Below are 89,404 nucleotides of genomic sequence, written 5' to 3' on the forward strand. Positions count from 1 at the left end.
GACCAAGCTCGGCATCCCGAAGGGCGCCGAGGTGCTCGCCGTCGAGCGGATGATCCTCGCCGACGGGGAGGCGGTCGCGTACTCCTACGACGCGGTGCCCCTGGAGGGCTTCCCCGCCGAGCTGGTCGACGAGCTCGGGACGGGGAGCCTGTTCGCCACGCTCGACGCGGCCGGCCTGCTGCCGTCCCGCGCGCTCGCCGAGGTGCACGCCATCAGCGACGAGACGATCGGTTGGGGCCCGCAGAAGCCGGTGCCGGGCCTGTACGTCCTGCTGGACCAGGTGCACTTCAGCCGGCGGGGCAAGGCGGTCGCCTACAGCCGCACCTACTTCGTCGAGGGCCGGTTCCAGTTCGTGGTGCTGCGATCCAACTGAGCCGGCCCACTGAGCCGGCCCACTGAGCCGGCCCGCTGAACGGGCTCAGCCCAGCCGGTAGACCCGCCGCGCGTTGTCGCGGCCGACCATGTCGACCACGCGCCGGGCGTCCTCGGCCGCCCAGTCGCCGTCGTCGACCCAGCGCCCGACCACCGTCGTGACCGCCCGCCGCCACAGCACGGCGCCGAGGTGGTGCAGCTCCGGTGGGCCCCAGGCGTCGGACGAGTAGAGCTGCTTGGCGAACGGCGCCAGCTCGAACGCCTCGGCCACCACCTGCGTGCTGCGCACCCCGACGTGGTTGAGCGCGAGGCCGACGTCGAAGTGGACGTTGGGGAACGCCTGGGCGAGGTAGCCCGCCTCGCGGTGGTACGGGTAGCAGTGCAGCAGCACGATCGGCACGTCCCCGGCACCGCGCAGGAAGTCGAGCAGGTGGATCGGGTTGGCGCGGTGCAGGTCGAGGTCGCGGTCGCCGAAGCCGGTGTGGATCTGGATCGGCAGGCCGAGCCGCACGGCGGCGTGCAGGCCGTGGCGCAGCAGCACCGGGTCGGTGAGGCGCGTCCCGCCCGCGTCCACCCAGCGGGCGGCGGCCTCGGCGACCTCGTGCGGGGCGGGCGGAGACAGGTCGATGTCGAAGCCCGCGCGGTAGGCGAGGATCGACTTGACGGCCACGGCGCCGCGCGCCGCGCGTTCGAGCCGCTCGGCGAACTCGTCGGCGTAGCCGCGCCCGGGCACGCCGTCGGCGGCGATCTCCTCGGCGAGCGATTCGAGCCGCACCACCGCATGCGCCCGAGCCCCCGACGCGGCGGCCATGCCGTCGACGTCGAGGATCGCGTCGGCGCCGTACCCGGTGTCGACGAGCCAGTCCGACACGCCCGCCGCGCGCAGGAACCGCTCGGTGACCGCGGGGACGCCGAGCTCGGCGCGGCGGCGCCAGTACTCGTCCGCGGGCGCGTGCGGCGGCAGGTCGAGGACGGGCGCGCACCACCGCCGGATCGCGAACCCCAGCTGCGAGTCGAACTGGGTCATCCAGTCCGGGATCGGATCGGGAGAGCCCTCGTTGAGGTGGGCCTCGAAGGCGGCCCGGTCGAGCTCGACGCTGAACGCGCCGTGCACGTGGTGGTCCACGAGCCGCAGCGCGGCGACGTGCTCGGCGAGGTCCCCCGCCCGGTGCGCCACCGCCATCAGGCCGACCAGGCGTAGCGCAGCTTCTCGGCCACCGCCTCGACGTCCTGCTCGCCGTAGGTGGTGAGCTCGTAGCGGCGCACGGCGGTGAGCGCCTCCATGATCTCCTCGCCGAGCAGGCGCTTGGCGCGCTCGGAGCCCTCCAGCGCCTCCAGCGCGGCGGCCTGGTCGTCGGGCAGCCGCACCGCGCCGGTGCGGGCCGCCTCCTCGGCCGACAGCTCGGCCGGGGCGACGGTCACCTCCGGCGGCAGCGGCGCGCCCGCGTCGATGCCCTCCAGCGCGAGCCCGAGGAACACCGCGGCGGCGAGGTAGGGGTTCGCCGACGGGTCGATGCACTTGAGCTCCACGCTCGCGCCGTGCGGGTTGCCTGCCGTGGCCGCGCAGAGCCGCACCGCCGCCTCCCGGTTCTCCCACCCCCAGCAGGCGAACGCGCCGGACCAGTGCCCGGGCTGCAGCCGGTGCGGCGACAGGACCGACCCGGCGAACACCGCGGAGAGCTCCGGCAGGCCGGCGATGACGCCGCCGATCGCCGCGCCGCCGTCGTCGGTCAGCCCGTGCGGGCCGCTGCCGCCGGACAGCAGCGGGGTACCGTTGCGGGACAGCGACAGGTGCTGGTGCGCGCCGTTGCCGCTGCCGCCCGCGAACGGCAGCGGCGAGAACGACACGGCGACGTCGTGGTGGCGCGCCACGCGGCAGGCGAGCAGGCGGGCCAGCACGACGTGGTCGGCCGCGGTGATCGGGTCGGTCGGGGCGATCGAGAACTCGAGCTGGCTGTCGCCGTACTCGGCGTGGATCTGCTCGATCGGCAGGCCGGCGCGGTCGGCGGCGTCGAGGAGGTCGAGCACGTACGGTTCGACGTCCAGCAGCGCGCCGAGCCCGTAGGCGTTCCACCCCGGTCCGCTACGGGGCGTGAGCACCATCTCCAGCTCGCAGCCGAGCCGGGCCTGCAGGCCGCGTTCGGCGAGCGCGGCCGTGGTGCGGCGCAGCAGGCCGCGGGTGCAGACCTCGGCGGGCGCGCCGTCCTGGTCGAACATCTCGGCGGGCGCCCAGGCGACGCCGTCGCCGAGCACCCGCAGGGCGGTGAGGTCGGCGCGCAGCCGCAGGTCGCCGACCACCCCGAACCGCGGGGTGAAGGCGATGGCGTTGTCGACGCAGAAGACGTTCCAGCTGGGGGAGGCGCCCATTCCGTTGACGTGGAACGCGCGGGCCCGCCGGGCCGGGACGTGCTTGGCCCTGATCACGCCGGCGGGGTCGACGACCGAGCCGGTGACCAGCCGGACACCGGCTTCCTCGAGGCGGTTCGCCGCAGCGGTCAGCTCCTCGTCGGGGAGCACCGGCATCGGGTAGGAGCTCACGGGAGCGCACGCTACAACGCCCGGCGGCCCCGGGGGATCACTCCAGCCGCGACCGGTGGACGGGGCAGTCGGGGGCGATCAGCACGCCGAGCCCGGCGCGGGGGTCGTTCGGCAGCATCGGGCACAGGCAGCCGCGGGCCGCGGCCGCGGCGCTGCCCGGGCCCTCGGACTCCCAGACCGCGCCCGGTTCCAGGTCGTCGACGAGCCCACCGCCGTCCGCCGGGGGCAGGGGCCAGTCCCCGCCGCCGGGGAGCGGTCCGGTCGGCTCATCGTCACCAGTGCCGTTGTGACGCACGCGTTCATTCAACCGGATCACCGGCGGCGGTCGCCGCCACGGTGAGTGACGACCGCCGCGCGGGCCGACGAACGTTATCGGCTCTTGACGTGGGCTTCTCTTGACGGAGGGCCATGTTAGCGCTCACAGTGTCCGCCGGTGGGACGTGCATCACACCGGCTCCGGTGACCACCGCACCCGACGACGACGCCTGGGGAGGCGCTGTGCGCACAACGACGACGTTGCCCGCGCTCCGGAGGACCGCTGCACTCGCCGCGACGGCGGTGGCCGCGCTCGTGCTGGCCGCCTGCGGCGGCGGTGGGGGTGGCGGCGACGGCGGTGGCGGGGCCGGCGCCGACTCCGATCCCATCACGCTGGGCTTCTCGCAGGTCGGGGCGGAGAGCGGGTGGCGGACGGCGAACACGAAGTCGGTCCAGGAGGCCGCCGAGGCGGCGGGCATCGACCTGAAGTTCTCCGACGCCCAGCAGAAGCAGGAGAACCAGATCAAGGCGATCCGCTCGTTCATCCAGCAGCGGGTGGACGTGATCGCGTTCAGCCCGGTCGTCGAGTCCGGCTGGGACACCGTGCTGATGGAGGCCAAGCGCGCGGGCATCCCGGTGATCCTCACCGACCGTGCCGTCGACTCCGAGGACACGTCGCTGTACGCGACGTTCCTCGGCTCGGACTTCATCGAGGAGGGCCGCAAGGCCGGCGAGTGGCTGCTCGCGAACGTCGACGCGTCCGCGGGCCCGGTGAACATCGTCGAGCTGCAGGGCACCACGGGGTCGGCCCCGGCGATCGACCGCCAGAAGGGCTTCGCCGATGTCATCGCGCAGAACCCGAACTACCAGGTCATCGCCTCCCAGACCGGCGACTTCACGCGCTCGGGCGGTCGTCAGGTGATGGAGGCGTTCCTCAAGGCCCATCCGGACATCGACGTCCTCTACGCCCACAACGACGACATGGGCCTCGGCGCGATCGAGGCGATCGAGGCGGCGGGCAAGGTCCCCGGCCAGGACATCAAGATCATCACGGTCGACGCGGTCAAGGACGGCATGCAGGCGCTGGCCGACGGGAAGATCAATTTCATCGTCGAGTGCAACCCGCTGCTCGGGCCGCAGCTGATGGACCTGGTCAAGAAGGTCGCCGCGGGTGAGGAGGTGCCGGCGCGGGTCGTCACCGAGGAGACCACGTTCGACTCCGCCGCCGCCAAGGCCGCCCTGCCCAGCCGCCAGTACTGATGCATCCCCCGCGTCCCCTGGTGGAGATGCTCGGCATCTCCGTGGCGTTCGGGCCGGTGCAGGCCCTCGACTCGGTGGACCTGCGGCTGTACCCCGGCGAGGTGCACGCGCTGATGGGCGAGAACGGCGCCGGCAAGTCGACGCTCATCAAGGCCCTCACGGGGGTGCACCCGGTGGACGCGGGCGAGATCAGGGTGAACGGCGAGCCCGTGGCGTTCAGCGGGCCCGCCGCCGCCCAGGCCGCCGGGATCAGCACGGTCTACCAGGAGGTGAACCTCTGCCCGAACCTGTCGGTGGCGGAGAACCTCCTGCTCGGCCGCGAGCCGCGCCGCGCCGGTCGCATCGACTGGCGCGGCGCCCGGCGGCGGGCCGCCGAGGTGCTGGGCAGGCTGCACCTGGACCTCGACCCGTCCTCCCCGCTCGGGGCGCACCCGATCGCGCAGCAGCAACTGGTGGCGATCGCGCGGGCGGTCGAGGTCGACGCCCGGGTCCTCGTGCTCGACGAGCCCACCTCCAGCCTCGACGCGAGCGAGGTCGAGGAGCTGTTCCGGGTGATCCGCAGGCTGCGCGACGACGGCGTCGCGATCCTGTTCGTCTCGCACTTCCTCGAGCAGGTCTACGCGATCTCCGACCGGATGACCGTGCTGCGCAACGGCAGGCTCGTCGGCGAGCACCGCACCGCGGAGCTCTCGCGGCGGCAGCTGGTGTCGGCGATGGTCGGGCGCGAGCTCGAGGTCCTCGACCGCCTCGACCACGCCCCCGCCGCGCCCGCCGACGACGAGGATCCCCCGGTGCTGTCGGCCGTCGGGCTGGGCCGGGCCGGGGCGATCGAGCCGGTCGACCTCGACGTGCGGCCGGGCGAGGTCGTCGGCCTCGCCGGCCTGCTCGGCAGCGGACGCACCGAGCTCGCGCGGCTGCTCTTCGGCGCCGACCGGGCCGACCGGGGCGAGATCTCGGTGGCCGGGCGGGCGGTCCGCATCCGCAACCCGCGGTCGGCCATCGACGCCGGCATCGCGTTCACCCCGGAGGACCGCAAGGCCGCCGGCGTGGTCGGCGACCTCACGGTGCGCGACAACATCGTGCTGGCCATGCAGGCCTCCCGCGGCTGGATGCGCCGCATCCCCCGCCGCAGGCAGGACGAGCTCGCCCGCCGTTGGATCGAGCTGCTCGACATCCGGCCCGCCGACCCGGACGCGCTGCTGCGCAACCTCTCGGGCGGCAACCAGCAGAAGGTGCTGCTCGCCCGCTGGCTGATCACCCAGCCCAAGGTGCTCATCCTCGACGAGCCCACCCGCGGCATCGACGTCGGCGCGAAGGCCCAGATCCAGGCCCTGGTCGCCGAGCAGGCCCGCGACGGCACCGCGATCGTGTTCATCTCCGCCGAGCTCGACGAGGTGGTCCGCCTCTCCGACCGGGTCCTCGTACTGCGCGACCGGAGGCCGGTCGCCCAGCTCGCGGGCGACGACGTCGACACCGACCACGTCATGGAGCTGATCGCGACGGGGGGTGAGGCCGGTGCGTGAGCTGCTGCGCAAACCGATCTGGCCGCTCGTCGCGCTGCTGCTGCTCAACCTCGCGGTGACGCCGAGCTTCTTCGCCGTGCGCGTCCAGGACGGCAGGCTCTACGGCAGCCTCGTCGACATCCTCCACAACGGCGCGCCGCTCGCCCTCACCGCGCTCGGGATGACGCTCGTGATCGCCACGCGCGGGATCGACCTGTCGGTCGGCGCCGTCGTCGCGATCGCGGGCGCGGTGGCGTGTTCCTGGATCGCCGCGAGCCCCGACCCGGCGAGCCCCGGCGCCGCGCTCACGGGCATCGTGCTCGCCCTCGGCCTCGCGGTGGTGCTCGGGGCGTGGAACGGGTTCCTCGTCGCCCGCCTGGGCATCCAGCCGATCATCGCCACGCTGGTGCTCATGACCGCGGGCCGCGGCCTCGCCCAGCTCGTCACCGACGGGCAGATCGTGACCGTCAACAACGACACCTTCTCCGGCATCAGCGGCAGCGCTCTGTTCACCGTGCCGGTGACGGTGGTCGTGGCGGCGGCGGTGTACGCGCTCGTCGCGCTCGTCACCCGGCGCACCGCGCTCGGCACCCTCGTGGAGGCGGTGGGCATCAACCCGGAGGCGAGCCGGCTCGCCGGGGTGCGCTCGCGCAGCATCGTGTGGACCGTCTACGTCTTCTCCGCGCTGTGCGCCGCCGTGGCCGGCCTGATGATCAGCGCGAACGTCCACGCCGCCGACGCCAACAACGCCGGCCTGTGGCTGGAGCTGGACGCGATCCTCGCCGTCGTCATCGGGGGCACGTCGCTCGCGGGCGGGCGGTACTCGATCGCGGGCACGCTGCTCGGCGCGCTCACCATCCAGGCGCTCACCACCACGATCTACTCCGTCGGGATCCCGCCGGAGGTCTCGCTCGTGTTCAAGGCGGTCGTCGTGATCCTGGTGTTCCTGGCCCAGGCGCCGAAGGTGCGGGCGCTGCTCGCGCGCCGCCGCCGCGGCGGGTCGGGCCCGCCGCCCGCGGCGCCCACCACCCCGGCCGCACCCGCCCCCGCCGCCGAGACCACGGGGAGCGGCCGATGACCGCGCTCGCCGAACGCGCCCGCGTCGCGGCGCGCGTCCCCACCCGCTTCCTGCCGGTGGTGGTCACGTTCGCGCTGTTCGTGCTCATGTTCGCCGGGGGCAGCCTGCGCTACGACTCGTTCGCCTCCGGGCAGGTGCTGCTCAACCTGCTGATCGACAACTCCTTCCTGGTGGTGCTCGCGGTCGGGATGACGTTCGTGATCCTCACCGGGGGCATCGACCTGTCGGTCGGGTCGGTCGTCGCGCTGTCGACCATGGTGGCGGCGTCCCTGCTGCGCGCCGGCTGGCCCGCGGTGCCCGTGATGCTCCTGGTGCTCGCCGGGGGAGCGGTGTTCGGGCTCGCGATGGGTGCGGTCATCCACTACCTGGTGATCCAGCCGTTCATCGTCACGCTCGCCGGGATGTTCCTGGCGCGCGGCCTGTGCTACGTGATCGACCTGCAGTCCATCTCGATCAGCGACCCCGTGTTCCGCACGATCGCGCAGACCGCGATCCCGCTCGGCGACGACCTGTTCCTGAGCCCCAGCGCCGTCGTCGCGCTCGTCGTGGTGGCGATCGCGGTGTACGTGCTGCACATGACCCGGTTCGGGCGCACGGTCTACGCGGTCGGCGGCAACCAGCAATCGGCGATGCTGATGGGGTTGCGGGTGGGGCAGGCCAAGGTCGGCGTCTACGTGATCAGCGGCACCTGCTCGGCGCTCGCCGGGCTGCTGTTCACCTTCTACATGCTCTCCGGCTACAGCCTGCACGCCGTCGGCATGGAGCTCGACGCGATCGCCGCGGTCGTCATCGGCGGCACCCTGCTCACGGGCGGCTCCGGGTTCGTGCTCGGCTCGGTGCTCGGGGTGCTCGTGCTCGGCACGATCCAGACGATCCTGTCGTTCGAGGGCACCTTGAGCTCGTGGTGGTCGCGGATCGTGATCGGGCTCCTGCTCCTGGTCTTCGTGGTGCTGCAGCGGGTGCTGGCCCGCCGCAGCGCGGCGGCGAGCACCTGAGGTCGGTTGAACGTCGAGTACTCGGGCGGGGTGAAGCGCAGCGCGACGGCGCCGTCGATCTGCACGACCCGCTCGACCTCGAAGTCGACGACGCGCTGGGCGCCCGGCACGCGGGCGGCGCGGTCCGGGGCCCAGTCCAGCCGCGCCCGCCCGGTGAGCTGCAGCGTCCGGCCCCGGTCCCAGTCGAGGAACAGCAGCCCGGCGCGCGGGTCCAGCTCGAGGTTGCCCAACGTCATGTCCATGGAGGTGCCGAGGTAGTCCGGCCAGCTCAGGTGCCGCTCGTCGGCCGGCGCCACGAACCCGGGGCGGCCACCGCGGTGCGAGGCGTCGGCGCCGTGCCCGGGGGCGCGGGTGGCGACGAAGAACGTGTCGACCGCGGCGACGAGCGCCCGCTGCTCGGCCGAGAGCCGGTCGGACTCCACGACCGCGCCCGCGGCGGGCCAGCCGTCCGCGCGCACCTCGTGCGCCTGGATGTACTTCGGGCAGTTCGCGTACACCTGCTCGGTGTGCACGACGAGCAGGTCGCCCTCCTGGCGGGCGCGGCCGTTGACCCGCATCCGCCGCCTGCGCGCCGGCTCGATCGCGATCATGCCGAGATCCCGCTCCGCGGTGAACGCGTCGCGCAGCGGGTCGCCCACCACCGGCGTCCGCCGCGCCGCGACCGTCCGCTCGTCGCGCGCGGTGACGAACCCCGGCGGGCCGGTGAGGGGGCTCGCCCACACCGACCCGTCCGGCGCGGCGGCGGCGATCACGGCCAGCCGCTGGTGGCGCAGGAAGTCGGCCGCCACCGGCGGGACGGTCGCCCCGACGTGCGCCGACCCCCACGGCCGGTCCGGGAAGCCGGCCCTGCGCTGCACCGCCCGCTCGCCCGGGTGTTGCGTCGCCATCAGAAGAAGCCGCAGGTCGGGGCCGCGGGCACCGGGGCGGGAGCGACGTCGGCGCCGGTTGGGGCGTAGACCTCGAGCCGGATCCGGTCCGGGTCGGTGAAGAACACGCCGCCGGAGGAGGCGCCCTCGCCGTGCGGGACGATCCCGTCGTAGGCGAACGCGACGCCCAGCCCCTCAGCGTGGCCTCGGCCGCCGCACGGCGTCGATGTCGGCCACCTCGAACGCGAGGTGGTGCAGCCCCGGGCGGTCGGCGGGGAACGCGCCCGCGCTCTGCTGCCAGAGCGTGAGCACCAGCGCGCCCTCCTGGCCGAGGAAGGCGAACGGCGGTCGCCGTCCGCGCGCTCGGCGAGCACGTCGAACCCGAACACCGCGCGGTAGAAGGCGGTCGAGCGGGGGAGATCGCCGACCTGCCGCCCGACGAGCCGCTGCCCGTCCGGTTCATGAACACGGTCTGGGCCGACCGGCGCGGGGTGCACGACGACCTGGGCAGCGTCGAGCAGCTGGGGGCCTGGTTCGCGCGGGCCGGCCTCGCCGGCGGACAGCAGCTGGGGGCCCGACGACCTCGCGGCGTTCCGCCGGCTGCGCGACGCGATGCGCCGCATCGCCGCCCACGTCACCGGCGACGACCGGCCGGCCGCGCGGTCGGGGCCGGACGACCTCGCCGCGGCCCTGGAGACGCTCAACGCCGACGCCGCCACCTGCGCGCCGGTCCTCGAGCTCGACGAGACCGGCCGGCCCCGGCTGCGCCGGCACTCCGGCCCGCGCGACGCCGACCGCTCCCGCGCGGAGCTCGCGCTGGCCGCGGCGCGCCTGTTCGGCGGCCCGGACGCCGAGCTGCTGCGGGCTGCCACGGCCCCGGTTGCGTCCTGTACTTCCACCGCGACCACCCACGGCGCGGCTGGTGCTCGGCCGGCTGCGGGAACCGGGCGCGGGTCGCACGGCACTACGAACGGCACCGGCGCGACCGATGAGTTCGCGCGGGTGCGGCGGTCTCATCGGCATGACCGCCACGAGCAACAGCCGCGCCCGCCGCACCTTCCGCCACGCGCTCGCCAACACGCTCGTGGCGTCGGTCGTCAACTCCACCGTGTGGTTCGCGGTGACGTTCTGGGTCTACCTCGAGACCCGCTCGGTGTTCGCCACCGGCGTGATCTCCGGGATCTTCCTCGGGCTCACGGCGCTGTCCGGCGTGTGGTTCGGCAGCCTGGTCGACCACCACCGCAAGCGCTCCGCCATGCTCGGCTCGAGCGCCGCGTCGTTCGCGCTCTACGCGGCGGCCCTCGCGGTCCACCTCGCCGTCGCGCCGGAGACGTTCCGCGACCCGACCAGCCCCGTGCTGTGGGTGTTCGTCGTCCTGCTGATGGCCGGCGTGATCGTCGGCAACATCCGCGGCATCGCGATGAGCACGGTCGTCACGCTGCTCGTGCCCGAGCCCGAACGCGACCGCGCCAACGGGATGGTCGGCACCGTCACCGGCGTCGCGTTCCTCGTCACCTCGGTGATCAGCGGCCTGCTGATCGGGCTGTCCGGGATGCTCGCGGTGCTCCTGGTGGCGCTCACCCTCACCGCCGCCGTGATCGCCCACCTGGCGACCCTGTCGATCCGCGAGGTGCGCCCGGTGCGCACCGAGGGCGCCGCCCACCGTGCCGACCTGCGCGGCACCGTCGCCCTCGTCGCCGCCGTGCCCGGCCTGCTCGCGCTGATCGCGTTCACGACGATGAACAACTTCCTCGGCGGGATCCTCATGGCCCTGGCCGACCCCTACGGCCTGTCGCTGGTGTCGGTCGAGGTGTGGGGCCTGCTGTTCGGCGTGCTGAGCACCGGCTTCATCATCGGCGGCCTGCTCATCGGCAAGAAGGGGCTCGGCGCCAACCCGGTGCGCACGCTGCTGCTCGCCAACCTCGTGCTCTGGGGCGTCTGCAGCGTCTTCGCCGTCCGGTCCTCGATCGTCCTGCTCGCCGTCGGGTTCTTCCTCTACCTGTGCGTCGTGCCGTACGCGGAGGCGTCCGAGCAGACCGTGCTGCAGAAGGTCGTGCCCTTCGAGCGGCAGGGCCGGGTGTTCGGGTTCGCGCAGAGCGTCGAGCAGGCCGCGTCCCCGCTCACCGCGTTCCTGATCAGCCCGATCGCGCAGTTCGTGTTCGTGCCGTTCATGACCACCGGCGCCGGCGCCGAACTGCTCGGCCCGTGGTTCGGCGTCGGGCCCGAGCGCGGCCTCGCGCTGCTGTTCACCATCGCCGGGATCCTGGGGCTGGTCCTCACGCTCGTCGCCTTCGCCAGCCGCAGCTACCGGCGCCTGTCGCGGCACTACCTCGACACCCCGGCGGCCGAGCCGGTCGCCCAGCCGGTCGCGGAGCTCGCCGCGGCGTGAGGGCGACCGGGCGAGCGGGGCGGCTCGGCGTCAGCCCTCGCCGGCACCCGCGGTGGCGGGCTGCAGAAGCGGGTGGTGGCAGGCGGCGAAGCGGCCGGGCCGCACCTCCCGCATCTGCGGCACCTCACCGGCACAACGCTCGGTGGCCTCCGGACAGCGGGTGCGGAAGTAGCAGCCGCTGGGCGGGTTGATCGGCGAGGGCACCTCGCCCTGTCCCCGGTCGGCGTCCTCGATGTCGATCCCGTCGGCGCCGCGCGCCCGCTCCATCGACGGGATCGACGACACCAGCAGCCGGGTGTAGGGGTGCGCCGGCTCGTCGAAGAGGGCCTCACTCGGACCGAGCTCGCAGATCCTGCCGAGGTACATCACGGCGACCCGGTCGCTGATGTTGCGCACCACCCCCAGGTCGTGCGCGATGAACACCAGGGTGAGCCCGTAGCGGCGCTTCATGTCCTCGAGCAGGTTGAGGATCTGCGCCTGCACCGACACGTCCAGCGCCGAGACCGGCTCGTCGCAGATCAGCACCTCCGGTTCGAGAACGAGCGCCCGCGCGATCGACACGCGCTGGCACTGGCCCCCGGACAGCTGGTGGGGCCGCCGGTCGGCCACCTGCTGCGGGTCGAGCCCGACGGCCGACAGCATCTCCGGCACGATCGTGGTCCGCTCGTCGCCGCGGCCCCACACCACCAGCGGATCCCCGACGATGTCGGGGATCCGGCGGCGCGGGTTCAGCGACGAGATCGGGTCCTGGAAGATCATCTGCAGCTTGGGGCGCACGCGGCGCAGCTCCTCGCCCGAGAGCTGGGTGAGGTCACGGCCGTCGAACTCCACCGAACCGCTGGTGGGGCGCGGCAGCTGCGTGATCGCGCGGCCGGTGGTCGACTTGCCGCAGCCGGACTCCCCGACCAGGCCCAACGTCTCCCCGCGGCGGACGTCGAGGTTGATCCCGGACACCGCGTGCACGGTCCGCCCGGCCCCCGCGGGGTAGGTGACGACGAGGTCGACGAGGCGCAGCACGACGTCGCTGTCGGCGCCGACCGGGTGCGCGCCCGCCGTGCGCCGGCTCGGGGCGGCCGTCATCGGTCGAGCCAGGTCGTGGCGAAGAACGTGTCCCTGGTCAGGTAGCGCACCATGCCCTTCACCTCCGGTTTCGCGATCGTCGACAGGTAGCTGCGGCTGTAGTAGAGGACCGGGATGTCCTGGTTGGACCGCAGCGCCACCTGCTGGTACAGGCGGGTGCGTTCCGCCTCGTCGGTGGTGGCGGCGGCCTGCTCGAGCAGCGCGTCCACCTCGGCGTTGGAGTAGTTCCCGTAATTCGACCGGGCGCCCGTGTGCAGCAGGTTGTGGGCCGAGGGGTAGGGAGCGTCGTACGGGCCGCCGATGATGGGGGCCATGTCGAAGTCCCCGCTCGCGACGACGGTCGTGGAGTAGGCGGCGAGGTCGAAGAACTCGAGCTTCATCTCGATGCCGATCGCCGCCAGCTGGGCCTGCAGGAACTCCGCGAACGCCACCCGGTCGGCCGTGTTGGAGGCCTTGTAGACCACGGTGGGGTCGCCGCCGTCGGCGACGTACTCGGCCACCAACGCCTTCGCCCTCTCCGGGTCGTAGGTCGGCCACGCCGCGGCGACCTCGGGTGTGTGGTAGGGGCTGTCGCTGCCGAAGAAGCTGTCGGCCCGTTCCATCCGTCCGCGGAACTGGGTGACGGCCATCGCGTCGAGGTCGATCCCCCGCACCACCGCCTCCCGCATCCGGCGGTCGTCGAACGGCGGCCGCTCGACGTTGAAGTAGATCCACTCGCCCCCGTGCCCGGGACCGTAGTAGACCTTGAGGTTCGGGTTCTCCAGCGCGCGCACCAGCTCCGCGTGGTAGGCGCCGTAGATGACGTCGACGTCGCCGTTCTCGAGGGAGGCGTAGCGGGTCTCGGTGTCGGGCAGCGGCCGGAAGAGCAACCCGTCGAGGTAGGGGAGGCCCTGCTGCCAGTAGTTCTCGTTGCGCACCAGCTCCGCGTGCGAATCGCGCACCCATTCGGTCAGCACGAACGGGCCCGCACCGACCGGGTGGCTGGCGATGTCGTCGCCGTACCGTTCGAGAGCGGCCGGCGACACGATGATCCCCAGGCCGCCGCTGGCGAAGTTGCTCGCGAACGCCACCGGGAACGACCCGAACGGTTCCGCCAGCCGGAATTCCACGGTGAGCGGGTCGACCGCGGTCATCGAGGCGATCGGCTCGGTGAACCGGTGGCCGGGTGAGGAGACCTCGTCGATGTGCCGTTGCACGTTGACGATCACCGCGTCGGCGTCCAGCGGGGTGCCGTCGGAGAACCGCACGCCCGCCCGCAACCGCAGGCGCCAGGTCAGCCCGCCGTCCGGGCTTTCCATCGACTCGGCCAGGTACGGCTCCGGCTTGCCCTCGGGTGAGAGCTTGAGCAGCGTGTCGTACACGGCCAACGCCGCGTGGTTGGTGTTGTGGACGGTCGGGTCGAAGCCGACGATCTCGCGGTCCATCCCCAGTACGAGCACACCGCCGCGTTTCGGCTCCCCGGCGGCGGTGGGATCGTCGCCGTACGGGTTGACCGCCCGGATGGCGGCCTCGCCCGACCCGCCGTTGAGCGGAGCCGGGTTGGCCCCGCACGCCGCGATCAGCACCGCGCTGAGCGCCAGCGCGAGCAGGGCGACCGCACGGGGACCCCGCCCCCGGCGGGGCGGGTCGGCGATCGCAACCGCGCGTCGCTGCTGCGTCATGACATCACCATTTCCTCGGTCACGGGCGTACCGGCAGCGCTCGCACCGCGCTCGACGTTGCGGGCCCTGGCGTCCTCCCAAGCCGGGCTGCCGACCGGGAACCAGCAGCGGAACCGGTGCTCGGGCGAGCCGGCCGCGCGCAGGGGCGGTTCCTCGATGAGGCACCGGTCCTGGGCGTACGGGCAGCGCGGGCTGAACCTGCATCCCGCCGGCGGGTCGAGCAGGTCCGGCGGGCGGCCGGGGATCACCTGGAGCCGGACGTGGTTCGGCCCGGCCACCGGCGGGACCGCGTTCATGAGCGCCTCGGTGTAGGGCATCAGCGGCCGGGCGAAGAGGGCAGCCGTCGGCGCCTCCTCCACGATCGTGCCCGCGTACATGACGGCGACGCGGTCCGAGCGGCTGCGCACGACCCGCAAGTCGTGCGTCACCAGCATCATCGCCATGCCGGTGCGCTGTTGCATCCCGGCGAGCAGGTCCAGGATCTGCGCCTGCACGGTGACGTCCAGCGCGGTCGTCGGCTCGTCGGCCAGCAGCAACCGCGGACCGCACGCCAGCGCGATCGCGATCGTCACCCGCTGGCGCATCCCGCCCGACAGCTCGTGCGGGTACTGCCGCACCCGCCGCTGCGGCTCGGACAACCCGACCGACCGCAACAGCTCGACGGCTCGGGCCCTGGCCGCCGAGCTGCTGATCCGCTCGTGCACCAGCATCGTCTCGGTGAGCTGATCACCGATCCGCTTGACCGGGTTCAGCGAGGTCATCGGGTCCTGCAGGACCATCGCGATCTCGGCGCCCCAGATCCGCGACAGCTGCCTGCCCGTCAGCTCGGTCAGCACCGTGCCGTCGAAGGTGACGCTGCCGGAGACCTCGGTACTCCGGTCACCCGCGATGAGGCCCATCAGCCGGCGGACGAACACGGTCTTGCCCGAGCCGCTCTCTCCCACCACCGCGAGCACCTCGCCCGCCCGTATGCGCAACGACACCCCGTCGACGGCGTGCACCACACCTTTCCCGGTGTGAAAACGCACGACAACGTCGTCGGCGACGAGCAACTCGGCATTCACAGGTTGCTCCCCTTCACCTCGAACTGCTTGCGGACCCGCTCGCCGATGTAATTGATCGACAACACGGTGGCGAACATGACGGCAGCCGGGAACAAGGAAATGTGTGGATAGCTCAGCAGTTCCGGGCGACCGGCGGCGATCATTCCGCCCCAGCTCGGGGTGGGCGGTGGAATGCCGAGCCCGAGGAAGCTCAGCGAACCTTCCACCACGATGAAGATGCCGACCATGATGAACGCGTAGGCGGCGACCGGCAGCACGACGTTCGGCGCGATCTCGCGCACGATGATCCGGAACGGACGACACCCGTACGCCCGAGCGGCCTGCACGAACTCGCGCTGCGCCACGGTCAGCGTGGCGGCACGAGCCAGCCGGATGAACGTCGGAACCGACAGCACCGCCAAGCCGAGGATCAGGGTCGCGAGGCTCGAACCCAGCACCGCCACGATCGCGATGAGGAACACCAGGCTCGGGAACGCGAGCACCACGTCGGTCACGAACGCCAACACCCGCTCGACGCGCCCACCGAAGTAGCCGGCGAGCATGCCGAGGAAGCCGCCCGCCAACGCCCCGAGCCCGACCGCGCAGATGCCCACCAGCAGCGATGCCCTGGCGCCGTGGGCGACCCGCGAGAAGATGTCCCGCCCCAGCGAGTCGCCTCCCAGCCAGTGCTGCGGGGTGATCCCGGAGAACGCGGCCCCGTAGTCGGGGACCAGCGGATCCGCCAGCGGCAGCAGCGGCGCGAAGACCGCGACCACCACCACGGCGCCGAGCCAGGTCCAGGCGACGTACCAGCCGACCGGCGCGCGGTCGACGCGCCGGGACGTGGGCCGCGCAGCACCGGGGGAGCGGTGGGCATCCGTCATGCGCCTAGCCATCTCTGCGCACCCGCGGGTCGAGGACCAGGTAGAGCAGGTCGATCACCATGTTGATCACGACGTAGACGACCGCGACGAACAGCAGCGCGCCTTGCAGGATCACGTAGTCCCGGTTGAACACCGCCTGCACGATCAGCTGCCCCAGCCCGGGGATCGCGAACAGCGTCTCGACGATCACCGCGCCGCCCAGCAAGCGGCCGATGTTCACCCCGGAGAGCGTGATCAGCGAGAACAGCGACGGGCGCAGGGCGTGCCGCAGCAGCACCCGCCGCGGAGGGAGGCCCTTCGACCGCGCCATCAGGATGAAGTCCTCCTGCAGCGTCGAGACCATGTCCGACCGCAGGAGCTGTCGGTAGACCGCCGCCTCGGCGATCATCAAGGTGAGGCAGGGCAGGACGATCGACCGCATGTTGGCCACCGGGTCCTCGAAGAACCCGGTGTAGCCGGTAGCCGGCAGGATGCTCGTGATGCCGCCGGCGAACAGCACGATCAGCACCATGCCGAACACGAAGGTCGGCATCGCCGCCGCGCCGAAACCGAGCGTCATCGAGACCCGGTCGACGAATCCACCCGGCCGGTAGGCCGAGTAGACCGCGAGCGGTACCGCTACCAGCAGCGCGAGCAGCTGCGCGACGACCGTGATCTCGAACGTGACCGGGATCCGCTGGGCCAACGCTTCGGCGACCGGCTGCCCCGTCCGGAACGACCGGCCCAGGTCCCCCGTCGCCACCCCGCCCAGCCAGTCGACGTAGCGCACCAGCACCGGTCGGTCGAGCTGCAGATCCCGCCGCACCTGCTCCACCTGCTCGGGCGTGGCGCCCTCGCCGGCCACCACGACCGCCGCGTCGCCGGGCAGCAACTCCACCACCACGAACGACAGGAACGTGACGGCGAGCAGGACGGCCAGCAGGTGCACCAGCCGTGCGCGCACCCGCCGCACCGCTGATCGGCGCCTGCCGCCGCGGCCCCCGGTGGGTGCTGGGGTGCTCCCCGCCGGCACCCCCGACCCGGCCGTCGTCGTCATCGTCTCGGCCACGGGGAATCATCTCCCCGTAGCTCGTGGCAGGGCACCGCAGCGTTTTGCGTCGGTTCCCGACGACTGCGCTGCGGGCGAAACGTGCGTATCGCATCGCGGCCGTCGGGCCATTGCGGCGTGCGGTCCGGGCCGCCTGGTCTGCACTCCTGCTCGCGCGATCCTCGACAATCGCAGCTCCCGTCGACGTTGACCGGACGAGGTGTGTGTTCGTGTGAACCGGCCGAAATCCACTGGTCGGCCTCTGGAGAACCGGCGGCCCCGCAAAAGGCGCCGGGAGTTCGATTGGGTCGATTATACATCCGCCCGTCCGCATAAAGCGGACAAGAATGACGCCCTTTGTTTACCGCTTGTCAACAGCGCGGCTCCGCCCCCGACGCCGCCGTGCCGGCCGGCTCCCGGCGCCCTCGCGTTCGGGGGTGTCCGCCCCGATGCTCAGAAGGGGCGGCGGCGGGCCGCCCACTCCACCCCCCGACGCACCAGCTCGCGGTACACGGGCAGGTGCCACGGACCGCGGTGGTCGGGCTGGTCGGGGGAGTCCGGGAAGGGTTTGTCGTACGGGCGGTTGGCGTGGCCGAGCGCGAGGTAGAGCACGCCGCCCGAGCCGACGGCCCGCCGGTACATGAGCGGGCGGTCGGCCACCTCGAACTCGTGGCCGCCGAACGCCGACCCGCCCCAGCGGGTCGACAGCAGCACGTCGAGGTCGTGCGTGACGTCCTCGATGCAGTAGAGCTCGTCGTCGACCTCGAACGGCGGCACACCCTCGAGGAGCGGGTCGTCCGGTGCCGCGATGGCCACGGAGAAGCGCTGGTAGGGCGGGTGGCTGAGGAACCGGGTGCCGAGGATCGTGGGCAGGATCGGGTTGTCCAGCACGGAGTTGCTCGCGTGCAGGGCGAACCAGCGTCCGCCACCCTCCAGCCAGCGGCGCAGCGCCGCGCACGCCGCGTCGGACACCGGCACCTGCGAGGTGTAACTGACGAGGAGGTCTCCGACCAGGATCGCCTCGGTGTCCTCGTAGTCCTGGTAGCAGTCGGTCCGGATGCCGTAGGCGTCGTACAGGACATGCGCCAGCTGCATCCGCGCGAAGTCGAAGTCGTGGTTGCGCTTGGGGCTTCCGCAAACCAGGTTGGCGACGAGGGGTGCGACACCGCGGTCGGAGCGCGGTCCGTCGTTGGACGTCATGTTGGATCTCCTCGGTGGACGGAGTGGGAAGCGCGCACGGTGCACCCGTGCGGCGACCGGGGCCGATCCGAATCCGGACGCCGGTTGGCGTTTCGAATCGGATGCGCTGGTAATCGCATCCTACGTCGTTTGTCGCGGCGTCAATGGAGCGATTGATGCACCCTCTGTTGATTTGGGGGCAACGGTGGACGCGGAATCGCCCTCCGGCTCTCCGCGGTCCTGGCGACCTGAAATCGCTTGCGTTGACCGCGCTGTGCCCCGTCGCCGAAACTCTTGGCATGCAGACACGCGGTGGCGGTGGGGTGGGGCTTCCCCCGCTCAACGCGCTGCGCAGCTTCGAGGCGGCCGGGCGTCTGGGCAGCATCCGGGGTGCGGCGGCCGAACTGTACGTCACCCCCAGGGCCGTCAGCCGCCAGGTCCGTACGCTCGAATCGTGGCTCGGGGTGACCTTGTTCCGGCGCCGGGGCGGCTCGATCGAGCTCACCGAGGTGGGGGCCCGCTACCTGCGTTCGGTCACCGAGCACCTGTCGGCGATCGGGGAGGCGACGGGGCAGGTCGCCGGACGCTGCCGCGCCGACGAGACCTTGCACATCCGCGCCTACACCCTCATCGCGAGCAACTGGCTGGTCCCGAGGCTCACCCGGTTCCGCCGCAGCCAGCCGTGGGTCGACCTGGAACTGCTGGCCTCGAGCGACCCGACGGACTTCGGTCAGCACGACGTCGACGCCGAGATCCGCACCGCGGAGTCCGGTCCGTGGGCGGGCGGCTCCAACGCCGACCTCGTGATCACCGACGATCTCGTGCTGGTGTGCAGCCCGTCCTACCTCGCCGAGTTCGGCCTGGCTCGGCCCGCCGACCTGAAGCGGTTGCCCTGCGATGCGTTCCTGCGCTCGATCGTCGTACCGCGGCTGTGGCACACCTGGTTCGATGCGGTCGGCCTGAGCGGCATCGACATCAGCCGCGGTCCGAGGTTCGGTGATTCGAGGTTGGCCTACCACGCGGCGGCCGCCGGCCAGGGCGTGATGCTGGCGCCGCGTGCCTTCGTCGAACCGGACCTGGCGTCGGGGCGCCTGGTGATGCCGTTCCCCGACGTGCCGCGCCCGGCGATGCGCTTCTTCCTCGTGTACCCGAGCGATCGCCGCCGGCGGAAGGCGTTCTCGGTGTTCCGCGCGTGGCTGCTGGCCGAGGGCCGGGCCGCGGCTGCGGCGGGGAGATGATCGACCGCCCTCCCCGCCGCACCCCGGCGGGATCGAGCGCGACGGGCGAAGCGCGAACCCGATCGGTCGGTTACCGGCTGCCCGAGCGGCATCGTTGACTTTTTCGCGCGAACAGTTGAGATAGTGGTCCGGTTCGCAGGGGGGTTCGCCCGCGCCGCACGCCACTATCGTGGGGGCCGGCGACGGTCCGGGGTCGAGAAAACGACTCGGGCCTCGATGTCGCGGGAGATTTGCGCCGTCTGCTCGGGATCCGCGTGCATTCGCCGACGAGTGCGGCGATCTGCGACCGCACGCCGGCGTGCCCTGAACCAGAAGGAACCTGCATGAAGATCACCGGATGCGCGACCGCGGCGGTCCGCGTCACCTACGAGGGCATCATCACCGGCACGCACGTCGTGCTGCGGCTGCGCACCGACGAGGGCGTCGAGGGTGTGTCGTACGTCCGCGCCAACCGGATCACCGCGCGACCGCTCGCACTGCTGGTCGAGGGCATGGTCGACGAGCTCGCCGGCCGGGATCCGACCCGGACGGGCGAGGTGTACGACGAACTGTTCCGGGAGGTGCGCGGCGCTCCCGTGTCCGGGCTCGAGCGGCGGGCGGCCAGCGCGATCGAGGTCGCCTGCTGGGACCTGGCGGGCAAGGCGCTGGGCCGGCCGGTCCGGGACCTGATGGGTGGGTGGCGCGATCGCGTACCCGTCTCCGCCAACTGGGGCCTCATGCCGGGTGGTCCGCCCGACGACCTCGCCGGCCACGTCGAGCGCCTGCTCGCCCGTGGCTTCCGGGCGCTGAAGTGCCCGGTCGGAGGCGCGCCGCTCGACACGGCGATCGCCCACGTCCGCGCCGTCCGCCGCTACGCCGGACCTGACGTGCGGATCATCGTCGACGGCAACTTCCGGTGGACGCCGAAGCAGGCGCTGCGGTTCGCGCGCGCGACCGAGGAGCTCGACCTCTTCTGGATCGAGGACCCGGTCGCCCACCACGACCTGGCCGGGCTGCGCCGGGTCAGCGAGTCGATCGCGCAGGACACCTGCTCGGGCGAGGCCGCCCAGCACCCGGACGAGTTCCGCCGGCTGCTGGAGGGGGGCTGCAGCGACATCGTGATGATCGACCAGGACCTGGGCCTCACCGGTTTCCTCACGGTCGCTCACCTGGCCGCGTGCCACGGCCGCCAGGTGGTGAACCACCTGGCGCCCGAGGTGCTGGGCCAGGCTGTCGCGGCCGTTCCGAACGGCAAGATCGTCGGCCTCGTCCCGTGGGGACAGCCGCTGTTCACCGAACCCGCCCGGATCGAGGACGGCGACCTGGTTCTGCCGGACGGGCCGGGCCTCGGCTTGACCCTCGACGAGGACGTCCTGCGGACCTGCGCGCTCTGACCCGCGGGTCGGACGCGCCGCGCCCGGCGCCGTGTTCCGGGGGGCATCCGCTCGTCCACGGTCTGATCTACGGTCGCTGGGGTGAGCGTTCACGACCTCGTCCTCACCGGCGGCCGGGTGATCGACCCCGAGACCGGCCTCGACGCCGTCCGCGACGTCGGGATCGCGGGCTCCGCCGTCCGCGCCATCAGCGAGCAGCCCTTGTCCGGCGCGCGCGTGGTCGACGTGTCGGGGCTGGTCGTGTGCCCCGGCTTCGTCGACCTGCACAGCCACACCCAGGACGTCGCGGGCCAGCGGCTGCAGGCGCTCGACGGCGTCACCACCGCGCTGGAGCTGGAGGCGGGCGCCTTCCCCGTGGAGCACGCCTACCGCAGGGCGGCGGCCGAGGGCAGGCCCATCAACTACGGGTTCTCGACGTCGTGGGCGGGCGCCCGGATGCACGTCCTCGCCGGGGCGCCCCCGGTGGCGGACCTCGACGAGCTGCTCGGGCACGTCGCCGACCCGCGCTGGCAGGCCGCCGCCACCCCCGCCGACGTCGACCGCATCCTCGGCCTGCTGGAGGCCGATCTCGCGGCGGGCGCGCTCGGGATCGGCGTGCTCGTCGGGTATGCGCCGGGCACCGACCCCGCCGAGTACCTCGCCGTCGCGGCGCTCGCCGCCCGGCACGGCGTGCCCACCTACACCCACGCCCGCGACCTCGTGGAGATGGACCCGGACGTCCCGGTCGACGGGGCGGAGGAGATCGTGCGGGCGGCGGGGGAGACCGGCGCCCACATGCACTACTGCCACCTCAACAGCACGTCGGGCCGCCACGTGGACCGGGTGCTGGCGCTGGTGGAGCGGGTCCGGCGCGAGGGTGCGACGGTCACCACCGAGGCCTACCCGTACGGGGCCGGGATGACCGGGGTCGGGGCGGCGTTCCTCGCGCCCGAGCTGCTGCACCGGCGCGGGCTCACCCCGAGCTCGATCGGCCACCTCGCCCTCGGCAGGCGCATCGCCGACGCCGACGAGCTGCGCCGGGTGCGGGAGGAGGACCCGGGCGCGCTGGTGTTCGTCCACCAGACCGACGAGGCGGACCCGGACGCGTTCGGCCTCGTGCACCGGGCGATCGCGTTCCCGGACGCCGCGGTGGCGAGCGACGCGATCGCGCCGCAGTGGCCGTCCGGTGCGCCGGACCGGTTGCGCTGGCCGCTGCCGCCGCAGGTCGCGACGCATCCGCGCACCGCGGGCACGTTCGGGCGCACCCTGCGGCTGCTGGTGCGGGAGCTGGGGCTGCTCAGCCTGCCCGAGGCGGTGCGCCGCTGCACGCTCGTGCCGGCGCGCGTGCTGGAGGGCGCGGCCCCGGCGATGCGCCGCAAGGGCAGGCTGCAGCCGGGCAGCGACGCCGACGTCACCGTCTTCGACCCGGCGACCGTGACCGACCGGGCGACCTACACCGACCCGACGCGGCCGTCGGCGGGGATCCGCCACGTCCTGGTCGGGGGCCGGTTCGTGGTGCGCGACGGCGAGCTGGACCCGGCCGCGCTGCCGGGTCGGGCGGTGCGGGGCGGCTGAGCGCGCGTCACTCCAGGAGGGGGTGCAGCACCCAGAACGCGACGGCCGCGCTCGCGGCGGCCATCGGGATCGTGAGCACCCACGCCACGACGATGTTGCCCGCCACGCCCCACCGCACGGCCGAGAGCCGTTTCGTGGCGCCGACGCCGAGGATCGACGACGTGATCGTCTGCGTGGTCGAGATCGGCGCGGCGAACGCGAACGCCGTGGTGTAGAGCACCGCCGAGGCGGTCATCTCGGCGGCGAACCCGCGCGGCGGGTCGAGGTCGATGATCCGCCTGCCCAGCGTCCGCATGATCCGCCAGCCGCCGGCGTACGTGCCCGCCGACAGCGCGCCCGCGGCGAGCAGGATCACCCACCACGGCACCTCGAAGCCCTGGTGGTAGCCGCCGACGACCAGCGCCAGCACGATCACGCCCATCGTCTTCTGCGCGTCCTGCAGGCCGTGGCCGAGCGCCATCGCGGCCGCCGACACCGTCTGGGCGTAGCGGAAGCTGCGCCCGACCGGCCGTGGGTGCGCCCGCCGGAAGATCCACAGCAGCGCGGTCATGAGCAGCCCGGCGAGCGTGAAGCCGACCACCGGCGACAGCACCATCGGGATGACGACCTTGTCCAACACGCCGGTCCAGTGCACGGCCCCGGCCGCGGCGAGCGCCGAGCCGACCAGCCCGCCGATGAGCGCGTGCGACGACGAGGACGGCATGCCGAACCACCAGGTGATCAGGTTCCAGGCGATCGCCCCGACGAGCGCGGCGAGCACCACGACGAGGCCGGACACCCCCTGGGGTGGGTCGATGATCCCGCTGCCGACGGTGGAGGCGACCTCGGTGCCGAGGAACGCGCCGATGAGGTTCATCACCGCAGCCATGATCAACGCGACGCGCGGGGTCAGCGCCCGGGTGGCGACGGACGTCGCGATCGCGTTCGCGGCGTCGTGGAAACCGTTCGTGTAGTCGAACACGAGCGCGACCACGATCACCACGACGATGATGGTCAGCTCCACTCAGGACTCCTTCACCGCGATGCTCTCGACGGTGTTCGCCACCGTCTCGAAGGCATCGGCGGCCTCCTCGAGGGAGTCGATGACCTCCTTCAGCTTGAGGATCGTGAGCACGCCCGTCGCGTCGACATCGGCGGACGGGCAGAGCAGCTCCTCCAACAGGGCCCGGTAGGCGGTGTCGCCCTCGTCCTCGAGGGAGTTGACGTGCACCCAGTACTCCTTGAGCGCCGACATCGACGCGAGCCGCGGCATCGCCTCCGCCGTGACGGCGGCGGCGCGCTGCAGCACGTCGGTCTGCGTCTTCATCCCCGCCGGCAGGTCGGTGAGCCGGTAGAGCACGATCCGGTCGGCCGCCTCCTCCATCGCGTCGATCACGTCGTCCAACGACGACGCGAGGCGGTAGATGTCCTCCCGGTCGAACGGCGTCACGAACGTCTTGTTCAGCTTCACCATGATCTCGTGGGTGAGGTCGTCACCCGCGTGCTCGGCGTCCTTCACACGCCTCGCCAGTTCCGGCCGGTCGGCCGGGGGCGCGGCCACCAGCGCCGCGAGGTCGTCCGCGGCACGGGCGATGTTCTCCGCAGCCCGGGTGAACAGCGGGTAGAAGCCGCGTTCGTGTGGCGTCAGCCTGAATGCCATTCGCTGGTTGTACTCCACCCGGGGTCGTGCGGCCGCACGGCGGGGCCGGGTATGCCCCGCGCGGGGGGTTGCCTGCGGGCAGCGGCGGGGTGGATGCCGTTCTCAGGCGCCGGACGGTCGCGGCTGCTCCGCAGGCCTCGAGCCCTCGGCCTCGTCCATCCAGGCGTCCAGGTCGGCCTGGGTGAACACCTCCCATGCCGGGACGTCCGGCAGCCGGCGGAGGACGTCGAACGCCTCGGCGACCCGGCGGCCGCGGAGCACCGGCGTGTGGCAGCCGGCGACGACCTCGGCCCCGAGGCGCTCGAAGTCGTCGACGACCGTGCGGAACTTGGCCGCGTCGAGCAGCGTGTGCCACGGCGAGACGAGGCGGCCGCCGAAGAGCTGGCCGTCGCGGAACTCGTCGTCGGAGAGCTCACCGATCTCGGGGACGGGACAGGACACGTTCGTCGCGAACGTGTCCACCGACCACATCACGTTCGTCCGCGTGTCCACAAGGCCGCGGGTGGTCGGGTTGTCGTACAGCGGCGGCCGCTTGGCCACGAGCGTGCGGTCGCCCACGTCGACGGTGTCGCCGTCGTTGAGGAAGCGGCACCGGTCGAGAGGCGTCTCCCACTCCTCGGCCATCCGGCCGATCGAGAACCACGTGGTGAGCAGCGTCGCGTTCGGGCAGGCGGCGAGGACCGGCAGCAGGTTGCCCGCGTGGTCGCGGTCGTCGTGGGTGAGGAACACCCACTTCACGTCGGCCGGGTCGACCACCGACCAGACGGCCTCGAGCCACTGGGCCCGGGTGGCCGGCGAGCCGGTGTCCACCAGCACCGGTTCGGCCCCGCGGATCACCATCGAGTTCATGGGGAAGTGGCCGACGGGCGGGGCCTCCAGGGCCCACGGGACGACGAAGGTCTCCTCCGCGATCCGGTACGGCTCCAGCAGGTTGAACGTCGGGATGGTCGTCATGTCCGACCCCTTCCCCTTTGTCGGAAACCTGCGACGTCGTCCCGATCTGGGACGGCGTTACCCGGTCCGCCGCGCACGGGCCCGAGGCGCGGCCGGCGGGAGGGTGACGCGCGCCTCAGATCGGACGGGGATTAATCCTGCGCGTTCCGTCGGTCCTACCCCGTAGATTTTCCGAGCTCGGCGCCCGGCCCACCGGCTCGCGCCGCACCGGACCTCGTGGGGGACGACGTGAACCAGCAGTCAGACGTGCTCGACCACCCGTCGGGCGCCGCCGGTGGCGCGGGTGCGCTGAGCGCCCGCGACCGCACGGTGATCGGCGTGCTGCTCGTCTCCACGTTCGTCGTCATCCTCAACGAGACGATCATGAGCGTCGCGCTTCCGACGCTGATGAGCGAGCTCGCGGTCGAGGCGAGCGTGGGGCAGTGGCTCACCACCGGGTTCCTGCTCACGATGTCGGTGGTCATCCCGATCACCGGCTTCCTGATCCGCCGGATCCCCACCCGCTCGCTGTTCGGCATCGCGATGGCGCTGTTCAGCGCGGGCACGTTCGTCGCGGCGGTGGCGCCCGGGTTCGCGATCCTGCTCGCCGCCCGGGTGGTCCAGGCCAGCGGCACCGCGATCATGCTGCCGCTGTTGATGACCACGGTGATGACGCTCGTGCCGCCCGCGCGCCGGGGCGCCGTCATGGGCAACATCTCGATCGTCATCTCGGTGGCGCCCGCGATCGGCCCGGCGGTCTCGGGCATCGTGCTCACGCAGTTCGGCTGGCGCTACATGTTCTGGCTGGTCCTGCCGATCGCGCTGGCCGCCTTGCTGCTCGGGCTGCGGCTGATCACCGACGTCGGCGACTCCACCTCCGCCCCGATCGACGTCGCGTCGGTCGTGCTGTCGGTGCTCGGCTTCGGCGGGCTCGTCTACGGCCTGAGCAGCGTCGGCCACTCCGGCGGTGACGGCTCGCCCGCGCTGCTGTGGGGCGCGCTCGGTCTCGGTGTGGCGGGGCTTTCCGCCTTCGTCGCCCGCCAGCTGGTGCTGCAGCGCTCCGACCGCGCCCTGTTGGACCTGCGCACGTTCCGCTCGCCCACGTTCACCGTGGCCAGCGCGATGATGATGCTGATGATGGCCGTGCTGCTCGGCACCGTCGTCCTGCTGCCGATCTACCTGCAGGAGGTGCTCGCGCTCGAGACGTTCGCCATCGGGCTGCTGCTCCTGCCCGGCGGGCTGCTGATGGGGCTCCTCGGCCCCGTCGTGGGGCGGCTGTACGACCGGTTCGGTCCGCGGGCGCTCCTGGTGCCCGGCACCGCCGCGGTGAGCGCCGCGCTGTGGTCCACCACGATGTTCACCTCCGGCAGCTCGATCCTGCAGGTCCTGGGATTCCACCTGCTGCTGTCGACGGGCCTGGCGTTCGTGTTCACCCCGCTGTTCACCTCGGGGCTGGGCGCGGTCGAGCCGCGGCTGTACTCCTACGGCAGCGCGATCTTCGGCACCACCCAGCAGCTCGCCGGCGCCGCGGGCGTGGCCTTGCTCGTGAGCGTCATGTCGGTCGCCTCCGCCGGGCTCGCCGCGGGCGGCGCCTCGGTGGTCGAGCAGACCGCGGGCGGCGTCCACGCCGCGTTCGTCGTGGCCGCCTCGCTGTCGGTGCTCGCGATCGGGGGCGCGTTCTTCATCCGCAATACCCCGTCGGGTGACGTTCCCGTCGCGCACTGACGTCCCATTCCGCACGAACGACGTTTTCATCCGCACCGTTCGGGTGAAGGCGCCGTTCCGCCCATTCCGGGAAAGGAGGGGGCGCGGGGAGGGCCTTCCGGATACCTCAGTAGTGTGACCGCGCTCGTCGATTCTCGGGGCATTGCTGAGTGGGAGGTTGCGCATCCGTGGGGGCCGTGGACGTGGATGGCACGATCTTCGATTTCGTCGTCGTGGGCGGGGGCACGGCGGGCTGCATCCTGGCCAACCGGCTGAGCGCCGACCCGGGCACGCGGGTCCTCGTGCTGGAGGCCGGCCGGCCCGACCACGCCTGGGACCTGGCGGTTCAGCTGCCGCTCGCGATGGGGGTGCCGGTCGGCAGCCGCTGGCACGACTGGCGCTACACCGGCGAGCCCGAGCCGCAGCTGCGGGCCCGCCGGCTCGACCACCCGCGCGGCAAGGTGCTCGGCGGTTCCAGCTCCATCAACGGCATGCTCTACACGCGCGGCCACCCGCGCGACTTCGACCGGTGGGCCGCCGAGACCGGCACCGAGGAATGGGACTACGCGCACTGCCTGCCCTACTTCCGCCGGCTCGAGAACTGCCTCGGTGAGATCGACGAGACCCGCGGCCGGGGCGGGCCGCACACGCTCATGCGCAGCCCGGCGCGGGGCCCGATCTTCGAGGCGTTCTTCGAGTCCGTGCGGCAGGCCGGCTACGCCGTGCTGCCGGACACCAACGGGCTGCAGCAGGAGGGCTTCGCCCCGTTCGACCAGGGGGTGCGGGGCGGCCGTCGCGAGAGCGCCGCTCGCGCCTACCTGCACCCGGTGCGGCGGCGGCGCAACCTCACGGTGCTGACCCGGGTGCACGTCACGGGCGTCGAGGTCAACGGGGGTCGCGCGGTCGCCGTGCGGTACCGGCGTGGGCGTCGCGGCGAGTCCGTGGTGCGCGGCCGCGAGATCGTGCTCGCCGCGGGCGCGGTCGGCACGCCGCAGCTGCTGCAGCTGTCGGGCATCGGCGACAAGACCGAGCTCGAGGCGCTCGGTGTGCCGGTGGTCCACCACCTGCCGGGCGTGGGCGAGTCCTTGCAGGACCACCTCGCCGTGCACATCCAGCACACCGGCATCGCCCCGGTGTCGCTCGCCGACGTGCGCGACAAGAAGCGCTGGCCGAAGATCATCGCTGAGGCGCTGCTGCGCGGCACCGGCCCGGGCGCCTGGAACCCCATGCAGGCGGGCGGCTTCGTGCGCAGCTCGCTGGCCGACGGCTACCCGGACGTGTTCTTCGTGCTCGCGCCGCTGCTGATGCAGAGCGAGGAGCACTCGTACCCGGTCGACCAGCACGGCTTCCAGTTGCACGTCGAGGTCATGCGCTCCGACGCCCGCGGCCACGTCAAGATCACCTCGCGGGACCCGTCGGCGCAGCCCGCGCTGCGGCTCAACTACCTCACCGGCCCCGACGACCGGGCCCGGTGGGTCGAGGCCGTGCGCATCGCGCGGGAGGTGCTGGGGCAGCCGGCCATGGCGGCCCTCGGCGGCACCGAGTGGCTGCCGGGGCCGACCGTCCGCACCGACGACGAGGTGATGGACTGGGTGGCGCGCACCGCCCGGACCGGGCTGCACCTGTCCTGCAGCGCCCGGATGGGCGTGGACGACGGCGCCGTGGTCGACCCGACCAGCATGCGGGTGCGTGGGCTGGAGGGCCTGCGGGTCGTCGACGCGTCGGCGATGCCGTCGATCACCAACGCCAACACCTACGCGCCGACGATGATGCTCGCGGAGAAGGCCGCCGACCTGATCCTCGGCAACACCCCGCTGCCGCCCCAGTACCCGCGGCGCCCCGAGGAACGCGCGGCGGAGGGCTGATCCGGTCAGCGGCGGGCGATCGTCGACCCCCGGATCACCAGGCGCGTGGGCAGGTACTGGGTGCCGCTGCCGATGTCGACCCCGTCCAGCGCGGCGAACACGCGCTGGGCGGCGGTGCGGCCGAGCTCCTGCAGGTTGGCGTCGATGCTGGTGAGCTGGGGGCGGGCGTTGGTGGTGAGCACCTCCCAGTTGTCGAACCCCATCACGGCGATGTCCTCGGGCACCCTGCGGCCGAGGTCGCGGGCGGTGTCGAGCACACCCCGGGCGATCTGGTCGGAGCCGCAGAGGATCGCGTCGACGTCCGGGTGGCGCTCCAGCAGCACGGCGGCGGCGTCGCGGCCCCAGTGCTCGGACCACTCGGAGAACATCACCTCGCCCACGAGCTCGAGGCCGGCCGCGGCCAGCGCCTCCTGGGCGCCCGCGGCGCGGTCGCGGGCCGCCGCGTAGGTGGGGTCGCCGGAGATGTGCGCGATCCGGGTGCGCCCGCTGCTCACCAGGTGCTCCACCGCGATGCGGGCGGCACCGACGTTGTCCGGGGTGAGCGACAGGTCGGCCGGGTCGTCGGACGGGGCGTAGGCGTAGACGACGGGCACCGGGATGTCGCGGCCGAGCGATGGGCGCGGGTCGGTGCGCTCCCCGACCACGATGAGCCCGTCGACGCGGCGCGACAGCAGCGCGCGCAGGTGGTGCTGCTCGCGGATGGCGTCGCCGCGGGCGTCGCAGAGGAACACGTTGACCTGGCCCGCGCCGAACGCGTCCTCCGCGCCGGTGAGGATCGGGATCACGAACCGGCCCACCAGGTCGCTCGTGAGCAGCCCGACCGTGCCGGTGCGGCCCGCGATGAGGCCGCGCGCCATCGGGTTGGGGCTGAACGCGAGCCGGTCGGCGGCGTCGAGCACGCGCTGCCGGGTGGCGGGGGCGACCTGGTCGCGGCCGTTGAGCGCCTTGGAGGCGGTCGCGACCGACACGCCCGCGAGCCGGGCGACGTCCGAGAGCGTCACCGGTTTCGGGTTGCGCGCCGGCTCGGTGCGAGTCATCCGACCTCCTCGGCCTCGCACTGTAACAACGACCGCGCTTGACGGCCGACCTCGCCACCGCTACGGTCCCGAAAAGCTTTTCGGCCCTGCGGCGTGCTGAGATCGTGGCGCTCCGACAGGGTGATCTCAAAGGTTTCCTGCTCGACGAGGAGCGCACCATGGCACTCACCGGGTTCCGCTCGCTGCTCGCCGCTGCCGCGGTGGCGGCGATGCTGGCCGTGGCCGCCTGCGGCGGCGGAGGAGGCGCATCGGGTGGCGGCGACGCGACGGCCGCCGGGCCGAACGGCGTCGACGACGGCACCACCCTCACGCTGTGGACCAGGGCGCCGCTGGAGAAGCAGGCGAAGCTGCTGGTCGAGGCGTACAACGCGACCCACCAGAACACGGTCGAGCTCACGGTCACGCCGAACGACGACTACGTCGCGAAGGTGGGCGCCGCGGCCGGCGCGGGCGGCCTGCCGGACCTGTTCGCCGCCGACATCGTCTACGTGCCGAACTGGGTGCAGCAGGGGCTGTTCCAGGACATCAGCGACAGCATCGACGGGCTGCCGTTCAAGGACGCGATCAACGCAGGGCACCTCGCGGCGGGCACCTACGAGGGCCGGGCGCACGTGCTGCCGTTCGTGCTGGACCTGTCGATGCTGTTCTGGAACAAGGACCTGTTCCGCGAGGCGGGCCTCGACCCGGAGAAGCCGCCCGCCACGCTCGAGGAGTACGCGGCGGCGGCCAAGGCGATCCAGGCGCTGGGCAAGCCCGACACCTACGGCACCGCCACCGGCCTGAACTGCGGCGGCTGCCTGGTGTTCACCTGGTTCCCGAGCATCTGGGCCGCGGGTGAGCAGGTCATGACCCCGGACGGCACGCAGTCGCTGCTGGCCTCGCCCACCGCCCGGCAGGTCTACGACACCTGGCGCGACCTGTGGCAGTCCGGCGCCGTACTGCCCTCCTCCCGCGACGAGGCGGGCCCGACGTGGACCGCGGGCTTCACCGAGGGGAAGGTCGGGCTGATGTTCTACCCGGCCACCCTGCTGTCGTCGACGCAGGGCTTCGAGGTCGGCGTCGCCGGCATCCCCGGCCCGAACGGCGGCTCCTCGACGTTCGTCGGCGGCGACGGGATCGGCATCTCCAAGGACTCCGAGAAGGCCCCGCAGGCCTGGAACTTCCTGTCCTGGCTGATGTCGGAGGAGGCGCAGGTCGAGGTGCTGGGCAAGAACCTCGACGTGGTGTCGCGCTCCGACCTCGCCGACAACAAGTACGCCGTGTCGGACCCGCGCCTGGTGACGATCAACGAGGTGGCCGCGGCGGGGGAGACCCCGGTGGCGATCAACTTCCAGCAGGCGTTCAACGCGACCAACAGCCCGTGGCTCACGCTCGTGCGCGACGCGGTGCTCGGCACCGGGGCCGATCTCGACAAGAACAACGACGAGATCACCGCGGTGCTGTCGCAGCAATGACCAGCTCGACGCTGACCGGCCCGGCGGCGCCCGCCGCCCCCGTCCGGCACAGGCCGGTGGGGCGGGCGCTGCAGGGCTGGCTCTACGCCACGCCCACCGCCGCGTTCGTCGGGGTGCTGTTCGTCCTGCCGCTGCTGCTCGTGATGCTGATGTCGGCCTCGCGCTGGCCGCTGCTCTCGGGCTATCAGGGGTGGAACCTCCCGGCCAACTACAGCCGCGCGGTCTCCAACCGCTTCTTCGTCGACTCGGTGGTCTTCACCGTGAAGTACACGGTGCTCGCCACCGTGCTGCTCATCGCGCTCGGGCTGGGGCTCGCGCTGCTCGTGCAGGAGTCGACCCGGTGGAAGGGCCTGCTGCGCACGGCGTTCCTCGTGCCGAGCGCGCTCGGGCTCGCCTCGGCGTCCTTGTTGTTCTACGTGCTGTACTCGCCGTTCGCCGGCCCGTTCGCGCCGATCATGGAGCGGATGGGCGCGACGTTCCTCGGCACGCCCGACGCCGCCCTGTGGTCCACGCTGTTCCTGATCGTGTGGCGCTACGCCGGCTTCTACATGCTGCTCATGCTCGTGGGCCTGCAGGCGGTCCCGGCCGACGTCTACGAGGCCGCCCGCATCGACGGCGCCGGGCGGTGGCAGACCTTCCGGCACATCACGCTCCCGCTGCTGCGGCCCACGCTCGCGCTGTGCACGGTGCTGTGCGTCACCGGGTCGCTGCTCGCGTTCGAGCAGTTCTACATCCTCACCAAGGGCGGCCCGGACAACAGCACGATCTCGGTCGTCCAGCTGATCTACACGGTCGCGTTCCAGGGGCAGAACGACCTCGGCGTCGCCGCCGCGCTCTCGGTGCTGGTGCTCGGCGTGCTGGTGCTGGTCAACGTCCTGCAGATCCGCGCGTTCTCCCGTCCGGAGGAGAGGTGACCGGGAAGTGACCGCGCAGCTGTCGCGCGCCGCGGCGTCGGCGTCCCCGTCCCGCTCCACCGGGCGGGCGCCCGCCACCAGCGTCGCCGGGCTCGTCCTGCGCACCCCGTACTGGGTGTTCACCGGCGGCCTCGCGGTGATCTTCCTGTACCCGTTGGTCTGGACGGCCGTGGCGTCGGTGTCGCCCCACCCGGGCACCAGCCAGGTGGACGGCTGGGGGTTCGGCAACTACCGGGCCCTCGCCGACTACCAGGCCGGGATCTGGCAGTACCTGGCGAACTCGGCGTTCGTCTCGCTGCTCACGGTGGCGCTCACCCTCGTGGTGTCGACGCTGGGCGGTTACGCGTTCGCCCGGTTCTCCTTCCCCGGCCGCGACGCGCTGTTCCTGGTGACGCTCGCGATCCTCATGGTCCCGTACGCCACCCTGCTGATCCCGCTCTACGTGCTGCTCACCCAGGTCGGGCTGCAGAACTCGCTCGTCGGGCTCGCCCTGGTGCTGACGATGTTCCAGCTGCCGTTCTCGACGTTCATGATGCGGATCTCGTTCGAGGCGGTCCCGCGCGAGCTGGACGAGGCGGCGATGGTCGACGGCTGCTCGACCTTCACCGCGCTGCGGCGCGTGCTGCTCCCGGCCGTGAAACCGGGGCTGATCACCGTGGGCCTCTTCGCGTTCCTCGCCGCGTGGAACGACTTCATGGCGCCGCTGATCCTGATCAACGACAGCGACCGCATGACGCTGCCGCTCGCGGTGTCCAACTTGCGCGGGCAGGTGCAGGGGGTGGTCGACTACGGCGCCACCGAGGCGGGCGTCGTGGTGCTCGCCCTGCCCTGCATCGTGCTGTTCCTGCTGCTCCAACGACACTACGTGCGCGGCTTCATGTCGGGCGCGTTGAAGGGATGACATGAGCCTCGTTGTGCCCTCGACCGGCCGGCTGCGCCCGCTGTCGCTGGCCGAGGTGACGATCACCGGCGGGTTCTGGGGACGGCGCCAGCGGGTCAACGCGAGCGCGACGCTCGCCCACATCGAGCAGTGGCTCGAACGCGAGGGGTGGCTCGCCAACTTCGACCTCGCCGCCGCGGGCGCGCTGCCCGAGGGCAGGCGCGGCCGGGAGTTCTCCGATTCCGAGGTCTACAAGTACCTGGAGGCGCTGGCCTGGGAGATCGGCCGCACCGGCGACGCCGCGCTCGAGGAGCGGTTCCGCAAGGTCGTGGCCCGGGTCGCGGCCGCGCAGGAGCCGGACGGGTACCTCAACACGAAGTTCGGCAGGCCGGGCCAGGCGCCGCGCTGGTCGGACCTGGAGTGGGGCCACGAGCTGTACTGCATCGGCCACCTGCTGCAGGCCGCGGTCGCCCGCGCCCGCACCCGGCCCGACGCCGACGACGGGCTCGTCGAGGTCGCCCGCTGTGCCGCGGACCTCGTCTGCTCGGTGTTCGGGCCCGGCGGGATCGAGTCGGTGTGCGGGCACGCCGAGATCGAGCCCGCGCTCGTGGAGTTCGCGCGGGTCACCGGCGACGAGCGCTACCTCGACCAGGCCGCGCTCTTCGTGGAGCGCCGGGGCCGCGGGGTGCTGCGCGACATCGAGTTCGGCCGCGCCTACTACCAGGACGACGTCCCGGTGCGCGAGGCCCGCGTGCTGCGCGGGCACGCCGTGCGAGCGGGCTACCTGTCCGCGGGCGCCGTCGACGTCGCCGTGGAGCGGGGCGACGAGGAGCTGCTCGCCGCGCTCGTGGCCCAGTGGGACGCCACCGTCGCCCGCCGCACCTACCTCACCGGCGGCGTGGGCTCCCACCACCAGGACGAGGCGTTCGGCGACGACTGGGTGCTCCCGCCGGACCGCGCCTACTCCGAGACGTGCGCGTCCGTCGCGTCGATCATGTTCAGCTGGCGGCTGCTGCTCGCCGACGGGGCGCCGCGGTTCGCCGACCTCATCGAGCGGAACCTGTTCAACGTGGTGGCGACCTCCCCGTCGGCCGAGGGCACCGCGTTCTTCTACGCGAACACGCTGCACCAGCGCCGCCCCGGCACGCTCGCGGTGGAGGGGGAGATCTCGCCGCGGGCGTCGTCCTCGCTGCGCGCCCCGTGGTTCGAGGTGTCGTGCTGCCCGCCCAACGTGGCCCGGACCCTCGCCGGCCTCGCCGCGTACGTCGCCACCGTCGACGACGAGGGCCTCCAGCTGCACCAGTACGCGCCGGCCGAGATCCGCACCACCGTGGCGGGGGCACCGGTCGCGCTCGACGTCGAGACCGGCTACCCGCGCGACGGCGTGGTGCGCGTCCACGTCCGCTCGGACGCCGCCGCGCCGTGGACGCTCTCCCTGCGGGTGCCCGCGTGGGCCGACGGGGCGCGGCTCGTCGTCGACGGTGCCGCGGAGCCCGCCGCGCCGGGGACGGTTCGCGTGCGCCGCGCCTTCCGCGCCGGTGACGTCGTCGAGCTGCACCTGCCCGTGGCCCCCCGGTTCACCGCGCCCGACCCGCGCATCGACGCGGTCCGCGGCTGCCTCGCGGTGGAGCGCGGGCCGGAGGTGCTGTGCCTGGAGTCGGTCGACCTGGCCGCCGCGAGCGGCGGCGCCGTCGACGACGTCGGCGACGTGCGCCTCGACCCGGGCATCGCCCCGCGCGAGCAGGACGGGCGGGTCGTCGTGCGGGTGCGCCGGTCGGCGCCACCCGACCGGGCGTGGCCCTACGGCGCCCCGGCGCCGGACCCGGCGACCGATGCGGCCTTCGACGTGCCGCTCGTGCCCTACCACGACTGGGCCGAGCGCGGCCCGTCGACGATGCGGGTGTGGCTGCCCGTGGTGGGCGCGTAGCGCTCGTACCCGGCGAGTCGCGGTGTGGGTGTGGGCGGCGCTGCGCGAATCCCGGCCCCGTGCTGCCGCTGCGCACGGCCGACGGCGGCGTCGCCCGGCGCCGGCGGCCACCAGCGCGGCGCTCCGCGGCGCGGGCGGCTCGGCCGCGCCGGTGCGGAGGTCGGCGAGCCCGCGGCGAGGCCCGCCCGGTCAGCCGGCCGCGGCGGCCGCGCGCAGCGCCTCGGCGGTGCGCTCCACCTCCCGCCCGTCGACGAGCACGGTGGGGGTCGCGGTGATCCCGGCGCGGGAGGCGGCGTCGGTGACCGACCGGCTCCACCCGGCGTAGCGGCCCTCCTGCACACAGGCCGCGAAGTCGGGGCCCGCGCCCGCCTGCGCGCCGAGCGCGACGAGCTGGTCGTCGGGCAGGCCGGCGCCACCCTCCGGTGGCTGGTGGGCGAACAGCAGCTGCGCGAAGCGGGGCAGCACGCCCGCGTCGGCCGCGCAGCCGGCGGCCGCCGACGAGCGGCTCGAGTAGTCCGTGCTGGAGAAGCGGTTCAGGTAGGCCACCGGGTGGTAGACGACCCGGGCCCGCCCCGACGCCACGAGCTCGTCGATCGTGGCGCCGGCCTGCCGCTCGTACTGCGCGCACGCCGGGCACTGGAAGTCGAGGTAGAGGTCGATCGTGACCGGGGCGTCGGGGTCGCCGACCGCGACGCCCTCCGCGGTGGCGCCCGCGGGCAGCGCCCCCGCGGCCGCCCCGGCGCGGTACACGCCGAACCCGACGGCGCCTGCGAACAGCACCAGCACGAGAACCGCGACGACCGTCGTCGTCGACGGGCCGCCGCGCCGGATGATGGCGGAGCGTGGCTTCACCTAGGACTCCTTCACGAGTGCGAACCGCCCGGCGGGCCACCGGACGAGGAGGAGGGCGACCACCAGCAGGGCGGCGTCGCGGGCGAGGTCCAGCGCGTACGCCGGGTCCTCGCCCGCGGCGAGCTCGCCGCCCGAGCCGAAGCAGCCGCAGTCGATGCGCAGCCCGCGCGCCCACGCCGCGGCGATCCCGACGACGAACCCGAGCATCAGCACGGCGGAGACCGCCGCGGCGGCCCGGACCCCGGCCCCGGTGACGAGGAGCACGCCGAGGACCAGCTCCACCGCGGGCAGGCCGGCCCCGACGACCTGGGCCGCCGTCTCGGGCAGGAGCCGGTAGGCGCGCACCGCGCGCACGGAGGCGTCCAGGTCGGTGATCTTCGCAGCGCCCGCGGCGAGCCAGACGGCGCCGAGCAGCAGCCGACCCGCGGTGGAGAGCCAGGGCTGCAGGGCCGTGGCGGGTACGGGGGCGGGGGGCGTGGTGGGTGGCATCGACCCCAGTGGTCGTCGGGGCCGCGCGCGGAGTTCCCGCCCGGTCAGGTGGCAAGCTCGGGCAGCGCGATCCGGCAGCGCGATCAGGCAGCGCGATCAGGCAGCACGGTGGTGGGCCGACGGTTGCAGGCCCGCGTCGCCGAACCCGCCGTCGAACCCGTCGCCGAACCGGTCGCGCCCCGCGTCCCGCCCGCCGGAGGAGCCGGTGTCGGCGGAGCTCGCGGCCGCCCCGCCGTCGTCGCGACCGGTGCGGGCGTGCAGCAGGAGGAGGACGAGGCCCACGACCGCGGGCAGGTGCCCGAGGAGCCGGCCCGCCGCCACGTGCCCGGCGAGCGCGTCCAGCGCGCTGAGGCACGCGAGCAGCGCCACGAACGCGCCGATCACCGGTACCAGCCCGCTCGCCCGGCGGGGCCCGGTCGCGGCGACCGCGAACGCGACCCCGAGGGCGAGGTTCCAGGCCGCGCTCTCGTGCGTCAGGTGCGCGATGCTCGCCCCGGCGAGCCGGTCCGCCCCGGCGGCCCCGGCCGCGGCGATGATCCCGCTGAGCGCGAGCGCCAGCTGGCCGACGGCGAGCGCGGCGAGGGCGACCCGGACGGCGTCGCGGGCGATCGCGCGTGCGGTCCGCGGCGGCGCGGGGCGGGACTCGCCCGCGTCGAGGGCGGCCAGCACCCCGGGCAGCACGTCGGGGAGGTCCTCGGCGGGGCGGAGGCGGGCCAGGCGGGTGACGTGGGCGGCCCGGTCGGCGAACGCGCGGCAGCCCGCGCACCCGGCGAGGTGGTCGTCCACCGCGCCGGGCGCCACGCCCGCGTCCTCGCCGTCCATCCGGGCGGAGATCGCGTCCCGGCAGTCCTCGCACCGCATGTGCCTATGGTCGCCCGCGCCCGCCCCGCGGTTCCCGGCGGGCGCGTGGCTAGGCTGCCCGGGTGGCCGAGCGACGGGACGACGAGCGGATCACGCGGTGGGCCCTCGCGGCCGGTCGCGGCGATCGGGAGGCGCTGTCGGCGTTCGTGCGGGCCACGCAGCGCGACGTGCTGCGGTTCGTGTCGCACCTCGCCGACCCCGGCCAGGCGGAGGACCTCGCCCAGGAGACCTACCTGCGCGCGGTCGGGTCCTTGCCGCGGTTCGAGGCCACGGCCTCGGCCCGCACCTGGCTGTTGTCGATCGCCCGCCGGGTGGCGGCCGACGCGGTGCGCGCCGCGGGCCGCAGGCCCCGCACCACCGCCGTCGCCGACTGGGACGCCGTCGCCCAGCGCGGCGGGGTCGTGCGCCGAGCGGGTGACGAGGCCGTGCTGCTCGCGCAGCTGGTGGCGGGGCTCGCGCCGGAGCGGCTGGAGGCGTTCGTGCTCACCCAGGTGCTCGACCTGAGCTACGCCGAGGCGGCGCAGGTGTGCGGCTGCCCGGTCGGCACGATCCGTTCGCGCGTGGCGCGGGCCAGGGAGGACCTGGTGCGCGCCCTCGACGAGGGGGCGCCCGGCACCGGGCGGCGCCGCGAAGCCTGATCACCCGCCCGGGCCCGTCGGTGGGGCTCGGTACGGTCCCCGGTGTGGCGAGGACGATCAGCGAACCGAACGGCCCAGATTCGACCGACGACCTCACCGCCCGCTTCCGGGCCCTGCACGTCCCCGGCGACCCGTTGCTGATGCCCAACGCGTGGGACGAGGGGTCGGCGAAGGCGCTCGCGACGCTCGGCTTCGCGGCGCTGGCCACCACGAGCAGCGGGTTCGCAGCCACCAAGGGGCTCGTCGACGGCGCGGTCGGCGCGGAGCGCAGCTTGGAGCACGCCGCCGCGCTGGTGCGGTCGGTGGACGTCCCGGTGAACGGCGACCTCGAGGACGGGTGGGGTACCGACCCGGGGGAGGTCGCGGCCACCGTCGCGGAGGCCGTGGAGGCGGGCCTCGCGGGGTGCTCGATCGAGGACTACAGCGCGGGCGCCGACCCGGAGATCCACGACATCGGCCTCGCGGCCGAGCGGATCGCCGCGGCGGCGGAGGCCGCCCGGGAGGGGCGGGGGATCGTGCTCACCGCCCGGGCCGAGAACTTCATCCGCGGCAACCCCGATCTCGGCGACACGATCGAGCGGCTGCAGGCCTACCAGGAGGCGGGCGCCGACGTGCTCTACGCGCCCGGCCTGGTGGACCTCGCCGACGTCCGCTGCGTCGTGTCGTCGGTCGACCGGCCGGTGAACGTCCTGCTGATGCCGGGCATGGCGCCGGTACCGGAGCTGGCCGAGGCCGGGGTCGCCCGCATCTCCGTCGGCGGCACGTTCAACGCGGTGGCGTTCGGGGCGCTCGCCCGCGCCGCCCGCGAGCTCCGGGAGCACGGCACGTACGGGTTCTTCGAGCTCGCCAAGGAGGGCCGGGAGCTCACGGCGAAAGCATTCCGTCTGCACTAGAAATGGTGAGAAATCACTAGAGCCACCTCCCGACGCGGCGCGTCGGTGTGACGCGCGTCACTATCGAGTGAATCGCGCGTCGTCGCTCCGTCACTCAACGGGGTGATCCGCGTACGCTGTCCCCTCCTCGGCGATCTTGCTGGTGGGGTCGCCGCGGTTGCCCCCGTCCCTCGTGCAGAACGGATGACGCCCGTGCGATTCGCGCCGCTCCTCACCGTTGTCGCCGCAGTGGTCGGGCTCAGCGCAGCCCTCGCCCCACCGGCCGTGGCGGCCGCCCCGGCGGTCCCGGCGCAGGCCGAGGAGCCGTGGCGGCTGTCCGGCGACCTCGCCGCGCACGACCCCGCGCTGGTCGTCGGGGACGAAGGGGAGAAGTGGTACGTTTTCGCCACCGGCCACGAGAGCAAAGGCGACGGCAACATCCAGATCCGCTCGTCGTCGGACGGTCGCAAGTGGACCTACGAGGGCACGGTCTGGGACGAGATCCCCGAGTGGATCAAGGAGGCCGTGCCCGGCGTCAAGAACATCTGGGCGCCCGAGGTCTACGAGGCCAACGGGATGTACTACCTGTACTACGCGGCCTCCACCTGGGGTCACAACCAGTCGGTGATCGGCCTCGCGACCAACGAGACGCTCGACCCGTCCGACCCCGCCTACGAGTGGGTGGACCGCGGCGAGGTCATCCGCTCCGATCCCGACGACGACTACAACGCGATCGACCCCGCGATCATCGAGGACGGCTCGGGCACGCCGTGGATGGCGTTCGGCTCCTACTGGAGCGGGATCCGGTTGGTGAAGCTCGACTGGCCGTCGGGCAAGCTCGCCGACCCCGACGCGGAGCCGCGCCACATCGTCGACCGGAAGGCCGCCCCGAACGCCGTCGAGGCGCCCTACTTCGTCAAGCACGACGGCTACTACTACCTGTTCACGTCCTGGGGCCAGTGCTGCCAGGGCGTCGACAGCGACTACAAGATCATGGTCGGGCGGTCGAAGAAGGTGACCGGCCCGTACGTCGACCGGGAGGGCCGCAAGCTCCTCGAGGGCGGCGGGACCACGGTGCTCACCGACGAGGGTGACCGCGTCGGGCCCGGCGGCCAGTCCGCGTCCGACGACATCATCGCCTACCACTACTACGACAAGTCGGACGACGGGAAGCCGAAGCTCGCCATCCAGCCGATCGTCTGGGACGACGACGGTTGGCCGATGCTGACCAACCCCGAGTAGCCCGCGCGCGAACGCGTTACCCGCGGGCCCGGTGCACTGGTCGCGTCACGACCGCGTTCCGGCGCCCGGTGGTGGTGGGCCGCGCCGGTGAGCTCGCCCAGGTGCGCAGGCTCGTCGCCGCCACCGCGTCCGGGCGCGGGGCGGCGCCGGCCGTCCTCGGCGAGGCCGGGGTGGGCAAGACCCGGCCGCTGCAGGCCGCCACCGGGGCCACGGCGAACCTGCGCGGCGGGCGGCCCGGGCGATCGGTAGCGGCTACCGAGGTTGCGCCCGGCCGCTACCGAGATCGGCCGGCAGAGGGGAGACGCGTGGTGCTCGTGCTCAGCGGCTCGCAGGTGGAGCGGTTGCTCGACCCCGACGAGCTGGTCGACGCCGTCGCCGCGGCCATGGCCGACCTGAGCGCGGGGCGGGCCTCGGCACCGGACCGCATCGCCGCGTTCGTCCCCGAGCGCGACGGCTTCCTCGCCGCGATGCCCGGCTACGTGCCCTCCGCGGGCGTCCTCGCGGCCAAGCTGGTGTCGCTGTTCCCGGGCAACGCGGGCACCGGCGTGCCCACCCACCAGGCCGTCGTCGTCTGCTGCGATCCCGACACGGGCACCCCGGTCGCGCTGCTCGACGGCACCGTGATCACCGCGATGCGCACGGCGGCCGCGTCCGCGGTGTCCGCGCGGCTGCTGGCCCGGCCGGACGCCGCGGTGCTCGCCGTGCTCGGCACCGGCGTGCAGGCCCGCTCGCACGCCCGGGCCATGTGCCGGGTGCGCCCGATCCGCGAGATCCGCGTGGCCGGGCGGGACCGGGGCCGCTCCGCGGCCCTCGCAGCCGAGCTCGCCGGGGAGCTGGGGGTCACCGCCGTCGGGGTGGGCTCCTACGCCGAGGCGCTCGACGGGGCCGACCTCGTCTGCGCCGCCACCCACGCGACCGAGCCGGTGGTCCGGCGGGAGTGGCTCGCGCCGGGCGTGCACATCGCCTCGGTCGGCTTCGGGGGCCGCGAGGTCGACGACGCCACGGTGGCCGACGCGCTGGTCTGCGTCGAGTCGCGGCGCGCGGCGCTCGCACCCCACCCGACGGGCGCCGCCGACCTGCACGAACCGATCCACGCGGGGCTGATCACGGCCGAGCACGTGCACGCCGAGCTGGGGGAGCTGGTCCTCGGCACTCGGCCGGGCCGCACCGCCGACGACCAGATCACCCTCTACAAGTCCGTCGGCGTCGCCGTGCAGGACGCCGCCGCCGCTGCGCTGGTGCTGCGGGCCGCCCGCGAGCGGGGCGTGGGCAGCGACGTCCCGCTGTGACGTGCCGCTGTGACGTCCCGCTGTGACGTCCCGCTGTGATCGCGGTGACGCATCCGGGGTTCAGGAACACGGGGGAAGCCGGGTTCGTTGGTCCGCCTATGGCCACGATCGAGCTGACAGCCGACAACTTCAACGACATCGTCGGTGCCGACGGCACCGTCCTCGTCGACTTCTGGGCCGAGTGGTGCGGGCCGTGCCACCAGTTCGCGCCCGTCTTCGAGCAGGCCTCGGAGACCCACCAGGACATCACCTTCGGCAAGGTCGACACCGAGGCGCAGGTCGAGCTCGCGCAGGCGTTCGGCATCTCGTCGATCCCGACGCTGATGGCGGTGCGCGACGGCGTCGTGCTCTACGCCCAGCCCGGCGCGCTGCCCGCCGCGGCGCTGGAGGACCTCATCGGCCAGGTGCGGGCCGTCGACATGGACGCGGTGCGCCGCGAGATCGCCGAGCAGGAGCGCCAGCAGCAGGGCTGAGTCAGGACGGCACGCGCAGGAGGTACTCGTTCGCGTCGGTGTCCCACTCCAGCTCCACCAGGCCGCGGGCCCGCGCGGCCTTGGCGAACGCCAGGAACGTGTTGAACCCGTAGCGCTTCTCGCTGAAGTTCGGTCGCCGCTTGCGCAGGTGGTCCTTGAGCCCGCTGAGCGGCGGCCGCGACCCGGTCGACGCCTGCAGCTGCCGGACCACGTCGACCAGCAGCGCGAAGGCGTCCTCCTCGGCCGACTCGTCCTCGGCGAAGGTGACCTCGGGGTCGCCCTGCGCCGACCCCTCCCGCAGCTGCACGACGCCCTCGTGCTCCAGGTGGCGCAGCAGCTCGCCGAACCCCCGGAACCCGTAGTCGGCCTCGTCGAACGTCGGGTCCTTGCGCAGCACGGCGCGCTTGAGCCGCGACGCCACCACCGGCCCGTCGACGTGGCGTTGCAGGCCGGCGAGGGTGCTCGTGACCAGCGGGGCCGGGTCGGCGTCGTCGGTGCGCGCCGGCTCCTCGGGCGCCGCGAGCGGCGCCTCGACCGAGGGCTCGGCCGCGAGCGGTGGGCGGGACCGGTCGCGAGCGTGGCGCTTCGGCTGGCCCGGCTCGACCCCCGGCAGCCGGTCGTAGAACAGGAACTCGTCGCACGCGGGCGGCAGCAGCGCCGAGGTGGACGACTGCACCCCGATCCCGATCACCCGCTTGTCCAGCTCGCGCAGCTTGTGCACGAGCGGGGTGAAGTCGGAGTCGCCGGTGCCGATCGCGAACGTGGTGATGAAGCCGCGGGCGAAGGCCATCTCGATGGCGTCGACGGCCATCTTGATGTCGGCGGCGTTCTTGCGGGACCCACCCAGCCGCTGCGGGATCTCGATGAGCTCCACCTGCGCCCGCGCGAGCAACCTCCGGTCCTCGTCGAAGCCCGACCAGTCCGCGTAGGCCCGCCGCGCCACCACCCGGCCGCGCTCGGCCAGCGCGTCGGCGATCGGGCCGAAGTCGAACGGCGCCACGCCGAGGCCGTCGCGCGCCCCGATCGCCAGGTTCTCGTAGTCGAGGAACAGGGCGATGCGTTCGTCGTCGGTCATCACGTGGCAGCTCCGGGTGCTCGGTGGTGAGGCAGGAGCCTAGATCAGGCGGGGCGCAGCAGGCGCGTCCCGCGCCCACCCGCCGCGAGCGCGTCCGGGGCGCCCCCGCTCGTGCGACCGCGGGCCACCTCGACGAACGTGATCGCGTGCACGTCGCGGGTGGCCACGGCGCGGTCCACCACCCCGTCGAGGTCGGGCACGGTGTTGGCCGTGGCCCGCCCTCGTCCCGCGGGCGGTACGCGCTGGTGGACGCGGCGGCCACCGCCAGGCCACCTCGTGCGGGCGGCCACAGCGGCTCCGGCGGCGACGGTAGCGCCGGCGCGGCCGACCGCGGCGCCGTGCACCGGCATCACCGGGCTGCCCGTGGGTCGAGCGCCGGTAGCCGCTGGCACCCGGCGTCGACGAGCGCGTCGGGCGCCCCCGGCACGGCCGCCGACTCCCGCACCGGGCGGAGGCGCTCCAGGGCGCGTGGCCACCCGGGTGTCTCCCCGAGTCGGGCGATCCGGGCGCGGGCGCCCCCGTCGGCGTCGATCGCGGGCGGGCGACGAGCGCGGCGGCGACGTCGGCCGTGCCCGGCGCTGAGCGCCGCCCGGGCAGCGGTTGCCGGCGCGCGCACCGGCAGCCGAGCCGAACCGGGTCGCCGAGCGGCCGGGGCACGTCCCCGGCGGCCCGAGCCGGACCAGGGCGTCGGCCGCCACGGGTCCGTGGGCCGGCCCGCGAATCCCGGGTCCGTCCCGTGCAGCCGGTGGTAGGTCTCGTCCAGGACGTCGCTCACGCGACCGGTGGGCAGCGTGAACCCGACTCGAGGTCGAGCGCCGCCCGCCGCCGAACGGCGGTTGACCCCGTCGGACCGCACCGCTTGGGTGGCCGGGTGCAGTTCGCCGCTCCGGCCGGACGGTACGACCGGTTCATGGGGCGCTACCTGCCGACGTTGGCCGCCGCGCTGGCCGACGCCGCGGGCATCGCGCCCGGGATGCGCGTGCTCGACGTCGGGTGCGGGCCCGGCGGGCTCACCCGCGAGCTCGCCGCCCGCGTCGGCGCCGCGAACGTGGCGGCCGTCGACCCGGCATCGCAGTTCGTCGCCGCCTGCCGGGAGCGCAACCCGGGCGTCGACGTGCGCGAGGGGGTCGCGGAGGAGCTGCCATGGGCCGACGACGCGTTCGACGCCGCGCTGTCGTCGCTGGTGATCGCGTTCATGCGCGACCCGGACCGCGGCGTGCGCGAGATGGCGCGGGTGACCCGGCCCGACGGCGTCGTCGCCGCGTGCATGTGGGACCTCGCCACCGGCGGCATGACGATGCTGTGCACCTTCTGGGCGGCGGTCGAGCGGGTGCAGCGCGGATCGCCCGGCGAGGGGCGGCTCGCCGGGACCGCCGAGGGCGACATCGCGCACCGGTTCCGCCGCGCCGGACTCGAGGACGTCGTCGGCGGTTCGCTGCACGCCTCGGCGAGCTACACCGGCTTCGACGACTTCTGGGAGCCCTTCACCTACGCGGTCGGGCCCTCCGGGCAGCACCTGGCCTCGCTCGCCGCCGAGCAGCAGGCGCGCGTGCGCGACGCCTGCCGGGAGGCGCTGCCCGACGGTCCGTTCACGCTCGACGCGCGGGCCTGGTACGCGACCGGCAGGGTCCCGGGCCCGCGCTGACGTGCTCAGCGGACGCGCTGGTCCTTCAGCCGCTGCAGCTTGCCCACCGACCGCTCGAGCGTTTCCGGGTCCACGACCGCGCAGCGCACGCTCACCCCGACCGTGTCCTTGACGGCGGTGACGACCTCGTCGGCCGCGGCCGCGCGCCGCTCGGGCGGGCAGTCGGGGCGGGCCTCGACGCGCACGGTGAGGACGTCCAGGCGGCCCTCGGTGGTGAGGACGAGCTGGAAGTGCGGCGCGAGCCCCGCGGTGCGCAGCACGATCTCCTCGATCTGGGTCGGGAAGACGTTCACGCCGCGCAGGATGATCATGTCGTCGCTGCGGCCGGTGATCTTCTGCATCCGCCGCATCGCGGGCCGCGCGGTGCCCGGCAGCAGCCGGGTGAGGTCGCGCGTGCGGTAGCGGATGATCGGCAGCGCCTCCTTGGTGAGGGAGGTGAACAGCAGCTCGCCCTCCTCGCCGTCGGCCACGGGCGTGCCGTCGATCGGGTCGACCACCTCGGGGTAGAAGTGGTCCTCCCAGATGTGCAGGCCGTCCTTGGTCTCGACGCACTCCTGGGAGACGCCGGGGCCCATCACCTCCGACAGGCCGTAGATGTCGACCGCGTGCATGCCGGTGCGGCTCTCGATCTCGGCGCGCATCTGCTCGGTCCAGGGCTCGGCGCCGAAGATCCCGACCCGCAGCGAGGAAGAGGCCGGGTCGATGCCCTGCTTCTCGAACTCGTCGATGATCGTGAGCATGTAGGTCGGGGTGACCATGATGATCTCGGGGCGGAAGTCCTGGATCAGCTGGACCTGCCGCGGGGTCATCCCGCCGGAGACCGGGATGACGGTGGCACCCAGCTTCTCCGCGCCGTAGTGCGCGCCCAGCCCGCCGGTGAAGAGCCCGTAGCCGTAGGCGACGTGCACCTTGTCGCCGGGCCGCCCGCCCGCGGCCCGGATCGAGCGCGCCATCAGGGCGGCCCAGTTGTCGACGTCGCGCTCGGTGTAGCCCACCACCGTGGGCTTGCCCGTGGTGCCCGACGACGCGTGGATGCGCCGCACCTGACCGTGCGGCACCGCGAACATCCCGTACGGGTAGTTCTCGCGCAGGTCGTCCTTCGACGTGGTGGGGAACTTCGCGAGGTCCGACAGCTCCTTGCAGTCGTCGGGGTGCACGCCTGCCGCGTCGAACTTCGCCCGGTAGTGCGGCACGTTCTCGTACGCGTGGCGCAGCGTCCAGCGCAGGCGTTCGAGCTGCAGCGCCCGCAGCTCGTCGACCGACATCCGCTCGGCCGGGTCGAGCAGGTCGGCAGGCGGTGCCTCTCCGAGCCGCCGTTGGATCGTCGTCACCGCTGCCCCTCCTTCTTCGCAACCAGTGTCAGCACGTCGTAGCGCGCCACCGACTCGCCGTCCTGCCGGGTGATGTCGGCGTCCCACCGGACCTCGCCGTAGGGCGCGGTGTCGCGCGGGGTGATCTGCTTGCAGGTGAGCGTCACGGTCAGTTCGTCGCCGAACCTGACCGGCGTGAGGAACCGCAGGTTGTCGACGCCGAAGTTGGCCAGCACCGGGCCCGGGTCGGGGTCGACGAACAGGCCCGCGGCGAGCGACACCACGAGGTAGCCGTGCGCCACCCGCTCGCCGAACAGCGGGTTCGCCGCGGCGGCCGCCGCGTCCATGTGCGCGTAGAAGGTGTCGCCGGTGAACTCGGCGAAGTGCTCGACGTCTTCCTGCGTGACGCGGCGCGGGCCGCCGACGATCGTGTCGCCGACCCGCAGCTCCTCCAGGTGCTTGCGGAACGGGTGCACGTCGGTGACGGTGCGCCGCGCCCCGGTGACCCAGCGGCCGGTGATCGCGGTGAGCGTGTCGGGGTCGGCCTGTACCGCCGTGCGTTGCATGTGGTGCAGCACGCCGCGGATGCCGCCCAACTCCTCGCCGCCGCCCGCACGCCCGGGGCCGCCGTGCACCAGCGCGGGCAGCGGCGACCCGTGGCCGGTGGACTCCTTCGCGTCCGCCCGGTTGAGCACCAACAGGCGCCCGTGCCACGGCGCCACGCCGAGCACGACGTCCCGGGCGAATGCTGCGTCGGCGGTGACGACCGAGCCGGCGAGGCTGCCCGCCCCGCGCGCGGCGTAGTCGATCACCTGCTCGGTGCTCGCGTAGGGCAGCACGGTCGAGACCGGCCCGAACGCCTCGACCTCGTGCGGCTCGGCCCGCTCGGGGTCGCCGACCAGCAGGATCGGGGAGACGAACGCCCCGCGCTCGGGGTCGGCGTCGACCACGTCGACCTTCTCGGGGTCGCCGAACACGATCCGGCCGGCGTCGGCGAGCGCCTTGACGCTGCGGCGCACCTCTTCGCGCTGCTCCAGGCTCGCGAGCGCGCCCATCCGCACGCCCTCGCTCGCCGGGTTGCCGACCGTGGTGCGCGCCAGCCGCTCGGTGATCGCCTCGACGACGGCGTCGACGTGCCGCTCGGGCACGAACGCGCGCCGGATGGCGGTGCACTTCTGGCCCGCCTTGACCGTCATCTCGGTGACGACGCCGTCGACGTACAGGTCGAACTCGGGCGTGCCCGGCGCCGCGTCGGGGCCCAGCACGGAGAGGTTGAGCGAGTCGGCCTCGGCGGTGAACCGCACCGCGCGCTGCACGATCGTCGGGTGGGCGCGCAGCTTGGCCGCGGTGGAGGCCGAGCCGGTGAACGCCACGAGGTCCTGCTCGGTGAGGTGGTCGAACAGGTCGCCGACGCCGCCCGCGACGAACTGCAGCGACCCCTCGGGCAACAGCCCCGACTCGACGATCAGCTCGACGAGCTCCGCGGTGAGGTACGCGGTGGGGCTCGCCGGCTTGACCAGCGACGGCACCCCGGCGAGGAACGCGGGCGCGAACTTCTCCAGCGGGCCCCACACGGGGAAGTTGAACGCGTTGATCTGCACCGCGACGCCGTGCAGCGGCGTGCAGACGTGCTGGCCGACGAACGTGCCGCCACGCCCGAGCGGCTCGACGGCGCCCTCGACGTAGACCGTGTCGTTGGGCAGCTCCCGGCGCCCCTTCGAGGCGTAGGCGAGCAGCACGCCGATGCCGCCGTCGACGTCGAACCTCGAGTCGTACGGGGTCGCTCCGGTGCGCGCGGAGACGGCGTAGAGGCGGTCGCGGTGCTCGCGCAGGTGCTGGCCGAGCGCCTTCAGCAGGGCCGCGCGCTGGTGGAAGGTGAGCTCCCGCAGCGCGGGACCCCCGGCCCGCCTGCCGTGCTCGAGGGCGGCGGCGAAGTCGATCCCCGCCGACGAGATCCGCGCGACCTCCTCGCCGGTGACCGCGTCGAAGAGCGGCCTGCCCTCCTCGGCCGGGCGGTGCCAGCCACCGCTCACGTAGCTGCGCAGGACGGGCGCCATGGGCGGGCCTCCGTTGGTCTCGCTCAACCGACCGTTCGTTCGGGCCATGACGCTAGCACTCGCGAGCCGCGCATCCCAGGGTCTCGGGTTCGCCCCGGACGGGGGAGCCGGTGGAGGGCGATCGCGGGCACCCTGGACGGACACCGCGAGGAGGTCGCCATGGCTGATCGGGGCACGGCATCGGTCGAGACGCTGGAGGCGATCGCGGACGCGTTCAACGCCCACGACCTCGGCGCGATCATGGAGTTCTTCGCCGAGGACTGCGCGCTCGACATGCCGCGCGGGCCCGACCCCTGGGGCAGGCGCTGCACCGGGAAGGCGGCGGTGCGCGACGCGCTCGCCTCCCGCTTCGCGGGGTTGCCCGACGTCCACTACGGCGACGCCCGGCACTGGGTGAGCGGCGAGTTCGGCGTTTCGGAGTGGCTGCTCACCGGCACCGCGCCCGACGGGCGGGCGGTGCGCGTGCGCGGCTGCGACCACTACGAGTTCCGCGACGGGCGGGTCGTCCGCAAGGACTCGTACTGGAAGATCGTCGAGACGTAGCGGAACGACACCACCGAGGGGCGACCGATCGTTCGGTCGGCCGTTACCCTGGCGCGATGACCGATGATCCTGCCGTCGGACTCGACCGGGACGGGGCCGTCGCGGTGCTCAGGCTGCAGCGGCCCGCGCGCTACAACGCGCTCACCCTCGAGCTGAAGAACGGGCTCCTCGCCCGCCTCGGCGAGCTCGGGCGCGCCGAGGACGTGCGGGCGCTGGTGCTCACCGGCTCGGGGAGGGCGTTCTGCGTGGGGCAGGACCTCGGCGAGCACGCCGAGGCGCTGCAGCGCGACCCCGCCACGGCCTTCGCCACGGTCACCGAGCACTACAACCCGATCGTGCAGGGGCTCGTCAACCTGCCGTTCCCGGTGGTCGCCGCGATCAACGGGGCGTGCGTGGGGGCGGGGCTGGGCTTCGCCCTCGCCTGCGACCTGCGCGTCGCGGCGGCGGGGGCGTCGTTCTCGACCGCGTTCACCGGGATCGGGCTCACGGCCGACTCGGGGCTCTCGGCGAGCCTCGCCCACGCGGTCGGCGTCCCGCGCGCGCTCGAGCTGCTGCTGCTCGGGGAGAGCTTCACCGCCGAGCAGGCGCGCGACTGGGGCCTGGTGCGCGCGGTCGTGCCCGCCGAGGAGGTGCTCCCGACCGCGATGGAGCTGGCGCAGCGGCTCGCGGCCGGCCCCACCCGGGCCTACGCCGAGGTCCGCCGGGCCGTCCGGTTCGGGGCGACCGCGCCGCTTCCCGACGTGCTGGCCGCGGAGGCCGCGGCGCAGGCCCGGCTCGCCACCACGTCCGACCACGCGGGCGCCGTGGCCGCGTTCCTGGAGAAGCGCCGACCCACCTTCGAGGGGCGATGACGACCGTGAGCACGCAGACCGGGGGGCGGGTTCGGCGCCAGAACCACGGGCCGGAGTCGCTGCTCCAGGTGGCGGTGCAGGAGTTCCTCACCCGCGGCTACGACGCCACCTCGATGGAGGACCTGTCGCGCGCCGCCGGGATCACGAAGTCGTCGTTCTACCACCACTTCAGCGGCAAGGAGGCGCTGCTGCGGGCCGCGCTGGAGCGCGCGCTGAACGGCCTGTTCGCGATCCTCGACTCCGAGGGGGCGCGCACCGGCACGCCGGTGGAGCGGCTGCGCCACATCGTGCGCGAGCAGGTGAAGGTCCTCGTGGCCGAGCTGCCGTACGTCACCGTGCTGCTGCGGGTGCGGGGCAACACCGAGTCCGAGCGGTGGGCCCTCGAACGTCGCCGCGAGTACGACGCGCGGGTCGCGGCGCTGGTCCGCGAGGCCGTCGAGGCGGGGGAGCTGCGCGAGGACATCGAGCCCGCGCTCGCCGCGCGGCTGCTGTCGGGCCTGGTGAACTCCGTCGTCGAGTGGGCCCGCCCCGACCGCGACCCGGGCACCCTGCCGGACGCCGTCGCGCGCGCGGTGTTCGAGGGCATCCTCCCGGCCCGCCGGTAGGCGCCGTTACCTGCCTTGTTGCGCGTCCGTGCTCCGTGCGTCACCATGAACCGAACGAACATTCGGTACGGAGGCTGCGCATGGACGAGACTGCCCTGGCGGCGCACTTCGAGGCGACGATCGCCGCCGACCAGCGGATCGAGCCGCGCGACTGGATGCCCGAGGCGTACCGGAAGACGCTGATCCGCCAGATCGCCCAGCACGCGCACTCGGAGATCATCGGGATGCAGCCCGAGGGCAACTGGATCCGGCGGGCCCCCAGCCTGCGGCGCAAGGCGATCCTGCTGGCCAAGGTGCAGGACGAGGCCGGCCACGGCCTGTACCTGTACTCGGCCGCGGAGACGCTCGGCGTCGACCGCGAGGAGCTCACCGAGCTGCTCATCTCCGGCCGGCAGAAGTACTCCTCGATCTTCAACTACCCGACGCTGTCCTACGCGGACGTCGGCGTGATCGGCTGGCTCGTCGACGGGGCGGCGATCTGCAACCAGGTGCCGCTGTGCCGCTGCTCCTACGGCCCGTACGCGCGGGCGATGGTGCGGATCTGCAAGGAGGAGTCGTTCCACCAGCGGCAGGGCTACGAGCTGTTGCTCGCGATGGTGAACGGCACCGAGGAGCAGCGGCGGATGGTGCAGGAGTCGGTGAACCGGTTCTGGTGGCCGTCGCTCATGATGTTCGGCCCGCCGGACGCCGACTCGCCCAACACGCAGCAGTCGATGGCGTGGGGCATCAAGCGGCACACCAACGACGAGCTGCGCCAACGGTTCGTGGACATGACCGTGCCGCAGGCCGAGGCGCTCGGTGTGACGCTGCCCGACCCGAACCTGCGCTGGAACCCCGAGCGCGGCCACTACGACTTCACCGCGCCGGACTGGGCCGAGTTCAAGGCCGTGATCTCCGGCTCCGGGCCGTGCAACGCGCAGCGGCTGGCGCAGCGGCGCCGCGCGCACGAAGAAGGCGCCTGGGTGCGCGAGGCCGCGCGGGCCCACGCCGAGAAGCAGGCGCGACGGGAGGTGGCGGCGTGACCGACGCGGCGGTGAGCGGTGGGCGCCCCGACCGGCCGCGCGGCGGCTGGCCCCTGTGGGAGGTGTTCGTGCGCGGCAAGCGCGGCCTCAACCACGTGCACGTCGGCTCGGTGCACGCACCGGACGCCGAGATGGCGCTGCGCAACGCCCGCGACCTGTACACCCGTCGCAACGAGGGCGTGTCGATCTGGGTCGTGAAGGCCTCCGACATCACCGCGTCGAGCCCGTCGGAGAAGGACCCGTTCTTCGCGCCCGCCGGGGACAAGGTCTACCGGCACCCGACGTTCTACGCGATCCCCGAGGACGTGCCGCACCTGTGAACACCGACCACGACGCCACCAACGCCTACCAGTCCCTCGTCGAGACGCTGGGGCACGACGACCCGCGCTGGGCGTTCGGCACCGGGGTGGAGGACGTCCAGGCCGAGATCACCTCGCCGGTGCCCGACGGCGTCGACCCGGCCGACCTCGCCGCCTACTGCCTCATGCTCGGCGACGACGCCCTGATCTGCAGCCACCGGCTCACCGAGTGGGTGACCAACGCACCCGAGCTGGAGGAGGAGGTCGCGCTCGCCAACATCGCCCTCGACCTGCTCGGCCAGGCCAGGGTGCTGCTCGCCAGGGCGGGCCACGTCGAGGGGGAGGGCCGCGACGAGGACGCGCTCGCCTACCTGCGCACCGAGCCCGAGTTCCGCAACATCGCGCTCGCCGAGGTGCCCGACGACCGCGACTTCGGCCGGGCGATCGCCCGGCTGCTGGTGTTCTCGACGTGGCGGCTCGCGCTGCTGCAGCGGCTGCACGGGTCCCGCGACCCGGTCGTGGCCGCGGTCGCCGGGAAGGGCGTCAAGGAGGTGGCCTACCACCGCGACCACGCCGCCCAGTGGACCCTGCGCCTCGGCGACGGCACCGCCGAGTCGCACCGGCGGATGCAGGCCGCGCTGGAGGCCGTCTGGCCCTACGTCGAGGAGCTCTACCGCAGCACCGAGATCGAGCGCAGGCTCGCCGCGGCCGGCGTGGCGGTCGACCCGGCCGAGGTGCGCGCGGAGGTCGACGCCGTGCTCGACGAGGTGCTCACCCGCGCCACCCTCACCCGCCCGACCGTGCCGCCCGCGGGCCTGCTGGGCGGGCGCGGCGGCCGGGACGGCACGCACACCGAGTACCTCGGGCACGTGCTCGCCGAGCTGCAGAGCCTGGCCCGCCAGCACCCGGGGGCGAGATGGTGAGCAACACCGCGCTCAGGGACGCCCGCGAGGTCGTCGCCGAGGTCGTCGACCCCGAGCTGCCGATGCTCACCCTCGACGACCTCGGGGTGGTGCGCGGGGTCGAGACCGACGGCGACGCCGTCACCGTCACGATCACGCCCACCTACTCCGGCTGCCCCGCGCTGGAGGCGATGCGCGACGACCTGCGCGCCCGGCTCCGGGCCGCCGGATACCGCAGGGTCGAGGTGCGCACGGTGCTCTCGCCGCCGTGGAGCACGGACTGGATCACCCCGCAGGGGCGGCGCAAGCTCGCCGAGCACGGCATCGCGCCGCCGGACCGGGTGGGGCCGCGCCGCGCGGGCCCGGTGCCGCTGGCGCTCGCGCCGCCGCCCACCTCCGTGGTGCGCTGCCCGCGCTGCGGCTCGCCCGCCACCGAGGAGGTCTCCCGGTTCGGGCCCACCTCGTGCACGGCGCTGCGGCGCTGCACCGCCTGCCGGGAGCCCTTCGAGCACATGAAGGAGCTGTAGCGATGGCGGCACCGCAGACCGAGATCCCCGTAGCGCGCACCGCCGGCTTCCACCCGCTGCGCGTGGCCGACGTCGAGCGGCTGTGCGACGACGCCGTGGCCGTGACCTTCGACGTCCCGCCGCACCTGCAGGAGGTCTTCGCGTTCCGGCCGGGGCAGTACCTCACCCTGCGCCGGTACCGCGACGGGCAGGAGGAGCGGCGCTCCTACTCGATCTGCGCCCCCGCCGGGGCGCTGCCGAAGGTCGGCGTGCGGCGGGTCGACGGCGGGCTGTTCTCCGAGTGGCTGGTCGACCGGGTCGCGCCCGGCGACGCGATCGAGGTGGCCCCGCCCGCCGGCTCGTTCACCCCCGAGCTCGCGCCCGGCGTGCACCACGGCCTGATCGCGGCCGGCTCCGGGATCACGCCCGTGCTGTCGATCGCCGCGTCGGTGCTGGCGGCGCACCCCGACACCCGGGTCACGCTGATCTACGGCAACCGGCGCACCGACACGGTGATGTTCACCGAGGAGCTCGCCGACCTGAAGAACCTCCACGGCCCCCGGCTGCACCTGCTGCACGTGCTGTCGCGGGAGCCGATGGAGGCCGAGATCTTCACCGGGCGGCTCGACGCGGCGAAGCTGCGCCTGCTCCTGGGCTCCCTCGTCGACGTGTCCGACGTGGACGAGTGGTGGCTGTGCGGCCCGCTCGGCATGACCGAGGCGGCGGTCGAGGTGCTCACCGAACTCGGCGTGGAGCGGCGGCGCGTGCACCGCGAACTGTTCTACGTCGACGAGCCGCCCCCCGAGCTGCACCGCCCCGACCCGGAGATCGAGGGCGCCACCAGCGAGGTCACCGTCGTGCTCAACGGGCGGTCGACCACCATGACGCTCCCGCGCGCCGAGACCGTGCTCGACGCCGCGCAGCGGGTGCGCGCCGACCTGCCGTTCGCCTGCAAGGGCGGGGTCTGCGGCACGTGCCGGGCGAAGGTCATCGAGGGAGCGGTGACCATGCGGCGCAACTTCGCGCTGGAGGACGAGGAGGTCGAGGCGGGCTTCGTGCTCACCTGCCAGTCCCGCCCCGAGACCGACGCGGTCACGGTCGACTTCGACAGCTAGCCACCTGGAGCGCCGCCCGGCGGCCGCTGCGCTCCCCGGGATTTCAGGAATGTGGCTTTCCTGAAGCCCAGGTTCATGAATGTGGCTTTCCTGAACCCGCGGTTCTCCGGTGGCCTAGCCTAGCGGGCCGCTTCCCGGTGCAGCAGCCGGTGCGCGGCCTGCAGGGCGGGCAGCCACATCTGTTCGTTCGGCGTCGGCTCGCCGCGCACCTGCAGCCGGTTGGTGGCGAGCACGACGCTCGCCCCGTGCTCCGGCAGGACGGCGAGCGTGGTCCCGGTGTAGCCGGGGTGTCCGTAGGCGGTGGCGGTGCAGCCGGCCACGGTGGTGGTCCACGAGCGGAAGCCGCGCGACTGGCCCGCGTCCGGTCCGGGCGCGAGGTACCCGCGCACGGCCGGCCACGGCCCCTCGCCGCGGGCCGACGCGCACAGCGCCTCGCCGAGCCGCAGCAGGTCCCCCACGGTCGAGAACAGCCCGGCGTGCCCGGACACGCCGGCGAACGTGTGGAAGGCGTTGCCGTCGGCCACCTCGCCGACGATCACGTGGTCGCGCCACCCGGTGAAGTCGGCGGGGGAGCGGGGCACCGGGTAGGGCTCGCCGGTGGCGAGCATCCGCTGCTCGATGGCGTCCCCCCACCCGCTCGCGGCGACCTCCGGCCCGACCGGGGCGCCGTAGGCGGTCCGGGTCAACCCGGCCGGGGCGAGCACCAGCTCGGCCATCGCGGTGGGCAGCGCGGCCCCCGCGGCGGCCTCGACCACCTGCCCGAGCAGCATGAACCCGAGGTCGGAGTAGTGGCGCCCGTGGCCGGCCGGGTAGCGCGGCGGCAGCGTGCGGGCGAGCCGGGCGCCCTCCTCGGGGCCCGCCGCGTCGCAGTAGGTCGGCCACCACTCCCACAGGCCGGCGCGGTGCAGCAGCAGGTCGTCCACCGTGACCGGGGGAGCGTCGGGGAGGTGGCGGCGCAGCGGGTCCGCCGGGTCGACGCCGAGCGCGGCGAGCGCCGTGGTGGTGAACAGCTTGGTGACCGACGCGAGGTCGTGGGCGGTCGCAGCGGTCATCGGCAGCGGCACGTCGACCCCGAGCACCTGCCGGTGCCCGGCGACGGCGAGCGCGTCCACCCCTGGCGCGCGCACGGCGAGGCACGCCCCCGGCGCGGCGCCCCGCGCCACGAGCGCGTCGACGACGCCCCGCAGCGTCACCGAACGGCCTCGGAGCGGGCGGCGACGTGGCAGGCCGCGCGGCGGCCGGTGCGGATCTCCGCCAGCGGGGGCAGCTCGGCGCGGCAGACGTCCTCCGCGACCGGGCAGCGCGGGTGGAACGGGCAGCCCGCGGGCGGGCGGACCGGGTCGGGCACCTCACCCACCACGGTCGGGGTGAGCGGCTGCGCGACCGTCGGGTCGGGCACCGGCACCGCGGCGCGCAGCCCCGCCGTGTAGGGGTGCAGCGGGTCGGTGAGGACCTCGCGCCAGCCGCCCTCCTCGACGACCCGCCCGAAGTACATGACGGCGACGCGGTCGCTGATCTGGCGGACCATCGCCATGTCGTGGCTGATGAACACCTGCGCCAGGCCCAGCTCGTCGCGCAGGTGGGCGAGCAGGTTCATCACCTCGGCCCGCACCGACACGTCCAGCGCCGACACCGGCTCGTCGAGCAGCAGCACCCGCGGCTCGGGCGCGAGCGCCCGCGCGATGCCGACGCGCTGGCGCTGCCCGCCCGACATCTCGTGCGGCAGGCGCCGGGCGAACTCGGCGGGGAGCCCGACGAGGTCCAGCAGCTCCTCGACCCGCCCCGGGCGGCGCAGGCCGTGCACGGCGAGCACCTCGTCGAGGGCGGCGCCGACCGACTGGCGCGGGTCGAGGGAGGAGAACGGGTCCTGGAACACCATCTGGATGTGGCGGCGGTGCGCCCGCAGCGCCCGGCCGCGCAGGGCGGTGAGGTCCACGCCGTCGAGCAGCACCCGCCCGCTCGTCGGGTCCTCCAGCCGCACCAGCACCCGGGCCAGCGTCGACTTGCCGCAGCCGGACTCGCCGACGATGCCGAGCGTCTCGCCGGGCGCGAGCGTGAACGACACGCCGTTGAGCGCGTGCACCACCGCGTCGGTGCCGCGGACCGGGTACCGCTTGACGAGGTCGACGGCTTCGAGCATCAGGTCCACTCCTCGGCCGGGACCCAGCACGCCGCCCGGCCCGCGCCCCGTTCCTGCAGCGGCGGCCGCTGCGCGCACACGTCGCGGGCCTGCAGGCAGCGCGGGCGGAACGGGCAGCCCTCGACGCGTTCGGTCGGCAGCGGTGGCCGCCCGGGGATCTGCGCGAGCGGCGGTCGGGCGTCGTCGGCGGGGTTGGGCAGCGACGCGAGCAGCCGGGCGGTGTAGGGGTGCTGCGGCGCGGCGAAGATCTGCCGCACCGGCGCGTCCTCGACGACGTGCCCGCCGTACATCACGACCACACGCTCGACGAGGCGGGCCACGACGCCCAGGTCGTGGGTCACCCAGATCGTGGTCATCCCCAGCTCGCGCTGCAGCTCGGCGACGAGCCCGAGGATCTGCTGCTGGATCGTGACGTCGAGGGCGGTGGTCGGCTCGTCGGCGATCAGCAGGGTCGGGCGCAGCGCGAGCGCCATCGCGATGACCACGCGCTGGCGCATCCCGCCGGAGAACTCGTGCGGGTAGGCGCGCACCGTGCGGCCCGGGTCGGGGATGCCGACGCGGGCGAACAGCTCGAGGGTGCGCTCCCGGGCCTCGCGGGCGTCCACGCCGTGCACCCGCATGACCTCGGCGACCTGGTCGCCCACCCGGATGAGCGGGTGCAGGGAGGTCATGGGGTCCTGGTAGACCATCGCGATCTCGCGCCCGCGCAGCGCGCGCATCTGCGGTTCGGGGAGCGTCGCGAGGTCGCGGCCGCAGAACCGCACGCTGCCGCGGGTGATCCGCAGCGGCTCGCCGAGCAGCCGCATCAACGCGAGCATCGTCACCGACTTGCCCGAGCCGCTCTCGCCGACCACCCCGACGGTCTCGCCGCGGCGCAGCACGAGGTCGACGCCGTGCACGATCTCCAGGTCGCGGGTGCCGACGGCGAGGTCGTGCACCTCCAGCACGGGCGCGCTCACGCGACCCCCTCCGCGACGGAGAGCCGCAGCGCGGACGGCGGCTTGACGGGCGCGGGCAGGGCGAGCGGGCCCGACCCGGGGGTGATCGTGCCGAGGATCCGCGCGCCGCGCGCCCCGGTGCACGACGGCAGCGTCGCGGGTAGCCCGTGCAGCGTCTGCCAGCCGATCAGGGCGAACGCGATCGCCTCCTTGGCGTCGCCGGGGGCGCCCAGCTCGGCCGAGCGCAGGATCCGGACGCCGGGCAGCTCGGCGGCGAGCATCGCCATCAGGGTCGGGTTGGCCGCGCCCCCGCCGGAGACGACGAGGGTGTCGACCCCCGCGCCGCGCACCGCGTCGGCCACCGTGCGCGCGGTGAGGGCGGTGAGCGTCGCGACCAGGTCGGCGGGCTCCATCCCGAGGTGCGGCTCCAGGTAGCCGTCGTGGAACAGCTCCTTGCCGGTCGTCTTGGGCGGCGGCAACCGGTAGTAGGGCTCGGCGAGGAGGTCGGCGAGCAGCCGCTCGTCCACGCGGCCGCGGGCAGCGATCGCGCCGTCGACGTCGTAGCCGGCCGGGTGGGCGCCGGTGCGCACGACGGCGGCGTCGATCAGGGCGTTCGCCGGGCCGGTGTCCCACGCGAGCCCGCGGGAGGGGACGGTGACGTTGGCGATGCCGCCGAGGTTCAGCGCGGCCGGCGTGCCGGGCAGCCCGGCGAGCAGGAGCGTGTCGAGGTGGGAGACGAGCGGGGCGCCCTGCCCGCTCGCGGTGATGTCGCGGATGCGCACGTCGCTCACCACCGGCACGCCGAGGCGCTCGGCGATCCAGGCGGGCTGCCCGATCTGCAGGGTGCCCAGCGCCCGGGTGCCCTCCACCCAGTGGTAGACGGTCTGGCCGTGTGAGCAGGCGGCGTCGACGCCGCCCGGGGACGCGGCGGCCGCGGCCGCGTCGGCGAACGCCTGCCCGATGAGGGTGTCGAGCGCGCACACCTCGGCGAGGGTGGTGGCGGCGGGCGGCAGCGCCGCGCGCAGCCGGGCCCGCAGCGCGGGGTCGTACGGCGTGCTCGAGGCGGCGGTGACGTGGCCGTGCAGCACCCCGTCGGCCAGGTCGAAGTCGACGACGGCGGCGTCGATCCCGTCGTGCGACGTGCCCGAGATCAGCCCGAGGACCTTCACGGCTGCTCCAGCACGTCGCGCAGCCGCCCGCCCGCGGCGGCGAGCCGGGCGGCCGCCTCGTCGGCGTCCAGGCCGCGTTCGATGCGCAGGATCGCGAGCTTCACCCGCATCCCGGAGGCCTCGAGGGCCTCCTCGGCCCGCTCCCGGGAGGCGCCGGTGACGGTGCGGACCATGCGCAGGGCCCGCTCCCGCAGCTTGGCGTTGGTGGCGGCCAGGTCGACCATGAGATTGCCGTAGGTCTTGCCCAGCTGGACCATCGCGATCGTCGAGAACATGTTCAGCACCAGCTTCTGGGCGGTGCCGGCCTTGAGCCGGGTGGAGCCGGCCACCACCTCGGGCCCGACCACCACCTCGACGGGGTGCTCGACGGCGGCCGACAGCGCCGTGCCGGCGTTGCACGACAGCCCGACGGTGAGCGCGCCCCGCCGGCGCGCCTCCTCGACGGCGGCGAGGACGTACGGGGTGCGGCCGCTCGCGGTGATCCCGACGATCGAGTCGGCTGGCCCCACGCCCTCGGCCGCGATCGCGGCCCGCCCGGCGTCCACGTCGTCCTCGACGCCCTCCTGCGCGGTGAACATCGCCGCCTCGCCGCCCGCGATCAGGCCCCGGACCAGCTCGGGCGGCGAGCTGAACGTCGGCGGGCACTCGGAGGCGTCGAGCACGCCGAGCCGCCCGGGCGTGCCCGCGCCGACGTAGAGCAGCCGCCCGCCGTCGCGCATCCGCTGCGTCACCGCCTCGATGGCGGGCACGATCTGCGGCAGCGCGGCCCGGACGGCGAGGGGGACGGTGGCGTCGGCCTCGTTCATGAGCTCGGCGAGCTCGGCGACGCTCGCCCGGTCGATGGTGGCGTAGCGGGGGTCGACGCGCTCGGTCTCGAGCCCGTCGAGCTCCGCAGCACCGCTACCTGCCTGCGAGCCGGCCCGCTCGGGGGTCACCGGCCACCTCCGTTCCGCGGGTCGAGGGCGTCGCGCAGCCCGTCGCCGAGCAGGTTGAGCCCCACCACGAGCGCGACGATCACGGCGCCGGGGGCGGCCATCGTCCACCAGGCGACGTTCACCAGCACCCGGGCCTCCAGCACCATCGCGCCCAGCGACGGGGCGGGCGGCGGGGTGCCGAGCCCGAGGAACGACAGCGACGCCTCGGTGAGCACCGCCCACGACAGCGACAGCGTGACCTGCACGATCACGATCGGGGCGATGCCCGGCAGCACGTGGCGCACCAGCGTGCGCAGCGGGGAGAACCCGAGCACGGTGGTGGCGCGCACGAAGTCGACCTCGCGCAACGTGAGCACCGGGCCGCGGGCGACCCGCACGAAGATCGGTGTGTAGACGATGGCGATGGCGACGGCGACGGTGAGCCAGGTCCGGGTGAACGCCGAGGCGAGCGCGAGCGCGAGCAGCAGCGGCGGGAACGCGAACAGCACGTTCGTGACGCCGAGGACCGTCCGGTCCGACCAGCCGCGGAAGTACGCCCCCGCGACGCCCGCGGCCGTGCCCACCACCGCGGCGATGGCGACCGCGACGACGGCGATCTGCAGCGATGCGGCCGCGCCCGCGGCGGAGCGGGCGAACACGTCGCGGCCGAACTGGTCGGTGCCGAACCAGTGCCGCGCCGACGGGCCGGAGAGCCGTTCCGCGGGGGCCTGGGCGAGCGGGTCGCCCAGGAGGCCGAGCGCGGCGGCGAGCGCGCCGAGCGCGACGACGGCGACGAGCACGGCGCCGGCGGCGCCGGTGCGGCCGGCGAGCGTGCGGCGGACCAGGCCGCGCCGCCCGCCCGCGCCGGCGAGCTCGATCGGGGCGCCGCCCTCGGGCGAGGGGGTGCCGGTGGCGGCGGTCATGCGGCGCGCACCCGCGGGTCGATCACCCGGTACAGCAGGTCGGTGCCGAGGTTGACCAGCACGAACGTCAGCGCGATCACGAGCACGGTGCTCTGCACGACCGCGTACTCCTTCTGTTGGATGCCGAGCAGCACCTGCCTGCCGATGCCGGGCACGGAGAAGATCTGCTCGACGACCACGGCGCCGCCGAGCAGGTAGCCGAACTGCAGGCCGGTCATCGTGACGATCGGGACGAGCGCGCCGGGCAGGACGTGCCGCAGCGCGAGCCGCCGCGGCCCGACGCCCTTGCCGCGGGCGGTGCGCACGTAGTCCTGGGAGCGGACCTCCAGCAGGGCCGACCGGGCGGTGCGCATGATCGGGGCGGCGAGGCCGAACCCCAGCACGAGGGCGGGCATGACGAGCTGCTGCAGGTGCAGCCACGGGTCGGCGGTGAGCGGCGCGAACTGCTCGGCGTTGGGGTTGTAACCGAGGAACCGCGACGAGAGCGCGAGCAGGGCCGAGCCGAGCAGGAACGCGGGCACCGAGAGCCCGGCGAGGCCGACGGCCTGACCGACCGCGTCCCGCGCGGAGTTCGGACGCGACGCCGACAGCATCGCCGCCGCGATGCCGAGGACGAGCCCGATCAGGAGCGAGAGGACGGCGAGCTCGAGCGTGATGGGCAGCGCGGAGGCCGTCATGTCGAGGACCGACTCGCCGGTGCGCTGCGAGGCACCGAGGTTGCCGGTGGCGACGGCGCCGAGCCAGGACAGGAACTGCACCGGCAGCGGCTGGTCCAGGCCGTAGTAGGCCTCGAGCGCGGCGCGCTGGGCCGGGGTGAGGGCGGCGGCCTCGGTGCCGAGGCTCGCCGTGACCTGGTCGCCGGGGATCGCCCGCAGCATGACGAACACCAGCACCGCGACGCCGAGGAGGGTGGCGAGCGCCTCGAGGACGCGCCGGAGCAGCGGGTGCCGAGCGATCATGAGCCGCCGACGGTGGTCTCGCGCAGGAACTTCAGCGAACCGTTGGCCATCGGGGTGAACCCGCTGACCTCGGGGCCGGTGGCGGTGTAGGTGTAGCTCGTGAAGAGCCACACCCAGACGGCGTTGTCCTCGAGGTGGCGCGAGACCTCCTGGTAGATCGCCTTGCGCGCCTCGGGGTCGCTGGTGGCCTTGCCCTGGGCGAACAGGGCGTCGAGCTCGGGGGAGGAGTAGCCCGCGACCTCGTTGAGGTTGCCGGTCGAGGTGAAGTAGCGCCCGTACATGCCGTCCGGGTCGGGGCGGCCGCCGTTGAGCGCCACGGCGGTCTCGAAGTCGGCGGCGACCCAGCGGTCGACGTAGGCGCCGGACTCGAGCACCTCGAGGTTCAGGGTGATGCCCGCCTCGGCGAGCTGGGCCTGGATGTTGGTGGCCTCGTTGACCGAGGTGGCGTACTCGCCCTGCGACACGATCGTCGAGAGCGTGAGGCCGCCCGCGTGCCCCGCGGCGGCGAGGTGGCGCTTGGCCGCGTCGAGGTCGCGCTGCGGGCAGGGCCGCGCCGCCGGGTCGGACCGGTAGGCGGGGGAGGTGATCGGTCCGGTCACCTCCCCCTCGCCCAGCGCGGCCGTGTCCAGGACCTGTTGGCGGTCGATGGCGCACTGGATCGCCAGCCGCACGTCGAGGTTGTCGAGCGGCGCCCGGCGGGCGTTGAGCTGCAGCACGTGGTAGGACAGCTGCGGCGTCTTCGTGACGGTGAGCCCGGACCCCTCCGCGCTCTGCGCGACCAGCGGGTCGTCGAACACCGCGAACGACACGTTGCCGGACTGCATAGCGGCGACGATCGAGGTCTCGTCGGGGATCACCCGGAACTCCAGCGACGGCACCTTCGGCGCCCCACCCCAGAAGTTCGGGTTGGGCTCGAGCACGATCGACTGGTTGGGCGTGCGCTGGGTGAGCGTGAACGGCCCGGTGCCGTTCGGGGTGGCCTGCAGGGCCTCCTCGGTGGCGTCGCTGGGCAGGATCGCGAGGTTCACCGAGGCGAGCGCGGCCAGCAGCCCGGCGTCCGGGCCGGTGAGGGTGAGCACGACGGTGCGGGGGTCGGGCGCCTCCACCGAGGCGACGGACTCCAGGCTCGCCCGCGCGACGGCGCCGGTGGCCTCGTCGCGGATCCGGTCGAGGGAGGCCTTGACGTCGGCGGAGTCGAACGCGCTGCCGTCGGCGAACGTGACGCCCTCGCGCAGGGTGAACGTGACCGTCGTGCCGTCCTCGCTCACCTCCCACGACTCGGCGAGGCCGGGCACCACCTCCAGGTCGGCGTCCAACTCGGTGAGCGTGCCGTAGAGCTGCTCGAGCACGTTCACGGCCTGGAACTGGGTGGCCTTCCAGGGGAAGAGGGTGTCGGGGTCGGAGGTCGCCCCGACCACCAGGCTGCTCGCGGCCGCACCGCCGGACGGTGCCGCACCGCCACCCGAGCACGCGGCCAGCACCACCGCGCACGCCGCCACCACCGCACCCGTCGCACGACGCATGGCCGGTACCGGATCACGGAAGCGGCGCCCAGGTCAAGAGTTTCCGCGAACGTCGATCAGGATGTAACAAGTTTCCGTCACCGGGGATACCGCGTGGATACTGCGGGCGTGAGCGTCCTCGTGCGGATCCGCGCCCTGACCCCGTCGCTGCACCCGGCGCAACGCCGGGTGGCGGAGGCCGTGCTGCGGGACCCGGCGGGCACCGCGGAGCTGCCGATCGGTCGGCTGGCGCAGGAGTGCGCGACGTCGGTGGCCACCGTCATGCGGTTCTGCCGCTCCGCGGGCCTTTCGGGCTACCCGGAGCTGCGGCTCGCGCTCGCCCGCGAGACCGGCCGCGAGTCCGCGGCCGAGGGCCCGGCGCTCTCGGCGGACATCGACCGCGACGACACGCTCTCCGACATCGTCGCCAAGATCGGCTTCAGCGACGCGGCCGCCGTGCAGGACACCACCGCCACCCTCGACCTCGACGCGCTCGCCGCCGCCGTGGACGCCGTCGCGACGGCCCGGCGGATCGACGTCTACGGCATCGGCGCGAGCGGGTTCGTCGGCCAGGACCTGCACCAGAAGCTGCACCGCATCGGCCTGCTCGCATTCGTCTGGCCGGACCCGCACGCCGCCCTCACCTCGGCCGCCCTGCTGGACGACGGGTGCGCCGCGATCGGGATCTCGCACACCGGGTCCACGGTCGACACCGTCGACGCGCTGCGGGTCGCGCGCGGGTCGGGCGCCCGCACGATCGCGATCACCAACTTCGTGCCGTCGCCGATCACCGAGCAGGCCGACCTGGTGCTCGCGACCGCCGCGCGGGAGACCACGTTCCGCTCCGGGGCGATGGCGAGCCGGATCGCCCAGCTCGCGGTGATCGACTGCCTGTTCGTGGCCGTGGCGCAGCGCTCCTACGACCGGACGATGACCGCGCTGGAGCGCACCTACCGCGCGGTGCGGTCCCGCCGGATCGGGGGCGGGGAACCGGCCTGACCGCGCGGGCTCAGGCCGGGCGGGCGGCGAGCAGCACCGGGCAGGGTGCGTGCTGCACGGCGCTGCACCCGACGAGCCCGACGCGGGCCGGGATGCGGTGGCGCGGGCCGCCGAGCACGAGCAGGTCGGCGTCGAGCCCCTCGCCCACGAGCTCGTGCGGGTGCACCCGCAGCAGCCGGGGGACGACGGTGCGCCCCGGCGCCGCCGCGGACAGGTGCGCGACCGCCTCGTCGAGCACCTGGTGGCCGCGGGCGAGCGCGTCGGTGAGCCCGACGCTGCGCTCGCCGAAGGAGAGCGGGACGCAGTGCACGGGCTCGATCACGGTGTCGAGCGCGGCGGCGGCGACGGCGGCCTCGTCCAGGACGCCCGCGTCCGCGGGCAGGTCGCGGACCGCGGCGACCACCCGGCCGGTGCCCGCCCGGCCCGCGCCCGGTGGGCGCATCACCAGCACGCTGCGCCCGGCGAGCGCGGCGATCGTGAGCAGGCGGTCCTCGGGGCTGCCGGGTGCGGGCTCGATGCGCACGGGGCGGCCCGATCGGCGGCAGGCGCGCGCCACCCAGCCCGGGACGTCGGGCTCGTCCGCCATCACGACGAGGGCCTCGGCGGGGCGGTGCGGGGCGGCGGGCGGGGCGAGCGCGGTCGTGCGCTGGCTCATCCAGGTGCTCCCTCTCGACGGCGACTCGCTGGTGGGCGTGTCGCGTTGCGACGGTGCACCTGTCCTGCCCGTTCGGCCAGGGTGCGGGCGCTACTTCACCCGGACGGGGGCACCCTGTGCGGTGAGCTGTCGGACGTAGGCGAGATCGTCGGCGAGCCGCTCCCGGAGGGGGACCGCGGTGGAGAAGTCCTCCAGCGACACCCAGCCCGTGTAGCCGACGCCGGCGAGGGCGTCGAAGAGGCGCTGCAGCGGCGCGGCGCCCGTCCGCAGGGGCGCCCACTCCCAGGTCCACGGCGGGGAGGAGTCCGGCGCCGGCACGAGCTGCGTGTTCTTGACGTGGACGTGGGCGAGGTGCTCGCCGAGGATCTCCAGGCTCCAGGGGTCGAACTCGTAGCCCTCGCGCAGCATGTTGCCCACGTCGTGGATCACGCCGACGGCGCGCGGGTCGATCCCGTCGAGGAAGCGCGCCGCGGCCGACGCGCTGGCGATGATCGTCTGGTGGTGCAGCTCCAGCAGCGCCTGCACGCCGTGCTGCAGCGCCAGGTCGGCCACGGCGCGGAACTCGTCGCGCCTGCGGGCGAACGTCTCGCGGTAGCCCTCCGGCCCGGGCGCGCCGACCTGCACGCGCATCCGCGGCGCCCCCAGCGCGGCCGCCCCGCGCATGAGCCGCTCGACGGCGTCGAGGTCGTCGCAGCGGGCGTACGGGCCGATCGCGGGCACCTCGAGGCCCGCGTCGCGGGTGAGCTCCCGGATCCGGGGCGCGTCCCGGGCGAGGCTCGACGCCTGCAGCGTGCAGCGGTTGCCGCGCCAGAAGTCGGGCGGGTCGTCCGTGGCGGGGTCGTCGGCCACCCGCCACTCGATGCCGTCGAACCCGAGCGCCGCAACTTCGGCGACCGCCTCCTCGGGCGTCCACTCCGGGAGGCTCACGGTGCAGACGGCGATGCGCACGGGCGCGAGTCTCGCACCGGGCCCGCGCGGGGCGAAGCGGCCGAGAGATCGATCACAGGACGGTGGGTGGCGCCGGATGCCGGCCGGATCTCCTCCGGCCGGGTGGCCGAGCGTTCCGACGTCTTGCGGACGACACCCGCGCGAGCGATGATCGTCGGCACCGACCGGATGCACGTGGTCGCGCAGCGTCAGCGTTTCGGGCCGTGGGGCGGCCCGAGGAGGGGAGGCGTGGTGTCGGCCGATCAGGAGTACTCCGGGGACTACGGGTACGACCTCGCGCACGAGGTCCACTCCGCCCTGAACGACATCCCGCGGCCGCGCTCGGCGCCGCGCACCGCCGTCGGGGCGACCGCTGCGCCGTCGTTCGCCCCCGACCTGCACGGCGACCTCGGCTACGACTCGGCGCACGAGGGCGGCAGCTGACCGATCGTCACCTGATCGTCACGCGCTCGGGCGCGCGCGGCCCTCGGCGGCCAGCCGGTAGCGCAGCTGCTGCTCGGTGGCCTCCTCGTACTCGCGTGGCGTGAGGTAGAGCGTGCGCGTGCCGTCGCTCACGCGCACGATGTCGCCCCGCTCGCCCTCCGGCGCGGGCTGTCCGAGCGGGTTCTGCAGCAACCGGGTGACCTCGAGCTCCGTCACCGCCGCCTCGCAGGTGCGGCCTGCCCGCCGGGTGACGATTCGGTGAACAGCACGTTCAGATTCTGCACCGCGCGGGAGAACGACGGGCGCCGGCTGGTACGCCGTACGCTGAAGAGGCCCCTGCGCACCCGCGCGTCACCCGATCCGGCTAACGTCGGTCACGGCCCGCTCGATAGCCGGATGCGCGCAGCGCCGAAGCTTCCGGCGCAGGGGGAGTCAAGGCGACGGTGGCCGGTGTCGCGCGCCGGCCGAGGGGGAAGAGTGAGGGACAACGTGTCGAGTGCCGACTACGACGTCGTGATCGTGGGTGGCGGTCCGGCCGGGTGCATCCTGGCCAACCGCCTGTCCGCCAACCCGGCGGTGCGGGTGCTGCTGCTCGAGGCCGGTGGCGCCGACCACTGGTGGGACCTTCGGATCCAGCTCCCGCTCGCGATGGGCTTCCCGGTCGGCCACCGGACCTTCGACTGGCGCTACGAGTCCGACCCGGAGCCGAACCTGGACGGCAGGCGGCTGCCCCACCCCCGCGGCAAGGTCCTCGGCGGCTCCAGCAGCATCAACGGGATGCTCTACGAGCGCGGCCACCAGGCGAGTTACGACCGGTGGGCCGCGGAGACCGGCTCGCCGCTGTGGGACTACGCCCACTGCGAGCCGTACTTCCGGCGGCTGGAGGGCTGCGTGGGCGAGCCGCGCGGCACCGGCCGCGGCCGCAACGGCCCGCAGACGCTGCAGCGCGGCCCGGCCGAGGGCCCGATCTTCGACGCGTTCTTCGAGGCGGCCCAGCAGGCCGGCTACAAGGTCGTGCCCGACATCAACGACAACGCGCAGGAGGGCTTCTCCCCGCTGGACCAGGCGGTCCGGGGTGGCAAGCGCGCCTCGGCGGCCGCCGCGTACCTGCACCCGGTGGAGGACCGGCCGAACCTCGAGGTCCGCACCCACGCGCTGGTGAGCAAGGTCCTCTTCGACGGCACCCGCGCGGTGGGCGTGCGCTACCGCGACCGCGAGGGCCAGACGCACGACGTGCACGCGAGCGAGACGATCCTCTCGGCGGGCGCGATCGCCACGCCGCAGATCCTGCAGCTGTCCGGCGTGGGCGACGCCGACCACCTGCGCGGGCTCGGCATCCCGGTCGTGCACCACCTGCCCGGCGTGGGCGAGCAGCTGCAGGAGCACCTCGCCGTGCACGTCCAGCACCGGTGCATCCAGCCGGTCTCCATGTCGGAGATCCGCGACAAGAAGAAGTGGCCCGGCGTCGTGCTCGACGCGCTGCTGTTCGGCAAGGGCCCGGGCACCCGCAACCCGATGCAGGCGGGCGGGTTCGTCCGCAGCGAGTACGCCGAGGGCGACGAGCCGGACCTGATGTTCCTGCTCGCGCCGCTCGCCATGAACAGCGCCGACGAGTCGGTCGAGGTCACCGCGCACGGCTACCAGATGCACGTCGGCGTGATGCGGTCCGAGTCGCGCGGGTCGGTCAAGATCACCTCGCCGATCCCGGCGGTCCACCCGAAGATCGTCTGCAACTTCCTGTCGGACCCGATGGACCGGCCGCGGTGGATCGACGCCATCAAGAAGGCCCGCCACCTGCTCGGGCAGCCGGCGTTCCGCAACCTCGACGGCGGCGAGACCCTCCCCGGGCCGCACGTGCGCACCGACGACGAGATCATGGCCTGGGTGCGGCGCACCGGCCGCGTGGGCTACCACCCGGCGTGCACCGCGGCGATGGGCCGGGGCGAGCTCGCGGTGGTGGACCCGGACACGATGCGGGTGCACGGCCTCGAGGGCCTGCGCGTGGTCGACGCGTCGGTGATGCCGTCGCTCATCAACGCCAACACCCTCGCGCCCACGATGATGATCGCCGAGAAGGCGGCCGACATCATCATCGGCAACCCGCCGCTCCCGCCGGCCCGGCAGTTCGAGCGCCGGTCCGAGCAGTCGGCGCGGCCCGCACCGGGGCCCGCCGACCCGGAGCCCGCGCAGCGGTCCAACGGGTCGCCGTCGGGGGCCGAGCTGTTCGCCGATAGCCGCTGAGGTGACGTAAGCGCTTGCGTCCTTGACAGTTGCTGCAATGGTTTGCAGGCTGATGTCAGCCGGCGGACAGGAGCAGCATGGCGGTCACGATCCACGAGGTCGCGAAGGGCGCCGAGGTATCGGTGTCCACCGTGTCCAGGGCGTTCACCATGCCCGAGATGGTGAACGCCGCCACCCGCCGCAAGGTCCTGCAGGTGGCCGAGGAGCTCGGCTACCAGCCGAACCGGGCCGCGCGCGGGCTGGTCACCGGCAAGACCGGCAACATCGGCGTGGTCGTGCCGGACGTGGCCAACCCGTTCTTCTCGGCGATGCTCAAGGGGTGCACGGCCCGCGCCCGTGAGGTGCGGCACGTCGTGTTCCTCGCCGACGCCGCCGAGGACCCGCGGATCGAGGCCGAGGTCGTCGGCGCGATGGCCAAGCAGGTCGACGGCGTGGTGCTCTGCTCGCCGCGGATGGAGCCGGCCCAGCTCGAGCGGCTGGTCGGCACCACGCCGATCGTGCTCGTCAACCGCGACGAGGCGGGCCTGCCCGCGGTGCTCATGGAGTCCGCGGACGGGGCCCGCCAGGCGCTCGAGCACCTCGCCGCGCTCGGCCACCGGCGCATCGCCCACCTCGCCGGGCCCGCGGCGTCGTGGGCGGGGGAGGAGCGGCTGCGCGGGCTGCGCGCCGCGGCCCCGGCCTGCGACGTCGAGACCGTCGAGCTGGGGCCGTTCCCGCCCACGTTCCAGGGCGGTGTGCAGGCCGCCGACCTCGCCCTGGCCCGGGGGGTCACGGCCATCCTCGCCTTCAACGACCTGATGGCCGTGGGCGTGCTCAACCGGCTCGCCGCCCGCGGGGTGGCGGTGCCCGAGGACATCAGCGTGGTCGGCTACGACGACATCGAGATGTCGTCGATGACCACGGTGCCGCTCACCACCGTGCGGATGCCGATGGAGGCGGCCGGCCGTGCCGCCGTCGACCTGCTGCTCGACGGGCTCGAGGCCCGGGACTCCCCCGAGCCCGCCCGCCGCTGGCTGCCCACGCAGCTCATCGTGCGGTCCACCACGGCACCGCCGCGGCCGGAGCCCGGCTCGGCCCACGCGCAGGCGGGCCGGTGATGGCCCGGCTCGGCCTCGCGGCGCTGCCCCACCTGCCCGAGCAGGTGCGCCCGCTCGTCGACCCCCGCGCGCTGCGGGTCGGCGTCGTGCACCTGGGCATCGGCGCCTTCCACCGCGCCCACCAGGCCGTCTTCACCGAGGAGGCCGTCGCCGCCGCGGGCGGCGGCTGGGGGATCTGCGGGGTCACCCAGCGCAGCCGCGGGGTGATCGACCAGCTCCGGCCCCAGGACGGGCTCTACTCGGTGCTCGTGCGCGGCGAGGAGACCTCCCTGCGCGTGACCGGGGCGGTGCGCGACCTGCTGTTCGCCGCGGAGGAGGGGGAGCGGCTGCAGTCGCTGCTCGCCGCGCCCACCACCCGCCTCGTGACGCTCACGGTCACCGAGAAGGGCTACCGCCACGACCCCGCCACCGGCAGGCTCCGCCGCAGCGACCCCGACGTGGCCGCCGACATCGCAGGTGGCGCCCCGCCGCGCACGGTCGTGGGGCAGCTGGTGCGCGGCCTGCAGGCCCGTCGGGCCGCCGACGCCGGCCCGATCACGCTGCTGTCCTGCGACAACCTGCCGTCCAACGGCGCGGTGCTGCGCGGGCTCGTGCTGGACTTCTGCGCCGCGCTCGCGGACGGCGACGCGCTCGCCGCGTGGATCGCTGAGTCGGTGTCGTTCCCCTCGTCCATGGTCGACCGGATCGTCCCGGCCACCACCGACGCCGACCGCGCCGAGGCCGCCCGGCTGCTCGGGTTCACCGACCACGGCACCGTCGTCACCGAGCCGTTCCGCCAGTGGGTGGTCGAGGACCGGTTCGCCGCCGGCCGCCCGGCGTGGGAGCGCGCCGGGGTGGTGCTCACCGCGGACGTGGCGCCGTACGAGGCGATGAAGCTACGGCTGCTCAACGGCAGCCACTCCACCCTCGCCTACCTCGGCGCGCTCGCCGGGTACGCGCACGTCGCCGACGCCATGGCCGACCCCGGCATCGCGGGCGTCGTGGCGCACCTCATGGCCGACGACGTCGAGCCCACCCTCACCGTCCCCGACGGGTTCGACGTGGCGGCCTACCAGGCCGAGCTCATCGAGCGCTTCCACAACCCCGCGCTGCGCCACCGCACCGTCCAGATCGCCATGGACGGCACCCAGAAGCTCCCGCAGCGGCTGCTCGGCACGATCGCCGACCGGCTCGCCGCGGGCGCGGAGCCCCGCTACGCCTGCCTCGGCGTGGCCGCCTGGATGCGCTACGTCTGGACCGCGCAGGCCGAGGACGGCTCCCCGCTGCCCGTCGACGACCCCCTCGCCGACCGGCTGCGCCGGCTCACCGCCGGCGCGGCCACCGCACGCGAGGCCGTCGACGCGCTGCTCACGCTCGAGGAGGTGTTCGGCGCGGAGCTGCCCGGGAACGGCACGTTCCGCGAGCTGGTCACCGACTCCCTCGAGGCCCTCACGAAGGGCGGCGTCGCCGCGGCCACCCGGATCTGACCGGCGACCGAGCGGCGCAGGCGCCGCCCGCGCGCACCCGCCGCCACCTGGTCGAACGCCGTGCGTGCCGATCGGGTGCCGCCGAATTCGTCCTGCCCAACGCCCCGTTCCAGTGGTGCAATTGCACGGGGCGAGGGGGCGGCCATGACGCGGTCGAGGGCGCAGCGGCGCGCACCGCTGCTGCACAAGGTGCACGTCCGGACGCGGCGCGCTGCCCGCGCCCGGCCGACGCCGCCGGCGGGCCCGCCCGCCGACGGCGTCGGCCTGACCCGGCTGCTCGCCGTCGCCCGCCTCACGCCGCCCCAGGCCGTCGCGCTGGGCGCCGACCTGGTGGCCGCCGTCGAGGCTCGCCCGGTCGCCGCGCCGCCGCGGCTCGCGGCCGTCCGGGTCGGCCGGGACGGCGCGGTGCGCCTGCTCGACGGCCCGCCGGGCCACGGCAGCCACCTCGCGCAGGTCGGGGCCCTCCTCGACCGGCTCGCCGCGGCGACCGACGGCCCGGTGCCCGCGCTCGACCGCGCCGCCGCCGAGGCCCGGTCGCCCGACGGGCGGCTCGCGATCGTCGCCGCCGTCCTGCGGGAGGCCGACGCGCCGGGCGGGCGGCGGGCCCGGGCCGAGCTCGGCCGGGCGGTCGCGGTGATCGTGGGCGCTCCCGCACCCGCCCCGTCCGCCGCGCCGCGGTCCGCCGCCCCGCGGAGGCGGCCGCCGCGCCGCCCGCGGCGGACGCCGGCCAGGGCCGTCGCGGCCCGCAGCTGGAAGTGGGCACTGTCGGTGATGGTGCTCGTCGTGGTGGTCGCCGCCGAGATCACCTTCCTGCGCGACGACATCGCCCGCGACGTCACGGCGGTGCTCCAGGCGGGCCGGGCCGGGGCCACCGCGGCGTCCCCGTCGACGGCGCTGCCCCCGCTCCCCACGGCCTCCCCGCCGAGCGGGGGCACCGTCGACGCGGTCGACCTGCGGCCGGTGGCGCCGTGCGCCCCCGGCGCGGAATGCGCCCTCCGCGTGCAGGTGCGGGTGCGGCCGCAGGCGCAGCCGTACGAGCTCGCCTTCAGCCTGCGCGTCCTCGACCGCTGCACCCGCGTGCTCACCGCCGCGCCGGGCTCCGCCGCCACCGTGCCGCCGTACGGCGACCGGCTCGACGCGGTGGTCACCGTGTCGCTGCCGGAGGCGTCCGCGCTCGCCGTCACCGCCGTCACCGACCAGCCGTTCACCGCCACCAGCGCCGCCGTGCCCGTGCCCGAGGACGGTGCGTGCCCGGCCTGATCACCCGAGGGGGGAACGGGGCGATGCTCATCGTGGAGCAGGGCGAGCACCCCGCGCCGGACGAGCCGGGCGGCCGGCCGCCGCTGCGCCCGCCGGACCGCCGGGGCGTCGCGTTCGACCTCGTCGCGGTGCTCGCCGCGCTCGTGCTCGTCGGCCTCGGCCTGGCCAACCTCCTCGCCGTCGACGGGATCGAGCAGGCCACGCGGCAGGGGACGATCGCGGCGGCGGGCGTCGTGCTGTTGGTCGCGCTGTGGCGGTTCCGCGAGCGGCTGCTCGTGGTGCTGGGGTGGATCACCTACGTCGTCGCCGTGCTCCTGCTCGCCGCCGTCCACGTGGCCGGGGTGACGGTCAACGGCGCGACGCGCTGGATCACGATCGGCGGCATCACCTTCCAGCCGTCGGAGCTGGTCAAGCTCGGGCTGCTGCTCGTGCTGGCCGCGGTCCTCGGCTCGGGCCGGCCCGCGTGGCAGCGGTTCGCGGCCGCGGTCGCGCTCGCCGCCGTCCCGCTCGCGTTCACGGCGCTGCAGCCGGACCTGTCCACCACGCTGCTCCTGCTCGCCCTCACCGGCGGGATGCTGCTCATCGGCCGCGTGCCGGCGCGCTTCCTGCTCCCCGTGTTCGCCGCGGCGGCCATCGCGGCGCCGCTCGCCGTCACCCTGTTGCGCCCGTACCAGATCGAGCGGCTGGGCAGCTTTCTCGTCGGCGCCCACGAGTCGCCGACCGGCGCCGGGTGGGCCGTGCTGCAGGCGCACATCGCGATGGGGTGGGGCTCGCTCTTCGGGCGCGCCGAGGACCCGCTGACCGGCCTGCTCGCCCAGTACCTGCCGGAGAAGGAGACCGACCTCGCCCTCGCCAGCCTGGTCGAGCAGTTCGGGCTGGTCGCGGGCGCCGCCGCGATCGCGGCGGCCGCCGTGCTGGTCTGGCGGCTCGCGCTGGCCAGCCGCGCGCCGCGGCCGTCGGGCGGGGTGCTGGTCGCGGGCGGGCTCGCGGTGCTGATCGGCGTGGAGGTCGTCGTGTCGGTCGGGGGCAACCTCGGCCTGCTCCCGCTGGCCGGCGTGCCGTTCCCGCTGGTCAGCTACGGGGGCACCGCGCTACTGGTGCACCTCGCCGCGCTCGGGGTCGCCCTCGGCGTCCGCCGCGACGGGGCGCGGACGCGGCTGCTCCTGCTGTCGCGGTGGCGGTCGCGGCGGCCCCGGCTCGTCCGGGCGATCGCGCTGGGGCTCACCGCCGTGCTCGTCCTGTTCGGGCAGTTCGCGTTCCAGTTGCAGACCACCCGCGGGGAGGCGCTCGCCGCGGCCGGCGAGGAGCAGATGACGCGCTGCATCCGCATCCCCGCCGAGCGCGGGGCGATCACCGACCGGCACGGCACCCCGCTCGCGCTCGACGCGACGGCCACGGGGGAGGGCGCCTACCGGGTCGTGGCCGTCCCGGCGATCACCCGCTCCGAGCCGGGCGCAGTCGAGCGGCTCGCGGAGCTCGTCGGGCAGCCCGCCGAAGCCGTACGCGCCGCCCTCGACGGCGCGGACCCGACCACCCTGTCGCTGGTGGTCGCCGAGCTGCCCCGGCCCGCCGCCGACGCCGTCACGGCCGCGGGGCTCCCCGGCGTGCTGGTCGTGCCCGCGCCCCGGCGCACCTACCCGACGGGCCCCCTGCTCGCCCCGGTGATGGGGTTCGTCGGCATCGCGACCCCGCAGGAGGAGCAGCGCTGGCCGGACCTGCCGTCGGGCGAGTTCGTCGGCCGCGCGGGCCTCGAGCTGCAGTACGACGCCGTCCTGCGCGGGGTGAACGGCGGCCAATGCGTCTACGTCGACCCGAAGGGCGTGCCGGTGGCGATGGGCAAGCGGGTGGAGCCGGTGCCGGGCGCGTCGCTGCGGACGTCGCTCGACGTCGGCCTGCAGCGACGGCTCACCGACACCCTCCAGGCGGCGCTGCGCGCCCAGCCCCGGCGCTCCGCCGTGGCCGCCGCGGTGGCGCTGGACGCGCGCAACGGGCAGGTCCTCGCGATGGCGAGCCTCCCGTCCTACGACAACAACATCTACGGTCCGCCCGTCGACACGGCCGCGCTGCAGGCCGCGGCCACCGCGCCCGGCCACCCGATGCTGGAGGGCGTGTCGCAGGTCGCGCTGCCGCCGGGCTCCACGTTCAAGCTGGTCGTGGCCACGGCGGGCGTTCTCAACCCGATCATCCCGCCGGAGCGGGTGATCCCGACCGGCGGCAGCTTCACGCTCGGCGGGCACACGTTCGACAACTGGCGGGTCATGGGGCCGATGAACCTCGCCGAGTCGATCGCCTGGTCGAACGACGTCTACTTCTACCAGCTCGCCCACACCCTCGGCCCCGATCGGCTGATCGAGGCCGCGCGGGCGCTCGGGGTGGGCGCGCCGACGGGGATCGACCTGCCCGGCGAGTCCCCCGGCTACCTCGGCACACCGGAGAGCGTCGAGGCGTCCGGGCGCGGCTGGTACGGCGGGTCGACGGTGATCCTCGGCATCGGGCAGGGGTACCTGTTGACCACCCCGTTGCAGAACGCCCGGTGGAGTGCGGCCATCGCCACCGGTGCGCTCGTCACCCCGCGGCTGGGGCTCGCCGTCGGCACCGACACGGGCGGGTACACGGCGCTGCCCGCCCCGGCGCCGGAGCCGCTGCCGTTCGCCGACCGGCTCGGGCCGGTGCGCGCCGGCATGCGCGGCGCCGTCACGCACGGGACCGCGGCCCGGCTGTCGGGCGTGACGGTCCCGGTCGCGGCGAAGACGGGCACCGCCCAGGACGGCAGCCTGCCCCCGGACGCCTACGACAACTGGCTCTCCGCGGTCGCCCCGGCCGACGACCCCGCCGTCGTGGTCACCGCCGTCGTGCAGGGCCCGGGCACGGGCGGCAACAACGTCAAGGGCGTGGTGGCCGACGCGCTGCAGCACTACGCCGACCACGGGGCGGAGCTGCTCGCGACGCCCCCGATGGGGTGATCACCGCCAGCCGTAGGCCTCGATCACGCCCGGGGCGGACAGGGCGAGCGCGGCGCCCTCGGCCACGCAGGTGAGCGGGTTCTCGGCCATCTTCACGGGGAAGCCGAAGGCCTTCTCCAGCCGCGGGTGGAACTCCCGGGTCAGCGCCGCGCCGCCGAAGGCGATCACGCCCTCGGCCAGGATGTCACCCGCGGCGTCCGGCGGCAGGTCGTGCAGGGCGGCCGCGAGCGTCTGGATGATCTCGTCGGTGATCGGCCGGAGCACTTGGGCGATCTCCTCGACCGGGATCGTCGCGAGCCGCGCGTGCCCCGACCCGGCGTCCAGGCCCGGTACCGGCAGGCTGGGCTCGGTCTCGGCGCCGATCCGGATCTTGATCTCCTCGGCGGTCCGCTCGCCCACCACCAGCTGGTGCTCGCGGCGCAGGTGCCGGAAGACCGCGATCGTCATCTCGTCGCCCGCGACCCGGCAGGACCGCGAGGTGAGCACCCCGCCGTAGCAGAACGCCACGGCCTCGGCCGTGCCGCCGCCGACGTCGACGACCATGTGCGCGCGGCGGTCCATCGGGTCGATGCCGCACGCCAGCGCCCCCGCGATCGGCTCGTCGATCGCCGCGGCCCGGTGCATCCCGGCCTCGTCCGCAGCCGCGAGCAGCGCGCGGCGCTCCAGCGCCGTGGCGCCGGAGGGCACCCCGATCGCCACCCGGCCGTGCATGCGCTTCCAGGGGCTCGACACCGCCCGGCGGGCCACGGCCCGCAGGTAGGACCGGGCGACCTCGAGATCGGTCACCACCCCGTCCTGCAGCGGCCGCATGGCCTGCAGGCCCGCGGGCACCCGCCCCAGGAGCTCGGCGGCCTCCGCCCCGACCGCGACGATGCCCCCACCCCGCCCGCCGCGGCGGCGCCGCAGCAGCACGGACGGCTCGTTGTACACGACCTCCTGCACGGCGTCGTAGACGACGGTGTTGGCCGTACCCAGATCGATCCCGAACTCCGACACGCCGCCCCCACCCCTCGTCGACGCCCGTGGTGCCCGGGGACTCGCCGCCGCCCCGGCGGGCGTTAAGCGACGCCCGCCGCCGCGAGCAGGCCGGCGCGGTCCGGGCCGGGCAGGGGGTAGCGCGGGGCGCCGCCGCCCGCGGCCAGCACCCGCTCGACCGCGCCCTCCCGCGCGAGCACCTCGGTGGGCAGCGCGAGCATGCCCGCGATCTCCAGCTGCATCCGCAGCACGTCCGGGTCCTTCGCCGTCCCGGCCGCCATCGCCTTCGCGATCGCCCAGCGGTCGTCGGGGGCGGCGGGGGTGCCGGTCCGGTCGGCCTCGATCTCGGCGCGCCGGGACCGGGACGTGGCGACGGTCGACCAGAACCAGGGCTCGACGGCCGTCGCGGTGTCCTCCGCCCACCGCGTGGCCACCTCGTGCGGGTCGGCGCCGTCGGTCGCGCGGAGCAGCTCCCGCAGCGCCACCGCGTGCAGCAGCCCGATGGACGCCCCGCGCCCCAGCGACGGGTTGCTGTAGGCCGCCGCGTCCCCGATCGCGAGCAGCCCGGTGACGACCGGGCTGCCGTCCACCACGAGGCGGCGCAGGCGGTCCCCGGGACCGCCGAACGCGTCCACGCCGGTGATCGGCCCCGCCTCGGTCCAGGGCGCGACGAGCGGGTAGGAGCGCACCGCGGCCGTCCACCGCTCCGGCTCGCGCAGCGCCCGCAGCTGCCTGTCGTGGGAGCTCGCGACGACGACGACCGACCAGGTGCCGTTGTCGGCGGGCAGCGTCAGGATGGTCACCGAGTCGTACCACTGCTGCAGGGGACCGCGCAGCGGCGGCTTCGGCCCGGGGCCGGCGAAGTGGCGGCAGTAGTAGACGTAGCCGCCCTCGTCCTGCTCCTCGGCGGGGGCGGGCGCGCCTGCCTCGGCGAGCAGCGCGGGCAACGGCGAACCCCGCCCGGTCGCGTCGACGACGAGGTCGCCGCGCAGCTCGAGCCCGTCGGCGCTCGCCACCCCCGTGACGTGGGGGACCCCTGTCCGCGACGGCTCGGTCAGCAGCGCGCGCACCGCGCTGCCGCGCCGGACCGCCACGCCCTCCTGGCCTGCCGCCGCCCGGGCCACCACGGCCTCCAGCACCGCACGGCGCGCGGTGAGCGTCGTGAACCGGTCGTCGGTGGCGCTGCACCCGCCGCTGACCGCGGCGGGCAGCTCGGCCAGCACGTTGTAGCGCAGCGCCCCGGCGGCGAGGAGGCCCTCGGCCACGTCGGGCAGCTCGGCCTCGAGCAGGTGGCGGAACCGCGGCAGCATGTGGTGCGGCAGCCGGAACTGGCCGCACCCGCGCCGCTGCCAGGCCTCCCACGCCGCACCCGGCTCCGGCGGCTCGGCCGGGTCGCGTTCGAGCACCGTGACCCTGTGCCCGTCGCGCGCCAGGAGCAGCGCGGTGAACAAGCCGGTCAACCCGGCGCCGAGGACGGTGACGCGCTGAGCCGTGGACATGGTTGCCTCCCCGCCGCGGCCGGGGTCCGGCCGCCTGGGATCAGGACGGTCCACCCGCCGCCGGTGATACGCCCCCTGCCGGCCCTGCACACATCCCGGGTGTGTGAAGTCGGGTTTCGCGGAGGCGTTGCGCGGTGGGCCGACGTCGTCGAGGTCCTTCCCGGTCCAGCGCACGACGCGCAGACCCTCGTCGCGCAGGGCGTCCTCGCGCAGCTCCTCCTCGACCGGCACCGGCGGGGGCAGGCCGCCCGCGGGCCCGAACGGGAAGAACCCGCCCACCTCACACACCGCAGGTCCACCTCACACAGCGCCGGCGCTGTGTGAAGCACACCCCCGGTTGGTGACGTCGCCGGTCAGGAGCGGGGGGCGTAGGCCGCGCGGGGGATCGTGGTGGAGAGGTCGATCGCCGTCTCGATCGCCTCGTCCAGCGCGAGCTGGCCGTTCGCCACGAGCTGGGCGAGGTAGCCGCTGTCGATCCGGCGGGCGAGGTCGTGCCGCGCCGGGATCGAGGCGAACGCCCGCGTGTCGTCGACGAAGCCAGCGGTGTTGTAGAAGCCCGCGGTCTCGGTGACGGCCTCGCGGAAGCGCCGCATGGCGTGCGGGCTGTCGAGGAACCACCACGGCACGCCGAGCCGCACCGACGGGTAGACGCCCGCCAGCGGGGCGAGCTCGCGGGAGTAGGTGGTCTCGTCGATGGTGAAGATCACGCACCGGAAGCCGGGGTCGGTGCCGAACGCGTTGAGCATCGGCTGCAGGCCGCGGGTGAAGTCGACCGGCAGCGGGATGTCGAAGCCCTTGTCCGGCCCGAAGGCGTCGTGGACGCCCGCGTGGTGGTTGCGTGCCACACCCGGGTGGATCTGCATGACGAGGCCGTCGTCGCGGCTCATCCGCGCCATCTCGAACAGCATGTGCGCGGCGAACGCCTCGGCGGCGGCCGGCTCGACCGACCCGGCGAGCGCGGCGGCGTAGATCCGCTCGGCGTCGGCGCGGTCGAGCGGCGTGGTGTCGGCGCTCGTGTGGCCGTGGTCGGTGGCGAGCGCCCCGTGCTTGCGGAAGTGCTCCCGCCGCTGCTCGAGGGCGGCGATGTAGCCGGCGTAGGTGTCGACGGCGACGCCCGCGACCTCGCCGAGCTCCTCGACGTCGCGCTTCCACGTGGGCCGGTCGATGTGCACCAGCGCGTCCGGGCGGAACGTGGGCACGACCCGGCCGTCCCAGTCGGACGCGGCGATGGCGGCGTGCGCGTCGAGCGTGGACGACGGCGCGTCGGTCGTGGCGAGGATCTCCAGCTTGAACCGGTCGAACAGGGCCCGCGGGCGGAACTCCGGGCGCGCGATGCAGTCGGCGATCTGGTCGTAGATCGCGTCGGCCGTCTCCTCGGAGGGGTGCACGTCGACGCCGAAGACGTCGTGCAGCTCCTGCTCCAGCCAGAACCGCGACGGCGTGCCGCGGAACAGGTGCCAGCCGGCGCAGAAGCGGCGCCAGATCGTCCGGCCGTCGGTCTCGACGGGCCCGCCGTCGCGGCGGGGGACGCCGAGGTCCTCCAGCCGCATGCCCTGGGAGACGAACATGCGGGTGACGTAGTGGTCGGGAACGACGAGCAGCTGCGCCGGGTCGGGGAACGGCTCGTCGTCGGCGAGCACGGACGCCTCGACGTGGCCGTGCATGCTGATCAGGGGCAGGTCGCGGACGGCGGCGAAGATCTCGCGGGCGATCGCGCGCACCGCGGGTTCGGTGGGCAGCACCCGGTCGTCGTCGAGCACCAGCGGTCGAGCAGCCATGTCAGAGCTCCAGGATGTCGTCGGCCCGGACCGGCAGGCCGGTCTCGAACGAGCGGTTGGCGGCGAGCCCGGTCAGCAGCGACAGCGCGCCGTCGCGGTGGGTGGAGGCCCGGCCGAGCGGGTCGTCCACATCCTTCCCGCCGAAGATGTCGGCGAGCATCCGCTCATCGCCGCCGCCGTGGCCGCCGCTGGTGTCGGGCAGGTCGAGGTCCTCGGGCTTCTCCCAGTGCCTGCGCAGGGTGAGCCGGGCGCCGTGGTCGGGCTCGGGCCGCAGCTCGGTGCCCGGCCTGCCGTGCAGCGCCTCGCCCTGCACCGTGCCCGCGGTGTCGGGGTCGACGAACGAGTTCTCCATGACGTCGAGCTCGAGGCGCCCCCCGCTGCCGTTGAAGGCGACCCGGTAGCCCTCCCACGGCGAGTAGGCCGTGAGGTGGTAGGTCATCGTGGCGCCGCTGCGGTAGCGCACGGCCACGGCCATGTCGTCCTCGATCGTGATGCCGGGGCCGAAGACGTTCTGGTCGCGGTGGTAGCCGTCCTCGTGCTCGGCGTCGAGGTAGAGCGCCGTCATCGTCTCGCTGCTCGCCAGGTGCAGGGCGAACGGGTCGTCGGCGGCCGCGGGCGAGCCGTGCGCCCGCGCGTAGGGCCGCGCGAGCCCGCGCCTGCGCCCGTTCTCCTCGCCGTAGAAGAACAGCCGCCCGAGGCCGTAGACGACGTCGGGGGAGGAGGCGATCCACCAGTTGACCAGGTCGAAGTGGTGGGTGGCCTTGTGCACCATGAGCCCGCCGGAGTTGGCCTTGTCGCGGTGCCAGCGGCGGAAGTAGTCCGCGCCGTGGCGGGTGTCGAGCAGCCACTCGAAGTGCACGGAGCCGATCTCACCGATCGCGCCCGAGGCGATCACCTCACGCACGCGCGCGTGCAGCGGGTTGTAGCGGTAGTTGAACGTGACCGTGACCTTGCCGCCGGTCTCGGCCTGCGCGTCGAGGATCCGCCTGCACTTGTCGGCGTCGGTGGTCATCGGCTTCTCGGTGATCACGTCCCGGCCGGCCCGCAGGGCGGCGACGATGTACTCGTCGTGGGTGCGGTCGATCGAGGTGACGATCACCGTGTCGACCCGCTCGGCGTCGAGCATCCGGCCGAAGTCCGCGGCCTGGTACGTCGGGACGGCGGGCAGGCCGCGCCCGACGACGGTGCGGTTGTGCACGTCCATCCGGGTCTGGTTGGTGTCGCAGAAGGCGACGAGCTGCGCCGTGTCGGCGTGGGCGCCGGTGAGCGCGTCGACGAACATCTGGGCGCGCCCGCCGAGGCCGACGATCGCATAGCGGGGGCGCGGCGAGCTCGCGGCGCTGAGGGACATGCACACTCCCGGTGCTGGGGCCTACTGCAAAGGGTTGCAGGCTGGCGGTTCGACTGAGCAGGCAGCTCACGGCGTTGTTGGACACCGCGCCGAGGGCGTCGGCGGACCCATGATGCAAACGGCTGAAAAAAACCGCAAGACGTTGTTGACGTCGCGGGCCCCGCTCTGAACTAATTGCGCAACGAGCCAGGCCCTGTGCTCGCCGCCACAGCGGGTGGCCGAACCGGGCCAGTGTGATCGAAGGAGCTCCCATGGCCATCCTCGGGCTGAGTCGGACCGTGCGCTCGCTCGCCGCGGGCACCGCCGTGCTCGCCGTCCTCGCCACCGCCGCGTGCGGTGGGGGATCACGGGCGAGTGACCAGGAAGCGGGCGGTCCGCCCGAGCGCGAACAGCCGGTGCAGCTGGAGGTCACCTGGTGGGGTGGCCCCGCGCGCGCCGAGATCACGCAGAAGGTGCTCGACCTCTACACGCAGAAGCACCCGAACGTCACCTTCACCACGCAGTGGCAGGGCTACTCCGGCTACTACGACAAGGTCAACACGTCGGCGGCGGGCCGCAACGCCGCCGACATCATCCAGATCGACAACCGCGTCCTGCGCGAGTACGCCAACAAGGGCCTGATCGCCGAGCTGGACCCGTGGGTGGGCAGCACCCTGCAGCTCGACGGGATCGACCCGAAGCTGCTGGAGACCGGCAAGGTCGACGGCAAGCTCTACGCCATCCCGCTCGCGGCCAACACCGGCTCGTTCGTCGTGGACAAGACCGTCGTCGAGCCGCTCGGCCTGCTCCCGCCGGAGACCGGGTGGGCCTCGTGGGAGGAGTTCGGCGAGTGGGCCGCGCGGGTCAACCAGGCCACCGGCTCGCAGCCGTGGGCCTTCCGCGACGAGAGCGCCACGATGGGGGCGTTCGAGTTCTGGCTGCGCCAGCGCGGCAAGGAGCTCTACGACGGGCAGAAGCCGGGCTTCACCGTCGAGGACGCCACGGCCTGGTTCGAGATGTGGGCGACGTTCCGCGACAGCGGCGCCGCGTCGCCCGCCGAGGTCGCCCAGCCCGCCAACGGCGGTGACATCTCCAAGAACACCGTGATCACCCAGCAGACCGCCGGGACGTTCAGCTACGACAACCAGCTGACCGAGATCGCGAAGGGCACCGACCACGAGCTCGTGCTCGTGCCGCTGCCCGGGGACCAGTCCGGCGCGTACGCGCGGCCGTCGCAGTTCTTCACCGCCTACGCCCGCGGGGAGAACATCGCCACGGCGGTCGACGTGATCAACTTCTTCGTGAGCGACCCCGAGGCCGGCGCGATCCTCGGCACCGAGCGCGGCCTGCCGCCCAACAAGCAGGTCCGCGACCAGATCGCCCCGCAGTTCGACGAGCAGCTGCAGTACGTGCTCGCCTTCGACGAGCGGGTGACCGCGCAGGCCGGCCCCACCCCGCCGGTGCCCGCCCAGGGCGATTCGCAGGTCACCCGGCTGCTCACCGCAGCGGCCGAGAACGTCGGGTTCGGCCGCCAGACGCCGGCCGAGGCGGCCGAGGAGTTCGTCGCCCAGGTCACCGGCGAGCTCGAGCGCGCGGCGAGCTGACAGGAGCGGTCTCGATGGCGGACACGGCGGTACGCCCGGCGCCGGCCGCGGGCACGACGCAGACGGCATCCCGCGGCCGGCCGGGGCGCCGGAAGGAGGCGGTCGCGGGCTACGTGTTCCTGAGCCCGTGGTTGCTCGGCCTGTTCGGCATCACGCTGCTGCCGATGCTCTACTCGCTCTACCTCAGCTTCACCGACTACGACCTGCTGCAGGACCCGGAGTGGGTGGGGCTGGAGAACTACGAGCGGATGTTCACCGGCGATCCGCAGTTCTGGAACGCCGTGGTCGCCACCGTCCTGTTCGCGGTCACCTCGGTGCCGCTGAAGCTCGCCGTGGCCCTCGGCGTCGCGCTGCTGCTCTACCGCAACCGGCGCGGCGTCGGGCTGTACCGCTCGCTGTACTACGTCCCGTCGCTGCTGGGCGGCAGCGTCGCCATCGCGATCGTCTGGCAGACGCTGTTCGGCGGCCAGGGCGCGATCAACGAGGTTTTGGCCGTCTTCGGCATCCCGACCCGCGCCTGGATCAACGACCCGTCGTTCGCCCTCGGCACGCTGGTGGTCCTCGCCGCCTGGCAGTTCGGCGCCCCGATGGTGATCTTCCTGGCCGGGCTCAAGCAGATCCCGGCCGAGATGTTCGAGGCCGCCGCGCTCGACGGGGCCGGCCGGTTCAAGCAGTTCTGGCACGTCACCCTGCCGCTGTTGTCACCGGTGCTGTTCTTCAACGTGGTGCTGGAGACGATCGCCGGGTTCCAGGGCTTCACGGCGGCGTTCGTGATCAGCGGCGGCACCGGTGGGCCGGCCGACTCCACGCTGCTCTACACCGTGTACCTGTACCTGCGCGGGTTCGGCGACTTCCAGATGGGCTACGCCTCGGCGATGGCCTGGGTGTTCCTCGTGGCGCTGGGCATCATCACGGCGATCGTCTTCCGCAGCGGCTCGCTCTGGGTCCACTACGCCGACGAGGGGGACCGCTGATGGCCACCACCACCGTCGCCCCGGTCGCTACCGCGGCCGCCGCGCCCGGTCCGGTCGGGAACAACCGCCGCTGGTACGAGGGCGCCACCGCGCACGTCGTGCTGATCGCTCTCCTGCTGGTGGCGCTGTACCCGATCGTCTACATGATCGGGACGTCGTTCAAGGCGCCCGACGAGATCCTCAACAACGTCAACGTGCTGCCGCGCCGGTTCAGCCCGCAGAACTACGCCGAGGGCTGGATCGGGATCCCGGGCGTCACGTTCGGCACGTTCTTCCTCAACAGCGCGGTGGTCGCGGCCGGAGTGGTCATCGGCAACGTCGTGGCCTGCTCGCTGGCGGCGTTCGCGTTCGCGCGGCTGAAGTTCCCCCTGCGCGGCTTCTGGTTCGCGATCATGATCGGCACGCTGCTGCTGCCGCACCACGTGCTGATCGTGCCGCAGTACGTGCTGTTCAACAGCCTGGAGTGGATCAACACCCCGCTGCCGCTGATCGTGCCGAAGTTCCTCGCCACCGAGGCGTTCTTCGTGTTCCTCATGGTGCAGTTCATGCGGGGGATCCCGCGCAGCCTCGACGAGGCCGCCGAGATCGACGGCTGCGGGCCCTACCGGCGGTTCCTCTTCGTGGTGCTGCCGCTCACCAAGCCCGCGCTCGTCACCACGGCGGTGTTCTCGTTCATCTGGACCTGGAACGACTTCTTCACCCAGCTCGTCTACCTGAACGACCTCGACGCCTACACGGTGCCGATCGGGCTGCGGTTGTTCCTCGACTCGAGCGGGCAGAACGCCATCGCGCCGATGTTCGCGATGTCGGTGCTGTCGCTGGTGCCGGTGTTCCTGTTCTTCCTGGTGTTCCAGCGGCTCATCGTCGACGGCATCAACACCAGCGGGATCAAGGGATGACCGCGCGAGCGCCGGTGCAGGCCGCGGGTGGCTGGAAGGAGCAGCTGCGCCGCGTCGCCGAGCTCGCGCTGCTCGGCATCGTCGCGGTGCCGGCGAGCCTGCCGGTGGTCACGGTCGGGGCGGTGGTCGCCACGCTGTCGAGCGCCGTCGGGCACTGGGTCGACCACGACGAGCTGCCGTCCTACCGCGAGATCGGAACCGAGTTCGCGCGGCGGTTGCTGCCCGGGGTGCCGGTGAGCGCGGCGGGCGTGCTCGCGGTCCTCGTGGTGGTGCAGCAGGTGGACTGGTTGCGCGCCGGGGTCGTGCCCGGTGGCGGTGCGGTGCTCGCGGTGTTCGGCGTGGCCGTCGCCTGCCTCGTCGCGGTGGTGCTGCTGGCCGTGCCGCGGCTGGCCGGTGGCGGGTGGCGCACCGCGCTCGCCGCGGCCTGGACGGACCTGCTGCGCGCCCCCGCCTCGGGACTCGCGGCGCTGGCGGTGACCGGGGTCGCGGCCCTGCTCGCGGTGCTGCTGCCCGGCGTGGTGCTGGTGCTGCCCGCGCTGGTGGTGCTGGCCCTGCACGCGGTGCACCGGCGGCTGGTCCCGCCCCGCCCCTGACCCGGCCGCCCCCGCGGGGGTGTGCGGCGTGCGGCAGGCGGGACCCGCCTGACAGACTCGCGATCATGACCGCTCCGATGCACGTCCCGCGGTTCTTCGTCCGCCAGCGGATCACGCTGATGGTCAACCGCTACGAGATCCGCGGCGCCGCACCCGACGGCAGCGAGGGGCCGCTGCTCGCGTTCGCGCAGCAGAAGCGCATGAAGTTGCGCGAGGAGGTCGTCTTCTACGCCGACGAGTCCCGCTCCCGGGCGGTGTTCTCGTTCAAGGCCCGCCAGCGGCTGGACGTGCACGCAGAGCACGACGTGTTCGACGAGCACGGCAACGCGATCGGCTACTTCCGCAAGGAGTTCGGCGCGAGCCTGCTGCGCTCGACCTGGACGCTGGCGGGCCCGGGCTACGAGGCGGTCGGCAGGGAGCGCAGGCCGGTCATCGCGATCCTGCGCCGGGTGTGGGACTTCATCCCGTACCTCGGTGACATCTGGGTGCCGTTCGTGTTCCACTTCGACTTCGTCGACAAGGCCACCGGGCAGCCGGTGATGTCCAGCGAGCGCAAGAAGGCGATCCGGGACCGCTACGTCATCGACGTGCCCGACCCGCGCGTCGACTTCCGGGTGGCCGCGGCCATGGCCGTCGCGCTGGACGCGCTGCAGTCGCGCTGACCCGGGCGAACACCCGCGACGTGGCCGGGCTCGGTTACGGGGGCGGCCGGCCGGGGGCGTACTGCCCGCTGATCCAGCGGATGATCGCCTCCACCACGTAACCCCGCTCGGCCTCGTCCAGCGGGCGCCCGGCGGGGATGCCGTGCCAGCGCTGCAGGCAGCTGCGGCAGCACGTCGCCGTGGCGTGCTGCGCGACGAACACGGGATGCCCCCGGTAGGGCGTCTGACGCCCGTCGTTGCGCGGCTCGGCCGGGGCGAGCCTGCGCGCGATCAGCTCCTCGGCGTGCGTGCGGACGGTGGCGATGCCGCGCAGGTCGACCACCGCGCGGTCCCGGCCGCGCAGCCGGAACTTCGCGCGGAAGGGGTGCTGCCCGATCCGCTGCAGCCGGGCGTCGAGCTCGTCCTCCGCCACGGACCCATGACACCACCCGGGCGCGGAGCCCGCTCCGACGCTGCTGAACTGTATCGCCTCACGATGTATCGTGCTACGATACAAAACCGATCGCGGTGGAGCGGAGGCCGAGATGATCAGCGTCCTCGTCGTGGTCGCGGTGGTGGCCGCGGCACTGGTACTGCTCGGGTCGAGCGTCCGGATCGTCAACCAGTACGAGCGGGGAGTCGTCTTCCGGTTCGGCCGGGTCCTGCCGCAGACCCGCGGTCCGGGGCTCGCGTTCATCGCGCCGATCGCCGACCGGATGCAGAAGGTCAGCATGCAGATCGTCACGCTGCCGGTGCCCCCGCAGGACGGGATCACCCGCGACAACGTGACCGTCCGGGTCGACGCGGTCGTCTACTACCGGGTCGTCGACCCGGTGCGGGTGGCCGTCGACGTGCAGGACTACGGCTCGGCGATCCTGCAGGTGGCGCAGGCGTCGCTGCGGTCGATCATCGGCAAGAGCGAGCTGGACGACCTGCTGTCCAACCGGGAACGGCTCAACCAGGGCCTCGAGCTGATGATCGACAGCCCGGCCCTCGGGTGGGGCGTCCACATCGACCGGGTGGAGATCAAGGACGTGGTCCTGCCGGAGTCGATGAAGCGGTCGATGTCGCGGCAGGCCGAGGCCGAGCGGGAGCGTCGGTCCCGGGTGATCACCGCGGAGGGGGAGCTGCAGGCGTCGCAGCAGCTGGCCGAGGCCGCCGAGGTGATGGCCGCGCACCCGGCCGCGCTGCAGCTGCGGCTGCTGCAGACGGTGGTCGAGGTCGCCGCCGAGAAGAACTCGACGCTCGTGCTGCCCTTCCCGGTGGAGCTGCTGCGCTTCCTGGAACGGTCCACGCCGGCCGAGCCCGCCGACCTCGCCGCGGCGCCCGAGCCGCTCGTGCGAGGGGCGGTGCGGTGATGTACCCGGGAGCGGCGGTCGTCGTCGTGGGGGTCGACGACGCCGGCACCGCGGACGCCGCCGTCGACTGGGCCGCGGCCGAGGCCGCGGCCCGCGGCTGCTCGCTGCGGGTCGTGCACGCGTTCCACCCGCCGCTCCCCGCGGACCCCTACGGCGTCGCCTCCCCGCTGGACGGCCTCGTCGGGGCCAGGGCCGTCGCCGAGGACGTGCTGCGCGCCCACGTCGCGCGGGCCCGCTTCGTGGCGTCCGACCTCGACGTGGCGGCGCACCTGGCGTACGGGTCCGCGGTGCAGGTCCTGCTCGCCGAGGCGAGCCGGGCACGACTGCTCGTCACCGGCAGCCGCGGCCTGGTCGGCCTGCGGGCGCTGCTGGGCCGGTCGGTGTCGGCCCGGGTGGCCGCGCGCGCACCCTGCCCGGTGGTCGTCGTCCGGCCCCCGGACGGCGCGGACCCGGACGGCGCGGACGGCGCGGTCCCGGACGGCGCGGTCCCGGACGGCGCGGTCCCGGACGGCGGGGCGCCGCCGCGGGTCGTCGTCGGTGTCGACGGCCGCAGCGCGGAGACCCCCGAGGTCGGGTTCGCCTTCGAGGCCGCCCGCCAACGCGGTGTCCCGCTCGTCGCCGTGCACGCCTGGGTCGCGGATCCGCCCGCGGACCTGGAGGCGGTGTGCGCCCCGTCCACGGTGGCCGAGGCCGCGGCGCGCAGGCGCCTCGACCGCGCCGTGGAGTCCTGGCACGCGCGCTACCCCGCCGTCCCGGTCGTCACGCGGCTCGTGCGCGCCGACCCGGCTCGCGCCATCGCCGAGGAATCTCGCGGCGCGGCCCTGGTCGTCGTCGGCACCCGGGGTCGGGGGCTGGTCCTCGGGGCGCTGCGCGGGTCGGTGAGCCGGGCCGTGCTGGGCCGCGTCCGCGCCCCGGTGGCGGTGGTGCACCGGGTGCACCACGCCGACACCCGGGCCCGCGACGGCTTCGACGCCGCCACGGCCTGAGCGCGCTCAGCGTGCCTGCGGTCGCAGTTCCAGTGCCCCGTCGCGCGCGTCGACGACCACGCGCGCACCGGGCCGCACGTCCCCGGCGATGATCATTCGGGAGAGCACCCGGTCCACCTCGCGCGCGATGGTGCGGCGCAGCGGCCGGGCGCCCAGCTCGGGCTGGTGGCCGCGCTCGGCGAGCCAGTCGACCGCGGCCGGGGTGGCCTCCAGCTCGATGCCCTGCTTGCGCAGCCGCTCGACCGTGCCCGCGAGCAGCAGCTCGGTGATGCGCCGCAGCTCGTCGCGGCCCAGGGCGGAGAAGACGACGATGTCGTCGATCCGGTTGAGGAACTCCGGTCGGAAGGCCAGCCGTGCCACGGCGAGGACGCCCTCGCGCACCTCCTCCACCGGCCGCCCGGCGGCCGCGAGGATGCGGTCGGCGCCGAGGTTGCTCGTCATGATCACGACGGTGTGGGTGAAGTCGACGACCCGGCCGTGGGAGTCGGTGAGCCGCCCCGCGTCGAGCACCTGCAGCAGCGTGTTGACGACCTCGGCGTGCGCCTTCTCGATCTCGTCGAGCAGCAGCACCGCGTAGCGGGTGCGGCGCACCGCCTCGGTGAGCTGACCGGCGTCGTCGTAGCCGACGTGCCCGGGCGGGGCGCCGACGAGCCGGAACGCGCTGCTGCGGTCGGAGAACTCGCTCATGTCGAACCGCAGGAGCGCGTCGTCGCTGCCGAAGAGGGCCTCGGCGAGCGCCCGCGCCAGCTCGGTCTTGCCGACGCCGGTGGGGCCGAGGAACAGGAACGACCCGACCGGCCGGTCCGGGTGGGCGAGGCCCGCCCGCCCCGCGCGGACCGCGTCGGCCACCGTCTCGACGGCCTCGTCCTGGCCGACGACGCGCCGGTGCAGCAGCTTCTCCAGGTCGAGCAGCTTGCGCCGCTCGGCGCCGGTGAGCTGGGCGATGGGGATGCCGGTGCTGTCGGAGACGACGCGGGCCACGTCGTCGGCCCCGATCTCCACCGCCCCGCCGTCCGGGCGCGCGCCGCGGGCCGTGCGGGCGCCCAGCGCCGCCTCGGCCGCCTCGATCTCGCGGGTGAGCAGGTGCGCGCGCTCGAAGTCCTCGGCGTCGACGGCCACCTCGCGCGCCCGGCGCAGCTGCTCCAGCTCCTCCTCGCCGGCGCGGTCGGCGGGGGCCGCGGGCTCCCCGGCCCGGATCCGGGCGCGGGCGCTCGCCCGGTCCAGCAGGTCGATCGCCTTGTCCGGCAGGAACCGGTCGGGCACGTACCGGTCGGACATCTCCGCGGCGGCCACGAGGGCGTCGTCGCGGATCCGCACGCCGTGGTGCTGCTCGTAGCGCGGGCGCAGGCCGCGCAGGATCGCGACCGTGGCCTCCACGGACGGCTCCGCGACCAGCACCGGCTCGAAGCGGCGTTCCAGCGCGGAGTCCTTCTCGATGTGGCGGCGGTACTCGGTGAGCGTGGTGGCCCCGATCAGCCGCAGGTCGCCGCGGGCGAGGGCGGGCTTGAGCAGGGTGGCCGCGTCCATCGGTGCGCCCTCGGCCGACCCGGCCCCGATCACCGAGTGCAGCTCGTCGAGGAACAGCACGATCGACCGCTCGGCCGCCACCACCTCGTCGATGACGCCGGTGAGCCGCTGCTCGAAGTCGCCGCGGTAGCGGGTGCCCGCCACCATGCCGCCGAGGTCGAGCGCCACCACGCGGACGCCGCGCAGCGACTCGGGCACCGCACCGTCGGCCACCCGCTGGGCCACGCCCTCCGCGATCGCGGTCTTGCCGACGCCCGGGTCGCCGACCAGCACCGGGTTGTTCTTCGTGCGCCGGGCCAGCACCTCGAGGACCTGGTCGATCTCGGCGTCCCGGCCGATCACCGGGTCCAGCGCGCCCCGGGCGGCCTCGGCGGTGAGGTCGCGGCCGAACCGGTCGAGCTTCGGGGTGCGGCCGCCGGTGGGCGGGCGCCGGGGGCCCGTGCCGCCCAGGGTGTCGCCGAGCGTGGTCTCGAGGTTGCCGATGAGCCGCTCGAAGAGGTCGTCGAGCGGCCCGAAGTTGAGGGGCCCGAAGTCGGGCCCGGGGTTCCCGGGGCCCGGGTTCGGTCCGGGTCGGTCCTGCGGCACGGCCACCTCCGTCGAGTGCTCCACCCCCGATGGTCCTCCGTTCGGGCCGTTCGCGCCGCCCCGACGCGGGATCCGCGTCCCGGGGTGGGTCAGGAGTGGGCCGGCAGGGCGGGCCCGAGCGCGTGGAAGTCGCGGTCGTGGTGGACCAGCGGCCGCCCCTCGCGCCCGGACGAGCGCACCCCGACCACCTCGGCGGTCACCACGGTCGCGTCGCCCACGGGGACGCGCGCGAGCGGGCGGCAGCGCAGCGCGGTCGGCGCGTCCGGCAGCCACGGCTCGCCGGTGGCGAGCCGCGTCCAGTGCGTATCGGGCCCGAACCGGTCCGCCCCCGAGGTGGCGAAGCGCCGCGCCAGCTCGACGTTGCGCGCCTCCAGCAGGTGGACGAGGAACGAATCGGCCGCGAGCAGCGCCGTGGTGGCGCTCGCTCGGTGCGAGAACGAGACGACGAGCGCGGGCGGGTCCAGCGACACCGACGCCACCGACGACGCGGTGAGCCCCACCGGCGCACCGGCGCCGTCGCGGGCGGTGACCACGGCGACGCCGGTGGGGTGATGGCGAAAGGCCTCCCGGAACGCGCCCGCGAGCAGGCCCGCCGGGACCGCCGTCGCGGTCATCGGTCAGGCCCCGCGGGCCGTGGCGAAGCGCTCGGCGGCGTCGGCCCAGTTGACGACGTTCCACCAGGCCTTGACGTAGTCGGGCTTGACGTTGCGGTACTGCAGGTAGAACGCGTGCTCCCACATGTCGAGCAGCACGATCGGGACCTGG

84 protein-coding genes and 1 pseudogene are annotated in these 89,404 nt (G+C 74.0%); 44 read left to right on the plus strand and 41 right to left on the minus strand.

Translation table 11 applies throughout. The annotated features are described in order from the left end of the window. Window positions 1-373, plus strand: a 373-nt coding sequence (locus VKZ81_RS07300; RefSeq protein WP_324240669.1) for a UTRA domain-containing protein, incomplete at its 5' end; no start/stop codon positions are given. A 45-nt stretch (window positions 374-418) separates the two neighbouring features. Here the strand turns inward: VKZ81_RS07300 and VKZ81_RS07305 are convergent. The 3 genes from VKZ81_RS07305 to VKZ81_RS07315 are packed head-to-tail and all read right to left on the minus strand — an operon-like array spanning window position 419 to window position 3,205. Then, complete coding sequence (locus VKZ81_RS07305; protein ID WP_324240670.1) at window positions 419-1,555, minus strand: amidohydrolase family protein; 1,137 nt, start codon at window positions 1,553-1,555, stop codon at window positions 419-421. Then, window positions 1,555-2,910 carry a glutamine synthetase family protein gene (locus tag VKZ81_RS07310; protein WP_324240671.1) on the minus strand — a complete coding sequence of 452 codons (1,356 nt, stop codon included), beginning with the start codon at window positions 2,908-2,910 and terminating at the stop codon, window positions 1,555-1,557. Before VKZ81_RS07310 ends, VKZ81_RS07305 begins: the two co-directional genes overlap by 1 nt. A gap of 37 nt (window positions 2,911-2,947) precedes the next feature. Continuing rightward, a complete protein-coding gene (locus VKZ81_RS07315) occupies window positions 2,948-3,205 on the minus strand; it encodes a hypothetical protein (RefSeq protein WP_324240672.1) in 258 nt (85 codons plus the stop codon). A gap of 203 nt (window positions 3,206-3,408) precedes the next feature. On the opposite strand from VKZ81_RS07315, the gene VKZ81_RS07320 reads away from it, so the two are divergent. From VKZ81_RS07320 to yjfF, 4 genes are read left to right on the plus strand one after another with little or no spacing between them, the layout of a single operon-like run. Continuing rightward, window positions 3,409-4,425 carry an ABC transporter substrate-binding protein gene (locus VKZ81_RS07320; protein ID WP_414709339.1) on the plus strand — a complete coding sequence of 339 codons (1,017 nt, stop codon included), beginning with the start codon at window positions 3,409-3,411 and terminating at the stop codon, window positions 4,423-4,425. Window positions 4,426-4,451: 26 nt separating this feature from the next. Beyond that, window positions 4,452-5,948, plus strand: a complete 1,497-nt coding sequence (locus VKZ81_RS07325) for a sugar ABC transporter ATP-binding protein (protein ID WP_324240673.1) — start codon at window positions 4,452-4,454, stop codon at window positions 5,946-5,948. 1 nt (window position 5,949) lies between these two features. Further along, complete coding sequence (locus VKZ81_RS07330) at window positions 5,950-7,005, plus strand: ABC transporter permease (protein ID WP_324240749.1); 1,056 nt, start codon at window positions 5,950-5,952, stop codon at window positions 7,003-7,005. Continuing rightward, entirely contained in the window at window positions 7,002-8,000 is a 999-nt protein-coding gene (yjfF, locus tag VKZ81_RS07335) for a galactofuranose ABC transporter, permease protein YjfF (protein WP_324240674.1), read from the plus strand. The genes VKZ81_RS07330 and yjfF overlap by 4 nt, the downstream gene beginning before the upstream one ends. Window positions 8,001-8,104: 104 nt before the next feature. On the opposite strand, the pseudogene VKZ81_RS07340 reads toward yjfF, so the two are convergent. Further along, window positions 8,105-8,887, minus strand: a pseudogene (locus tag VKZ81_RS07340) (pyridoxamine 5'-phosphate oxidase family protein); the annotation flags it as partial. Window positions 8,888-9,061: 174 nt separating this feature from the next. Beyond that, window positions 9,062-9,178: a VOC family protein gene (locus VKZ81_RS35080; protein WP_414709340.1), complete on the minus strand. Its 117-nt coding sequence runs from the start codon at window positions 9,176-9,178 to the stop codon at window positions 9,062-9,064. Window positions 9,179-9,327: 149 nt separating this feature from the next. On the opposite strand from VKZ81_RS35080, the gene VKZ81_RS07345 reads away from it, so the two are divergent. Continuing rightward, entirely contained in the window at window positions 9,328-9,858 is a 531-nt protein-coding gene (locus tag VKZ81_RS07345; protein ID WP_324240675.1) for a CGNR zinc finger domain-containing protein, read from the plus strand. 29 nt (window positions 9,859-9,887) lie between these two features. Beyond that, window positions 9,888-11,255: an MFS transporter gene (locus VKZ81_RS07350; RefSeq protein WP_324240676.1), complete on the plus strand. Its 1,368-nt coding sequence runs from the start codon at window positions 9,888-9,890 to the stop codon at window positions 11,253-11,255. Between the two features lie 30 nt (window positions 11,256-11,285). Here the strand turns inward: VKZ81_RS07350 and VKZ81_RS07355 are convergent, their stop codons facing one another. The 6 genes from VKZ81_RS07355 to VKZ81_RS07380 form a co-directional block, all read right to left on the minus strand. Continuing rightward, window positions 11,286-12,335 carry an ABC transporter ATP-binding protein gene (locus VKZ81_RS07355; protein WP_324240677.1) on the minus strand — a complete coding sequence of 350 codons (1,050 nt, stop codon included), beginning with the start codon at window positions 12,333-12,335 and terminating at the stop codon, window positions 11,286-11,288. Next, window positions 12,332-13,996 carry an ABC transporter substrate-binding protein gene (locus tag VKZ81_RS07360; RefSeq protein WP_324240678.1) on the minus strand — a complete coding sequence of 555 codons (1,665 nt, stop codon included), beginning with the start codon at window positions 13,994-13,996 and terminating at the stop codon, window positions 12,332-12,334. Before VKZ81_RS07360 ends, VKZ81_RS07355 begins: the two co-directional genes overlap by 4 nt. Then, the gene (locus tag VKZ81_RS07365; RefSeq protein WP_324240679.1) at window positions 13,993-15,060 is read right to left on the minus strand and encodes an ABC transporter ATP-binding protein; all 1,068 of its coding nucleotides are present in this window, start codon (window positions 15,058-15,060) and stop codon (window positions 13,993-13,995) included. Before VKZ81_RS07365 ends, VKZ81_RS07360 begins: the two co-directional genes overlap by 4 nt. After that, window positions 15,057-15,923: an ABC transporter permease gene (locus VKZ81_RS07370; RefSeq protein WP_324240680.1), complete on the minus strand. Its 867-nt coding sequence runs from the start codon at window positions 15,921-15,923 to the stop codon at window positions 15,057-15,059. The genes VKZ81_RS07365 and VKZ81_RS07370 overlap by 4 nt, the downstream gene beginning before the upstream one ends. A gap of 4 nt (window positions 15,924-15,927) precedes the next feature. Continuing rightward, a complete protein-coding gene (locus VKZ81_RS07375) occupies window positions 15,928-16,866 on the minus strand; it encodes an ABC transporter permease (protein WP_324240681.1) in 939 nt (312 codons plus the stop codon). A gap of 537 nt (window positions 16,867-17,403) precedes the next feature. After that, window positions 17,404-18,150 carry a ThuA domain-containing protein gene (locus VKZ81_RS07380; RefSeq protein WP_324240682.1) on the minus strand — a complete coding sequence of 249 codons (747 nt, stop codon included), beginning with the start codon at window positions 18,148-18,150 and terminating at the stop codon, window positions 17,404-17,406. Between the two features lie 155 nt (window positions 18,151-18,305). Here VKZ81_RS07380 and VKZ81_RS07385 point away from each other — a divergent pair, with 155 nt between their 5' ends. The 3 genes from VKZ81_RS07385 to VKZ81_RS07395 all read left to right on the plus strand — a co-directional run bounded on the left by VKZ81_RS07385 (window position 18,306) and on the right by VKZ81_RS07395 (window position 22,294). Then, a complete protein-coding gene (locus VKZ81_RS07385; protein WP_324240683.1) occupies window positions 18,306-19,367 on the plus strand; it encodes a LysR substrate-binding domain-containing protein in 1,062 nt (353 codons plus the stop codon). A gap of 323 nt (window positions 19,368-19,690) precedes the next feature. Beyond that, a complete protein-coding gene (locus VKZ81_RS07390) occupies window positions 19,691-20,740 on the plus strand; it encodes a mandelate racemase/muconate lactonizing enzyme family protein (RefSeq protein ID WP_324240684.1) in 1,050 nt (349 codons plus the stop codon). An 81-nt stretch (window positions 20,741-20,821) separates the two neighbouring features. After that, window positions 20,822-22,294 (plus strand): amidohydrolase family protein, encoded by a 1,473-nt coding sequence (locus tag VKZ81_RS07395; RefSeq protein ID WP_324240685.1) that lies wholly within the window; start codon window positions 20,822-20,824, stop codon window positions 22,292-22,294. 7 nt (window positions 22,295-22,301) lie between these two features. Here the strand turns inward: VKZ81_RS07395 and VKZ81_RS07400 are convergent, their stop codons facing one another. The 3 genes from VKZ81_RS07400 to VKZ81_RS07410 all read right to left on the minus strand — a co-directional run bounded on the left by VKZ81_RS07400 (window position 22,302) and on the right by VKZ81_RS07410 (window position 24,887). Beyond that, a complete protein-coding gene (locus VKZ81_RS07400) occupies window positions 22,302-23,297 on the minus strand; it encodes an inorganic phosphate transporter (protein ID WP_324240686.1) in 996 nt (331 codons plus the stop codon). Next, window positions 23,298-23,933, minus strand: coding sequence for a DUF47 domain-containing protein (locus VKZ81_RS07405; RefSeq protein ID WP_324240687.1), 636 nt, complete (start codon window positions 23,931-23,933; stop codon window positions 23,298-23,300). Window positions 23,934-24,035: 102 nt separating this feature from the next. Further along, a complete protein-coding gene (locus tag VKZ81_RS07410; RefSeq protein WP_324240688.1) occupies window positions 24,036-24,887 on the minus strand; it encodes an MBL fold metallo-hydrolase in 852 nt (283 codons plus the stop codon). Between the two features lie 228 nt (window positions 24,888-25,115). Here VKZ81_RS07410 and VKZ81_RS07415 point away from each other — a divergent pair, with 228 nt between their 5' ends. Together VKZ81_RS07415 and VKZ81_RS07420 are read left to right on the plus strand one after the other, a co-directional pair. Further along, on the plus strand, window positions 25,116-26,591 hold the full coding sequence (locus VKZ81_RS07415) for a DHA2 family efflux MFS transporter permease subunit (RefSeq protein ID WP_324240689.1): 1,476 nt from the start codon (window positions 25,116-25,118) through the stop codon (window positions 26,589-26,591). A 182-nt stretch (window positions 26,592-26,773) separates the two neighbouring features. Continuing rightward, a complete protein-coding gene (locus tag VKZ81_RS07420) occupies window positions 26,774-28,435 on the plus strand; it encodes a choline dehydrogenase (RefSeq protein WP_491723612.1) in 1,662 nt (553 codons plus the stop codon). Window positions 28,436-28,440: 5 nt separating this feature from the next. Here the strand turns inward: VKZ81_RS07420 and VKZ81_RS07425 are convergent, their stop codons facing one another. Beyond that, window positions 28,441-29,472 (minus strand): LacI family DNA-binding transcriptional regulator, encoded by a 1,032-nt coding sequence (locus VKZ81_RS07425; RefSeq protein WP_324240691.1) that lies wholly within the window; start codon window positions 29,470-29,472, stop codon window positions 28,441-28,443. 158 nt (window positions 29,473-29,630) lie between these two features. Here VKZ81_RS07425 and VKZ81_RS07430 point away from each other — a divergent pair, with 158 nt between their 5' ends. The 4 genes from VKZ81_RS07430 to VKZ81_RS07445 are packed head-to-tail and all read left to right on the plus strand — an operon-like array spanning window position 29,631 to window position 34,647. Then, window positions 29,631-30,926, plus strand: coding sequence for an ABC transporter substrate-binding protein (locus VKZ81_RS07430; protein ID WP_324240692.1), 1,296 nt, complete (start codon window positions 29,631-29,633; stop codon window positions 30,924-30,926). Then, entirely contained in the window at window positions 30,923-31,840 is a 918-nt protein-coding gene (locus tag VKZ81_RS07435) for a carbohydrate ABC transporter permease (protein ID WP_324240693.1), read from the plus strand. Before VKZ81_RS07430 ends, VKZ81_RS07435 begins: the two co-directional genes overlap by 4 nt. 7 nt (window positions 31,841-31,847) lie before the next feature. Beyond that, entirely contained in the window at window positions 31,848-32,741 is an 894-nt protein-coding gene (locus VKZ81_RS07440; RefSeq protein WP_324240694.1) for a carbohydrate ABC transporter permease, read from the plus strand. A 1-nt stretch (window position 32,742) separates the two neighbouring features. Beyond that, window positions 32,743-34,647: a glycoside hydrolase family 127 protein gene (locus VKZ81_RS07445; RefSeq protein WP_324240695.1), complete on the plus strand. Its 1,905-nt coding sequence runs from the start codon at window positions 32,743-32,745 to the stop codon at window positions 34,645-34,647. Window positions 34,648-34,836: 189 nt separating this feature from the next. Here VKZ81_RS07445 and VKZ81_RS07450 read toward each other — a convergent pair whose 3' ends face one another. From VKZ81_RS07450 to VKZ81_RS07460, 3 genes are all read right to left on the minus strand, one after another. Continuing rightward, window positions 34,837-35,499: a thioredoxin domain-containing protein gene (locus VKZ81_RS07450; protein WP_324240696.1), complete on the minus strand. Its 663-nt coding sequence runs from the start codon at window positions 35,497-35,499 to the stop codon at window positions 34,837-34,839. Further along, window positions 35,500-35,988 (minus strand): MauE/DoxX family redox-associated membrane protein, encoded by a 489-nt coding sequence (locus VKZ81_RS07455; protein ID WP_324240697.1) that lies wholly within the window; start codon window positions 35,986-35,988, stop codon window positions 35,500-35,502. 96 nt (window positions 35,989-36,084) lie between these two features. Then, window positions 36,085-36,849: a zf-HC2 domain-containing protein gene (locus VKZ81_RS07460; RefSeq protein ID WP_324240698.1), complete on the minus strand. Its 765-nt coding sequence runs from the start codon at window positions 36,847-36,849 to the stop codon at window positions 36,085-36,087. A 62-nt stretch (window positions 36,850-36,911) separates the two neighbouring features. Here VKZ81_RS07460 and VKZ81_RS07465 point away from each other — a divergent pair, with 62 nt between their 5' ends. The 5 genes from VKZ81_RS07465 (at window position 36,912) to trxA (ending at window position 41,363) form a co-directional block, all read left to right on the plus strand. Further along, entirely contained in the window at window positions 36,912-37,487 is a 576-nt protein-coding gene (locus VKZ81_RS07465) for a sigma-70 family RNA polymerase sigma factor (protein ID WP_324240699.1), read from the plus strand. A 44-nt stretch (window positions 37,488-37,531) separates the two neighbouring features. After that, window positions 37,532-38,380 (plus strand): isocitrate lyase/PEP mutase family protein, encoded by an 849-nt coding sequence (locus VKZ81_RS07470; RefSeq protein WP_324240700.1) that lies wholly within the window; start codon window positions 37,532-37,534, stop codon window positions 38,378-38,380. Window positions 38,381-38,563: 183 nt separating this feature from the next. Beyond that, on the plus strand, window positions 38,564-39,601 hold the full coding sequence (locus VKZ81_RS07475) for an arabinan endo-1,5-alpha-L-arabinosidase (RefSeq protein WP_324240701.1): 1,038 nt from the start codon (window positions 38,564-38,566) through the stop codon (window positions 39,599-39,601). Between the two features lie 74 nt (window positions 39,602-39,675). Further along, window positions 39,676-40,890 carry an ornithine cyclodeaminase family protein gene (locus VKZ81_RS07480; RefSeq protein WP_324240702.1) on the plus strand — a complete coding sequence of 405 codons (1,215 nt, stop codon included), beginning with the start codon at window positions 39,676-39,678 and terminating at the stop codon, window positions 40,888-40,890. 98 nt (window positions 40,891-40,988) lie between these two features. Next, entirely contained in the window at window positions 40,989-41,363 is a 375-nt protein-coding gene (gene trxA, locus VKZ81_RS07485) for a thioredoxin (protein WP_324240703.1), read from the plus strand. Window position 41,364: 1 nt separating this feature from the next. On the opposite strand, the gene VKZ81_RS07490 is transcribed toward trxA, so the two are convergent. Further along, window positions 41,365-42,438 carry an NYN domain-containing protein gene (locus VKZ81_RS07490; protein WP_324240704.1) on the minus strand — a complete coding sequence of 358 codons (1,074 nt, stop codon included), beginning with the start codon at window positions 42,436-42,438 and terminating at the stop codon, window positions 41,365-41,367. Between the two features lie 44 nt (window positions 42,439-42,482). Next, the gene (locus VKZ81_RS07495; RefSeq protein ID WP_324240705.1) at window positions 42,483-42,638 is read right to left on the minus strand and encodes a hypothetical protein; all 156 of its coding nucleotides are present in this window, start codon (window positions 42,636-42,638) and stop codon (window positions 42,483-42,485) included. 671 nt (window positions 42,639-43,309) lie between these two features. Here VKZ81_RS07495 and VKZ81_RS07500 point away from each other — a divergent pair. After that, the gene (locus VKZ81_RS07500; protein ID WP_324240706.1) at window positions 43,310-44,083 is read left to right on the plus strand and encodes a class I SAM-dependent methyltransferase; all 774 of its coding nucleotides are present in this window, start codon (window positions 43,310-43,312) and stop codon (window positions 44,081-44,083) included. A 5-nt stretch (window positions 44,084-44,088) separates the two neighbouring features. On the opposite strand, the gene paaK is transcribed toward VKZ81_RS07500, so the two are convergent. Both paaK and paaZ read right to left on the minus strand, forming a co-directional pair. Further along, complete coding sequence (gene paaK / locus VKZ81_RS07505) at window positions 44,089-45,348, minus strand: phenylacetate--CoA ligase PaaK (protein ID WP_324240750.1); 1,260 nt, start codon at window positions 45,346-45,348, stop codon at window positions 44,089-44,091. A gap of 62 nt (window positions 45,349-45,410) precedes the next feature. After that, complete coding sequence (paaZ, locus tag VKZ81_RS07510) at window positions 45,411-47,450, minus strand: phenylacetic acid degradation bifunctional protein PaaZ (protein WP_324240707.1); 2,040 nt, start codon at window positions 47,448-47,450, stop codon at window positions 45,411-45,413. Between the two features lie 159 nt (window positions 47,451-47,609). Between paaZ and VKZ81_RS07515 the strand changes: the two genes are divergently transcribed. From VKZ81_RS07515 to paaE, 8 genes are all read left to right on the plus strand, one after another. Continuing rightward, window positions 47,610-47,993, plus strand: coding sequence for a nuclear transport factor 2 family protein (locus VKZ81_RS07515; RefSeq protein WP_324240708.1), 384 nt, complete (start codon window positions 47,610-47,612; stop codon window positions 47,991-47,993). A gap of 56 nt (window positions 47,994-48,049) precedes the next feature. Beyond that, window positions 48,050-48,844, plus strand: a complete 795-nt coding sequence (locus VKZ81_RS07520; RefSeq protein ID WP_324240709.1) for an enoyl-CoA hydratase/isomerase family protein — start codon at window positions 48,050-48,052, stop codon at window positions 48,842-48,844. Further along, window positions 48,841-49,449, plus strand: a complete 609-nt coding sequence (locus VKZ81_RS07525) for a TetR/AcrR family transcriptional regulator (protein ID WP_414709341.1) — start codon at window positions 48,841-48,843, stop codon at window positions 49,447-49,449. Before VKZ81_RS07520 ends, VKZ81_RS07525 begins: the two co-directional genes overlap by 4 nt. 80 nt (window positions 49,450-49,529) lie before the next feature. Continuing rightward, window positions 49,530-50,471, plus strand: a complete 942-nt coding sequence (gene paaA / locus VKZ81_RS07530) for a 1,2-phenylacetyl-CoA epoxidase subunit PaaA (RefSeq protein WP_324240711.1) — start codon at window positions 49,530-49,532, stop codon at window positions 50,469-50,471. Continuing rightward, the gene (paaB, locus tag VKZ81_RS07535; RefSeq protein WP_324240712.1) at window positions 50,468-50,791 is read left to right on the plus strand and encodes a 1,2-phenylacetyl-CoA epoxidase subunit PaaB; all 324 of its coding nucleotides are present in this window, start codon (window positions 50,468-50,470) and stop codon (window positions 50,789-50,791) included. Before paaA ends, paaB begins: the two co-directional genes overlap by 4 nt. Continuing rightward, window positions 50,788-51,693, plus strand: coding sequence for a 1,2-phenylacetyl-CoA epoxidase subunit PaaC (gene paaC, locus VKZ81_RS07540; protein WP_324240713.1), 906 nt, complete (start codon window positions 50,788-50,790; stop codon window positions 51,691-51,693). The genes paaB and paaC overlap by 4 nt, the downstream gene beginning before the upstream one ends. Beyond that, a complete protein-coding gene (gene paaD / locus VKZ81_RS07545; protein WP_324240714.1) occupies window positions 51,687-52,199 on the plus strand; it encodes a 1,2-phenylacetyl-CoA epoxidase subunit PaaD in 513 nt (170 codons plus the stop codon). Before paaC ends, paaD begins: the two co-directional genes overlap by 7 nt. Before the next feature lie 2 nt (window positions 52,200-52,201). Then, on the plus strand, window positions 52,202-53,293 hold the full coding sequence (gene paaE, locus VKZ81_RS07550) for a 1,2-phenylacetyl-CoA epoxidase subunit PaaE (protein ID WP_324240715.1): 1,092 nt from the start codon (window positions 52,202-52,204) through the stop codon (window positions 53,291-53,293). Window positions 53,294-53,412: 119 nt separating this feature from the next. On the opposite strand, the gene VKZ81_RS07555 is transcribed toward paaE, so the two are convergent. The 8 genes from VKZ81_RS07555 to VKZ81_RS07590 are packed head-to-tail and all read right to left on the minus strand — an operon-like array spanning window position 53,413 to window position 61,859. Further along, window positions 53,413-54,486 carry a serine hydrolase domain-containing protein gene (locus tag VKZ81_RS07555; protein WP_324240716.1) on the minus strand — a complete coding sequence of 358 codons (1,074 nt, stop codon included), beginning with the start codon at window positions 54,484-54,486 and terminating at the stop codon, window positions 53,413-53,415. Then, window positions 54,483-55,433, minus strand: coding sequence for an ABC transporter ATP-binding protein (locus tag VKZ81_RS07560; RefSeq protein WP_324240717.1), 951 nt, complete (start codon window positions 55,431-55,433; stop codon window positions 54,483-54,485). The genes VKZ81_RS07555 and VKZ81_RS07560 overlap by 4 nt, the downstream gene beginning before the upstream one ends. Then, window positions 55,433-56,392 carry an ABC transporter ATP-binding protein gene (locus tag VKZ81_RS07565; protein WP_324240718.1) on the minus strand — a complete coding sequence of 320 codons (960 nt, stop codon included), beginning with the start codon at window positions 56,390-56,392 and terminating at the stop codon, window positions 55,433-55,435. The genes VKZ81_RS07560 and VKZ81_RS07565 overlap by 1 nt, the downstream gene beginning before the upstream one ends. Next, the gene (locus tag VKZ81_RS07570; RefSeq protein ID WP_324240719.1) at window positions 56,389-57,540 is read right to left on the minus strand and encodes an anhydro-N-acetylmuramic acid kinase; all 1,152 of its coding nucleotides are present in this window, start codon (window positions 57,538-57,540) and stop codon (window positions 56,389-56,391) included. Before VKZ81_RS07570 ends, VKZ81_RS07565 begins: the two co-directional genes overlap by 4 nt. Next, complete coding sequence (murQ, locus tag VKZ81_RS07575; protein WP_324240720.1) at window positions 57,537-58,475, minus strand: N-acetylmuramic acid 6-phosphate etherase; 939 nt, start codon at window positions 58,473-58,475, stop codon at window positions 57,537-57,539. The genes VKZ81_RS07570 and murQ overlap by 4 nt, the downstream gene beginning before the upstream one ends. Next, window positions 58,472-59,377 carry an ABC transporter permease gene (locus VKZ81_RS07580; RefSeq protein ID WP_324240721.1) on the minus strand — a complete coding sequence of 302 codons (906 nt, stop codon included), beginning with the start codon at window positions 59,375-59,377 and terminating at the stop codon, window positions 58,472-58,474. The genes murQ and VKZ81_RS07580 overlap by 4 nt, the downstream gene beginning before the upstream one ends. Beyond that, complete coding sequence (locus tag VKZ81_RS07585; protein ID WP_324240722.1) at window positions 59,374-60,336, minus strand: ABC transporter permease; 963 nt, start codon at window positions 60,334-60,336, stop codon at window positions 59,374-59,376. Before VKZ81_RS07585 ends, VKZ81_RS07580 begins: the two co-directional genes overlap by 4 nt. After that, window positions 60,333-61,859: an ABC transporter substrate-binding protein gene (locus VKZ81_RS07590; RefSeq protein ID WP_324240723.1), complete on the minus strand. Its 1,527-nt coding sequence runs from the start codon at window positions 61,857-61,859 to the stop codon at window positions 60,333-60,335. The genes VKZ81_RS07585 and VKZ81_RS07590 overlap by 4 nt, the downstream gene beginning before the upstream one ends. 108 nt (window positions 61,860-61,967) lie before the next feature. Here VKZ81_RS07590 and VKZ81_RS07595 point away from each other — a divergent pair, with 108 nt between their 5' ends. Next, window positions 61,968-62,837 (plus strand): MurR/RpiR family transcriptional regulator, encoded by an 870-nt coding sequence (locus VKZ81_RS07595; protein WP_324240724.1) that lies wholly within the window; start codon window positions 61,968-61,970, stop codon window positions 62,835-62,837. Between the two features lie 10 nt (window positions 62,838-62,847). Here the strand turns inward: VKZ81_RS07595 and VKZ81_RS07600 are convergent, their stop codons facing one another. Both VKZ81_RS07600 and VKZ81_RS07605 read right to left on the minus strand, forming a co-directional pair. Further along, window positions 62,848-63,492, minus strand: a complete 645-nt coding sequence (locus VKZ81_RS07600; RefSeq protein ID WP_324240725.1) for a universal stress protein — start codon at window positions 63,490-63,492, stop codon at window positions 62,848-62,850. Window positions 63,493-63,582: 90 nt separating this feature from the next. Next, window positions 63,583-64,440: a sugar phosphate isomerase/epimerase family protein gene (locus tag VKZ81_RS07605; protein ID WP_324240726.1), complete on the minus strand. Its 858-nt coding sequence runs from the start codon at window positions 64,438-64,440 to the stop codon at window positions 63,583-63,585. Window positions 64,441-64,671: 231 nt separating this feature from the next. On the opposite strand from VKZ81_RS07605, the gene VKZ81_RS07610 reads away from it, so the two are divergent. Then, window positions 64,672-64,863 (plus strand): hypothetical protein, encoded by a 192-nt coding sequence (locus VKZ81_RS07610; protein WP_324240727.1) that lies wholly within the window; start codon window positions 64,672-64,674, stop codon window positions 64,861-64,863. A gap of 18 nt (window positions 64,864-64,881) precedes the next feature. On the opposite strand, the gene VKZ81_RS07615 is transcribed toward VKZ81_RS07610, so the two are convergent. Then, window positions 64,882-65,079 carry a hypothetical protein gene (locus tag VKZ81_RS07615; protein WP_324240728.1) on the minus strand — a complete coding sequence of 66 codons (198 nt, stop codon included), beginning with the start codon at window positions 65,077-65,079 and terminating at the stop codon, window positions 64,882-64,884. 273 nt (window positions 65,080-65,352) lie between these two features. Between VKZ81_RS07615 and VKZ81_RS07620 the strand changes: the two genes are divergently transcribed. From VKZ81_RS07620 to VKZ81_RS07640, 5 genes are all read left to right on the plus strand, one after another. Continuing rightward, window positions 65,353-67,104 carry a choline dehydrogenase gene (locus VKZ81_RS07620; protein WP_324240729.1) on the plus strand — a complete coding sequence of 584 codons (1,752 nt, stop codon included), beginning with the start codon at window positions 65,353-65,355 and terminating at the stop codon, window positions 67,102-67,104. 77 nt (window positions 67,105-67,181) lie between these two features. Then, window positions 67,182-68,201 (plus strand): LacI family DNA-binding transcriptional regulator, encoded by a 1,020-nt coding sequence (locus VKZ81_RS07625; protein ID WP_324240730.1) that lies wholly within the window; start codon window positions 67,182-67,184, stop codon window positions 68,199-68,201. Then, window positions 68,201-69,667 (plus strand): mannitol dehydrogenase family protein, encoded by a 1,467-nt coding sequence (locus VKZ81_RS07630; RefSeq protein WP_324240731.1) that lies wholly within the window; start codon window positions 68,201-68,203, stop codon window positions 69,665-69,667. The genes VKZ81_RS07625 and VKZ81_RS07630 overlap by 1 nt, the downstream gene beginning before the upstream one ends. Window positions 69,668-69,811: 144 nt before the next feature. Further along, window positions 69,812-70,927: a hypothetical protein gene (locus VKZ81_RS07635; protein WP_324240732.1), complete on the plus strand. Its 1,116-nt coding sequence runs from the start codon at window positions 69,812-69,814 to the stop codon at window positions 70,925-70,927. Beyond that, window positions 70,915-73,890, plus strand: a complete 2,976-nt coding sequence (locus VKZ81_RS07640) for an FtsW/RodA/SpoVE family cell cycle protein (protein ID WP_324240733.1) — start codon at window positions 70,915-70,917, stop codon at window positions 73,888-73,890. Before VKZ81_RS07635 ends, VKZ81_RS07640 begins: the two co-directional genes overlap by 13 nt. Here the strand turns inward: VKZ81_RS07640 and VKZ81_RS07645 are convergent, their stop codons facing one another. The 4 genes from VKZ81_RS07645 to VKZ81_RS07660 form a co-directional block, all read right to left on the minus strand. Continuing rightward, window positions 73,891-74,886 carry a rod shape-determining protein gene (locus VKZ81_RS07645; protein WP_324240734.1) on the minus strand — a complete coding sequence of 332 codons (996 nt, stop codon included), beginning with the start codon at window positions 74,884-74,886 and terminating at the stop codon, window positions 73,891-73,893. A gap of 62 nt (window positions 74,887-74,948) precedes the next feature. Then, window positions 74,949-76,643 carry an FAD-dependent oxidoreductase gene (locus VKZ81_RS07650; RefSeq protein WP_324240735.1) on the minus strand — a complete coding sequence of 565 codons (1,695 nt, stop codon included), beginning with the start codon at window positions 76,641-76,643 and terminating at the stop codon, window positions 74,949-74,951. 74 nt (window positions 76,644-76,717) lie between these two features. After that, window positions 76,718-78,142 carry a glucuronate isomerase gene (gene uxaC / locus VKZ81_RS07655; RefSeq protein WP_324240736.1) on the minus strand — a complete coding sequence of 475 codons (1,425 nt, stop codon included), beginning with the start codon at window positions 78,140-78,142 and terminating at the stop codon, window positions 76,718-76,720. Between the two features lies 1 nt (window position 78,143). Then, window positions 78,144-79,493 (minus strand): Gfo/Idh/MocA family oxidoreductase, encoded by a 1,350-nt coding sequence (locus VKZ81_RS07660; RefSeq protein ID WP_324240737.1) that lies wholly within the window; start codon window positions 79,491-79,493, stop codon window positions 78,144-78,146. Between the two features lie 251 nt (window positions 79,494-79,744). Here VKZ81_RS07660 and VKZ81_RS07665 point away from each other — a divergent pair, with 251 nt between their 5' ends. The 5 genes from VKZ81_RS07665 (at window position 79,745) to VKZ81_RS07685 (ending at window position 84,204) form a co-directional block, all read left to right on the plus strand. Further along, the gene (locus VKZ81_RS07665) at window positions 79,745-81,076 is read left to right on the plus strand and encodes an ABC transporter substrate-binding protein (protein WP_324240738.1); all 1,332 of its coding nucleotides are present in this window, start codon (window positions 79,745-79,747) and stop codon (window positions 81,074-81,076) included. A gap of 14 nt (window positions 81,077-81,090) precedes the next feature. Further along, window positions 81,091-82,050 (plus strand): carbohydrate ABC transporter permease, encoded by a 960-nt coding sequence (locus tag VKZ81_RS07670; RefSeq protein WP_324240739.1) that lies wholly within the window; start codon window positions 81,091-81,093, stop codon window positions 82,048-82,050. Next, entirely contained in the window at window positions 82,050-82,949 is a 900-nt protein-coding gene (locus VKZ81_RS07675; RefSeq protein ID WP_324240740.1) for a carbohydrate ABC transporter permease, read from the plus strand. Before VKZ81_RS07670 ends, VKZ81_RS07675 begins: the two co-directional genes overlap by 1 nt. Continuing rightward, window positions 82,946-83,542, plus strand: a complete 597-nt coding sequence (locus VKZ81_RS07680; protein ID WP_324240741.1) for a hypothetical protein — start codon at window positions 82,946-82,948, stop codon at window positions 83,540-83,542. The genes VKZ81_RS07675 and VKZ81_RS07680 overlap by 4 nt, the downstream gene beginning before the upstream one ends. Before the next feature lie 65 nt (window positions 83,543-83,607). Beyond that, window positions 83,608-84,204 carry an LURP-one-related family protein gene (locus tag VKZ81_RS07685; RefSeq protein WP_324240742.1) on the plus strand — a complete coding sequence of 199 codons (597 nt, stop codon included), beginning with the start codon at window positions 83,608-83,610 and terminating at the stop codon, window positions 84,202-84,204. Between the two features lie 34 nt (window positions 84,205-84,238). Here VKZ81_RS07685 and VKZ81_RS07690 read toward each other — a convergent pair whose 3' ends face one another. Further along, window positions 84,239-84,616 (minus strand): DUF4186 domain-containing protein, encoded by a 378-nt coding sequence (locus VKZ81_RS07690; protein ID WP_324240743.1) that lies wholly within the window; start codon window positions 84,614-84,616, stop codon window positions 84,239-84,241. A 112-nt stretch (window positions 84,617-84,728) separates the two neighbouring features. On the opposite strand from VKZ81_RS07690, the gene VKZ81_RS07695 reads away from it, so the two are divergent. Beyond that, entirely contained in the window at window positions 84,729-85,541 is an 813-nt protein-coding gene (locus tag VKZ81_RS07695) for a slipin family protein (RefSeq protein ID WP_324240744.1), read from the plus strand. Further along, a complete protein-coding gene (locus VKZ81_RS07700; protein ID WP_324240745.1) occupies window positions 85,541-86,527 on the plus strand; it encodes a universal stress protein in 987 nt (328 codons plus the stop codon). The genes VKZ81_RS07695 and VKZ81_RS07700 overlap by 1 nt, the downstream gene beginning before the upstream one ends. A gap of 6 nt (window positions 86,528-86,533) precedes the next feature. Here the strand turns inward: VKZ81_RS07700 and VKZ81_RS07705 are convergent, their stop codons facing one another. From VKZ81_RS07705 to VKZ81_RS07715, 3 genes are all read right to left on the minus strand, one after another. After that, on the minus strand, window positions 86,534-88,663 hold the full coding sequence (locus VKZ81_RS07705; RefSeq protein WP_324240746.1) for an ATP-dependent Clp protease ATP-binding subunit: 2,130 nt from the start codon (window positions 88,661-88,663) through the stop codon (window positions 86,534-86,536). A 65-nt stretch (window positions 88,664-88,728) separates the two neighbouring features. After that, window positions 88,729-89,253, minus strand: coding sequence for a flavin reductase family protein (locus tag VKZ81_RS07710; protein WP_324240747.1), 525 nt, complete (start codon window positions 89,251-89,253; stop codon window positions 88,729-88,731). A 3-nt stretch (window positions 89,254-89,256) separates the two neighbouring features. Then, on the minus strand, window positions 89,257-89,404 hold a 148-nt coding region (locus VKZ81_RS07715), incomplete at its 5' end, for a Fe-Mn family superoxide dismutase (protein ID WP_324240751.1).

The sequence above is a fragment of the Pseudonocardia sp. genome (assembly GCF_035305885.1).
Lineage (GTDB): Bacteria > Actinomycetota > Actinomycetes > Mycobacteriales > Pseudonocardiaceae > Pseudonocardia.

Excerpts from the sequence above, each read along its gene's own strand:
- VKZ81_RS07490 (WP_324240704.1), bottom strand. The coding sequence starts at position 42,438 with ATGACCGACGACGAACGCATCGCCCTGTTCCTCGACTACGAGAACCTG.
- paaK (WP_324240750.1), bottom strand. The coding sequence starts at position 45,348 with ATGTCGGTCGACGAGCTGCGGGCGCTGCAGCTCGAACGCCTGCGCTGG.
- VKZ81_RS07585 (WP_324240722.1), bottom strand. The coding sequence starts at position 60,336 with ATGATCGCTCGGCACCCGCTGCTCCGGCGCGTCCTCGAGGCGCTCGCC.
- VKZ81_RS07590 (WP_324240723.1), bottom strand. The coding sequence starts at position 61,859 with ATGCGTCGTGCGACGGGTGCGGTGGTGGCGGCGTGCGCGGTGGTGCTG.
- VKZ81_RS07430 (WP_324240692.1), top strand. The coding sequence starts at position 29,631 with ATGGCACTCACCGGGTTCCGCTCGCTGCTCGCCGCTGCCGCGGTGGCG.
- VKZ81_RS07670 (WP_324240739.1), top strand. The coding sequence starts at position 81,091 with ATGGCGGACACGGCGGTACGCCCGGCGCCGGCCGCGGGCACGACGCAG.
- paaE (WP_324240715.1), top strand. The coding sequence starts at position 52,202 with ATGGCGGCACCGCAGACCGAGATCCCCGTAGCGCGCACCGCCGGCTTC.
- VKZ81_RS07405 (WP_324240687.1), bottom strand. The coding sequence starts at position 23,933 with ATGGCATTCAGGCTGACGCCACACGAACGCGGCTTCTACCCGCTGTTC.
- paaZ (WP_324240707.1), bottom strand. The coding sequence starts at position 47,450 with ATGGCGCCCGTCCTGCGCAGCTACGTGAGCGGTGGCTGGCACCGCCCG.
- VKZ81_RS07665 (WP_324240738.1), top strand. The coding sequence starts at position 79,745 with ATGGCCATCCTCGGGCTGAGTCGGACCGTGCGCTCGCTCGCCGCGGGC.
- uxaC (WP_324240736.1), bottom strand. The coding sequence starts at position 78,142 with ATGGCTGCTCGACCGCTGGTGCTCGACGACGACCGGGTGCTGCCCACC.
- VKZ81_RS07445 (WP_324240695.1), top strand. The coding sequence starts at position 32,743 with ATGAGCCTCGTTGTGCCCTCGACCGGCCGGCTGCGCCCGCTGTCGCTG.
- VKZ81_RS07520 (WP_324240709.1), top strand. The coding sequence starts at position 48,050 with ATGACCGATGATCCTGCCGTCGGACTCGACCGGGACGGGGCCGTCGCG.
- VKZ81_RS07525 (WP_414709341.1), top strand. The coding sequence starts at position 48,841 with ATGACGACCGTGAGCACGCAGACCGGGGGGCGGGTTCGGCGCCAGAAC.
- VKZ81_RS07370 (WP_324240680.1), bottom strand. The coding sequence starts at position 15,923 with ATGACGGATGCCCACCGCTCCCCCGGTGCTGCGCGGCCCACGTCCCGG.
- VKZ81_RS07350 (WP_324240676.1), top strand. The coding sequence starts at position 9,888 with ATGACCGCCACGAGCAACAGCCGCGCCCGCCGCACCTTCCGCCACGCG.
- VKZ81_RS07455 (WP_324240697.1), bottom strand. The coding sequence starts at position 35,988 with ATGCCACCCACCACGCCCCCCGCCCCCGTACCCGCCACGGCCCTGCAG.
- VKZ81_RS07680 (WP_324240741.1), top strand. The coding sequence starts at position 82,946 with ATGACCGCGCGAGCGCCGGTGCAGGCCGCGGGTGGCTGGAAGGAGCAG.
- VKZ81_RS07460 (WP_324240698.1), bottom strand. The coding sequence starts at position 36,849 with ATGCGGTGCGAGGACTGCCGGGACGCGATCTCCGCCCGGATGGACGGC.
- VKZ81_RS07475 (WP_324240701.1), top strand. The coding sequence starts at position 38,564 with ATGACGCCCGTGCGATTCGCGCCGCTCCTCACCGTTGTCGCCGCAGTG.
- VKZ81_RS07600 (WP_324240725.1), bottom strand. The coding sequence starts at position 63,492 with ATGAGCCAGCGCACGACCGCGCTCGCCCCGCCCGCCGCCCCGCACCGC.
- yjfF (WP_324240674.1), top strand. The coding sequence starts at position 7,002 with ATGACCGCGCTCGCCGAACGCGCCCGCGTCGCGGCGCGCGTCCCCACC.
- VKZ81_RS07385 (WP_324240683.1), top strand. The coding sequence starts at position 18,306 with ATGCACCCTCTGTTGATTTGGGGGCAACGGTGGACGCGGAATCGCCCT.
- VKZ81_RS07700 (WP_324240745.1), top strand. The coding sequence starts at position 85,541 with ATGTACCCGGGAGCGGCGGTCGTCGTCGTGGGGGTCGACGACGCCGGC.
- VKZ81_RS07325 (WP_324240673.1), top strand. The coding sequence starts at position 4,452 with ATGCTCGGCATCTCCGTGGCGTTCGGGCCGGTGCAGGCCCTCGACTCG.
- VKZ81_RS07560 (WP_324240717.1), bottom strand. The coding sequence starts at position 55,433 with ATGCTCGAAGCCGTCGACCTCGTCAAGCGGTACCCGGTCCGCGGCACC.
- VKZ81_RS07345 (WP_324240675.1), top strand. The coding sequence starts at position 9,328 with ATGAACACGGTCTGGGCCGACCGGCGCGGGGTGCACGACGACCTGGGC.
- VKZ81_RS07695 (WP_324240744.1), top strand. The coding sequence starts at position 84,729 with ATGATCAGCGTCCTCGTCGTGGTCGCGGTGGTGGCCGCGGCACTGGTA.
- VKZ81_RS07435 (WP_324240693.1), top strand. The coding sequence starts at position 30,923 with ATGACCAGCTCGACGCTGACCGGCCCGGCGGCGCCCGCCGCCCCCGTC.
- VKZ81_RS07710 (WP_324240747.1), bottom strand. The coding sequence starts at position 89,253 with ATGACCGCGACGGCGGTCCCGGCGGGCCTGCTCGCGGGCGCGTTCCGG.
- VKZ81_RS07515 (WP_324240708.1), top strand. The coding sequence starts at position 47,610 with ATGGCTGATCGGGGCACGGCATCGGTCGAGACGCTGGAGGCGATCGCG.
- VKZ81_RS07675 (WP_324240740.1), top strand. The coding sequence starts at position 82,050 with ATGGCCACCACCACCGTCGCCCCGGTCGCTACCGCGGCCGCCGCGCCC.
- VKZ81_RS07380 (WP_324240682.1), bottom strand. The coding sequence starts at position 18,150 with ATGACGTCCAACGACGGACCGCGCTCCGACCGCGGTGTCGCACCCCTC.
- VKZ81_RS07410 (WP_324240688.1), bottom strand. The coding sequence starts at position 24,887 with ATGACGACCATCCCGACGTTCAACCTGCTGGAGCCGTACCGGATCGCG.
- VKZ81_RS07625 (WP_324240730.1), top strand. The coding sequence starts at position 67,182 with ATGGCGGTCACGATCCACGAGGTCGCGAAGGGCGCCGAGGTATCGGTG.
- VKZ81_RS07355 (WP_324240677.1), bottom strand. The coding sequence starts at position 12,335 with ATGACGGCCGCCCCGAGCCGGCGCACGGCGGGCGCGCACCCGGTCGGC.
- VKZ81_RS07580 (WP_324240721.1), bottom strand. The coding sequence starts at position 59,377 with ATGACCGCCGCCACCGGCACCCCCTCGCCCGAGGGCGGCGCCCCGATC.
- VKZ81_RS07630 (WP_324240731.1), top strand. The coding sequence starts at position 68,201 with ATGGCCCGGCTCGGCCTCGCGGCGCTGCCCCACCTGCCCGAGCAGGTG.
- VKZ81_RS07305 (WP_324240670.1), bottom strand. The coding sequence starts at position 1,555 with ATGGCGGTGGCGCACCGGGCGGGGGACCTCGCCGAGCACGTCGCCGCG.
- VKZ81_RS07360 (WP_324240678.1), bottom strand. The coding sequence starts at position 13,996 with ATGACGCAGCAGCGACGCGCGGTTGCGATCGCCGACCCGCCCCGCCGG.
- VKZ81_RS07425 (WP_324240691.1), bottom strand. The coding sequence starts at position 29,472 with ATGACTCGCACCGAGCCGGCGCGCAACCCGAAACCGGTGACGCTCTCG.
- paaD (WP_324240714.1), top strand. The coding sequence starts at position 51,687 with ATGGTGAGCAACACCGCGCTCAGGGACGCCCGCGAGGTCGTCGCCGAG.
- trxA (WP_324240703.1), top strand. The coding sequence starts at position 40,989 with ATGGCCACGATCGAGCTGACAGCCGACAACTTCAACGACATCGTCGGT.
- paaA (WP_324240711.1), top strand. The coding sequence starts at position 49,530 with ATGGACGAGACTGCCCTGGCGGCGCACTTCGAGGCGACGATCGCCGCC.
- VKZ81_RS07635 (WP_324240732.1), top strand. The coding sequence starts at position 69,812 with ATGACGCGGTCGAGGGCGCAGCGGCGCGCACCGCTGCTGCACAAGGTG.
- VKZ81_RS07685 (WP_324240742.1), top strand. The coding sequence starts at position 83,608 with ATGACCGCTCCGATGCACGTCCCGCGGTTCTTCGTCCGCCAGCGGATC.
- VKZ81_RS07660 (WP_324240737.1), bottom strand. The coding sequence starts at position 79,493 with ATGTCCCTCAGCGCCGCGAGCTCGCCGCGCCCCCGCTATGCGATCGTC.
- VKZ81_RS07390 (WP_324240684.1), top strand. The coding sequence starts at position 19,691 with ATGAAGATCACCGGATGCGCGACCGCGGCGGTCCGCGTCACCTACGAG.